The 115,343-nt window shown below is 66.1% G+C and carries 92 protein-coding genes, 1 tRNA gene and 4 pseudogenes (2 of these 97 running past the window's edge); 38 read left to right on the top strand and 59 right to left on the bottom strand.

The annotated features are described in order from the left end of the window. Nucleotides 1-3,719 carry the 3' portion of an ATP-dependent RNA helicase HrpA gene (hrpA, locus tag ACQP2D_RS13640; protein WP_433684066.1) on the top strand. 643 nt of this gene lie to the left of the window's left edge, so the window shows 3,719 of its 4,362 coding nt (coding positions 644-4,362); its start codon lies beyond the left edge, outside the window; it ends in the stop codon at nt 3,717-3,719. Between the two features lie 197 nt (nt 3,720-3,916). Here hrpA and nrdR read toward each other — a convergent pair whose 3' ends face one another. From nrdR to ACQP2D_RS13625, 3 genes are all read right to left on the bottom strand, one after another. Beyond that, on the bottom strand, nt 3,917-4,393 hold the full coding sequence (gene nrdR / locus ACQP2D_RS13635) for a transcriptional regulator NrdR (protein WP_063038396.1): 477 nt from the start codon (nt 4,391-4,393) through the stop codon (nt 3,917-3,919). Nucleotides 4,394-4,568: 175 nt separating this feature from the next. Further along, complete coding sequence (locus ACQP2D_RS13630) at nt 4,569-5,822, bottom strand: hypothetical protein (protein WP_433684065.1); 1,254 nt, start codon at nt 5,820-5,822, stop codon at nt 4,569-4,571. 154 nt (nt 5,823-5,976) lie between these two features. After that, nucleotides 5,977-6,411, bottom strand: coding sequence for a hypothetical protein (locus tag ACQP2D_RS13625; RefSeq protein ID WP_433684064.1), 435 nt, complete (start codon nt 6,409-6,411; stop codon nt 5,977-5,979). A gap of 225 nt (nt 6,412-6,636) precedes the next feature. Here ACQP2D_RS13625 and lexA point away from each other — a divergent pair, with 225 nt between their 5' ends. After that, a complete protein-coding gene (gene lexA, locus ACQP2D_RS13620) occupies nt 6,637-7,347 on the top strand; it encodes a transcriptional repressor LexA (RefSeq protein ID WP_433684063.1) in 711 nt (236 codons plus the stop codon). 49 nt (nt 7,348-7,396) lie between these two features. Here lexA and ACQP2D_RS13615 read toward each other — a convergent pair whose 3' ends face one another. Together ACQP2D_RS13615 and ACQP2D_RS13610 are read right to left on the bottom strand one after the other, a co-directional pair. Then, entirely contained in the window at nt 7,397-8,686 is a 1,290-nt protein-coding gene (locus ACQP2D_RS13615) for a DUF445 domain-containing protein (RefSeq protein WP_433684062.1), read from the bottom strand. A gap of 201 nt (nt 8,687-8,887) precedes the next feature. After that, nucleotides 8,888-10,525, bottom strand: coding sequence for a carboxylesterase/lipase family protein (locus ACQP2D_RS13610; protein ID WP_433684061.1), 1,638 nt, complete (start codon nt 10,523-10,525; stop codon nt 8,888-8,890). 151 nt (nt 10,526-10,676) lie between these two features. Between ACQP2D_RS13610 and ACQP2D_RS13605 the strand changes: the two genes are divergently transcribed. Genes ACQP2D_RS13605 through ACQP2D_RS13585 form a run of 5 tightly spaced genes read left to right on the top strand, consistent with a single transcriptional unit; the run spans nt 10,677 to nt 15,999 of the window. Next, nucleotides 10,677-12,023 carry a cytochrome P450 gene (locus ACQP2D_RS13605; RefSeq protein ID WP_433684060.1) on the top strand — a complete coding sequence of 449 codons (1,347 nt, stop codon included), beginning with the start codon at nt 10,677-10,679 and terminating at the stop codon, nt 12,021-12,023. Beyond that, nucleotides 12,020-12,973 carry an alpha/beta fold hydrolase gene (locus ACQP2D_RS13600; protein WP_433684059.1) on the top strand — a complete coding sequence of 318 codons (954 nt, stop codon included), beginning with the start codon at nt 12,020-12,022 and terminating at the stop codon, nt 12,971-12,973. The genes ACQP2D_RS13605 and ACQP2D_RS13600 overlap by 4 nt, the downstream gene beginning before the upstream one ends. Next, the gene (locus ACQP2D_RS13595; protein ID WP_433684058.1) at nt 12,957-13,814 is read left to right on the top strand and encodes an SDR family NAD(P)-dependent oxidoreductase; all 858 of its coding nucleotides are present in this window, start codon (nt 12,957-12,959) and stop codon (nt 13,812-13,814) included. The genes ACQP2D_RS13600 and ACQP2D_RS13595 overlap by 17 nt, the downstream gene beginning before the upstream one ends. Next, nucleotides 13,811-15,334 (top strand): flavin-containing monooxygenase, encoded by a 1,524-nt coding sequence (locus tag ACQP2D_RS13590; protein ID WP_433684057.1) that lies wholly within the window; start codon nt 13,811-13,813, stop codon nt 15,332-15,334. Before ACQP2D_RS13595 ends, ACQP2D_RS13590 begins: the two co-directional genes overlap by 4 nt. A gap of 35 nt (nt 15,335-15,369) precedes the next feature. Then, complete coding sequence (locus ACQP2D_RS13585) at nt 15,370-15,999, top strand: TetR/AcrR family transcriptional regulator (protein ID WP_433684056.1); 630 nt, start codon at nt 15,370-15,372, stop codon at nt 15,997-15,999. On the opposite strand, the gene ACQP2D_RS13580 is transcribed toward ACQP2D_RS13585, so the two are convergent. Then, nucleotides 15,996-16,661 carry a class I SAM-dependent methyltransferase gene (locus ACQP2D_RS13580; protein ID WP_433684055.1) on the bottom strand — a complete coding sequence of 222 codons (666 nt, stop codon included), beginning with the start codon at nt 16,659-16,661 and terminating at the stop codon, nt 15,996-15,998. The two genes, ACQP2D_RS13585 and ACQP2D_RS13580, sit on opposite strands and share 4 nt — an antisense overlap. 481 nt (nt 16,662-17,142) lie before the next feature. On the opposite strand from ACQP2D_RS13580, the gene ACQP2D_RS13575 reads away from it, so the two are divergent. Together ACQP2D_RS13575 and ACQP2D_RS13570 are read left to right on the top strand one after the other, a co-directional pair. Next, entirely contained in the window at nt 17,143-34,629 is a 17,487-nt protein-coding gene (locus ACQP2D_RS13575; protein ID WP_433684054.1) for an amino acid adenylation domain-containing protein, read from the top strand. After that, a complete protein-coding gene (locus tag ACQP2D_RS13570; protein WP_433684053.1) occupies nt 34,626-35,300 on the top strand; it encodes a DUF6875 domain-containing protein in 675 nt (224 codons plus the stop codon). The genes ACQP2D_RS13575 and ACQP2D_RS13570 overlap by 4 nt, the downstream gene beginning before the upstream one ends. A 30-nt stretch (nt 35,301-35,330) precedes the next feature. On the opposite strand, the gene ACQP2D_RS13565 is transcribed toward ACQP2D_RS13570, so the two are convergent. Together ACQP2D_RS13565 and ACQP2D_RS13560 are read right to left on the bottom strand one after the other, a co-directional pair. Continuing rightward, a complete protein-coding gene (locus tag ACQP2D_RS13565; protein WP_433684052.1) occupies nt 35,331-36,413 on the bottom strand; it encodes an AraC family transcriptional regulator in 1,083 nt (360 codons plus the stop codon). A 108-nt stretch (nt 36,414-36,521) separates the two neighbouring features. Further along, complete coding sequence (locus ACQP2D_RS13560; RefSeq protein WP_433685639.1) at nt 36,522-37,163, bottom strand: formylglycine-generating enzyme family protein; 642 nt, start codon at nt 37,161-37,163, stop codon at nt 36,522-36,524. A 154-nt stretch (nt 37,164-37,317) separates the two neighbouring features. Between ACQP2D_RS13560 and ACQP2D_RS13555 the strand changes: the two are divergent. Then, nucleotides 37,318-38,318, top strand: a pseudogene (locus ACQP2D_RS13555) (TIGR03617 family F420-dependent LLM class oxidoreductase). A gap of 6 nt (nt 38,319-38,324) precedes the next feature. Here the strand turns inward: ACQP2D_RS13555 and ACQP2D_RS13550 are convergent. The 3 genes from ACQP2D_RS13550 to ACQP2D_RS13540 form a co-directional block, all read right to left on the bottom strand. Next, complete coding sequence (locus ACQP2D_RS13550) at nt 38,325-39,209, bottom strand: alpha/beta fold hydrolase (RefSeq protein ID WP_433684051.1); 885 nt, start codon at nt 39,207-39,209, stop codon at nt 38,325-38,327. A gap of 153 nt (nt 39,210-39,362) precedes the next feature. Continuing rightward, entirely contained in the window at nt 39,363-40,229 is an 867-nt protein-coding gene (locus ACQP2D_RS13545; RefSeq protein WP_433684050.1) for a class II glutamine amidotransferase, read from the bottom strand. A gap of 209 nt (nt 40,230-40,438) precedes the next feature. After that, nucleotides 40,439-40,873 (bottom strand): MarR family winged helix-turn-helix transcriptional regulator, encoded by a 435-nt coding sequence (locus ACQP2D_RS13540; RefSeq protein ID WP_433684049.1) that lies wholly within the window; start codon nt 40,871-40,873, stop codon nt 40,439-40,441. A gap of 183 nt (nt 40,874-41,056) precedes the next feature. Between ACQP2D_RS13540 and ACQP2D_RS13535 the strand changes: the two genes are divergently transcribed. Continuing rightward, on the top strand, nt 41,057-41,623 hold the full coding sequence (locus tag ACQP2D_RS13535) for a YbhB/YbcL family Raf kinase inhibitor-like protein (protein ID WP_433684048.1): 567 nt from the start codon (nt 41,057-41,059) through the stop codon (nt 41,621-41,623). A 176-nt stretch (nt 41,624-41,799) separates the two neighbouring features. Here ACQP2D_RS13535 and ACQP2D_RS13530 read toward each other — a convergent pair whose 3' ends face one another. Together ACQP2D_RS13530 and ACQP2D_RS13525 are read right to left on the bottom strand one after the other, a co-directional pair. Beyond that, nucleotides 41,800-42,486 (bottom strand): TetR/AcrR family transcriptional regulator, encoded by a 687-nt coding sequence (locus ACQP2D_RS13530; RefSeq protein ID WP_433684047.1) that lies wholly within the window; start codon nt 42,484-42,486, stop codon nt 41,800-41,802. 2 nt (nt 42,487-42,488) lie between these two features. Continuing rightward, nucleotides 42,489-43,094, bottom strand: coding sequence for a TetR/AcrR family transcriptional regulator (locus tag ACQP2D_RS13525; RefSeq protein WP_433684046.1), 606 nt, complete (start codon nt 43,092-43,094; stop codon nt 42,489-42,491). A gap of 410 nt (nt 43,095-43,504) precedes the next feature. On the opposite strand from ACQP2D_RS13525, the gene ACQP2D_RS13520 reads away from it, so the two are divergent. The 11 genes from ACQP2D_RS13520 (at nt 43,505) to ACQP2D_RS13470 (ending at nt 53,549) form a co-directional block, all read left to right on the top strand. Next, nucleotides 43,505-44,347, top strand: coding sequence for an MlaE family ABC transporter permease (locus tag ACQP2D_RS13520; protein WP_354959125.1), 843 nt, complete (start codon nt 43,505-43,507; stop codon nt 44,345-44,347). Continuing rightward, nucleotides 44,347-45,210: an MlaE family ABC transporter permease gene (locus ACQP2D_RS13515; RefSeq protein ID WP_433684045.1), complete on the top strand. Its 864-nt coding sequence runs from the start codon at nt 44,347-44,349 to the stop codon at nt 45,208-45,210. The genes ACQP2D_RS13520 and ACQP2D_RS13515 overlap by 1 nt, the downstream gene beginning before the upstream one ends. A 5-nt stretch (nt 45,211-45,215) precedes the next feature. Continuing rightward, a complete protein-coding gene (locus ACQP2D_RS13510) occupies nt 45,216-46,265 on the top strand; it encodes an MlaD family protein (protein WP_433684044.1) in 1,050 nt (349 codons plus the stop codon). Continuing rightward, on the top strand, nt 46,265-47,284 hold the full coding sequence (locus ACQP2D_RS13505; protein ID WP_433684043.1) for an MlaD family protein: 1,020 nt from the start codon (nt 46,265-46,267) through the stop codon (nt 47,282-47,284). Before ACQP2D_RS13510 ends, ACQP2D_RS13505 begins: the two co-directional genes overlap by 1 nt. Continuing rightward, nucleotides 47,272-48,273 (top strand): MlaD family protein, encoded by a 1,002-nt coding sequence (locus ACQP2D_RS13500; RefSeq protein WP_433684042.1) that lies wholly within the window; start codon nt 47,272-47,274, stop codon nt 48,271-48,273. Before ACQP2D_RS13505 ends, ACQP2D_RS13500 begins: the two co-directional genes overlap by 13 nt. A gap of 4 nt (nt 48,274-48,277) precedes the next feature. After that, nucleotides 48,278-49,375 (top strand): MlaD family protein, encoded by a 1,098-nt coding sequence (locus ACQP2D_RS13495; protein WP_433684041.1) that lies wholly within the window; start codon nt 48,278-48,280, stop codon nt 49,373-49,375. Then, nucleotides 49,372-50,436, top strand: coding sequence for an MlaD family protein (locus tag ACQP2D_RS13490; RefSeq protein WP_433684040.1), 1,065 nt, complete (start codon nt 49,372-49,374; stop codon nt 50,434-50,436). The genes ACQP2D_RS13495 and ACQP2D_RS13490 overlap by 4 nt, the downstream gene beginning before the upstream one ends. Continuing rightward, on the top strand, nt 50,433-51,422 hold the full coding sequence (locus tag ACQP2D_RS13485; protein ID WP_433684039.1) for an MlaD family protein: 990 nt from the start codon (nt 50,433-50,435) through the stop codon (nt 51,420-51,422). The genes ACQP2D_RS13490 and ACQP2D_RS13485 overlap by 4 nt, the downstream gene beginning before the upstream one ends. An 18-nt stretch (nt 51,423-51,440) precedes the next feature. Then, the gene (locus ACQP2D_RS13480; protein WP_433684038.1) at nt 51,441-52,010 is read left to right on the top strand and encodes a hypothetical protein; all 570 of its coding nucleotides are present in this window, start codon (nt 51,441-51,443) and stop codon (nt 52,008-52,010) included. Between the two features lie 133 nt (nt 52,011-52,143). Further along, a complete protein-coding gene (locus ACQP2D_RS13475; RefSeq protein ID WP_433684037.1) occupies nt 52,144-52,779 on the top strand; it encodes a class I SAM-dependent methyltransferase in 636 nt (211 codons plus the stop codon). 104 nt (nt 52,780-52,883) lie between these two features. After that, on the top strand, nt 52,884-53,549 hold the full coding sequence (locus ACQP2D_RS13470) for a histone deacetylase (RefSeq protein ID WP_433684036.1): 666 nt from the start codon (nt 52,884-52,886) through the stop codon (nt 53,547-53,549). Here ACQP2D_RS13470 and ACQP2D_RS13465 read toward each other — a convergent pair. From ACQP2D_RS13465 to ACQP2D_RS13455, 3 genes are all read right to left on the bottom strand, one after another. Next, the gene (locus ACQP2D_RS13465; RefSeq protein ID WP_433684035.1) at nt 53,498-54,028 is read right to left on the bottom strand and encodes a hypothetical protein; all 531 of its coding nucleotides are present in this window, start codon (nt 54,026-54,028) and stop codon (nt 53,498-53,500) included. The genes ACQP2D_RS13470 and ACQP2D_RS13465 overlap by 52 nt on opposite strands. Before the next feature lie 189 nt (nt 54,029-54,217). Further along, a complete protein-coding gene (locus tag ACQP2D_RS13460) occupies nt 54,218-54,592 on the bottom strand; it encodes a hypothetical protein (protein ID WP_433684034.1) in 375 nt (124 codons plus the stop codon). 32 nt (nt 54,593-54,624) lie between these two features. Continuing rightward, on the bottom strand, nt 54,625-56,118 hold the full coding sequence (locus ACQP2D_RS13455; protein ID WP_433684033.1) for a hypothetical protein: 1,494 nt from the start codon (nt 56,116-56,118) through the stop codon (nt 54,625-54,627). Nucleotides 56,119-56,305: 187 nt separating this feature from the next. Between ACQP2D_RS13455 and ACQP2D_RS13450 the strand changes: the two genes are divergently transcribed. Then, nucleotides 56,306-57,100: a response regulator gene (locus tag ACQP2D_RS13450; protein WP_433684032.1), complete on the top strand. Its 795-nt coding sequence runs from the start codon at nt 56,306-56,308 to the stop codon at nt 57,098-57,100. A gap of 2 nt (nt 57,101-57,102) precedes the next feature. Here ACQP2D_RS13450 and ACQP2D_RS13445 read toward each other — a convergent pair whose 3' ends face one another. From ACQP2D_RS13445 to ACQP2D_RS13435, 3 genes are all read right to left on the bottom strand, one after another. After that, nucleotides 57,103-58,227 carry a ThiF family adenylyltransferase gene (locus ACQP2D_RS13445; RefSeq protein ID WP_433684031.1) on the bottom strand — a complete coding sequence of 375 codons (1,125 nt, stop codon included), beginning with the start codon at nt 58,225-58,227 and terminating at the stop codon, nt 57,103-57,105. Continuing rightward, nucleotides 58,224-59,657, bottom strand: a complete 1,434-nt coding sequence (locus ACQP2D_RS13440) for a phenylacetate--CoA ligase family protein (RefSeq protein ID WP_433684030.1) — start codon at nt 59,655-59,657, stop codon at nt 58,224-58,226. The genes ACQP2D_RS13445 and ACQP2D_RS13440 overlap by 4 nt, the downstream gene beginning before the upstream one ends. Before the next feature lie 104 nt (nt 59,658-59,761). Continuing rightward, the gene (locus ACQP2D_RS13435; protein ID WP_433684029.1) at nt 59,762-63,559 is read right to left on the bottom strand and encodes a WD40 repeat domain-containing protein; all 3,798 of its coding nucleotides are present in this window, start codon (nt 63,557-63,559) and stop codon (nt 59,762-59,764) included. A gap of 136 nt (nt 63,560-63,695) precedes the next feature. Here ACQP2D_RS13435 and ACQP2D_RS13430 point away from each other — a divergent pair, with 136 nt between their 5' ends. Beyond that, nucleotides 63,696-63,986, top strand: a complete 291-nt coding sequence (locus tag ACQP2D_RS13430) for a hypothetical protein (protein ID WP_433684028.1) — start codon at nt 63,696-63,698, stop codon at nt 63,984-63,986. A 22-nt stretch (nt 63,987-64,008) separates the two neighbouring features. Continuing rightward, nucleotides 64,009-64,407 carry a VOC family protein gene (locus ACQP2D_RS13425; protein ID WP_433684027.1) on the top strand — a complete coding sequence of 133 codons (399 nt, stop codon included), beginning with the start codon at nt 64,009-64,011 and terminating at the stop codon, nt 64,405-64,407. On the opposite strand, the gene ACQP2D_RS13420 is transcribed toward ACQP2D_RS13425, so the two are convergent. The 9 genes from ACQP2D_RS13420 to ACQP2D_RS13380 all read right to left on the bottom strand — a co-directional run bounded on the left by ACQP2D_RS13420 (nt 64,404) and on the right by ACQP2D_RS13380 (nt 74,315). Next, a complete protein-coding gene (locus ACQP2D_RS13420) occupies nt 64,404-64,871 on the bottom strand; it encodes a hypothetical protein (protein WP_433684026.1) in 468 nt (155 codons plus the stop codon). The two genes, ACQP2D_RS13425 and ACQP2D_RS13420, sit on opposite strands and share 4 nt — an antisense overlap. A gap of 105 nt (nt 64,872-64,976) precedes the next feature. Then, complete coding sequence (locus ACQP2D_RS13415) at nt 64,977-66,122, bottom strand: acyl-CoA dehydrogenase family protein (RefSeq protein WP_433684025.1); 1,146 nt, start codon at nt 66,120-66,122, stop codon at nt 64,977-64,979. A gap of 267 nt (nt 66,123-66,389) precedes the next feature. Next, on the bottom strand, nt 66,390-67,457 hold the full coding sequence (locus ACQP2D_RS13410; RefSeq protein ID WP_433684024.1) for an alpha/beta hydrolase: 1,068 nt from the start codon (nt 67,455-67,457) through the stop codon (nt 66,390-66,392). A gap of 45 nt (nt 67,458-67,502) precedes the next feature. Next, nucleotides 67,503-68,402, bottom strand: coding sequence for a lysophospholipid acyltransferase family protein (locus ACQP2D_RS13405; RefSeq protein ID WP_433684023.1), 900 nt, complete (start codon nt 68,400-68,402; stop codon nt 67,503-67,505). A gap of 194 nt (nt 68,403-68,596) precedes the next feature. Beyond that, complete coding sequence (hflX, locus tag ACQP2D_RS13400) at nt 68,597-70,063, bottom strand: GTPase HflX (protein ID WP_433685638.1); 1,467 nt, start codon at nt 70,061-70,063, stop codon at nt 68,597-68,599. A 741-nt stretch (nt 70,064-70,804) separates the two neighbouring features. Beyond that, the gene (gene dapF, locus ACQP2D_RS13395; protein ID WP_433685637.1) at nt 70,805-71,683 is read right to left on the bottom strand and encodes a diaminopimelate epimerase; all 879 of its coding nucleotides are present in this window, start codon (nt 71,681-71,683) and stop codon (nt 70,805-70,807) included. A gap of 27 nt (nt 71,684-71,710) precedes the next feature. Beyond that, the gene (locus tag ACQP2D_RS13390; protein WP_433684022.1) at nt 71,711-72,556 is read right to left on the bottom strand and encodes a TrmH family RNA methyltransferase; all 846 of its coding nucleotides are present in this window, start codon (nt 72,554-72,556) and stop codon (nt 71,711-71,713) included. After that, nucleotides 72,553-73,506 carry a tRNA (adenosine(37)-N6)-dimethylallyltransferase MiaA gene (gene miaA, locus ACQP2D_RS13385; protein WP_433685636.1) on the bottom strand — a complete coding sequence of 318 codons (954 nt, stop codon included), beginning with the start codon at nt 73,504-73,506 and terminating at the stop codon, nt 72,553-72,555. Before miaA ends, ACQP2D_RS13390 begins: the two co-directional genes overlap by 4 nt. A 20-nt stretch (nt 73,507-73,526) precedes the next feature. Continuing rightward, complete coding sequence (locus ACQP2D_RS13380; protein ID WP_433684021.1) at nt 73,527-74,315, bottom strand: hypothetical protein; 789 nt, start codon at nt 74,313-74,315, stop codon at nt 73,527-73,529. A 266-nt stretch (nt 74,316-74,581) separates the two neighbouring features. On the opposite strand from ACQP2D_RS13380, the gene ACQP2D_RS13375 reads away from it, so the two are divergent. Then, the gene (locus ACQP2D_RS13375) at nt 74,582-76,063 is read left to right on the top strand and encodes a DUF349 domain-containing protein (protein WP_433684020.1); all 1,482 of its coding nucleotides are present in this window, start codon (nt 74,582-74,584) and stop codon (nt 76,061-76,063) included. A gap of 229 nt (nt 76,064-76,292) precedes the next feature. On the opposite strand, the gene ACQP2D_RS13370 is transcribed toward ACQP2D_RS13375, so the two are convergent. Then, complete coding sequence (locus tag ACQP2D_RS13370) at nt 76,293-76,874, bottom strand: Rv2732c family membrane protein (protein ID WP_433685635.1); 582 nt, start codon at nt 76,872-76,874, stop codon at nt 76,293-76,295. A 466-nt stretch (nt 76,875-77,340) separates the two neighbouring features. Continuing rightward, nucleotides 77,341-78,897: a tRNA (N6-isopentenyl adenosine(37)-C2)-methylthiotransferase MiaB gene (gene miaB, locus ACQP2D_RS13365; RefSeq protein ID WP_433684019.1), complete on the bottom strand. Its 1,557-nt coding sequence runs from the start codon at nt 78,895-78,897 to the stop codon at nt 77,341-77,343. A gap of 264 nt (nt 78,898-79,161) precedes the next feature. On the opposite strand from miaB, the gene ACQP2D_RS13360 reads away from it, so the two are divergent. The 4 genes from ACQP2D_RS13360 (at nt 79,162) to ACQP2D_RS13345 (ending at nt 82,487) form a co-directional block, all read left to right on the top strand. Continuing rightward, nucleotides 79,162-79,890, top strand: coding sequence for an amino acid ABC transporter ATP-binding protein (locus ACQP2D_RS13360; RefSeq protein WP_433685634.1), 729 nt, complete (start codon nt 79,162-79,164; stop codon nt 79,888-79,890). A 65-nt stretch (nt 79,891-79,955) separates the two neighbouring features. Beyond that, the gene (locus ACQP2D_RS13355; protein ID WP_433684018.1) at nt 79,956-80,789 is read left to right on the top strand and encodes a glutamate ABC transporter substrate-binding protein; all 834 of its coding nucleotides are present in this window, start codon (nt 79,956-79,958) and stop codon (nt 80,787-80,789) included. A gap of 127 nt (nt 80,790-80,916) precedes the next feature. Next, complete coding sequence (locus ACQP2D_RS13350; protein ID WP_433684017.1) at nt 80,917-81,591, top strand: amino acid ABC transporter permease; 675 nt, start codon at nt 80,917-80,919, stop codon at nt 81,589-81,591. Next, nucleotides 81,588-82,487, top strand: a complete 900-nt coding sequence (locus ACQP2D_RS13345; protein ID WP_433684016.1) for an amino acid ABC transporter permease — start codon at nt 81,588-81,590, stop codon at nt 82,485-82,487. Before ACQP2D_RS13350 ends, ACQP2D_RS13345 begins: the two co-directional genes overlap by 4 nt. A gap of 690 nt (nt 82,488-83,177) precedes the next feature. Here ACQP2D_RS13345 and ACQP2D_RS13340 read toward each other — a convergent pair. Then, nucleotides 83,178-84,152, bottom strand: coding sequence for a LysR family transcriptional regulator (locus tag ACQP2D_RS13340; RefSeq protein ID WP_433684015.1), 975 nt, complete (start codon nt 84,150-84,152; stop codon nt 83,178-83,180). 96 nt (nt 84,153-84,248) lie between these two features. Here ACQP2D_RS13340 and ACQP2D_RS13335 point away from each other — a divergent pair, with 96 nt between their 5' ends. After that, the gene (locus ACQP2D_RS13335; RefSeq protein WP_433684014.1) at nt 84,249-85,133 is read left to right on the top strand and encodes an NAD(P)H-binding protein; all 885 of its coding nucleotides are present in this window, start codon (nt 84,249-84,251) and stop codon (nt 85,131-85,133) included. A gap of 745 nt (nt 85,134-85,878) precedes the next feature. On the opposite strand, the gene recX is transcribed toward ACQP2D_RS13335, so the two are convergent. From recX to ACQP2D_RS13320, 3 genes are all read right to left on the bottom strand, one after another. After that, the gene (gene recX / locus ACQP2D_RS13330; RefSeq protein WP_433685633.1) at nt 85,879-86,430 is read right to left on the bottom strand and encodes a recombination regulator RecX; all 552 of its coding nucleotides are present in this window, start codon (nt 86,428-86,430) and stop codon (nt 85,879-85,881) included. Between the two features lie 655 nt (nt 86,431-87,085). Continuing rightward, nucleotides 87,086-88,129 carry a recombinase RecA gene (gene recA / locus ACQP2D_RS13325; protein WP_433684013.1) on the bottom strand — a complete coding sequence of 348 codons (1,044 nt, stop codon included), beginning with the start codon at nt 88,127-88,129 and terminating at the stop codon, nt 87,086-87,088. Nucleotides 88,130-88,322: 193 nt separating this feature from the next. Then, the gene (locus tag ACQP2D_RS13320; RefSeq protein ID WP_433684012.1) at nt 88,323-89,342 is read right to left on the bottom strand and encodes an Lrp/AsnC family transcriptional regulator; all 1,020 of its coding nucleotides are present in this window, start codon (nt 89,340-89,342) and stop codon (nt 88,323-88,325) included. Nucleotides 89,343-89,440: 98 nt separating this feature from the next. Between ACQP2D_RS13320 and ACQP2D_RS13315 the strand changes: the two genes are divergently transcribed. Continuing rightward, complete coding sequence (locus ACQP2D_RS13315) at nt 89,441-90,850, top strand: MFS transporter (RefSeq protein ID WP_433684011.1); 1,410 nt, start codon at nt 89,441-89,443, stop codon at nt 90,848-90,850. Between the two features lie 94 nt (nt 90,851-90,944). On the opposite strand, the gene ACQP2D_RS13310 is transcribed toward ACQP2D_RS13315, so the two are convergent. The 3 genes from ACQP2D_RS13310 to ACQP2D_RS13300 all read right to left on the bottom strand — a co-directional run bounded on the left by ACQP2D_RS13310 (nt 90,945) and on the right by ACQP2D_RS13300 (nt 92,825). After that, nucleotides 90,945-91,397 carry a nuclear transport factor 2 family protein gene (locus ACQP2D_RS13310; RefSeq protein ID WP_433684010.1) on the bottom strand — a complete coding sequence of 151 codons (453 nt, stop codon included), beginning with the start codon at nt 91,395-91,397 and terminating at the stop codon, nt 90,945-90,947. Nucleotides 91,398-91,465: 68 nt separating this feature from the next. Continuing rightward, nucleotides 91,466-92,359 carry a pyridoxamine 5'-phosphate oxidase family protein gene (locus ACQP2D_RS13305; RefSeq protein ID WP_433684009.1) on the bottom strand — a complete coding sequence of 298 codons (894 nt, stop codon included), beginning with the start codon at nt 92,357-92,359 and terminating at the stop codon, nt 91,466-91,468. A gap of 4 nt (nt 92,360-92,363) precedes the next feature. Next, the gene (locus tag ACQP2D_RS13300) at nt 92,364-92,825 is read right to left on the bottom strand and encodes a VOC family protein (RefSeq protein WP_433684008.1); all 462 of its coding nucleotides are present in this window, start codon (nt 92,823-92,825) and stop codon (nt 92,364-92,366) included. A 155-nt stretch (nt 92,826-92,980) separates the two neighbouring features. Here ACQP2D_RS13300 and ACQP2D_RS13295 point away from each other — a divergent pair, with 155 nt between their 5' ends. Next, nucleotides 92,981-93,496, top strand: a complete 516-nt coding sequence (locus tag ACQP2D_RS13295; protein ID WP_433684007.1) for a CGNR zinc finger domain-containing protein — start codon at nt 92,981-92,983, stop codon at nt 93,494-93,496. A 2-nt stretch (nt 93,497-93,498) separates the two neighbouring features. On the opposite strand, the gene ACQP2D_RS13290 is transcribed toward ACQP2D_RS13295, so the two are convergent. The 3 genes from ACQP2D_RS13290 to ACQP2D_RS13280 form a co-directional block, all read right to left on the bottom strand. Beyond that, entirely contained in the window at nt 93,499-94,707 is a 1,209-nt protein-coding gene (locus ACQP2D_RS13290; RefSeq protein WP_433684006.1) for a phosphotransferase, read from the bottom strand. Next, complete coding sequence (locus tag ACQP2D_RS13285; RefSeq protein ID WP_433684005.1) at nt 94,704-94,898, bottom strand: DUF3046 domain-containing protein; 195 nt, start codon at nt 94,896-94,898, stop codon at nt 94,704-94,706. Before ACQP2D_RS13285 ends, ACQP2D_RS13290 begins: the two co-directional genes overlap by 4 nt. Nucleotides 94,899-94,997: 99 nt before the next feature. Further along, nucleotides 94,998-96,155 (bottom strand): glycosyltransferase, encoded by a 1,158-nt coding sequence (locus ACQP2D_RS13280; RefSeq protein WP_433684004.1) that lies wholly within the window; start codon nt 96,153-96,155, stop codon nt 94,998-95,000. 224 nt (nt 96,156-96,379) lie between these two features. On the opposite strand from ACQP2D_RS13280, the gene ACQP2D_RS13275 reads away from it, so the two are divergent. After that, nucleotides 96,380-96,904 carry an HD domain-containing protein gene (locus ACQP2D_RS13275; protein ID WP_433684003.1) on the top strand — a complete coding sequence of 175 codons (525 nt, stop codon included), beginning with the start codon at nt 96,380-96,382 and terminating at the stop codon, nt 96,902-96,904. Nucleotides 96,905-96,972: 68 nt separating this feature from the next. Beyond that, nucleotides 96,973-97,060: transfer RNA gene (locus tag ACQP2D_RS13270), tRNA-Leu, on the top strand. Here ACQP2D_RS13270 and ACQP2D_RS13265 read toward each other — a convergent pair. Beyond that, nucleotides 97,039-97,563 (bottom strand): hypothetical protein, encoded by a 525-nt coding sequence (locus tag ACQP2D_RS13265; RefSeq protein ID WP_433684002.1) that lies wholly within the window; start codon nt 97,561-97,563, stop codon nt 97,039-97,041. The genes ACQP2D_RS13270 and ACQP2D_RS13265 overlap by 22 nt on opposite strands. 445 nt (nt 97,564-98,008) lie before the next feature. On the opposite strand from ACQP2D_RS13265, the pseudogene ACQP2D_RS13260 reads away from it, so the two are divergent. Beyond that, nucleotides 98,009-98,224 (top strand): annotated as a pseudogene (locus tag ACQP2D_RS13260) (integrase core domain-containing protein); the annotation flags it as partial. A gap of 259 nt (nt 98,225-98,483) precedes the next feature. Here ACQP2D_RS13260 and ACQP2D_RS13255 read toward each other — a convergent pair. Together ACQP2D_RS13255 and ACQP2D_RS13250 are read right to left on the bottom strand one after the other, a co-directional pair. Further along, entirely contained in the window at nt 98,484-98,765 is a 282-nt protein-coding gene (locus ACQP2D_RS13255; RefSeq protein ID WP_433685992.1) for a hypothetical protein, read from the bottom strand. 250 nt (nt 98,766-99,015) lie between these two features. Then, nucleotides 99,016-99,465: a hypothetical protein gene (locus ACQP2D_RS13250; protein WP_433684001.1), complete on the bottom strand. Its 450-nt coding sequence runs from the start codon at nt 99,463-99,465 to the stop codon at nt 99,016-99,018. 182 nt (nt 99,466-99,647) lie between these two features. Between ACQP2D_RS13250 and ACQP2D_RS13245 the strand changes: the two are divergent. Further along, a pseudogene (locus ACQP2D_RS13245) lies at nt 99,648-99,816 on the top strand (IS1380 family transposase); the annotation flags it as partial. Between the two features lie 563 nt (nt 99,817-100,379). Here the strand turns inward: ACQP2D_RS13245 and ACQP2D_RS13240 are convergent. From ACQP2D_RS13240 to ACQP2D_RS13165, 16 genes and pseudogenes are all read right to left on the bottom strand, one after another. Further along, a complete protein-coding gene (locus ACQP2D_RS13240; protein WP_433684000.1) occupies nt 100,380-100,556 on the bottom strand; it encodes a hypothetical protein in 177 nt (58 codons plus the stop codon). A gap of 66 nt (nt 100,557-100,622) precedes the next feature. Then, nucleotides 100,623-100,790 (bottom strand): hypothetical protein, encoded by a 168-nt coding sequence (locus ACQP2D_RS13235; RefSeq protein ID WP_433683999.1) that lies wholly within the window; start codon nt 100,788-100,790, stop codon nt 100,623-100,625. A 114-nt stretch (nt 100,791-100,904) separates the two neighbouring features. Next, nucleotides 100,905-101,735 (bottom strand): RNA polymerase sigma factor, encoded by an 831-nt coding sequence (locus ACQP2D_RS13230; protein WP_433683998.1) that lies wholly within the window; start codon nt 101,733-101,735, stop codon nt 100,905-100,907. 14 nt (nt 101,736-101,749) lie between these two features. Then, on the bottom strand, nt 101,750-102,658 hold the full coding sequence (locus tag ACQP2D_RS13225) for a haloalkane dehalogenase (RefSeq protein ID WP_433683997.1): 909 nt from the start codon (nt 102,656-102,658) through the stop codon (nt 101,750-101,752). A gap of 134 nt (nt 102,659-102,792) precedes the next feature. Further along, nucleotides 102,793-103,061: pseudogene (locus ACQP2D_RS13220) on the bottom strand (integrase core domain-containing protein); the annotation flags it as partial. A 316-nt stretch (nt 103,062-103,377) separates the two neighbouring features. Next, nucleotides 103,378-104,514 carry an Mrp/NBP35 family ATP-binding protein gene (locus ACQP2D_RS13215; protein ID WP_433683996.1) on the bottom strand — a complete coding sequence of 379 codons (1,137 nt, stop codon included), beginning with the start codon at nt 104,512-104,514 and terminating at the stop codon, nt 103,378-103,380. A 78-nt stretch (nt 104,515-104,592) separates the two neighbouring features. Next, on the bottom strand, nt 104,593-105,975 hold the full coding sequence (locus ACQP2D_RS13210; RefSeq protein WP_433683995.1) for an FAD-dependent oxidoreductase: 1,383 nt from the start codon (nt 105,973-105,975) through the stop codon (nt 104,593-104,595). Then, entirely contained in the window at nt 105,972-106,307 is a 336-nt protein-coding gene (fdxA, locus tag ACQP2D_RS13205) for a ferredoxin (RefSeq protein ID WP_433683994.1), read from the bottom strand. The genes ACQP2D_RS13210 and fdxA overlap by 4 nt, the downstream gene beginning before the upstream one ends. Further along, nucleotides 106,304-107,071, bottom strand: coding sequence for an ABC transporter ATP-binding protein (locus ACQP2D_RS13200; protein ID WP_433683993.1), 768 nt, complete (start codon nt 107,069-107,071; stop codon nt 106,304-106,306). The genes fdxA and ACQP2D_RS13200 overlap by 4 nt, the downstream gene beginning before the upstream one ends. Beyond that, nucleotides 107,068-107,940, bottom strand: a complete 873-nt coding sequence (locus ACQP2D_RS13195; RefSeq protein ID WP_433683992.1) for an ABC transporter permease — start codon at nt 107,938-107,940, stop codon at nt 107,068-107,070. Before ACQP2D_RS13195 ends, ACQP2D_RS13200 begins: the two co-directional genes overlap by 4 nt. A 34-nt stretch (nt 107,941-107,974) precedes the next feature. Next, nucleotides 107,975-109,405, bottom strand: coding sequence for an ABC transporter substrate-binding protein (locus ACQP2D_RS13190; RefSeq protein WP_433683991.1), 1,431 nt, complete (start codon nt 109,403-109,405; stop codon nt 107,975-107,977). Between the two features lie 21 nt (nt 109,406-109,426). Further along, nucleotides 109,427-109,654 (bottom strand): 4Fe-4S dicluster domain-containing protein, encoded by a 228-nt coding sequence (locus ACQP2D_RS13185; protein ID WP_040687474.1) that lies wholly within the window; start codon nt 109,652-109,654, stop codon nt 109,427-109,429. After that, nucleotides 109,654-110,559 carry a HEAT repeat domain-containing protein gene (locus ACQP2D_RS13180; RefSeq protein ID WP_433683990.1) on the bottom strand — a complete coding sequence of 302 codons (906 nt, stop codon included), beginning with the start codon at nt 110,557-110,559 and terminating at the stop codon, nt 109,654-109,656. Before ACQP2D_RS13180 ends, ACQP2D_RS13185 begins: the two co-directional genes overlap by 1 nt. Continuing rightward, a complete protein-coding gene (locus ACQP2D_RS13175; RefSeq protein ID WP_433685632.1) occupies nt 110,556-112,319 on the bottom strand; it encodes a fumarate reductase/succinate dehydrogenase flavoprotein subunit in 1,764 nt (587 codons plus the stop codon). Before ACQP2D_RS13175 ends, ACQP2D_RS13180 begins: the two co-directional genes overlap by 4 nt. A 12-nt stretch (nt 112,320-112,331) precedes the next feature. Beyond that, nucleotides 112,332-113,186, bottom strand: coding sequence for a GntR family transcriptional regulator (locus ACQP2D_RS13170; protein WP_433683989.1), 855 nt, complete (start codon nt 113,184-113,186; stop codon nt 112,332-112,334). Between the two features lie 122 nt (nt 113,187-113,308). Beyond that, nucleotides 113,309-114,238, bottom strand: coding sequence for a LysR family transcriptional regulator (locus ACQP2D_RS13165; RefSeq protein WP_433683988.1), 930 nt, complete (start codon nt 114,236-114,238; stop codon nt 113,309-113,311). 118 nt (nt 114,239-114,356) lie between these two features. Between ACQP2D_RS13165 and ACQP2D_RS13160 the strand changes: the two genes are divergently transcribed. Further along, nucleotides 114,357-115,343, top strand: the 5' portion of a protein-coding gene (locus tag ACQP2D_RS13160; RefSeq protein WP_433683987.1) for a YeiH family protein. It continues 9 nt past the right edge of the window; 987 of the gene's 996 nt are visible here — the first part of the coding sequence; the start codon lies at nt 114,357-114,359; its stop codon lies off the right edge, out of view.

The following is a 115,343-nucleotide window of genomic DNA, read 5'->3' as shown; positions in this document are numbered from 1 at the left end:
TCAAGGTGATCATCACCTCGGCGACCATCGATCCGGAGTTGTTCGCGCGGCACTTTGCGAAGCAAACGGACGATGCCGGCGCGCAGCGAACAGACGACACCAGCGCGCAGCAAACAGATGACGAATCGGGCACTCCCGCACCGATTGTCGAGGTTTCCGGCCGGTCCTATCCCGTACAGATCCGGTACCGTCCGCTAGCGCTGGAGCTACCCGGCAGCGCCGATGAGGACGACGAGGACACCCGGATCGTGGATCGCGACCCGGTCGATGCCATCGGCGACGCGGTGCGCGAACTGTTCGCCGAGGGCGATGGCGATGTGCTGGTGTTCCTATCCGGTGAACGCGAGATCCGTGACGCCGCGGATGCGTTGCGCGACTTGAAGATTCCGCGCACCGAGATCCTACCGCTCTACGCGCGCCTATCGACGGCCGAGCAGCATCGGGTATTCGCCCCGCATGCCGGTCGACGAGTCGTCTTGGCCACCAACGTCGCCGAGACCTCGCTGACCGTCCCCGGCATCCGGTACGTCGTCGACCCCGGTACCGCGCGCATCTCCCGCTATTCGATGCGCACCAAGGTGCAGCGCCTACCCATCGAAGAGGTTTCCCAGGCCTCGGCCCGCCAGCGTGCCGGACGCTGCGGCCGTGTCGCCGACGGCATCTGCATCCGGCTGTATTCCGAGGACGATTTCGAATCCCGGCCCGCCTTCACCGAACCGGAGATCCTGCGGACCAATCTGGCCGCAGTCATCCTGCAGATGACCGCACTCGGCCTCGGCGATATCGAGAAGTTCCCGTTCGTGGAGGCGCCGGATCGCAGGGCGATCCGAGACGGTATCGCGCTGCTGGAGGAATTGGGCGCACTCGCGCCGCGCGCCACCGCGACACCCGCGCGCCGCGCCGCCGGACCGGACGCCATCGAGGAGACGCGCACCAGCACTACTCAGGGACGGCGCAGCGCCGATAGCGTTGCGGGCAAACAGATCCATGCTGACGAAGCCACGGACACACGGTCCGATGCGACGCTGACGCTCACCCCCACCGGTCGCGAAATGGCGCAGCTGCCGGTCGATCCCCGCATGGCCCGGATGCTGGTCGAGGCGCACCGCAATGGCTGTCTGGCCGATGTGCTGATCATTGTGGCCGCGCTGTCCATTCAGGATGTGCGCGAGCGACCCGCGGACCAGCAGCAGGCCGCCGATACCCAACACGCGCGGTTCGTGGTCGAAGGCTCGGATTTCCTGGCCTACCTGCGGTTGTGGGAATACCTGAACGAGCAACGAAAGTCGCTGTCGTCCAATCAGTTCCGACGCATGTGCCGTGATGAGTTCCTACACTACCTGCGGATCCGGGAGTGGCAGGATCTACACGGACAGTTGCGGACTATCACGCGTGGGCTCGGATGGTCGACGCACGATGGCTCGGATGGTGACGAAACCACGTCGCGCCGTGGACGATCCGGCGGACGAAACAGTTCCGCCCCGGTTCGAGACAATGACGGCGGACAGCGCGGAAAACGCGACACCGACTCGTCCGGCGCTGGTGGGAACCGTCGCCGGGGCGGCCGCGCACCCGAGAACGTCACGTCGCGACCGCAAGCGGCGCGCGGCGGACGTGGTGCCGAGGCGCCACCTCAGGCCGCGGCACTCGAAAACGATGGCACCCCATGGGATTCGACCGCGATTCACCAGGCACTGCTGGCGGGCATGCTCTCCCACATTGGCGTCCGCGAGGCCGAATCGCGTGAATTCCTCGGCGCGCGAAATGCCAAGTTCATGATCTTCCCCGGCTCCTCCCTGGCGAAGAAGCCGCCCCGCTGGGTGATGGCCGCCGAACTCGTCGAAACCTCGCGGCTCTGGGGCCGGATGGCGGCGCGGGTGGAGCCCGAATGGGCCGAGCGCCTCGCCGGGGACCTGGTGAAGCGCACCTACTCCGAACCGCATTGGTCGTCCAAGCGCGGGGCGGCGCGGGCCTATGAGCGGGTCACGCTGTACGGCGTGCCGCTGGTCGTGAGCCGGGCCGTCGACTACGGCCGTATCGATCCGGAGCTGTCGCGCGAACTGTTCATCCGGCATGCGCTGGTACAGGGTGAATGGCAGACCCGGCACGAGTTCTTCCACCGCAATCGCGAACTCCTCGACGACGTTGCCGATTTGGAGCACCGCGCCCGCCGCCGCGACATCCTGGTCGATGACGAGGTCCTCTTCGAGTTCTACGACAAGCGCATCCCCACCGATATCGTCTCGGTGCGCCATTTCGACAGCTGGTGGCGCACCGCCGAGCGCAAGGATCCAGCGCTGCTGGACTTCTCGACCGAGACCGTGGTCAATGAGGCGGCCGCGGTCCTGGACCTGACCGACTTCCCCGATGCCTGGCGCCAGGGTGAGCTGAGCTTCCCGCTCACCTACCAGTTCGAGCCCGGCAATGACGATGACGGTGTCACGGTGCGGATCCCGGTCGAACAATTGGCGCATGTGCGCGCCGTCGGCTTCGACTGGCTGGTCCCCGGCATGCGCGAAGAGCTGGCCACCGCACTGATCAAGACTCTGCCGAAGGCATTGCGACGCACCGTCGTTCCCGCACCGGACTTCGCCGCGGCCGCACTCGCCGCGCTCACCCCGCGCGCCGAACCCCTGCGCACCGGCCTGGCGCGGGAGCTGTCGCGCCTCGGTTCGGTCACCATCGCGGCGCGTGATCTCGACCCCGCCGCCCTTCCCGACCACCTGCGCATGACCTTCGCCGCGATCGATGCCTCCGGCACCACATTGGCACGCGGCAAGAACCTGTCCCAGTTGAAAACCCAACTGTCCGAACAGGTTTCCGCCTCGGTCGCCCGCGCGACCGCGGGTGCCGAGCGTGCTCCCGCCACGGTGTGGACCTCGGAATCACTCGGGACGGTCGCGCCGACGGTGCGCAGCGAGGTCGCCGGCCAGACCGTCACCGGCTATCCGGCGCTGGTCCCCGAGGGCGAGGGGGTCGCGGTCCGGGTGCTCAGCTCGCCCGCCGAACAGGCCGCCGCCATGCGAGCGGGCACGCGCACCCTGGTGCTGGCCGCCATGCCGACCTCGGTCCGCACCGTCACCGCGAGTTTGCGGCCGCGGGATCGGCTGGCGCTGAGCCAGAATCCGTACGGCTCACTCGACCTACTCGTCGAGGACTGCCGCGCCGCCGCCGCTGACGAACTGATCGCCGCCGCCGGCGGCCCGGTGCGCAGTCCGGACCAATTCGATGCCCTGGTCGCGCGGATCCGCCCCGAGTTCGTCTCCGCCGTTGCCCGCATCGTGCGTCTCGTGGTCCCGATTCTGGCTGGGGCACACCAGGTTTCTTCCATCCTCGCCGACACTTCCGAACGCGATATCGCCGACGACGTCCGCCATCAACTCGACGACCTCGTCTTCCCTGGATTCATTTCGGAATGGGGCAGCACGCGTCTGCGCGAACTCCCCCGCTACCTCCAGGCCGCGCGCGTCCGCCTCGAATCACTGCCCGGATCCGCCGTCCGTGACCGCCAGGGCATGGTCGAGATCGACCGCGCGCTCACCGCCTACGACCGCCTCGTCAACACCCTTCCCGACACCCGCAAGAACGCCCCCGACGTCGCCGAGATCTGGTGGATGATCGAGGAATTCCGGGTCAGCCTCTTCGCCCAGAAATTGGGCACCCCCTACCCGGTCTCCACCAAACGCATCGAAAAGACCATCGCCGCCATCCGCCGCTGACGGCCCACCAGGACTGCTCGGGTACCGCGGTAGTTCTGGGGGCGCGAGCCATCGACACCACAGCCAGCGCCGATAGCGACCTGCAGCGACAGCTGGTCCGGCTGCTCGACACCGGATCGGTCACCATCTGCCCCGGGCAGGCGATGGGCAGCTTCGGCTGCTCACGTCCGCCGGGCATCTGCCTGTGACCGCGGTGATCAGTCCGCGCTGGCCGCGACCGTCGCTTCCTCGCGATGTTTGCGCAGGTCGGCGATTTCGCGTTCGAAGTCGTCGGCCGAGGTGAAGGAGCGGTACACCGAAGCGAAGCGCAGGTAGGCCACTTCGTCCAGATCGCGCAGCGGGCCGAGGATCGCCAGGCCGACCTCATGGCTGGGGACCTCGGGGGAACCCTTGGCACGCACCGCGTCCTCCACCTGCTGGGCGAGCAGGTTGAGTGCGTCCTCGGCGACCTCGCGGCCCTGGCAGGCGCGGCGCACACCGCGGATGACCTTTTCCCGGCTGAACGGTTCGGTGACACCGCTGCGCTTGACCACCGATAGGATCGCGGTCTCGACCGTGGTGAATCGTCTCCCACACTGCGGGCAGGAACGCCGACGGCGGATGGCCGCGCCTTCCTCGGCCTCACGCGAGTCGACGACCCGCGAGTCGGGGTGTCGGCAGTAGGGGCAATGCATCCGAGAGATCCTTCGTCGATGCGCGCGCCCGCGTCCGAATCGGCTCCGGTTCGGCGTTCCGATCCGGCGAGCACGTGTACAGGGGTCTAGACCTATACATCCATATCGGTTCCAGGATACCTGGGAGGGGTCACCAGGCGTCTCACCCGTCCCACCTACCCCGCGCGGCGGGCGGTTATCCGAGCTGCCACTGGGTGGTGAGATCGGCGATCAGTTCCGGGATGCGCGCGAGCATCCGGCCGTGTGCGAGCTTGTTCCAGAAGGATTCGCCGAGTACGACCTCGGCGAAGGGCCGGTTGCTCTCCATATCGATATGGCGCGGCGCCAGGTCGCCCATGATGTAGGTCCAGCGGGTATCGCGGTCGGCCCAGTTGAAGTCCGGCAGCGGGGTGCGCAGCGATACCGTGCGACCGGTGATATCGGCGCTGACGGTCGCGGGCGCGAAGACACCGGGTGCGCGGACGCCGGGTACGGCGGGCTTACCCGCGACGGTGCTCACATAGGTCAGCACCCGGCCCATCGTGCCGCGGCCCGCCGAGGTCACGTCCCACTGATCGGCAATGACGCGGTTCTGCTCGCGATCGGTCATGCGGATCAGCGCATCGATATTGCCGCTCTGGGTGTGGGAATCGATCGACTGCCATGCGGTGCGAATATCGGCATCGATCACCCCGGCGGCGTACATTTCGTCGATTCCGGCCATTCCCAGCGCGGCATAGGCCTCGTGCATCGGGACCAGGTCGGTGAAGATGTGCTTCTGCATGATCATCAGCCGGGTCTGGTACCAGGTGACATCGTCGGCGCCGAGCCGCGCACCCTCGGTGGCCAGCAGGCGGATATCGGCGGGCACCTTGGCCACCAGTTCCGGTGGGGTGGAACGCAACAGGTCGGCGACCGCATTGCCGAGCTGGTGGATGCCGGGCACGTCGAGCACCATGCCGATATCGCTGAGGTCGAAGAAACCCGAGGCGAACGAGCCGCCCGCGATCCCGGCGAGCCCGGCCCACCAGTAGTCCCGATGCTGATTCGCCAGCCGGAAGTAGTTGACGTAGACCTGGCTGAAGGTGCGCTGGTTGGCGCGCACGCCGAGCGCCGGATCCCAGGCCGCGAGGTCGATATCGGCATTGCGGGTCGAGACCACCAGCCAATACTGGTGCAGCAGTGTGCCGTAGCGGCTCGGCGCCACCCCGTCGGCCCTGGCCTCGTCGAGTGCTTCGCGCAGTGTCGATTCGTCCAGTGGCAGTGCCGGATTCAGGCCACCGCCGCTCGCGCCGTCGCCATTGACCGCGGGTAGATCCAGATATGCCCGGTATGCGGGCGCCGCGTGCGCGGCCGGAATCATGGTGAGGCCGAAGACAAGACAGGTGAGCAGCCCGGCGATTCGGGCGAGAATGCGGACAGCGTGTTCAGCGGTGCGGCGATGCGTCATTGCGTGGTGTCCCGAAATCGTTCGTCGGCATAGTTGCCCAGATCACGTTTTCAGGCACAGTAACAACATGTTCTAGTTTGCAATCGACAATTTCGGCCACTCTTCGTGGCCCGATCTGCCGGTCACCATCCGCCACACCGACTTTCGCCGAGTGCTATCGCGGCACGCCGATTCCGGCACCGTCCGGAACCGATTGCTGTTCGACCACAGCGGGCGCCGTCGCCGGGGTCTCACCACCGAAAGTCCCGGCACGCCAATGCGCCACCCCGATCAGTGCCGTCACCACCAGTGCGCTCAATAGCGCGGCCACCGCCAGCACCGCGTAGCCGACCTGCGCCTGTTCCACCCGTTCCATCGGATGCGGACCCCGCGCCTGCCGCAGCGCGGACGTTCGAACCGGACCGCGATCGTAGAGCGCCACCGCACCGCCGGGCCTGCTGCCGCGCGGCCCCCGATCCACCCCGGCCCGCGTGGCATCGAGGGCGCGGACACCACCGCGATGCGGGCGCTGGACCCGGGGAACGGAATCGAAACCGAGGTCGGACTCGGTTTCCAGGTCGGTGCTCGGGGCGCTGATCGCAGTGCTCATCGGACAAACCTCCATGAAGGGGTGTTAGTGGGTGCTCAGGTATGTCACGAGACGATGGGGGTAGCTGTTCGATCAAATGTTCGAAGAACTCGTGTTCGATTTCTACCATGCGCCACCGACAAAGTCAGCAGAAAACGCCGACATGCCTCGAACAGATGTTTGATACATCGGCGTAACCGGACTAGATTCGGTAGACGAAATCCATCACACGGAAGGGCGGTTGCGGTGAGCCACACAGACGACACGGGCGACGAGAGCGGAGTTGGCACCGACCCGTCCGGAACCGGGGCGGATCTCACCGTGCGTCAGCGCAAGGTCCTCGAGGTCATCCGCACCTCGGTGAGCGAGCGCGGCTATCCGCCGAGCATCCGCGAGATCGGCGACGCGGTCGGACTCACCTCCACCTCCTCGGTCGCCCATCAGTTGCGCTCCCTCGAGCGCAAGGGCTATTTACGGCGCGACCCGAATCGGCCACGGGCCGTGGATGTTCGCGGCCTCGACGAGGCGGTCCGCGCGGTGACCAGCCTGCCGACCGCCGAGGATGTCGACACCGGCAGGCCGGTGCCGACCTTCGTGCCCGTCCTGGGCCGGATCGCCGCCGGTGGCCCGATCCTGGCCGAGCAGGCGGTGGAGGACGTGTTTCCGCTGCCGCGCGAACTGGTCGGCGACGGCTCGCTGTTCCTGCTCAAGGTCGTCGGTGAATCCATGGTGGACGCCGCGATCTGCGATGGCGACTGGGTGGTCGTGCGCCAGCAGAATGTCGCCGACAACGGCGATATCGTGGCCGCGATGATCGAGGGTGAGGCGACGGTCAAGACGTTCAAGCGCACCGGCAAAGATGTCTGGCTGATGCCGCACAATCCGCTGTTCGAGCCGATCCCGGGTAATGACGCGCAGATCCTCGGCAAGGTCGTCACGGTCATCCGCAAGATCTGAAAGTCGGTGGGATGCGCGGGCCATCGGTCCGCGCATCCGTGGTTCGGCGTCAGTGCAGCAATAGACCGAGGGGCCACGCCCAGTGCTCGAGTGTGATCCGCTCGATGAACAGAATCTGCAGTTCCCCGACGATCCCGCCGAGTACCGCGCCGACCGCGATCGCCGTCGGCTCGTCCTCCTTCACGGCGGGTCGCAGCAGATTCTCGAACTGCGCGGGTGAGAGCTCCCCCATCCGTTCGATGACGGTGTTCTCGATATCCATGGCCTGCATCGTGTAGGCGTGTGCCTGCTGGGTGGTGACCTCGGCGTGGGCGAAAACCCGTTCGGCCGCCGTCGCTTTCAGCTCCCGCCATCGGTCGGTGCCGACGGTCAGCGTGACCAGCGGTTTGGCCAGGCTCGGCGCGGCGTCCGCGGCGCGATCGACATATTTGGCGGCCAGTTCGAATACCCGGTCCGCCGCGGGCCCCTTCAGGATGGCGTCGACGATCTTATCCGGCGTGAGCAGCTCCGCGGCGATCAGATGCGCGTACTGCGGGATCAATTCGTGCCGATTCTTCGCGAAAAGCCCATGCCAGGTGAAGATTCCGAAGTACCGCTCGGGCTCGTGCGGGCGGAACAGCATCTGCAGCCCGATGTAGTCGGTGACCCATCCGTTCACGAAGCCGAATACCGGCATCAGCCATGGCTCGCGGAACAGCGCCCACATGATCGCCTGTCCGACGCCGATGAGCAGCCCGAACCAGAAGCCGATCTTCGGGATCATGGTCATCTGGGCCCCGGCGATATCGCGCATCATCCGATTCAGCAGCGCTTTATCCGCGGTCAGATTCGATACGACCATGGCGCGCAGGTCGAACAGCCGCACGATATCGCGCTTGGCGTCCTCGATCGCCGCGACCGCGTATTTCGGTGTCTCGGACTGGATCAGCCCGATCACCGCGCGCCGGGTCACCTCCGGCATCGCCTCCCACAGTCCCGGGTAGTAGTCGACCGCCATGGAACGCACGACATCGTCGACGGCCCGGCGCATCGGCGCCTCGACCTCCTTGATCAGCTGATCCGCGTCCAGTCGGTCGAAAAGTTCCTGCGGCTGCAGCAGATTTGTGCTGATCATGTCGTAGGCGATGCCCGCCATCTTCTCGGCCTGGCGCGGCAGCATCCCCTGCCAGCCCAATGGAATCCGGCCCAGCCGCACCCCGACGAACTCCAGCGGACGAAACATCATCTCGATGGCGATCAGCTTGGTGAACCACCCGATCCCGCCCGCGATGAACGGCATCGACAGATAGATCCACCACCACTGCCGCACATCCGCCACGATCGACGACCACGACTGCACGCCACACCCCACTTCTCCATCGGAGATTCGAAGTTTACAGTGTTGTATCATGACGGCGGCGACGCGATGACCTCGTATGTCCGCTGAGGCCAACGGGATACGACCATTTCGACCGCTCGGGTTCGCGGCAGCGAAGCAGAACGACAGCGCGTCAATGACATTCAGTCCCGAGATCGCTCGGACTCGCGGACCGACAGGCGATCAGCGCGGCAGCAGCGTCACCCAGAAGTCGGCTCGATGATCGGCGGCATAGGTGTCGATGAGGCGGCTTCCGCTGGGGCGGAAGGACATGACGAGCGGTGCGGCCGGGTCGTAGGCCGGAATCGGTTCGAGGCCGGCCGGATCCGGACGGGTGTCGATGGCGAATCGAGTCCAGTACCTTCGCATTTCGCTGGCGAGGCGCTGTTGGTCGGGGGTGAGCACGGCACCGTAGACCCAGCTGAGGTTGCGCAGGCTCCACAGCGATATCAGCTCGCTGGCGTGGAAGGCGCCGAGCGGGAAGATATTCGGCGGGGCGAGCGGCGCCGGATCATCGAAAGAGTAGATGTAGGTGGGGTTGTGCGGGCTCAGCGCGGCGTACTCGACAGTCAGCGCGGTCAGGGTGCGGTCGGTCCAGGCACGCGAGAGTGCGAGCGCGGGCTGGGGATAGGCGGCAGCCGGGTAGACCTGCTCGACGCGGTCGATTTGCTCCGATGTCAGGTCGGGCATTGCGGCGGCCAGTGCGTCGCGGTATCCGGCTGCGGTCAGCGGCTTACCAAGGGGCACACCGTATTTCAAGTACACCCAGAGCGCCATCTCGTCATTGTTCGCACCGACGAGGGTAGGCACCGCGGCCAGGGATCCGTTGCGCGATGCCGCCTGCGGGCCGATCGGCAGGAACGGTCCGCCGTAGACGGTCGCGGTAATGGGATTGTTCGCCAATGTGTCGACCGGCAAGGCGCGCAGGCAGGCGGCGGGCTCGGGTCCGGTGCAGCCGAGACGTGCGGCATAGGCGTCGCCATTGGCCGTCGCCGTCGCGACCGGCACGCCGACCGAGCACGGGCCGCTCTCTCGGATCGCGGCACGGAACAGCCCATGCGAACTCGGCGCGGCCAGCTGCGTGCACACCGACCCTGCGCCCGCGGACTCACCCGCGAGGGTCACCTGCTCCGGGTCACCACCGAAGGCCGCGATATTGCGTCGCACCCACCGCAACGCGGCCTGCTGATCCAGATAGCCGTAGTTCCCGGCCCCGGAGCCGTCGTCGAGCGCGGAGGCGGCGAGGAAGCCGAGCGCGCCGAGGCGGTAGTTGATTGTGACCACGATGAGGTCACCGTCACCGTGCGCGATCAGCGGATCGGCACCGTAGATATCGCCGGAACCGCTGGTGAAACTGCCGCCGTGGATCCAGACCAGCACCGGCAGCGGACGGCCGTCGGCCGGCAGGCTGCGCGGTGTCGAAACATTGAGGTACAGACAGTCTTCCGACTTCGTCGGATTCGCCCCCAGCAGACCGAAGACACCGCTCTCCTGCGGACAACTCGGCCCGGCCGCCGCGGCATCGCGCACACCCGGCCACCCCGCGGCCGGAGCCGGTGCCCGCCACCGCAAGTCCCCGATCGGCGGGGCGGCATAGGGGATGCCCGCGAACAACCGATGGTCCGCGACCAGCACGCCGCGCAGCTGACCGGTTTCGATGGTGACGAGGTCGGCGGCGATCGGTTCGGCGGGAGCCGGTGCCACACCGCCGAGCACGACCACCGACGCCAGGACCGCGAGCCAGGCCCGAGCCACCGGTCGATCGGCCAGGGCTAGCCGCCCGAACCACTCGCCCGCTGTCAGCCACCGACGCCTGCGCACGGGCCAACGCTAGTCACCGCACCTTCCGGGCGGGCGGCAATCAGCGAAAACAAGGCCTTCGACCGCCTGCACGAAAGTGACCCTTGCCACAGTCGGTACGTGAGCGTACCGTGCTGATGGTACGCAGATGTACCACGCTGGGAGGTGCCGCATGACCACGGTGAAATTGCCCGACGGGCCTACTACTCCGGCTCTGTTTCAGGCCGTGGAGGTGATGGCGGGCCGGACCCGCGCTTGGCGCAGGCTGCACGACCGCTATGGCTCGGCATTCACCGTCTACCTACCCAGGTTCGGCCGGATGGTGGTGCTATCCGATCCGGCCGAGGTGAAGGCGCTGTTCACCGCGAGCTCCGATATCGCCGACAATGTCGATGTCAATCTCGGCCAGTTCCTCGGTCCCGGCTCGCTGTTCTCACTGCAGGGCGCCGAACATCGCAAGCAGCGCAAACTGCTCACCCCGCCGTTCCACGGCCGCCGTCTCGCCGTATACGAGGCGCTGATCGAGGAGGAGACCGTCCGCGAACTGGCGACTTGGCCGCAGGGCCAGGAGTTCGCGACCATGGATTCGATGATGCGGATCACCCTGAATGTGATCCTGCGCGCGGTATTCGGCGCCGAGGGTAGGGAATTCGACGAGTTGCGCGAATTGCTGCCCAAACTGGTGCTGGTCGGCTCGGCGCTGGCCGCGCTGCCGGTGCCGCGAAAGTTCCTGGGGCGCTTCGGACCCTGGGCCCGCTTCACCGCACACCGCCGCCACTACGACGAAATCGTCGGCCGACTCATCGACCGCGCCGCCGCCGACGACCGACTCGCCGACCGCGACGATGTGCTCGCGATGATGCTGCAGGCCCGCTACGACGACGGCACCGCGATGACCCACAGCGAAATCGCCGACGAACTGCTGACCCTGCTCACCGCGGGGCACGAGACCACGGCGACCACACTGTCCTGGACCGTCGAGCGGTTGCGCCGCCATCCGGAAGTGCTGGCCCGCTTGGTCGCCGAGGTGGACGAGGGTGGTTCGGCGCTGCGCGAGGCCACCCTGCTCGAGGTGCAGCGCGTCCGGCCGGTGATCGACGCGACGGCCCGCAAGATCCGTGCGGAGTCCATGCAGCTGGGTCGGTGGACGCTGCCCAAGGGGCAGAATGTGCTGGTCTCCATCCGGCTCGTACACGATAACGAGGAGCTGTTCCCCAACGCCCGCGCTTTCGACCCGGACCGGTTCGTCGGGGTTCGGCCCGGCACCTTCAGCTGGATCCCGTTCGGCGGCGGCGCACGACGCTGCATCGGTGCGGCATTCGCCACCATGGAGATGAATGTCGTATTGCGCACGCTGCTGAGGGATTTCACGCTCGCACCGACCGATGCGCCGGACGAGCGGACACACTTCCGCGGTGTCGCGCTGGTGCCCGCCAAGAAGGGGCGCGCCGTGGTGTATCGCCGCGCGTCCGTGCCCACCACGGCCGCGGCAGCGCAGACCGCGCAGGTGACGGCATGACGGAAGCATCGCTGAACGATCCGACGAGCGATGCCGGCCGGGCGACGGGTCGGCCCGAACTATTCGCCGATGTGGGCCGCGGGGTCACCCTCGCCTACGAGCGCCTCGGCAGCGGCGGCACGCCACTGCTGCTCGTCGCGGGTCTCGGTCAGCAACTGCACGACTGGCCCGACGGTTTGTGCGATCTCCTCGTCGCACGCGGCTATGACGTCATCCGCTTCGACAATCGCGATGTCGGGAAGTCGACGCACTTCGGTTTTCCGCCGCCGGGTCCGCTCGATTTCCTGCGAAAGCGCTGGCACACAGCGCAATACGACCTCAACGACATGGCCGCCGACACAGTGGGTCTGATCGATGCGCTCGAGCTGGGCTCGGTCCATCTGGTCGGCATGTCACTCGGCGGGATGATCGCGCAGACCGTCGCCGCCCGCTATCCGGACCGCGTCGCGTCGCTGACCTCGATCATGTCGACCACGGGCGCGGCGCGGGTGGGGCGACCGGCCCTGTCCACCTGGCGGTTGATGTTCGGCCGACCGGCGCGCAACCGCACCGAGCACATCGATCGCTCGGTGCGCATGTATCGGCACATCCGCTCGCTCGGCTATCCGTTCGACGAATCCGCGGTGCGTACCGCCGCGGCGACGACCTGGGATCGCGATCCGCACCCCGCGCCCGGGGTGGGCCGTCAGCTGGCGGGCATCCTCAAATCCGGTGACCGGACAACGCAACTCGGCGCTGTCGTCGCCCCGACCCTGATCCTGCACGGTGACCGCGACCTGATGGTGAACCCGACCGGCGGCACGGTCACCGCTCGCGCCATTGCCGGCGCGCGCCTGCACACCCTGCCCGGCATGGGCCACGATCTGCCCGTCGGTGTCCGGCCGACGCTCACCGACCTCATCGACACCCATATCCGAACTGCCAGGAGCACCGATGCCCCGCAACGCTAGGCCGCTGTCCGGCCGTCCCGCCATGATCACCGGCGCCGCCTCCGGCATCGGCCGCAGTCTCGCCCAATTGCTTTCCCGCCGTGGGTCACCGGTGGCGATCGCCGATATCGATGAGACCGGATTGAAGCAGACGGCCTCGTCGCTGAGCGGTCCGGTGCTCACGCGGGTCCTCGATGTGCGCGATGCCGCCGATCAGCTGGCCTTCGCCGCCGAGGTGCGCGAATGGCTGACCGCGCCGTTGGCGGCGGTATTCAATAATGCCGGTGTCGCGGTGTCGTCGTCGGTGCTCCACGCGGTGCCCGAAGACGATGAATGGCTGCGCCAGATCAACTTCGACGGCGTCGTCAATGGCACGCGCGCATTTCTGCCCATTCTGGTCGAACAGGATCAGGGCGTCATCGTGAATACCTCCAGCGTATTCGGATTGGTCGGCATGCCATACCAAAGTGCCTATTGTGCCGCGAAATTCGCGGTGCGGGGCTTCACCGACGCACTTCGCCAGGAGCTTCGGGGTACCGGAGTGTCCGCGGTAAATGTGCATCCGGGCGGAATCACCACCAATATCGCGCGCAATGCCAGGTTCCGAAAGGATCCCGAGGGACGCGGCCGCTCGCACGAACAGATGGCGGCCGAATTCGAGGCGCTCACCATGACCTCGCCGGACAAGGCGGCCGAAATCATCTGTCGCGGAGTGGAACGCGGAAAGTCCCGGATCCTCGTCGGACCGGATGCCTACATATTCGACGCACTCGCACGCGTGACGCCGACCCGCTACTACGACATATACACAGTGTTGGAGCGGCGGCTGCGCGCCCGCGCCGAGGTGGGAGCGACGGCATGAGGGATTCGATGAGGAGTCCGGGCCCGGCGGCGGGTCGGCCCGAGCATTTCGATGTGTTGATCGTCGGCGCCGGCCTGTCGGGCATCGGTGCGGCACACCATCTGCAGACCGCGTTTCCGGGGCGCAGCTACGCAATTCTGGAGGCGCGCACGACAATCGGCGGCACCTGGGATCTGTTCCGCTACCCCGGGGTGCGTTCGGATTCCGATATGCACACCCTCGGCTACCGTTTCCGCCCGTGGACGCAGGCCGCGGCCATCGCCGACGGACCGTCGATCCTGGACTACATTCGCGATACCGCGGCCGATGCCGGAATCGATCGGCGAATCCGATTCGGGCACAAAGTCATCGGCGCCTCCTGGTCGACTGCCGAGGCACGCTGGACGGTGACCGTCGAATACGACGGCACCAACTCGACGCTCACCTGCGGCTTCCTCTACGTCTGCAGCGGCTACTACCGCTACGACCAGGGCTACACCCCCGAATTTCCCGGAATCGAGGAATTCCGAGGGCAACTGGTACATCCGCAGCAATGGCCCACCGACCTGGACTACGAGGGCAAGCGCGTCGTCGTGATAGGCAGCGGGGCCACGGCGGTGACACTCGTGCCCGCCATGGCCGAGAAGGCGGCGCAGGTAACCATGCTGCAACGCTCGCCCACCTACATCATGTCCGTGCCCACCGAGGACGCGGTGGCCATCCGGCTGCGCGAACGGCTCGGACCACGGCGGGCCTACACCATCACCCGCTGGAAGAACGTGCTCGTCAGCACCCTCATCTACCAGCTGAGCCAGCGACGTCCCCGGATGATCCGCAATCTCATCCGCAAGCAGAATGCCGCGCAACTGCCCACCGGCTACGAGGTGGACGTCCACTTCAAGCCGACCTACAACCCGTGGGATCAACGGCTGTGCCTGGTACCGGACGGGGATCTGTTCGGCGCGATCCGAGCGGGTCGCGCCGCGGTGGTGACCGATCGCATCGACCGGTTCACCGCCGAGGGCCTGCGCCTGAGCTCCGGCGCCGACCTGCCGGCCGATATCGTCGTAACGGCGACCGGTCTGCAATTGCTGGCCTTCGGCGGAATCGAGTTCACCGTCGACGGTCGGGCGGTCGCGCTGCACGAGACCATGGCCTATAAGGGCATGATGCTCAGCGGTGTCCCCAACTTCGCGTTCACCATCGGCTATACCAATGCGTCCTGGACATTGAAGGCGGATCTGGTCGGCGAATTCGTCTGCCGACTGCTACGGCATATGGATGCCAACGGCTACGACCAGTGCGTGCCGTGGCCCGATCCGGATATCGAGACGGCACCGCTGTTGGACTTCCAGTCCGGATATGTCCAGCGCTCCATCGACCGGTTCCCGCGTGCGGGTTCGCGGCGGCCCTGGCGGTTGGGCATGAACTACGCCCACGATGTGCTCGCGCTGCGCCACGGGCGAATCGAGGACGGCACCATCAGGTTCGCGAGCCGAACCGCACTCGGCGAGCCGGTTCCGGTGCGGGTGAGGTCATGATCGCCCTGGCGGCGGGGCGCACTAACCTGGTTCTCGTGACCCGTGCCGAGCCCGCCGCCAGCATCGCCGCCGAGGCCACGCCGGGATCCGATTTCCGGCGTCGGCTGCTCGACGCGATGGCCGAGGCGGTGCGCGAGCGCAGTTATCGCGAGACGACCGTCGCCGATGTGGTCCGCAACGCGCGCACCTCCCGCCGCACCTTCTACGAGCATTTCGACAGCAAGCAGGACTGTTTCATCGCGCTGCTCGCCGAGCGCAATAGCGAGACGATCCAGCAGATCTACGATGCGGTCGACGCCGGCGCGCCCTGGCGCACCCAGGTCCGGCAGGCCATCGAGGCCTGGATCGGTGCGTCGCAACAGGATCCGACGATCACCCTGGCCTGGATCCGCGACATCCCCGCCCTCGGCGAGGCCGCCCGCCAGGTTCAACACGACGCGGGCGAGGCCTTTATCAATCTCATCCAAAGCCTCACCGCCACACCGGGATTCGAGGCCCCCGGACTGCACCCGCTGACCCGTCAGATGGCCACCATCCTCTATGGCGGCTATCGCGAACTCATCGCATTCACCGTCGAGCAGGGACGGGATATCAGCGAGATCATCGACGTCGCCGTCGATACCGCCATCGCCCTCGTCGGTCCCCGCTACGAGCCGCCCCGCTAGTCCTTCACCGCCGTGAACTGGGCCAGCGCACCATTGCACACCAGTTCCACTTCCCGCAGCCCCGCCGCGGCGATCCAGCTCGACAGATCGGCGGCAGTGCCGGACGGACCGAATACCCCGATCGCCCGCATCACCCGCATATGCAGGTCGAAGCGCCGCCGGACACCGCGCACCACACAACTGCCGACCAGCCGTCCGCCCGGCGCGAGCACCCGCGCGAGCGAGGCGACCGCGGCGGCCGGATCCGGCATGCAGTGCAGGCCGGCGAAGGTCACCACCAGGTCGAATTCACCGGTGGCGAAGGGCAGGTCGACCACATCCGCACGCACGTAGTCGATACCGGACACTTCGGCGCGCTCGGCCGCGCGGCGCGCCGCCGCCAGCTGGTCATCGGAAATGTCGGCCGCCACGTAGCGGATCTTGTGCCCCGGTCGCAGGCGGCGCAGCGTCACCCCGCCGCCGACCGGCAGATCCAGTAGCGCGGAGTCGGTCGGCAGCTCATTGACAATGTCCATCGCCGCGTACATCCGGCGGGTGTCGCAGCCCCAGAGCACCTCTCCGGCGGGCCGGGCCAGCCCCGGATGATCCAGGACGAAGTCGTACACCGGAGCACCGAGGCTCCCCCAGGTTCGGCTCTGCCACACTTCACGGACATCGGGCACAGTCGTCTCCTCTACGCGCGGTGGGAGTCCAGGCTAGGCCGGCGCTCATCGACGCGCCAAGAGCTACCGGACGCGATCGCCGCCGCTCACACGGTCGTACTACGCCAGGTGTAGTGGGTCCAGCGGCGCACATCGCCATGGAGATCCGGCACTGACCGGCGGCTGGCCTACCGCCGCCACCTCGGTGGCACATCAGTGCGGCGAATACACAGCGGACCGATTCACCAATTTCGGACAAACGGCATATCGCATTGCAACTATCATTTGTTAACAACTTGGCAGAATTTATATCGAATTGCGCATCTCGACATTGCGATTCCATCGACTTATATATGCGATGTCAATCCTCGAGGTCAGGGCTTTTGGTCATTGGATTCGAGGCCGAAGGACCCTGCGCTGCACCGCGTTACAATCGGCGGCCTCTTGCATCGCGACGCTCTCGAGGGGTTGATCAAGATCACCGCTTGGCCCCCTTCCGTATTTGACGATAATTTCACGGCGCGGACTTCGAAACCGGGGTATACATCCACGAACTATCCGGCTTAGACTGGCCGTGGTCGGGATAGAGGAAAGTTCAATGACCGTTCCGCCGACACAGCTCCATCCCGGGTGGGGACCGAGCGAAGATACCGAGCCGGACGTGTCAGCAATATCGTATGTGCCGCTGTCGGCCGGGCAGCGGGGGTTATGGCTGGCACAGAAATTGAGTCCGGATGTGCCGATATCCGAGGCACAGTACATCGAGTTGCGTGGAGATCTCGACGTCGATCTGCTGCGCGAGGTGTCGATTCGAGCAGGCCGCGAACTCCAGTCCGGATACCTGCGGCTGGTAGAGGTCGACGGCGAGCCGTACCAGGTGTTCGACCCATCGCTCGAGTCGTCGAGTCCGGTGATCGATGTGCGCGGTGCACCGGATCCCGTCGCGGCGGGCTTGGAGTGGATGCGTCGGGACTACACCAAGCCGCTCGACATGACGCGGGACCGGTTGTTCGGATCGGCGGTTGTGCGGGTTGGGGACCAGCATTACCTGCTGTACAGCAGAATCCACCATGTCGCGATGGACGGCTATGCCGGAATGATGAACATGAACCGCATCGCGGCGCTCTACACGGCAGCGGTGCAGGGCCGGACGGCAGAGCCGTACCAGGCGGCGGACGTACGCGCGCTCTACGACGCCGACCGAAACTATCGGGAGTCGAAGCGGTTCACCGACGACCAGGAATATTGGCTGCACAAGCTCGCCGATGTCGGGGACGAGTCCAGTCTGGTCGACGGGCACGCACCCGCGCGCGCGGACAGTACGATCGCAACCGCCGAACTGTCGCCGATGATGGTGCAGCGGATCGAGCGTGCCGCGGAAGCGTTGAACGCGAGCCCGTCCGCGGTGGTGATCGCCGCATTCGGCTGCTATCTGGCCCGGATGACCGGCCGAGACGACGTCATGGTCAACATTCCGGTATCGGGTCGCACGAACGCGGTACTGCGGCGGTCCGGTGGAGTGTTCGTCAATGTCGCACCGCTTCCGCTCACCCTCGATGCGGGCGACACCGTCGCGACACTGACGCGACGGGTGCAGTCCGATCTGATCGGGGCGTTGCGGCACCAGCGGTGCGGCCTGACCGACATCCGAACCGCCGCCGGATACAACGGCGGACAGCGGCGCTTCGCAGGCCCGGTGGTGAATGCCATGTTCTTCCACCAGGAGTTCCGGCTCGGATCGGTGCCCGGGGAGTTCCATATCCTCAGTTCGGGGCCGGTCGATGATCTACTGATCGACCTGTATCAGACCGGAGACCCGCCGCGGACGATCCTGCACTTCCTCGCCAACCCCAACCTCTACACCGACTCCGAACTCTCGGCGCACTGCACCAGATTCATGGAGTTCCTCGACGCGTTCGCCGTCGCGCCGGACACTGCGCTCGAGCAGGTTCACCCCGAAAGCGCCCGCGAAGGTGCCCGGATCAAGCGCCGCCGTGCGAACCTGGCGTTCTGGCGGGCCACGCTGGCGAACCTGCCCGAGGAGCTGCGTCTGCCTTTCGACCGGCCGCGGTCTGCGGTACCGTCCAATGTAGGTGCCACCGCAAGTTATCCATTGCGTGCCGATCTGGTTGCGGCATTCGAACAATTTGCGCAGCAACATAATTCGTCGCTGTTCACGGCGATCCATGGCGCGTTGGCGGTACTGCTCGCCCGATTGAGCGGTACCACCGACATTCCGATCGGCACACCGACCACCGGCCGCGCTGTGGCCGATTTCGACGGTGTCGCCGACGAGTTCGCCGACACCGTGGTGCTGCGGACCGAGATCGATCTCGATGAATCCTTTACCGACCTGCTCGATCGCGTCGAACAGGCCGATCTGGACGCCTTCCAGCATGCCGACGTGCCATTCGAGCAGGTGGTGGACGAACTCGTTCCGCAGCGGCGTCAGTCCCGGTATCCGCTGTTTCAGGTGATGTTGGCGCTGCGGAATTCTGCGCCCGATCTCGAGCCGTCGGTGGTCGATCTGTCCGAAGCGGCGTCTCGCTTCGATCTGCGGTTCCTGATGCCGGCCGACCATGACAGCGGCGATGTAACCGTCGCGGTCACCTACGCCACCGACCTGTTCGACGCCGCGACGATCGACTCTCTTGCGCGTCGGTGGATACGGATCCTGGAATCGATAACCACCGATCCAACCGTTCCGATCGGATCCATCGACGTCCTCGAACCTGCCGAGCGAGCCGACCTGCTGACCCGCACCGGCGCCCCTCCCGCACCGCCCACCACACTGCCCGACCTGCTGACGGCCGCAGCCGCATTCGATCCCGACGCCATCGCGGTCGTATGCAACGGACAACAACTGAGCTACCGACAGCTCGACCAACGCTCCAACCAACTGGCGCGACGGCTCATCCAACACGGCATCGGACCGGAAGACATTGTCGCCATCAGCATCCCACGATCGGCCGACTCGGTACTCGCGCTGTGGGCCGTCGCCAAAACGGGGGCCGCTTTCCTCCCGATCGACCCGACCTATCCGGCCGAGCGCATCACCCACATGATGACCGATTCGAACGCGGCCATCGGCCTGACCGTGACAGCGGTACGCCCACAATTACCCGACAACATGGACTGGCTGATACCGGACGGACTCGACGCGTCCGGCGACCAGCCCAACACCGACGACAGTCGTCCGATCACCGACAGCGACCGGGTTCGTCCGTTGCGGATCGACGATATCGCCTACGTCATCTACACCTCCGGATCGACCGGACTACCCAAAGGTGTCGCGGTCACCCACCGCGGACTCGGCAACTGCGCCGCAGAACACCGGGTTGCCATGGGCGTCGAGCCCAGCTCTCGCGCGCTACATCTGGCATCGCCCAGCTTCGATGTATCAGTACTCGAATTGCTGATTCCGCTTGCGGCCGGCGCGGCCATGGTCATCGCACCCAACGACATCTATGGCGGGGATGAACTCGCCGAACTGCTCGACAGCGAACACATCAGCCACCTCCTCATCTCACCATCGGTACTGTCCACCATCGATCACACCCGCTGGCCACTACCGGATCTGAAGTATCTGATGGTCGGCGGCGAGGACTACGGCAGCGAGCTGGTCGAACGCTGGGGCGGCGACCGCGTCGTGCTCAACGAATACGGACCAACCGAAACCACCATCGCCGCGACACTGAACGCCTCGCTGGCAGTGGGTGAGTTGGTCACGATCGGTAGGCCGATGCCCGGTGCCTCGGCATGGGTGTTGGATCAACGGCTGCAACCGGTTCCGGTTGGGGTGGCCGGTGAGTTGTACATCGCGGGTGACCTCCTCGCCCGCGGATACCACCACCGAGCAGACGTGACAGCCGAACGATTCCTGGCCTGCCCCTGGCTACCCGGCCAACGCATGTACCGCACCGGCGACATCGTCCGCTGGACCAGCGACCGAACGATCCAGCACCTGGGTCGATCCGACTTCCAGGTCAAGATTCGTGGTCTCCGCATCGAACTCGGTGAGATCGACACCGCTCTGGCTGCCCATGACACCGTCGCCTACGCCGTTACTATCGGTCACCGCAACGACACCGGAACCCAAACACTGGTCTCCTACGTCGTCCCTACCCCAGACCACACCATCGACACCGCGACTCTGGTCGACTACCTCACCGACCGCCTACCGTCCTACATGGTGCCGTCCTCGATCATGGCCCTGGACCGCATTCCACTCACACCGGTGGGCAAACTCGACCGAAAAGCACTACCCAAGCCGGTATTCACCGACACCAAACCCTTCCGGGCACCGCAGACACCGACCGAACACACGATCGCTCGAGCGTTCATCGACGTATTGGGTATCGACACCATCGGTCTCGATGACTCGTTTTTCGCCCTGGGCGGCGACAGCTTGGTCGCGACCCGCGTCGCGGCGCGGCTCGGGACCGCCTTGGATGCCGAGATTCCGGTGCGGCTGTTGTTCGAGGCGTCCACGGTCGCAGAACTGGCCAGCCGCATCGACCAGCATGCCGGCACGGGACGCCGCCGCCCGCCACTGGTCGCCGGGCCGCGCCCCGATCTTGTGCCGTTGGCGCCGGCCCAACAACGGATGTGGTTCTTCAACCAGTACGACACCGCATCGGGTGCGTACAACATGCCGATCGCTATCCGGCTGCGCGGCGAATTGAACATCGACGCCCTGCACTCGGCGGTCCTCGACGTGCTGGGTAGGCACGAGTCGTTGCGAACGCGGTACCTGGATCACGACGGCATGCTGATCCAACAGATCGAGCCGGTCGAGAATGTGGACCGCGAGTTGATGGTGGTGCCGGTCGCGCCGAGCCAGTTGGTCGCGACGGTAACCGAATTCGTCGCCGAAGGCTTCGATGTGAGCACACAGCCACCCGCGCGTGCCCAGCTGTTCCGCATTGTCGGCGGCGAGCAACCGGAATACGTCTTGGCCGTCGTGGTGCACCACATCGCCGCGGATGGATTCTCCCTGACGCCGCTGGCCCGTGATGTGGCGACTGCTTATGCCGCGCGGATCCGCGGTGCGGCCCCGGCGTGGACGCCGTTGCCGGTCCAGTACGCGGACTACGCACTGTGGCAACAGGCCACCCTCGGCGCGCCCGATGATCCGGAATCGCTGTCTGCCCAGCAGATCCGATACTGGACCGAGGCTCTTGACGGCGTTGCCGAGGAACTGCGCCTGCCATTCGATCGGCCGCGACCGGTGGTGATGTCGAATCGCGGCGCTACTGTCAACTACTCGGTGCCTGCCGATTTGATACGGGCATTGGAACAGTTTGCGCGCCAACATAATTCGTCGCTGTTCATGGCGATCCATGGCGCGTTGGCGGTCCTGCTCGCCCGGTTGAGTGGCACCACCGACATTCCGATCGGCACACCGATCGCCGGGCGCGGTGTGGCCGCACTCGACGACATGATCGGCATGTTCGTCAACACTCTGGTGTTGCGCACCGAGATCGATCTCGATGAATCGTTCACCGACCTGCTCGGCCGGGTCAAACAAGCCGATCTGGACGCCTTCGAACACGCCGACGTTCCATTCGAGCAGGTAGTGGACAAACTCGTAGTGCAGCGATCCCAGGCACGGCACCCGCTGTTCCAGGTGATGCTGGCGTTCCAGAACCTGGAACCGGTAACACTGCGACTCCCCGAGCTCGAGCTGTCGGTGGTCGATCTGCCCAATGAGGTCTCCCGGTTCGATCTGCAATTCATCCTGTCGGAGGATCGCGACAGCGGTGACATGACCGTCGCGGTCACCTACGCCACCGACCTGTTCGACGCCGCGACGATCGACTCTCTTGCGCGTCGGTGGATACGGATCCTGGAATCGATAACCACCGATCCAACCGTTCCGATCGGATCCATCGACGTCCTCGAACCTGCCGAGCGAGCCGACCTGCTGACCCGCACCGGCGCCCCTCCCGCACCGCCCACCACACTGCCCGACCTGCTGACGGCCGCAGCCGCATTCGATCCCGACGCCATCGCGGTCGTATGCAACGGACAACAACTGAGCTACCGACAGCTCGACCAACGCTCCAACCAACTGGCGCGACGGCTCATCCAACACGGCATCGGACCGGAAGACATTGTCGCCATCAGCATCCCACGATCGGCCGACTCGGTACTCGCCGTCTGGGCAGTCACCAAAACCGGCGCCGCCTTCCTGCCGATCGACCCGACCCACCCCGCCGAACGCATCACCCACATGATGACCGATTCCGAAGCGGCCATCGGCATTACGACCGCGTCGGTACACGAGCGACTACCCGACGACACCGATTGGTTGACATTCGACAACCTCGACGAGACCGACGGCAGTCCGATCACCGACAGCGACCGGGTTCGTCCGCTGCGGATCGACGATATCGCCTACGTCATCTACACCTCCGGATCGACCGGACTACCCAAAGGTGTCGCGGTCACCCACCGCGGACTCGGCAACTGCGCCACCGCGAACCAAGATGTCATCGGCGTCGAGCCCAACTCCCGCACACTGCATCTGGCTTCACCCAGCTTCGACGTATCAATACTGGAAATGCTGTTACCCCTGCCCGCTGGCGCGGCCATGGTCATCGCACCCAACGACATCTACGGCGGGGATGAACTCGCCGAACTGCTCGACAGCGAACACATCAGCCACCTCCTCATCACTCCCTCGGCACTGTCCACCATCGATCACACCCGCTGGTCACTACCGGATTTGGAAAACCTGGTCGTCGGCGGCGAGGACTACGGCAGTGACTTGGTCGAACGCTGGGGCGGCGAGCGAAAGCTGTTGAACGACTATGGTCCAACCGAAACCACCGTCGCCGCGACGCGGACCCTCTTGACGGCCGGAGAACTGGTCACGATCGGCCGCCCGATCCGCGGGGTCTCGGCATGGATCCTCGACCAGCGACTGCAACCGGTTCCCGATGGTGTTGCCGGTGAGTTGTACATCGCGGGTGACCTCCTCGCCCGCGGATACCACCACCGAACCGCCACCACGGCCGAACGTTTCGTCGCCTGCCCCTGGCTACCCGGCCAACGCATGTACCGCACCGGCGACATCGTCCGCTGGACCAACAACGCAACCATCCAACACCTCGGGCGATCCGACTTCCAGGTCAAGATCCGCGGCCTCCGCATCGAACTCGGCGAAATCGACACCACACTCACCAGCCACGAAACCGTCGCCTACGCCGCCACCATCGGCCACCACAACGACACCGGAACCCAAACACTGGTCTCCTACGTCGTCCCCACCCCAGACCACACCATCGACACCACAACTCTGGTCGACTACCTCACCGACCACCTACCGTCCTACATGGTCCCCGCCTCGATCATGGCCCTGGACCGCGTCCCACTCACACCGGTCGGCAAACTCGACCGAAAAGCATTACCGAGACCGGTTTTCACCGACAGCAAACCCTTCCGGGCACCGCAGACACCAACCGAACACATCATCGCTAGAGCCTTCGCCGACGTACTCGGCGTCGACACTGTCGGTCTCGATGACTCGTTCTTCGCCCTGGGCGGCGACAGCATCATGTCGATCCAGTTGGTCACTCGGGCCAGGGCAGCCGGTGTGGCGTTCTCCGCACGCGATGTGTTCGAGCGGAAGACGGTCGCCGGACTGGCCGAGGTCGCGGTCGATGGCAGCGCAGGCCCTGTGCTGTCGGAACTGCCCGGCGCGGGCGTGGGACCGGTACCGCTGACACCGATCATGCGACGGTTGCTCGCACGGTCCGAGTCGGAGATCGGCCGCTTCTCACAGGCGATGATGCTGAATCTGCCGATGGGAATCGACCGGCAGCGGCTGGCCGACACCGTGCAGGCGGTCCTCGATCGGCACGACATGCTGCGCGCACGGCTGTGCCCGGACGACGGCGGACGCTGGATGTGGGAGGTGCTGCCCGTCGGCACGGTTCGCGCCGACGAGGTCATCCATCGGGTGCCGATGCAAGCCATACCAGCGGGCACCGAATTCCGGACGTTGGCGGCGGAAGAATTGACTTCGGCTGCCGACCGGCTCGACCCGAATGCCGGGATCGTGCTGCAGGTGGTCTGGTTCGATCCGGTGCACACGGCGGAACCGGGCAAAGTCCTTGTGCTGGTGCATCAATCGGTGATCGATCGGGATTCCTGGCGTGTGCTGGTGCCAGACCTCGCGGTCGCGTGGGCGCGGATCGAATCCGGCGAGCCACCCGAGCTCGCCCCGGTCGGGACATCCATGCGCAGATGGGCGCATAGGCTGGTCGAGGCGGCCCAACGCACGGAGCGGGTAGCAGAACTCGGGCTGTGGCGAGCAATGGCCGACCAGCGCGATCCGATGATCGGGTCGCGGCCACTGGACCCCGCGATCGATGTAGCCGCCGCTGCTCGGACCGTCGAGATCGAACTCTCCCCCGAGGTGACCCACGCGGTATTGACCATGGTGCCAGCGTCATTCCACGGCGGGGTGAGCGACGGCCTACTGGCCGCGCTGGCGGTCGCCGTGACGAAGTGGCGGCGCGACCGACAGCCGGAGGCCGCCAAGCGGACGGATGTGCTGATCGGTCTCGAAGGACACGGTCGGGAGGAAGGCGTCGTCCCGGGCGCTGATCTGACCCGGACGGTCGGCTGGTTCGCTACGAGTTTTCCGGTGCGTTTGGATCTGTCGGGCATCGATCTCGACGACGCGTACGCGGGTGGGCCCGCGATGGGCGCAGCGGTCAAGTCCGTCAAGGAGCAGCTTCTCGCAGTCCCGGATCACGGGATCGGCTATGGCTTGCTGCGGTACCTCAACGAGGACACCGGCCCGACACTCGCCGCGCTGCCAACGCCACAGATCGCATTCAGCTACGTCGGCCGCGTCGCGACGAGGGTTCCCCAAGGGATATCGGCGGTCGGCTGGCTGCCGGTGGACGGCGGCGACCTCGTGGGTGCGCAGAATCCGGATATGCCGGTCGCGGCGGTGCTCGACATCAATGCCTATACCCGCGATGACGGCGAAGGACCGCAATTGCGGGCCGTCTGGACCTATCCCGCGGGGGTGCTCACCGCTGATGAGGTCCGTTCGGCGGCGCAGTCGTGGCGCCGGGCATTGACTGCCTTGGCGGCTCATGCTCGCCGCGGCGGAAGCGGGGGACGGACGCCGTCGGATCTGGATCTGGTCCGGCTCGGGCAGTCCGAAATCGAGCGCCTCGAGGCCAGATACCCGACGTTGAGCGATGTCTGGCCGTTGACTCCGCTGCAGGAGGGCCTGCTGTTCCACGCGCTGGTGTCCGAGGAGTCGGTGGACGCGTACCTGACCCAGCTGGTCCTCGAACTGCGTGGACAGGTCGATCCGGAGCGGCTGCGCCGAGCCGGGCAGGTTGTGCTCGACCGATATCCGAATCTGCGCACCGCCTTCGATACCGATGTCGGGCCGGTGCAGGTGGTCCAGGAAGACGTCGAGGCGTCCTGGTCGGAGATCGACCTGTCCAGCCTCGATGACAGTGCACGCGAGCACGAATGGGAGCTCCTCCTGACCGCGGACCGGGCGACCAGGTTCGATCCGGCTCGTGCACCGTTGCTGCGTTGGATGCTGGTCAGCACGGGGCCACAGCACTACCGGCTGGTGCTGACCAATCATCATCTGCTGCTCGATGGCTGGTCGACGCCGCTGCTGCTGAAGGAGCTGCTGGTGCTCTACGCCACCGACGGCGATGCCACGATCCTGCCCGAGGTCCGCCCCTATCGGGACTTCCTGGCCTGGATCGCCGGGCAGGACCTGCCTGCGGCGCTCGACGCCTGGGCCCGCGCGTTCGACGGCACCGAAGGGCCGACCCTGGTGGCACAAGCCGATCCCGGCCGCCGCTACACCGAATCACGCGATGTGCTAGCGGATTTGACCGAGGAGCAGACCGCGGCGCTGACGAGCTTCGCCCGCGCCCGTGGCGTCACGCTCAACACCGTGATCCAGCTGGCATGGGCAATTGTGTTGGGCACGTTGACATCCCAAGACGATGTGACCTTCGGCACCGCGGTGTCCGGGCGGTCCCCGCAGCTGGCGGGCATCGAATCGATGATCGGACTGTTCATCAACACGCTGCCGGTGCGCGTCCGTCTGGGCACCACCGAAAGCCTGGGGCAGTTGCTCGACCGGGTTCAGGCGGAGCAGACCGCTCTGCTCGATCACCAGTTCGTCGGTCTCACCGAGATCGAGCGGGTGGCCGGGCCAGCAGCGGTGTTCGACACGATGACGGTGTTCGAGTCCTTCCCGGTCGATCGTTTCGGGCTGACCGCGGATACCGATATCGCGGGCATGCGGGTCGTCGACGTCATGGGTGTGGACGGCGCGCACTATCCACTGGGCGTGGTCGCCCGGGTCGATACCCGACTGCATCTGAAGATCAAGTACCTGCCCGAACTGTTCGACCACGACACGGTCGACGCGACACTGCAGCGGGTGCTGCGCGTGCTCGGCATCATCGCCGCCGACCCGGATCTGCCGCTGGCCCGGCTCAACCTCCTCTCTCCCGCGGAATACCGTGAGTTGACACCGGTTTCGGGCTCCCCGGAGGTACCGGGGCAAGTGCTGCCGGAGCTGTTGGCGGCGACTGTGGAACGGGATCCGGGAGCGGTCGCGGTGGTGTACGAGGATCGGCAGTGGAGCTACGGTGAGCTCGATGCGGAGTCGAATCGGTTGGCGCGGTTGTTGATCGATCAAGGGGTGGGGCCGGAGACGAATGTCGCGGTGGGGTTGGCACGGTCGGTCGAGTCGGTGCTTGCGGTGTGGGCGGTGGCGAAGTCGGGGGCGGCATTCGTTCCGGTGGACCCGCAGTATCCGACCGGCCGCATCGAGCACATGCTCACCGATTCCGGTGTGACAGTGGGGATCACCCTGTCACAGTGGCGGGATCGATTCCCCGGATCGGTGCGCTGGTTGGTCCTCGACGAGGCGGCCGACGCGGGGGAGTTGTCGGCGGCGCCGGTGACCGACGCGGAGCGAACGCTGCCGGTCCGACTCGACCAAGCGGCGTACCTGATCTATACCTCCGGTTCGACGGGTGTGCCCAAAGGCGTGGTGGTGCCGCACCGAGGGTTGGCGGATCTGGTGGCCGAGCAGTGTTCGCGGTTCGACATCGAGCCCGGCGCGCGGGTGCTGCATGTCGCGTCGCCCAGTTTCGATGCGGCGGTGCTGGAACTGCTGTGGGCGTTCGCATCGGGTGGGCGACTGGTCATCGCACCGCCGACCGTCTACGGCGGCAACGAGCTGGCGCGGATCCTATCGAACGAGCGGGTGACCCACGTCGCGATGACGCCGACAGCCTTGGCGACGGTCGACCCGGCTGGGCTGGAGAGCCTGGAAACCGTCGTGGTCGGCGGCGAAGCGCCCCCACCCGAACTGGTGTCGCGGTGGGCACCGGGCCGCAGATTGTTCAACACCTATGGTCCGGCGGAGGCCACGATCCAGACCGATGCCAGTGCGCCACTGGTGGCAGGTCAGCCGGTGACGGTCGGCGAACCGATCCGCGGGGTCGGGGAAGTTGTGCTCGATGCCCGGTTGCGGCCGGTGCCCGTCGGCGTTGTCGGCGAGTTGTATCTCACGGGACCCGGTCTGGCCCGTGGTTACCGCAACCGGATGGGGCTGACGGCGGCACGGTTCGTCGCCGATCCGTTCGCGGAGTCGGGACAGCGCATGTATCGGACCGGTGACCTGGTGCGGTGGTTGCGGCAACCGGAGGGGAGTCTGGAACTGGACTATGTGGGCAGGGCCGACTTCCAGGTCAAACTGCGTGGTTTCCGCATCGAACTCGGCGAGGTCGAATCGGGCCTGCTGGCCTGTACCGGTGTCGCCCGTGCCGTGGCGACCGTGCACCATGGCACCGCTGTCGGTGACCGGTTGGTCGGGTACGTGGTGCCCGAGCCCGGGGTCGACCTCGATCCGGCCGGGGTCCTCACGTTCGTGGAACAGCGGTTGGTCCCGCATATGGTGCCCGCGATGGTTTTGGTGCTGGACACGCTGCCGGTGACCGAGAGCGGCAAGCTCGACCGCGCCGCGTTGCCCGTGCCGGATTTCAGTTCGGCTCGTGCCGAGTTCCGGGCGCCGGTGACCGATGTGGAGCGGATGCTGGCCGGGCTGTTCGGTGAGGTGTTGGGTATCGACACGGTCGGTCTCGATGATTCGTTCTTCGCCTTGGGTGGCGACAGCATCATGTCGATCCAGTTGGTCACCCGGGCCAGGGCGGCCGGTGTGGTGTTCTCCACGCGGGAGGTGTTCGAACGCAAGACGGTCGCCGGGCTGGCTCAGGTCGCGGTCCAGGACAGTGCCGCGGTGGTCGCGTTGCCGGCGGAGCTTCCCGGGGCGGGCGTGGGGTCGGTGCCGCTGACGCCGATCATGTGTTGGATGTTCGAACGCGGCGGGTTCGACCGGTTCTGCCAGTGGGTCACACTCACACTGCCCAGCGGCATCGACAGGACCGGAATCGAAGCCACCGTGCAAGCGGTGATCGACCACCACGACATGCTGCGCGCCCAACTCCTTCCCGACCCCACACACCCGACCGGATGGGCGCTACAGGTCCGGCCGACCGGGGTGACCGCCGCCGAAGTGAGCGCCACCGAGGCGAGCACCACCGGAACGAGCACCACCGAAGTGAACGCCACCGGAACGAGCACCACCGAAGTGAACGCCACCGGAACGAGCACCACCGAAGTGAACGCCACCGGAACGAGCGCCACCGGAACGAGCGCCGCCGAGGCGAGCACCACCGGAATGAGTGCCACCGGGGTGAGTGCTGCCGGGGTGAGTGCTGCCGGTGCTGCCGGGCTGGTCCGGCGGGTATCGGTGGAGGTGGAGCCGGATAGTGCCGACTTCGCGGCGATCGTCGACGCGGAGGCGAACGCTGCGGCCGAGCGCCTCGACCCCGCAGCCGGGGTCATGATGCAGCTGGTGTGGCTCGATTGGGTCGACCGGCCGGGTCGGTTGCTCGTCGTCCTACATCACCTGGTTGTGGATGGGGTGTCGTGGCGGATCCTGGTTCCCGACTTCGCCACTGCGTGGGCTCAGATCAGTGCCGGGCAACCACCACAGCTCGCGCCCGTGGGGACCTCGATGCGCCGCTGGGCCCACGGGCTGAGCACCGCCGCCGAACACCTCGACGAGCTCGACTGGTGGCGCGCCACCCTCGAGACCACCGACCCACCGATCGGTCCCCGCCCGCTCGACCCGAATGTGGATGTGCAAGCCGAGGTCGCGACCGTGGAGGTGACGCTGCCGACCGCGGTGACCCGCGCGGTGCTCACCACCGTGCCCCACGCGTTCCACGGCAACGTCGACGACGCCCTGATCGCCGCACTGGCATTGGCATTGACCCGGTGGCGTCACCGCCACGGCGAGAACAGCACCGAAACACTGCTCACCCTCGAAAGCCACGGCCGCCACGACCCACCGCTGCCCGGCGCGGACCTCACCCGCACCGTCGGCTGGTTCACCACCACCTACCCGGTGCGCCTGGACCTGTCCGGCATCGACATCGACGACGCGTACACCGCCGGTGGGGCCGCCGCGGCGGTGGTCAAGTCGGTCAAGGAACAACTGCGCCAGATCCCCAACCGCGGAATCGGCTACGGGCTGCTGCGCTACCTCAACACCGACACCGCCCCCCTCCTGGGCGAACTACCCGACCCGCAGGTCAGCTTCAACTACCTCGGTCGTTTCGACACCATCCCCACCGCATTGCGCGAGATCGGATGGATGCCCGCCGGCGGCGACGCCGACGGCGGCGGCATCCAAAACCCCGACGCCGCCGCGGCAGCCGTGCTCGCCATCAACGCAGCCACCACCGACACACCCGACGGGCCCGCCCTGACCGCCTCCTGGGACTACCCCACCGGTCTGCTCACCACCGGCGAGGTCACCGAGATCGCCGACCTGTGGTGCGAGGCGGTGAGGGCGCTGGCCACCCACGCCTGCCGCCCCGGCGTCGGCGGACTCACCCCCTCCGACCTCGACCTGCTCGACCTCGACCAACCCGCCATCGACCGACTCGAAACCCGGTACCCGGTGCTGGACGACATCTGGCCGCTGACACCCCTACAAGCCGGACTGCTGTTCCACGCCCAACTCGCCACCGACGCCATCGACGCCTACATCGTGCAACTCAGTGTCGAACTCGGCGGAGTCGTCGACGCGAACCGGCTACACCGCGCCGCACACACCCTCCTGCAACGACACCCCAACCTACGAACCGCCTTCCTACGCGACGGCGCCCACGAACCCGTCCAAGTGGTGCCCCACACCGTCGAGGTCCCATTCACCGAGATCGACCTGACCGCACACCACGACACCGCGGCCGCACTCGAACAGATCATGACCACCGACCGCCGATTCGACATGACCGCGGCCCCACTGCTGCGACTGACCCTGATCAACATCGCCCCCCACCAGCACCGACTGCTGTTGAGCATGCACCACATCCTCATCGACGGCTGGTCCACACCACTGCTGGTCCGGGAACTACTCATCCTCTACGCCACCGACAGCGACACCGCAGCACTGCCCTCGGTCCGTCCCTACCGCGACTACCTGACGTGGCTGAAGGCCCAGGACCGGGCCGGTGCGGAAACCGCGTGGACCCAGGCGCTCGATGGCATCACGCAGCCGACTCTGCTGGCACCCGCGGACCGCGGTCGCCGACCCACTGCCGCAGCGGGCGAAGTGCGGGTCCAGCTCGACGAGGACCGCACCGCGGCGCTGGTCACGGCGGCCCAGCAGCAGGAGACCACCCTCAACACCGTCGTCCAGGCGGCTTGGGCGCTCGTGCTCGCCAACGCGACCGCCCGCGAAGACGTGGTCTTCGGCACGACCGTCTCCGGACGTCCGCCACAGCTTCCCGGCATCGAATCGATGATCGGGCTGTTCGTCAACACCGTTCCCGTCCGGGTCCGGCTCGACCACCGCGAAAGCCTCGCCCAACTGCTGCGGCGAATCCAAACCGAACAGGCCGCGCTGCTCGACCATCAGCACCTGGGACTCGCTCGTATCCAACAGCTGGCCGGTCCCGGCGCGATGTTCGACACCGTGACCGTCTTCGAGTCCTACCCGGTCGACTCGGCCGGATTGTCCGAAGACACCGATATCGCCGGAATGCACGTCCTCGACGTCCAGGGACGAGACGCCGCGCACTATCCGCTCGGCCTGGTCGCCCACCACGACACCCGGCTGCACCTGACCTTCGAATACCTGCCCGAACTGTTCACTCGACAGCAGATCGACGCCCTCGCCGACCGGGTGCTGCGGGTGCTCGACACCATCGCCGCGCATATCGACCTGCCGCTCACCGAACTGCAGCTGCTCTCGCCCGTCGAGCAGGCCACGCTGGTGCCCGTCCGCGGTCGGCCCGGCACGGTCACGTCGCCGTTGCCGCAGGTGTTGTCGGACGCGGCCGCGACGACGCCCGGCACGGAAGCGCTGGTCTGCGACGGCGTAAGGCTGTCGTATCGCGAACTCGATGAAGCCTCCAACCGGTGGGCACGGATATTCATCGAGAGGGGAATAGGACCGGAAGTGATCGTTGCCGTGGCGCTGCCGCGCTGCATCGACGCGATGGTCGCCGTATGGGCGGTCGCCAAGACCGGCGGCGCGTTCGTCCAGGTCGACCCCACCCATCCGCGCGACCGGGTGACCCGCATTCTCACCGATTCCGGTGCCGCCGTCGGGCTGACCCTCGATACCTACCGGGACCGGTTACCGGACGCGCTCGAATGGCTCGCCCTCGACGATCCCACCTTCGCCGCGACGACGGCGGCGGCCGCCCCCACAGCGATCGATGACGCCGAACGCACCACCCCGCTGCGGCCGGAGCATCCGGCCTACCTGATCTACACATCCGGCTCCACCGGGACCCCCAAAGGTGTCGTGGTCACTCATACCGGGATAGCGAACCTGGCCGCCGAAACACGGGAGCGGTACGGCCTCACTCCCGCTTCTCGGATGCTGGCCGTCGCCTCGCCGACCTTCGACGTCTCCATCCTCGAATGGCTCAGCGCGACCGCCGCTGGCGCCACCCTGGTCCTCGCACCCGCAACGGTAGCCGTCGGCACCGAACTGTCCGAATTGATCAATGCCGAACACGTGACCCATGCCGCCATCACTCCCACCATGCTCGCCGCACTGCACCCCGACACCGTCGACACCCTCGAAACCCTGATCCTCGGCGGCGAGAAGTGTCCACCCGATCTGGCAGCGCAATGGACGCCGGGCCGCACGGTGCTGAACAGCTATGGGGCTACCGAAACCACCGTTGTCAGCTGCGGCCATGCTCCTTTGACCACAACCACGGGCGGCCCGATGACAATCGGCGGCCCGACGCTCGGATTCACCGCCGTCGTACTCGACCGCAGATTGCGCCCCGTCCCGGTCGGAGTAGTCGGCGAACTGTACGTCGCCGGACCGGGCCTCGCCCGTGGCTACCACCGGCAACCCGCGACCACCGCGGCCCGATTCGTCCCCGACCCCTACGGGCCGCCCGGTACGCGCATGTATCGGACCGGTGACCTCGTCAGCTGGACGACCGAACGAACACTGCGATTCTCCGGTCGCAGTGACCTGCAGCTCAAGATCAACGGCCACCGCATCGAACCCGGCGACATCGAAGCCGCGCTGCGCGACCACCCCGACATCGACCAGGCCACCGTCACGATCCACGCCCGACCCAATGGCAGCGATCAACTCGTCGGCTACGTCGTGCCCGCTCCCGGCAACACGCCCGACACCGCGATACTGACCGCCCACCTCGCAACGCGACTACCCACGCACATGATCCCCACCGCAATCCTCACCGTCGACCGGATACCCCTAACCCCCACCGGCAAGGTCGATTACAAAGCCCTGCCCACACCCGAATGGCGACCTGCCCGGTTCCGGCCGCCGTCCACCGCACTCGAGGCCACCGTCTGCGACGCCTTCGCCGAGACCCTCGACATCGAACGAGCCGGCCTCGACGACGGCTTCTTCACCCTCGGCGGCAACTCGCTCGCCGCGGCCACGCTGGTCGCACGGCTGGCGGAGTCGACCGGTGTCAACGTGCCTGTTCAGTGGATCTTCATCGATCCGACACCCGAGTCGCTGGCCCACCGCATCGATACCGGTCGCTACGGGAGCGACGAGCAGGACCTCGGCGACGCACTGTCCGTCGTTCTCCCTCTGCGCGCCGCCGGAACCGAACCTCCGCTGTTCTGCGTCCACCCGGCCATCGGATTGGCTTGGGGTTTCAGCGGACTCGTGCAACACCTCGATCCCGACCGCCCCGTGTACGGTGTGCAATCCCCGGCATTCAGCGACGCCGCCGCGGAATTCGACACCCTCGACGAACTCGCCGCCCGCTACGTCCGAGAGATCCGCACCGTCCAGCCACACGGCCCGTACCACCTGCTCGGCTACTCGCTCGGCGGCACCATCGCCCACGCGATGGCGGTCCAACTCCGTCGCGATGGCGAGTCCGTCGCCACCCTGGCCATGATGGACACCCGCGTCGTCACTACCAGCACCGTCCGCGTACCAACTCCTACGATCGGGAAGGTGCTCGCCGAGTTCGCCGGCCTCGACGTGCCACCGGGCCCGGCCGATCTCACCGCCGCGGCCGCGGCCGAGCTGCTGCACCGGCAAGGCGGACTGTTCACCGCCGTGACCCCCGAGCATCTGGTGACTCTGCGCGACGACTACACCCGGCTCGTCGACCTCACGTACAACCACCGCCCCACGCCATTCGACGGTGACCTGATCTACTTCGGCGCCGCCGCCCACACGGACGAAGGCCCCTCCCCGGCCCTCGCCTGGAACAACCTCATCACCGGCCGGATCATCGAACACCCCATTTCGGTCCGACACGAGCGGATGATCGAACCCGAGTCGCTGCGCGCGATCGGATTCGTTCTCACCGAGCACTTCCGCTCAGCCCACACAACCCCAACGGAGTCCCCACCCCCTTCAAGGACAAGCCGATCATGAACACCTGCCGAATCGTCGGGTCCCGCTCCGGCGTCGAGCCAGTCAACCTGTTCGCTCCCGATCCAGCGACTCCTATCGCCACGCACCCCCGTGCTGCCGAATTACGTAGGTGGACTCGCGATTACCTGTGTCAGCCGCACCCTGATCTCGGCCGGACCGGCCCGGTCTGTCCTTACACCAGCCGCGCCATCACAAACCACTTCCTGTGGGCCGCATTCATCGAGGGTCGTTCCATCGACGCCGAGGTGCTGACCGCGGTCGTCGACGACCTGTACGACCTGTTCCCCGTTCTGCCGCCCCGGGACGAACCCGATTCCAAGTTCAAGGCTGTCCTGGTGGTCTTTCCGGACCTCACCGAATACGAAGACATCGACGCGGTTCAAATCGAACACAAGTCTCGGTTCGTCGAAAAGGGTCTGATGCTCGGTCAGTTCTATCCCGGATGCACCGCCCCGGGGCTGCACAACCCGGACTTCCCCGCACTCGACGCGCCACTGCCCATGCTCGCCGTCCGCTATATGGCCCCCACCGACTTTCTATTCCTCAACACCCGCCACGAATGGATGGACTCCTACCTCAAACTCTTCGCCCCCGCGATCCCCAAGTTCATTACCAGCGCCATGTCCGACAGACTCGTACAGACAACCGAGGACTCGAACGAAACTCATTGAGAGCGATTCCCGGACAAGCCAACCGAGCCGTCAACCAGCGCCGACCAGATGTGTCCGGCCCAGCGCGAACTCGGGCACCACCTTGATCGGTGCGACCGCGCGCGCACCACGTGCCCGAAACACCTGCGGCGGACAGCCTTTCCAGCGCCGGAACGCGCGAATGAACGATGCCGCCTCCGCGTAACCGAGCCGCGCCGCCACCTGTTCGGTGGTCATATCGGTGTGCTGCAACAGCTCCTCCGACATCATTTCCCGAACCTCGTCGAGCAGATGGCGAAACGATGTTCCCTCGTCCCGCAGCCGTCGCGACAGTGTCCGCGGACTCATGAAAAGCTCGGCGGCAACAGCGATTTGATCCGGAATCTCGCCCGGATTGCGGACCAGCCGATCGCGTACCGAACCCGCGACACCGGTGCGGGCGCGGCGCGCGGTGAGCAGATCGCGGCAGAGCTGTTCGCCTATGCCGCGCGCCCATTCGTTGGCCTGTGGCAGCGCGACATCGAGATGGGCACTGTCGAAGGCCAATTCATTGGCCGACGCGCCGAAGACCGGCTCGACGCCGAATATATTGCGGTAGCGCGTCGTATCCGCCGGAGCGGGGTGCCGGAAGCCGACCCGGGAGGCGGGCACCCCCGCGGAGAACAGTTCCCGGCCGATGGTGTGTATGCCGGTGATGACGCGTTCGGTCAGGAACGGGCGCACATCCTCCGGAATCTCGGAGTCGTCGAAGATCAGCCGCGATTCGGTCGCCCCCTCCTCGAAGGTCAGGTGGCCGAAGACGAGGGCCAAGTCGATGTAGCGCAGCGATACCTCGATCACCTCGCGCACCGTGCGGCTGCTCAGCAGTGCCAGACCCCATGGCCCGTACAGCGAGAGGTGATAGCGACCGCCCGCCTCGACTCCCAAACCGGACTCATCGCCGAATCCCGCCAGCAGATTCCGCACGACGCGCACCTCTTGGCGCGCGGTCACCTCGGCATCGGGATCGGTCACCGCGTCGGGCACCAGAGCCGTGCCCTTCAGGCAGACCTCCGGCGACATTCCGCGCTCCCGCGCCAACTGCATCAGCACATGCACGCTGGACGTACTGCGCAGCAGATCCCAATCGAACACCGAACTGCATCCTCGTCGAAACCGGTCTTGCTATGGCGGAACATATCAATCATTCCTTCTATATCGCAGGAAAATCGTGAATTCTGCCCGGCCGGACCGAGCGTCCGGTCAAGGTATCGACCGGGCGACGCGGAATCCGACATCATCGATCCGATAGGTCGGATGGCTGCGTCGCCGCACCGAGGCCCGGCAGCTCCACTTCTCGTCGGACCATCCGCCCCCGCGCAACACCCGATACGAGTCGTACACCTCGGCATCGTAGATATCCCAGCACCAGTCCCAGACATTGCCGAGCATGTCGTACAGCCCCCACGCATTGGGCAGCTTGCCGCCCACCTCGTGACTGCGTTCCTCGGAATTGCCTCGGTACCAAGCGATCTCGTCGATCTCGCCATATCGAGGTCCGGAAGTACCGGCACGGCAGGCATACTCCCATTCGGCCTCGGTCGGCAGCCGATACCCGTTCGCGGCGGCATCCCATTCGACCTCGTCATCGTGCACGCGGTACGCGGGCGTCAAACCCGCACGCGTGGACAGACCATTGCAGAACCCGATCGCATCGAACCACGAGACGCCCTCGACCGGCCGCCGATCACCCCGAACGCTGCTCGGCCGCGCACCGGTGACCTGCGCATACTGCGACTGCGTCACTGAAAACGCCGCGATCTCGTACCCGGCGATCTCGACCGGCCAACTTTGTTGTGTCCGCCGATCCGACAGCGTCACCCGCCCCGCCGCGAGCGCGACCATCTCGATTTCCGAATGCACAGGTAGGCGATCCTAGTCGCTCCCGCAAACCGCTGGCGTCCATCGAGGTCGTCGTCCATCCTCGCTACAGTTGGCGAGTGGGAAGCTCTGGGCTTACGTCCAGGAGCACGTCGACGATGACGAATTGGGCGGGCCAGTGAGAGTTCATACCGCGTTATACGGACCCGGGAATGCGGTGCAGCGGACCCGCGCACTGCGGGATATGGGGTCGGTGGCGTCTTCGCCTTCGAGGGACCGCACGACCCGTTCACTCCATTGACGCTCGCCTCGACCGTCGGCGGTATGGATCTGATGACGAATGTCGCCATCGCCTTCCCCCGCAACCCGATCCACCTCGCCCACCAGGCCAACGACCTCCAACTGCTGACCGAGGGCCGATTCATCCTGGGCCTCGGCACACAGATCCGCCCGCAGATCGAGAAGCGTTTCGGCGCGGACTTCCATCACCCCGTCGACCGCATGGCCGAGATGGTGCGGGCGCTGCGCGCGATCTTCGGATGCTGGAATGTGGGTACTCGATTGGACTTTCGCGGCGAGTACTACCGCCACACCCTCATGACTCCGATGTTCGATCCGGGCCCCAATCCCTTCGGGCCGCCGCCGATCTATCTCGGCGCGCTCGGCCCCCGCATGACCACCATGGCCGCTCGGCTCGCCGACGGTCTGCTGGTCATGCCGTTCAACTCCAAGCGATACCTGCACGAGCAGATCATGCCGAGAGTCCGTGACGGTCTCGCCGCGGCGAACCGCGATCCGGCGGAGTTCGCGGTGCTTCCGGAAATCATTGTCGCCGTTGGCAATTCCGATGCAGAACAGGAAGCGGCCGATGCCGCGACCCGCCGCCTGCTCGGCTTCTACGGCTCCACTCCGTCCTACCGACCGGTCCTCGACCAGCACGGCTGGGGCGAGCTACAGCCAGAACTGAACCGGCTGTCGAAGCAGGGCCGTTGGCAGGAGATGGGCGAACTGATCGACGACGATATCCTCGCGACCCTGGCGGCACGCGGCAAACCCGCCGAGGTCGCCGCCGATATCCGCGACCGCGTCGGCACGATCTCCGACCGCGTCTGCTTCTACCAGCCCTACCCGCCCGGCGATGAAACCCTCACCGAACTCGTGCACCACCTGAACGGCTGAGCGCGATCAGCCTTTCGTACGCCACTCCCGGATCGCGGCGACGATCTCGTCAGCGGCGTCTTCCTGGATGAAGTGGCCCGCGCCGTCGAGGAGAACCGTCCGATGGTCGGCGAACAACTCCTCCCAATGACGGCGTTCGGGGTCGCGGAAGGCGACATCCTTGGTGCCCCACACGATCAGCGCAGGCCGGTCTCGCACCAAATCGAGGCCGCGCTCGACATCGGCGAGAAACTGTCGGCTGGCCAGAATTTCGCGTGGGAACACATGGATGGGTTCGCGCGATTCCGGTGTCGGGAAGGGGCCACGATAGGCGTCGAGCACCGCCTTGTCCAACTTCTTGCGGCGCACGCCGACGGGGATGATCCGCTCGACGAAGAAGTTGCGCTGCCGGATCAGCCAACCGCCGACCGGGCCGCCCAGAATCCGCGAGAAGGCCTGCGTCGTCATATCGGATTTCGGCCAGGCCCAGGTGTTTCCGATGACGAAGGACGTGAAGCGATCCGGGTGCCGACCGGCCACGGCGAATCCGATCGGGCCGCCCCAGTCCTGCACCATGAGCATCGCATCGCGTAGGTCGAGCCGGGTGACCAGTTCGGCGACGACCTGTGCATGCTCTGCGGGTGTGAAGCGGTAGCCGGGCGCCGCCCGGGACAGCCCGAAGCCGGGATAGTCCACCGCGACGCAGCGGAACCGGTCACGCAGACCGGCGATGATGTCGCGGTAGAGGAACGACCATGTCGGGTTGCCGTGCAGTAGGAGCAGCGGCGGTCCGCTGCCTTCGTCGAGGTAGTGCACGCGCGCACCGTCGATCTCGGCGAAATGACTCGGATACGGATACAGACTTTCCGGTATCCAGTTCGGCCGGGCCGGTGTGCCGCCATCCCCGGTCACGTTGCCTCCGATCGCACCTTCGTCATCAACCAAGTCTGGACGACAGCGCACACGATGAGGGGCACATCAGCAGTAACTATTTGATAGCCGACGCATCGACCACGGATCCGTCGCCGCCACCACGGGCGCACCGCTCCCGCGCCTGTTGTGCGATCATCGCCCCGATTGGGCCGCTGCCGCGCGGGTGTCGAGCTGGGCCAACGACAGCAGATGGCGGGGCGGGGTGTCGAGGACCGTGCTCGAGTGGATGCGCAGGCCGTTGTCGACGTGCAGCAGCTCGCCCGGTTGCAGCGCCCGCCAGCCGGGGTCCTCATCCGTGCGCTCGCTGGCCACCACGACCGCCGGGAATTCGCTCAGGTGTCCGCTGCGCGCTCGGATTCCCATTCGTCCGGCATGGTCCAGATGCCGACCGCCGTGTGGGCCGCCCGCCGCGCGTTCGAGGACGAAAAGGTCATGTGTGTCGGGATAGCGGAGTGCCCACAGGCTCGTCCCCGTGGTCAGCACCAAATTGAGCGCGTAGACCGGCAGTCGGTCCGCGATCCACTGGACCGCGTCGGTAATACCCGCCGTGATGTTGCCGCCATGTCGATCGGTGCGCTGGGTGATGAGGGCGAAGAACCGTTCGGAGTCCGTATCGCCGTGCACCAGACCGAGGTACGCACCGAGTTCGGCGTCCAGTTCATCGAGGCCGTGCAGCACACCGTTGTGCGCGAACAGTCGGCCGTGCTGTTCGAACGGGTGCGTGTTGCGCGGTTGCATACCGCCGGTGGTCGCATAGCGAATGTGCGCGACGAACGTCGTCGATTCTTGTTCCCGCGCCTCCCGGGCGAATTGGACATCCTCGTATGCGGCGATCGGCTGCTTCTCCACCACCGCGGCCCCATCGGTGGCGAAGGTGCCCAGACCCACGCCATCGGGCTCACGTCTGCTCTGTATCGACAGACTGTCCGGGGCATCGAGCAACCAGAACGTAGCCCGCACACGCCGCGGTGCGGCCGACAAACCGAACAAGCGACACATGACACTCCCGCCCGGGCGTTGTCCGTAGCTGATGAGTTGCCTGTGATCGTAGTCCGCAATCCCTCGGACCGGACCGGCCGCCACCGAACCGGCCGGCGTTCGGCCAGCACGGATACCAGCGGGTCGGAGATCGTTCCCGCATCTTGCCCGCCCGGATCGACGCCGCGAGGGTCGGTGTGCGGGACGTAAGCGAAACAGCCTTCGCGGAGTCAGTCCAGTAGCCGCCGCAGCAGGGGCAGCGACGTCGCCAACTGCTTGCGCTCGGCGGCGGTGAGTCGATCGTCGATGAGTTCGGCGAGGTGCTCATGGCCAGCCAGGCGGCGTTCAGTGAGAAGTGCGCGGCCGTCCTCGGTGAGGATCAAGAGTTTGCGGCGCAGATCTTCGCTGTCGACGGTGCGGTGCACCAGGCCGCGTTCGACCAGTGCGGCGACCGTAGCAGCGACCGATTGGTGGCGGAGCTTATCGGCGCGGGCCAAGTCGCTGACCGTCGCGGGCCCCTCCCGATCGAGGCGTTTGAGGACCGACACCTGCGACAGCGACAGCTCCCGCCCCGGAGAGGCCGAGCGCATGCTCCGTACCAGGGCGCCGACTATTGACTGAAGTTCTTCAGCGATCGTCTCGTAGTCGCTTGTCTCACCGCTCACAGTTCACTAAAGTACAGTAAAACTGCGCAGGCTGACTGCATATCTGCTCGTTCGCATATCGAGCACCACGATGACGTCGCATGACCGATGACCCGGTAGCGAGCGAGCCGGTTCGCACCGCCGCCGTGCGGTTCGGTGCACGATCGCAAGCCCTGGAATCGACTGTCTACCAAGGAGATCGCAATGTCCATTGTCGGCAAGCTGCTCGCGAACCGGCGCGCCGGTGACCAGGGTCTGGCCTGGCATCGTCCGAATCTGGCCGGGGCCAACACCTTTGAGATGACCAGTCCGGACTTCGACCACGAGTCGTCCCTGAATACGATTCATGCCGGAAAACGGGTCGGCGGCCAGGATCGCTCTCCGGCGCTGACGTGGTCACCGCCGCCCGCGGGGACAGCTCAGCTGCTGCTGGTCATCGAGGATCCCGACGCACCGACGAAGGCACCGTTCGTGCACGCTGTCGCCCTGCTGGACCCCACGGTCAACGGCATACCGCAGGACGCACTCGCCGGCGTCGATCCCGCGCCGGGTGTGTGGGTACTGCGTTCGGGGTGGGGCCGCGGCTACCTCGGTCCGGCACCGATCAAGGGACACGGCCCGCACCGCTATGTCTTCCAACTCTTCGCCCTGACCGAGCCGATCATCGCAGCGGGCGGAAAACCCGTGGAGTCGGCGAAGCCGCACGCCATCCTCGAGGCCGGACAGTCCCTCGCACGAGCCCGCATCGACGCCTTCTACGAACGTCTCTGACAGAGCGCGGCACCGTCGAGCGACATCCACGGATTTCGCACAGCACTGGATATCAATCGTGTGCGACTTCACCCGAGGGGTGGCAATACCCGGCGACCGCCGTCCATTGCGCGGCGCGAGTTACCCACGGCCGCAACGGGTCCGCGCCGCACCGGAGGCGACGCCAAGGGCGCCGGTTATGCCCCGCGCGGGAACAGATAGTCGAACAGCGCCAGAATTCGGTCGATGTCGAACTGTTCGGGATCGTCGAGCACCAGCCGCGCCGCGGTCTGGATGGTGCCCTGCACAACTTGGGTCAGCACCTCGGCATCGACCTCATCGGCATCGGGCTGTTGCGCCAGCCACAGGGCGATCGCGCGCCCGAGCGGTGTGCGCAATTCGTCGCGCGATTTGGCGACCCGCTCCCGCAGCACCGGCGGGACCCCATCGATCGGAAAATACACCAGCCGCCAGGTGTCGGGTATCGAGCGGACCTCGGCCAGAAAGCGTCCGAGCATCGCGGGCAGCTCTTCGGTTGCGGCAGAACCCGAATCGGGTGTCGTGGCATCGCCGGCGACGGAACGTTCGACGGCGGCGGCCATGCGGGCGGTCTCGCGTTCGATGAGTTCCTCGAGCAGTTCGTCGCGGCTGCCGAAGGAGTCGTAGACGACCGGTCTGGTGACGCCGCCGCGCTCGGCGACGGCGGCGATACTGACGCTGGTGAATCCCGCCTCGGCGACAATGCCCAGTGCCGCGTCGAGCAGTTGCTCGCGTCGGTCGGCGGGCTGGAGTCTTTTGGCGTATCTGCGCTTGACGGGCCGCGGTCCACCGGGCTTATCGGCTGCCGTGTTCTTATGGGGCGCTGCTTGTTTCGCATTCGCCATCGCTATGCCTCCCGGGCTTCGACGGCGGCGACGGCCCGGTGCGCAACCCAGCGCAGTGTTTTCGCCACGGCCTCGTGACGTTCGGAACCGCCATCGGCGAGCACGATCCTGGCTCCGGTTTCGCTCGCGCTGATCACCGCGTGGCTCAATAACTCACTGTCGATATCTTTTTCGCTCAGCGCGCCCATCACCGCGATCATGACCTGACTGCGCTCCCGAATCGCGTTGCGGGTGCGATCGACCCGCTCGCGCACCTCCTGGGGCAGACCGTCGCCGGGCATCAGCACGAACCGCCAGGTTTCCGGCGCGGCGACCACGAGGCCGAGATAGATATCAACGGCGTCGACCGCGATACTCGCCGCCATCGCGGCCAGGTCGACACCTTCCGGAAGCACCGGGGTCGCGGCGGCCGCCATCTCTTGTACCCGTTGGTCCTCACGATCGAGCAGTGCCTCGAACAGTTCGTCCCGATCACCGAATTCGGCATACAGCGCGGGCCGGGTAATGCCCGCCGCCCGCGCTATGGCGTGCATACTCACGCTCGCATAGCCCTCGCGAACGATGAGATCGCGTGCCGCGTCGAGAATGTCGTCACGTCGTGTTGACATATTCTCCTCCCCACGTCGGCTGACGGATACCTGTTTCAGATTTGCTTCCGGCTGGGCCAGTGTACGCATTGCGATCGCGCCCGCCGTAGACATCATTACCCCGCCGCGCACCATCGCGGATTCTCCGGCTGCACCCTCAGACTAGGATTCGGCCGAATCTTACACGGCCACATCGGATGTCAATCGAAATTGACCCTGTTGTTTTCCCTGCTGGGCAATGTTAGCGTTTGCCCGGCAGCCGATGGTGTCGATCACACCGGGGGCAGTTGGTGACCGCGTTCACAGCCACTCGCGAGCACCACGGCGGCGACGGCTGTCGAACCTGTCAAGACTCTGACGCGTCACGTCAACGGGCAATGTGGCCTGGCACTCGAGCGTGGCCTCGTGGGGGAATAATGGAGGAACGATCGATGGACTCCGACGCGCCGAATGCGGCACCGACGGCAACGCAGATCGCGCGGAAGAATCTCACCGATACCACGCAATCGAGCCTGCGCACCTTCGGCCGGGTGGTCGATCTCGGTCTCGAATCCGCGCGCGGCACTGTCTCCGATATCGTCGCGGGTAAGTTCCAATGGCACGAAATGCTGCGCCAGGCTTGGTATCTGGTGACCGTCACCGCAATTCCCGCGGTGCTGATGGCGGTGCCGTTCGGGGTGGTCGTCTCGGTGCAGGTGGGCAATCTCATCCATCAGCTCGGCGCGGATTCGCTGATCGGCGCGGCGGGCGGGCTCGGCGTCATCCAGCAGGGCGCACCGATCGCGACCGGCCTGCTGCTCGGCGGCGCTGGCGCGTCGGCGATCGCCGCCGACCTCGGCGCGCGCACGGTCCGCGAGGAGATCGACGCGCTGCGCACCATGGGCATCAGCCCGGTTCATCGGCTGGTGATTCCGCGAGTGACCGCGATGATGCTGGTCGCGCCGCTGCTCAATGTGCTGATCATCTTCGTCGGCATCGTCGCGGGTTACGCGGTGGCGATCGGCGCGCAGAATGTCACGCCCGGTAGCTACTGGGCCACCTTCGGTTCCTTCACCGTGCTCACCGACGTATGGATTTCGATGATCAAGGCGGTGCTGTTCGGATTCATTGTGGTGATCGTGGCCTGCCAGCGGGGGCTGGAGGCCAGGGGCGGGCCGCGCGGTGTGGCCGACGGCGTGAATGCCGCGGTGGTGTTGTCGGTGGCATCGATCATCGTGGTGAATCTGGTGATCACCCAAGTTGTCGCGATGTTCCTACCGTTGCGGGTGGCGTGATGACAGCAACTCCCTATGTGCCCAAGGGACTTCGCTGGGCCAACCGCCTCATCGACCGTGCCCGTGTGTTTTCACCGCTGGAGAACGCGGGTTTCGCCATCGGATTCGTATTCCAGGCACTGGCCGCAATCCCATTGACCCTCAGGCGCTATCGCGGCGAGACCATGCGCACCATTACCGATATGACCTGGGGCCGTGGCTCGGTCATTGTCGGCGGCGGCACGGTGCCGATGTTGATCGTGCTCGGCATCGCGATGGGCGCTGGCGTCGGCATCCAGGGCTTCACCACCCTCGACCTGATCGGGCTCGGCCCGGTCACCGGCGTGGTGTCCGCCTTTGCCAATACCCGCGAACTCGCACCCATCGCCGCCGCGGTCGGGTTCGCCGCACAGGCGGGCTGCCGGATGACCGCCGAAATCGGCTCCATGCGCATCTCCGAGGAGATCGACGCCATCGAATCCCTTGGCCTGCGTTCGGTTCCGTTCGTGGTCAGCACCCGGGTCATCGCCGGTGCGATCGCGATCGTGCCGACCTTCCTCATCGCGCTGATCCTGAGCTACCTCGCCTGCGACACGGTGGTGGTGCTGCTGCACGGACAGGCGGGCGGTGTATACGAGCACTACTTCTTCCAGTTCACCAGCGGCTACGATGTGCTCGCCGCGGTGATCAAGATCCTGGTGTTCGGCGTCGCGGTCATCCTGATCCATTGCTATTACGGGTTTTTCGCCTCCGGCGGACCCGAGGGCGTCGGCATCGCATCGGGTCGTGCGGTGCGCGCCAGCTTCGTCGCGATCATCGCGCTGGATATGGTGTTGACCCTGCTGCTGTGGGGCGTCAACTCCTCGATCGAATTCCCGGGGTAAGCGAGATGCCCAATTACGGATTGCCCGGCGTCAGCATGGGCAGGCGCGGTTCGCGCGCCCGCGGTGCGGCAGCATTGGTCGTCGCCGTCGCGGTCACCTTGGCGTGGACCGGATATCAGCACCGCCCCGATGGCGAGCGCATGCGGGTGCAGTTGCGCACCGAACAGATCGGCGAGGGCATTATCGAGGGCACCTCGGTGCGTCTGGACGGCGTCGATATCGGCACGATCACCGATATCGCCAGCATCGGCGGCGGCCGCCAGCTCATCACCCTCGACCTCGACAAGGCCCAGACCTCCGGGCTCACCGAGGATCTCGCCGTCGACTACGCACCGGAGAACCTCTTCGGCATCAGCGCCATCACCCTCAAACGCGTCGACGGCGGGTCACCGCTGCGCGCCGGATCGGTGGTCGATCTCGCGGGCGCGAACGCCAACCGGGTCAACGATGCCACGATGGGACGGCTGCTGCGTGCCCTCACCGAGACATCGACCGAGGTGTTCACACCCCAATTCGCCGATGTGCTCCGAACTTTCAGCGGCGATCTGCAGGCCTTCACCCCGATACTGGAGGCCGTCATCATGCTGAGCCGGACGGTCGCCGAAACCCAGCGCTACCCGTCGTCGTTCCTGATCGACCAATACGCCTCGTTCTACGACGGATTGGGCACGTTCACCTCCGCGACCTTCAAACTGCTCAAGTCGGTGCTCGATATCGAGGTCCTGCAGCACGACCGAGCCAAATACGACGCGTCCGTCACCATGGTCACCGACCAGGCCTTTCCGGCCATCGGCAGCATCGGCGACATCGCCCGCCAACACTTCTCCGGCTACATCGAGATGTTCGCGCCCCTGGTCGCCGCCGTCGCCGCGACCGTCCCGAACCCGGGACAGTCCCATGCCGAGCTGACCGAACTGATCCAACGGCTCGATCGGATATTCGCCGACACCCCGAACGGGCCGACGATCAACGCCGCCATCACCCTGCGCGGCGTTCCGGGCATCGCGGTGCCGCTGCTCGGGCAGCAGGGATTCGCCATGTTGGGAGGCGCGTGATGAAGCCGACCTCGACCCTCGCCGTGGCATGGAAGCTCGGACTGTTCGCGGCGGCGATGATCGCACTGCTCGCGGTGATCGCAACGGCCATCGTCCGGCCGGTCGGTGGCGATACCAGCACCTACCGTGCCGAATTCACCGATGCCAATGGTTTGAAGACCGGTGACGACGTGCGCATGTTCGGTGTCGCGGTCGGCAAGGTCGCCGATATCTCCCTCGAAAACGGCCGTGCCGCGGTCGAATTGACGGTGCAGCGGGACCGGCCGATCTACGACTCCAGCGTGCTCGCCATCCGCTACCAGTCGCTCACCGGTCAACGCTATATCGATGTCCGCCAACCCGAGCATCCGACATCGAAACAGGCGCAGGGCGTCACCATCGGCCCGGACCGCACCATCCCGTCGTTCGATATCACCCAGCTCTTCAACGGCCTGCAGCCGGTACTGCAGGAGTTCTCCCCTGGCGCGCTCAATCAGTTCACCGAGAGTATGCTCGCGGTCATCGAGGGCAATGGTTCCGGGGTCGGGCCCGCACTAGATGCGATCGGACGGCTCAGCGCGTATGTGTCGGATCGGCAGGCCGTGCTCGCCACGATCGTCGGCAATCTGGAGTCGATTTCCAACCAGATCGGCGGTCGCTCACCGCATTTGGTGACGCTGCTGCGCGGTCTGTCGGATGTGTTCACCGCATTCCAGCAGAAACTCGACGGGCTCATCGACTTCGCGAATGTCGCGCCGTCCGCGCTGGGCCCGCTCAACAGTCTGCTGGCCACCCTGGGTTTCACCGAAGCCGCGAACCCGAATCTGGAAAACGATCTGCACCTGCTGTTTCCGGATCCGGCCACGGCCCTGGACCTGCTCGGCAAACTCCCCGGCCTGCTGCAATCGCTGTCCACACTGGTGCCATCGGGCCGCACGGGAGTCCAGATCGACCTCACCTGCTCGAAGGGCAAGGCCCAGGTCCCGTCCACGGTGGCGGTACTGATCGCCGGGCAAAGGATTTCGATATGCAACAGCTGAAGCACGGACACGACCGGCACGAGGCCGGCAAACAGCGCCGCGAACTGCGCCTCGGCCTGCTCGGGGCGCTGCTGCTCGCCCTCGCGCTCGGCGCGACCGCGGTGATCTACGTGCTGCCGATCGGCAAGGCCACCTACACCGCCTATCTGCCCGAGGCGCAGTCGATTCGCGTCGGCAATCAGGTGCGGGTCGCCGGGATCACCGTCGGCGCGGTGACTTCGCTGGAGCTGCAGCCGGATCGGGTGAAGATGAGGTTCACCGTGGACCGCGATGTCTTCGTCGGCGATGCCACCACCCTGGAAATCCGAATGCTCACCATTGTCGGGGGCCACTATGTGGCCATGACCCCGGCCGGGCAGAAACCATTGGGTAAGAACGCGATTGCGCCCGATCGGGTGAAACTGCCCTACAGTCTGGTGCGCACCCTGCAGGATGCCGCCAAACCCGTCGCCGAGGTCGACGCCGCGACGCTGCGCGAGAATCTGGCCGCCCTGCAGACCTCGCTGGACCAGAGCCCGGATGGCCTGCGCCGCATGGGAAATGCCATGCAAACCTTGGTGACCATCCTCAATCGGCAGAACGCCGAGGTCTCGCGATCGCTGACCGTCACCGACGAATTCCTCGCCGCCATCAACGGAAACCGTGCGCTGGTGGGCCAATTCGTCCGCAAGATCGGTCTGCTGGAGGTGCAGGGCCTGGACAAGAAGGCCGAGATCACCGAGGCGCTGACGATAGCCGCCGAACTCCTGTCCAGGATCGCGGCGCTCGAACCGTCCTGGCGCGAGCAACTGCAGCCGATGGTCGACAAACTGATGGAGGCGCTGCCCGCACTGCGCGAATTGGCCGGGAAGCTCGGCGAATCGCTCGACACGCTGCGTGGTGTGAAGGAGAGGTTGCAGGCGGCGGTGAATCCGCAGGACGGCGTAGTCATCGATCAGTCGGCGGATACGATCTCCACCTGCATCCCGGTCCCGGGAAAGGGGTGCTGAGGCCGTGAAACGACTACTCGGTTCACAGGGTTTCGTCACCATTGTCGGCGGGATCGTCATCGCGGTCGTCGCGGTGGCGGGCTATCTGGTGGCATTCCGGCCCCTGGAAAAGACGCTCGGCTACTGCGCGATCATGCCCGATGCCGTCGGTCTGTATGTCGGCAACCACGTCACCATGCTCGGCATGCCGGTCGGTGGTGTCACATCGGTCGAACCTCAAGGTGACGGTGTGCGGGTCGATTTCGAGGTGAGCGCTGACCATCCGCTGCAGGGGCAGGTCAGCGCGACCACCGTCTCCGATACCCTCGTCGCCGATCGCGACCTCGCGGTGCTCGGCGAGCCCGGCGGCCCCAAGTGGAACCGCGACACGTGCATCACCCAGACCTTCACCCCCAAGAGCATCACCGAATCGCTATCGGCCTTCTCGCACCTGGCCAGCGAACTCAACGCCCACGGCGCACCGGGCGAACAGACGCGCATCCGCGATAGCGTCGCTGCCTTCCACAAGGCCACCGCAGGAACCGGACCCGCGATCAATGCCCTGATCAAGGACCTCGGCACCGCGCTGCGCGCCCCGGATGCCGCCATCGGACATATCGGCGCGCTGATCGACGCGATCGGTCAGATCTCGACCAGCATCTCGACCAACTGGGACGACATCAAGACCGCGCTGGTCAATGCCGGGGCGGGTATCGCCTTCGTCAACGAGATCTGGCAGAAGGTGGTGCAATTGGTCGATGCGCTGCTCGTCGATCTGCCGATGCTCAATGACATCTCGCGCAAGTACGGCCGCGAAATACTACGCGGACTCGACGATCTCGCACCGTACCTGCACCTGCTGAGCGCCAATATCGGCACGCTGCAACAGATCGTCGATATGATTCCGGCACTCGTCGGCGCCTTCCAGCAGGCTATCGACCCGCAGAGCGGACAGCTGAAACTCACCTACGCACCGCCGAAGGTCACACTGCCCCAACAGAACGCCGATCAGATCTGTGCCACGGTAAATGCGGTGACGCCCGGTCGGTGCCGCACTGCGGCGGACGGACTCGCCGCTGTCGACTTGGCCGCACTCGTCTTCGGAGCGGTAGGTGCCCGATGAGAAATTCCACCCGTGCGCGGCGGACCGGAACCGGGCTCGCGGCCGCGCTCGCCGCCGTAATACTGCTCGGCGGTTGTGCTTTCGATCCTTCCTCGGTGCCGGTGCCTGGGGCGTCGGTGGCCGGTCCGACCTATCAGGTGCGGATCGAATTCGCGAACGCGCTGAACCTGCCCGAACAGGCCAAGGTAGTGGCAAACGGCGCACAGATCGGCAGGCTGCGCCGCGTCACAGTTGTCGACCCGTCGGCACAGCATCCAGGCCGCATCGACGCCGTCGTCGACATCTCCACGTCGGTGAAATTGCCGACCACCACCACCGCGCAACTGCGCCAGAACACCGTCCTCGGCGATATCTACATCGGACTCACCACTCCCCCGGCCGATTTCGCCAGCACTATCGCACCGGGCGGGACGATTCCGTTGCAGCAGACCCGTCCCGCATTGCAGATCGAGGATCTGATGGCGGGCATGTCCACCTTCATCGGCGGCGGTGCGCTGCACAGCATGCAGGAGATCATCAACCGGACCAATGCGGTGCTGCCCGCCCAGTCGACCGAAACGGCGCGGATCTTCCAGACGCTCGGCCAGGATGCCCAGGATGTCGCCGACAATCTGGACTCGGTCGGTCGCCTGCTCGACGCGATCCAACAGGACCTCGGCGCGGTGCTGGACAATAGGGAAGAGCTCGATGCCCTGCTCTCCGAACGTGGTGCGCGCGATATTCCGGCATTCGCGAATTCGCTGGTTTTCACCCTCGGTATCGTCGGCGCGCTCGGCGTCATCGGGCACGCGACCGCCTGGCTCGGTCCACTGCTGCTGGCAGGTGACGCCGCTGCCAAGGCCTTCGTGCCCATGTTGTTGGCGGGCAACCCACTCGATCTGTCCGCGCCGTCCAATCTGAATCGTCTGGTGGCGCTGTTGCGCGACAAGGTCATCCCGTTCGTGGAGCGAGGACCGAAAGTGAATCTGACCCGCATCGGCATCGAGGGCGCGCCCGTCGCCACCGACGACCAGGTCGATCGCATTATCGCGAGCCTGCGGATGATCGGCGCGGTGCGATGAAACCCCGTCGTATCAAACCCGGTTCGGTCGTCTCCCTGGCCGCCATCGCCGCGATCCTGATCATCGGCAGCAGCTATCTGAGTTTCGGCGTGGTCAAGGTCGGCTGGCTGAAGAGCTATACCGACGCGACCATGGTGCTCACCGACTCCGGTGGCCTGCTGCCCCGGTCCAAGGTGTTGCTGTCCGGCATCGAGGTCGGGCAGGTGACCTCGGTATCGCACACCGGCACCAGGGTCGCCGTGCGGTTCCGTATCGACGACAAATACCGCATTCCGACCTCGAGCATCGCACGGATCGAGAGTCTGTCCGGACTCGGCGAGCCATATCTGGACTTCCGCCCACACGCCGGTGCGGCGGGCCCGTATCTACACAACGGGCAGACGGTCGACACCGACAAGATCGTCATGCCGATCTCCATCCCCGAGGTGGCCCAGACCGCGACGCGCATCTTGAACCAGCTCGATCCGCAGGCGATGGGCGCCATTATCGAGACCTTCGGCCAGGGACTGGCCGGTACCGAGGCGGTCATTCCGCAGTTGTCCCGGTCCACGGACCTGCTCGCGGCCACACTGCTGGCCCGATCGGACGTTATCCGCGACATGCTGATCGCATTCCAGGCCAAGGCCTCCGATATGTCGTGGTCGGGGCCGGCCCTGCACGATGCGGCCGATCCGTGGGCCGCGTTCGGGCCTCGGGTCAGCGAGGTGGCCGCCTCGATCGCCAGGGTTGTCCGCAAGGGCGATGTGCCCGCCGACTATCTCACCGATACCGCCGAAACCGTCGGCCTCGTCCCGTTCCTGCGCCAACTGGCCACCAAGATCGACCAGATCGGACCGGATCTGGCAGCCATGATCCCGCTCCTGCAGCCCTTGGCGGCGCTCACCACAAATGCCGTGCGCCCCTTGGATATCGGCGGTCTCATTACCCAGGCGCTCAGCGCGACCAGCCCCGACGGCACGCTGAATTTCCAGATCACCGTCAAATAGCCATCTTCCGGAGCAGCAATGACAGCAGATACGACCGAGACCGACGCGCCCAGCGATGTGGTCGCGGCACAACACCGTTCGATCTCGATACCGATCGCCACCGTCGCCTGGGGCGCGGCATTGGCGGTGATGACCATCCTCGCCGTCACACTCGCCGGATTCCTCATCGCCGCCCGCGGTGACCTCGCCGACCGCGACGCCCTCGCCGCCGACCACGCGCACGCCGAGCAGGTCGCCACGAACTACGCCGTCGGCGCCTCGACCGTCAACTACGCCGAATTCGCCTCGTGGGTGGGCAGACTCAAGCAGAACACCGCACCGGCCCTGGCGAACAAATTCGACGCCACCGCGCCGAAACTCGAGGAACTGCTCACCCCACTGAAGTGGACCTCCACCGCCAACCCGATCACCGCCAAGGTCGTCTCCGATAACAATGGCGTCTACCAGGTCGACACTTTCATCAATGTCAGCTCCACCAACGCCCAGAATCCCGACGGCGCGCAGACCACCGTCACCTATACCGTCACCGTCGACCGCAACTCCGACTGGAAGATCACCGATGTCGGCGGCGGCCTGCCGATGAAATAGCCCGATCAGGGCTGCGGGGCCACGGCCGCCCGTGGTGTCGGCGGCGGGTCTCAACCGGTGAACCAAGGATGTCAAATCTGTCTCAGACAATATAGGCTAAGGCTGGATCTTCGAAGGGACAGCGATGTCTGCAATGACCGAAAGCTCGGCGCGCGCACTCAACGGATTGGTCACCCACGGATGGAACCGGGCCGCGCAGCTCTACAACTTCCCGGTGCTGCAACGCCTGGCCTACCGTCCGCCGCAGGATGAGATCATCGCGCAGTTGCGGCTGAGCGGGGCGCGCCGGATCGCCGATGTCGGTTGCGGCACCGGCATTCTCGCCGCGCGCATCGCACGGGAACTGCGGCCGCAGGTGGTATACGGCTGCGATGCTTCGGTGGGGATGTTGAAGCAGGCGCGGTCGCGGTCGGACCAGGTGCAGTGGCGCAATCGGCGGGCCGAGGATCTCGGGTTGCCCGACGGCGCCGTGCAGGCGGTGGTGTCCACGCACGCGTTCCATTTCTTCGACCATGCGGCGGCGCTCGCGGAGTTCCATCGGATCCTGATTCCCGGCGGGCTGCTCGCGATCGTGCTCAATAGTCCGCGCAGTCGGTGGGCCATGGCATTGCAGCCGCCCGCGATACAGGGACTGGCGTACTTTCCGCCGCCGGAAGAGATGCGCGCACTGGTCGAAGCGGCCGGATTCACCGTCACCGAGCAGCGTCCGGTGCATCGGCCATTGCCGAATTCCATGGTGCCGGATGTGCTCACCGTGGCTCGGCGCTGAGACTGCGAGAACGGCTGGAGTCGGACGCGGGTAACCCATCAGTGGCATGCTCGATTCATAGGCGATCTCGACTCGAAGGTGGGTGCGATGCCCGGACCAGCGCCATGACCGCCACCGTGTGGTACGCGTCCTACGGCTCGAATATGCATATGAGCCGCTTCCGCTGCTACCTCGCCGGAGGCACACCCGATGGCGGCGCGGTGACACTGCCCGGCTGCCGGGACCGGACCGAGCCGCTACGGTCGGTGCCGGTCACGCTGCCCGGCCTGCAATACTTCGCCACCGAATCCCTTACCTGGACCGGCGGCCGAGCCTTCTACGATCCGAATGCCCCCGGCGAAACCGCCGCCCGCGCCCACCTCGTCACCATCGGCCAGTTCTCCGATATCGTCGCCCAGGAGATGTACCGAGCACCCGGCATCGACCTGGACCTCACCGAGGCGATCACCAACGGCCGCCTCACCTTTGGCCCCGGCCGCTACGAGACTCTCATCTGCACAGGCACTTTCGAAGGCCACCCCATACTCACGATCACCGCGCCCTGGCGCTACACCGACCTCCCCGGCAACCCACCCTCGGCCGCCTATATCCGCCATCTCGCGGCGGGCCTCACCGAATCCCACGGCTGGGCCGCTGAGAAGGTCGCCACCTACCTCGCCACCCGTCCCGGTGCGAAGCTCGGCTGGACACCCGGGAGCATCGTCACCCTGCTCAGCGGTCAGGCGACTCGAATGGATGCCGAGACGATCGCGCCCTCGCGCACGACGTAGAAGCCCGCGAAGGTCCGGTAGGTGCCGTCGGATTGCCGGGCGGACAGGTGTATGTGGACGGTATCGCCGTCTTCGGCGGTGACGATGACCGCCTCATGATCGGTGGTGGCCAGGCCATCGACGAAATCGTCGTAGCTGGAGTCGAGATTGCGGCCACCGAGCGCCCATGCCTGCGCATAGTCGCGGCGGTTGATCGCGTCGAAATAGGCGTAAACGACTGCGGCGGAGGCGGATACGGCTGCCACGACGGTACTCCGCGGCATGCTGGTCGTCGGCGAACTGGTCGTCGGCGCTGCCGAGGTGCGCGCGCCGAGCGCTTCCACCACGGTCACCGTGGCAGCGCTCGGCGTCGTGGACGGCCCCGACCGGCCGCCGGACAGGGTGAGCACGAGGACAACCGAGACCGCGGTGACGACCGCCGCCAGCAGCCGTACCGGCGCACTCGCGAAAATCCTTTTGGGAGGGTGCTTCTCGGGCACCGATGCCGGAGCAGTGAGGTTCGCGCCGCAGCCGGTGCAGAACCGGCGCGCGGTATCGGCCGGTTCGCGTCCACAGTTCCAGCACAGTTGCGCCCCGCAGGAGGTGCAGTGTCGCTGCCAGGTCCCGGGGAGCGGGCCTCGGCATTTCCAGCATGTCGACATCAGAACCGCCGAGTGCTCCCGCGTCGCTCAGCCACCGAGGATCGAGCTGGCGGCGGCCTCCAGCGCCGTCACCACCCCGGCCAGCGAGCCGATGCCGACGACCGCCCGGCTCACGGCGTGCAGCAGCCCGACGAGTAGATGCCGGTTCGGGCGGTCCTTTCCGGCCTCCGCGCGAGCCTGTTCGACGGCGGCGACGATATCGTCGCGGTCCTCCGATCCCTCGGTGGCGGCGCAGATGACGCTCAGCAGATCGGTCAGGGCAGCACGGAGTTCGGGCAGCGTCGTCGGCGTCGCCGCATGGCGGGGGCCATTGGTATTGGTGACCGTCGCATCGCGGCCGCCGATCGCCGATCCCGACAGCCGCGCATTACCGCCGATGGTGACTCCGGTGTTCTTGTCCATGGGTGCCTTCCTGTACCGATACGGGGTTGGTCTCACTGCTCGGCCGCGCCGCTGGCCGCCGCGTTCACCGTCGTCGCCGTGGCGGCGCCGATGGAGGAATTCAGTAGCGTCGCATCGCCGCTGATGGTCACGCTGTTATTGGTGATCTGTTCGCCGCGCCGCAACAACTCATCGGGATCGATGTTCTTCTCCACCAGGAAGGCGGCCAGCGTCTCGAAGATCCGCTTCTCCAGGATCTTGGTGTACATCTCCTGGTCGAGCAGTTGGAAGTAGCGGTGGTAGCCGATCGACCTGCCGCGCTTATCGGTGCGCAGATCGCTGGCCGCCTCCCGGATGCTCAGCAGCGCACCGTGATCGAAGGTGAACACCTGGCTGATCTCGTTGTGCTGGCGCGCCAGTTTCCGGCGTCGCCGCACGTCGGCCAGGGTTTGGTAGAGCACATTCGGCACCGCGCGCAGCCACATCCGGGGCAGCCGGAGCAGGCTGCGCCACAGCAGTTTCAGCAGTTGACGCGGGCGCGGGCGCAAGAGCAGTTCATCGATTTCGTGGTAGGCCACGCGCAGCGGCGGCACCATGCAATAGGTGGATTCCACGAACAGCGAGGTAGAGCTCGCGGCCAGCCGCAGAAAGCCCGACCACGCCAGTTCGCCGTCCCAGCCGATGATTTCGGTGGTCAGATAGGGGCGGGCGCGATCCTCCGGCGCGACCATCAGAGCTTCGATCGTGGACTCCGCAACCCGGTCGAGGGGTCGACCGAGCGGGTCCGGCAGGAAGCGCCGGTCGTGATGAATATCGTTGCCATTGACGAACAACCTGTTGTAGACGTCGAGATTCGGCACATCGAGCTGGGCGATCTGCTTGCGCAGCCGTTCATTGAGTTCGGTGACGGTGAAGTCCTGGATCGGCGCGTCGCCATCCTTCGGCTTGGTGATATCCAATGCCATCGACCACGCGCCGAGCGGAAACCCGTGCCCGAGAAACGGCTGATAGCCGTGGTACACCGTGACATTGCCGCCCGCGTACGCCGCCACATGCTCGATCTCGTCGCGGACCGCCGCCAGATGCGGCTCCGGTGCGCGCGCCGCCCTGAAAACGCCGCGCCGCAGTGCATGTGCGGTCTTTCCCCAGCGGGCGGCGTACGCCTCGATGAATACCGCCGCCCAGGCGAGCACCATGGCGAACAGCGCCAACTTCGACAACAGCCCGAACGGATTGACGATATTCAGATAGGTCAGCGCGGCACCGGGCTCGACGCCGACGAATTGGTTGCCGATCACCAACAGCAGCACCGCGACCAGCCCGAGATCGCGGACCAGATGCCGGGTCCGCGCGGCCACCGCGTGTTTGGCCACCGCGACCAGATCGACACCGGGTGAGCGTGCGACCGATCGCAGCGGTTCTTCCAACACCTTCTCGACCACCTCGGTGGCGAGAGCACTGTCCAGATGGACAGCGGCGCAAAGGTACCGGGTAGCCTCGTCACGACGCAGCGGACCGGGACCGGTCGGCTGCGTCCTCCCCTCCACAGGATCCACTCGGCGCGAGAGCGCCCCACAGTTCCCACAGAACGCGTAGTCATCGGGGTTTGTATGGTCACACTCTGGACATTGCACACCGATAGCCAAACATTTGACAGGGGCGGTTTCCTGGAAATTCACTGTGCTGTACCGCAATTCGCCTGCACGCCGCGACGGCGAGTGTAAGAATCACCCGATGAGCCTGGGTGCGGGCAAGATCTTGCCCGAGCAGGAACTGATGCGCCTGCGAATACTGGTGGCCTCGCCACTGGGCCGGGTGATCGAACCGGTCCTGAAACAGGCATTCGCCGGTTCGACCGTCGCGGTGGCCCTCGACCGGCACGCCGTGCGGCGCGAGGTCGTACACCAGGTCCGCTTCGACGTGGTGATCACCGATCTGATCTGGAACGATCCCGCGCTGGAGTACAGCTTCGACGGCTTGGACGTCCTGGATATGCTCGGCTCCGCACAACGCCATGCCGCGGTGCTGATGGCGGCACAGGGGCACAGCATGGAGCGCGACCACTTGGACGAGGCGTTGCTCCGAGCTTCGGAGCTGGCCGGTTTCTACTCGAAATCGACTGGCGTCCCGGCATTGCTGGAGGCGATTCCCCCGGCGGCCACCGGAAGACGGCCGCAGCTGGAGCCGCCGCCCGCCACCCCGCCCCCGCTGTACCAGCTGTTCCAGGGACAGCGCGGCGAGACCGCAGCGCGCCTGGCCGGTGCCATCGCCGCGGGGCGCGCCACCGACGCCGGATCATTGGCCAGAGCGGCCCGGGTCGGTCTCAATACCGCCAATAAGGTGGCCAGCGTGTATATCGGGCCGATCGTGCTCGAACGCGGCGAACACGATGCCGAACTGCCGCTCACCGCGAACGCGATCTATCGCTGGTGCGGCGTGCACGCCCACTATCTGCTCAGCTGGTGCCGCCGCAACGGCCACGGCGACGTGCTGACCTCCGATCCGCCAGCACCGTCGCCGCGGAGCTGACCTCATCCGGTGCGCATAGCGGCCCGGAATTCGGTCTCATCGAGGGTGTTCCAGCGTTGTGTCTCGGTTGCCGCCGCACCCAGCAGCAATTCGTCGAGGTCCACCCGATAACGGCCGGAGCGCAGGCCGGCGCCACCGGCGATCAGGCGCGCGGCCAGTGCGCCGACCGCACCGGCCATGGCGGCCGCGGTCCCGAGCTGCGGCCAGGTCGGCAGTGTGCGCCCCACCTGGGTGAGCGAATAGCGCAGTCGCGGCGTGAGCCGACTGCCGACGATAGCGTCGACCAGACGTAGTCGGTTGACCGGATCGCCGAGTTCGGCGAGTGACCAGTGTGCCGCGAATTCGGCGCGGCCGTGCAGGATCGGATACGCCGGGTCGAGGTCATAGCGTTCGATATCGAGCAGCACATTGTCGCCGTTATCGGTGACCATGACGACCGGGATCCGGGCGGCCTTCGCCCGGCGTCGGATATCGAATTTCATGGGCAGGTCGTCCATTTCCTCCAGCAGCACGGTCAAGCGGTCGATGCCGTGTCCGCCGAGAAAGTCGTCGGCGAGCTCGGGTGTGTAGCCGTGTGGGAAGGCATCGATCCGGGTGTACGGGTCGATCTCGAGGGTGCGGCGTTGCGCCAGCGTCAGTTTCGGCGCGTCCAGATCGCAGACCGAGGCGGCCAGCCGGTTCAGATTCGTGACGCCGAGGGTGTCGCGGTCGGCGAGGCGGAAACGCCGCGCGCCGGTCAGCGAGCAGACCGACAGGGCCGCGGCGCCGACGCTGAGTCCGGCGATGCCGATCAAGGCCGCCGACCAGGTCCGCTGCTCCTCGGTATCGACCAGGAATCGGTTGCGAGCCGTGCGCAGCCGCCAGAAGAGTTCGGCGTCGGGCAGTTTCACCAGCGTCCGACGCCAGGGAAAAGCAACATAGCGGACTGCCGGTTCGCCACGGCGCAGCGCGGTAATGCGATTCGCCAGTTCGGCGCGGGCCTCGGGAGTGGGGGCGGCTAGGTGGGGATGGTCGATGGCGACCAGGTCGGGCAGGCAGCCGTCCCACGCGTCGACATGGCGGAAGCCCGCGTCGAGCAATTCCGCGATCCGTGCCGAATCCGTTGTCGGGTGCAGTATCTCGATCATGCCGCGCGCTCCGTCCAGCGGTGTTTGATATCGGCCTCGAATCCGGCCGATGCGAAGGGATGCAGGCTGACCTCGGGTTCGGCGTCCGCGCCGAGAGTCCGATGCAGCCGTCGGTATTCGGAATTGGTGCGTTCGAGCGCATCGACCACCGCGCGCCGCAGCCGCACCTGGAAATCCTCGATCGGCTGCGCGCCCGCCCGCAGTTCGACCCGCAGGGTGAGGGTCTGCTCGAACTGCCGACCGATCCTGGTGGCGAGCACGAACTTTCCGGTCACGGTCGGGGCGATATCGGGATGTTCCAATGCCGTTCGGATGCTGTCGGGGTAGATCTTCAGCGCGTAGAACGAAGCGGAGACGTCGGTGCGCCGGTGCAGCGCCAGGAACCGGCAGGAATCGGTCGACGTAGCGATCGGTATGTCGTTGTCGCCGACCAGATCCGCGAGTTCGGTGGCCGAATACAGCCTGCCCTGATCGTTGATGCGATAGCGCACCAGCGGAACCGCGGTATCGGCGGTGAACAGAAAACGCTGCTCGGCATCGACTTCGGCGAAGCGGTAGTCGGTATCGTATTCGACCAGGGTGGGCTGGATTTCGTCCGGGCCGAACAATGCCGCGCCCACCGCCCGCTGTCGCTGGGCCAACCGGCGCACCGCGATGGTGGTCGCGGTCTCGTGCCCCATGATGCCCGCGTCCGCGGTGCCGTAGATCAGGCAGGTCGCGGTGGGGTCGCCCGATTTGCCGATTCGCCGCAGCACCCAGTCGCGCCAGTGCTCGCTGATCGCCTCCCCCGCCAACAGGATTCGCAGATCCTGGCGCAGTACCTCATCAGGGGCGCGGTCCAGCACATCCTTGACGAACGGCGGATATCCAGCGAGCACCACTTGGTCGTAGCGCGGGCCGAGGGCGGCGATATTGTCGAGGATCGCCTCGGCGTCGATGCCGGGTGCGATGACCGAGAGCCGATGGCCGCGGCGGCGCAGCATCAGCGCGCCGGTGTAGGTGTAGGTGCCGCCGATCCAGTTGCCCATGGCGAAGCCGATCACCAGCAGCGTAGAGCGGCGGTCGGATCGGAAGCACTGCTGGAAGATTCGCGCGTACAGTTCCGCGCTCTCGTCGAGGGCGGCGATATCGCGCGGCCAGTAGGTCGGGCGGCCGGTGGAGCCGGAACTCGTCGACCACGTTCCGGCCCTGGTGATATCGCCGCGCCAGACGAGCGCGTCCAGTGGGTATCGGTGCAGATAGTTGTCCTTGGTCATCGCGGGCACAGTGGCGAAGTCGGCGAGGGTGTGGATATCGGCGGGGCGCACGCCGTGCGCGGCAAGGAAATCCGCGTAGGCGGGCACCTGACGGGCGGCGCGATGGAAGACGCCGAGGGCGCGGTGGAAGCCGGGCGTCGGGTCCGGCCGCACCGTGGGCAGAGGTATCGACATGATGGTTGTCCTTGATCGGAGATGGTGCTCCGCAATCGTCCGACCTGCGATAACGCGGGACGGAACAGTCCATACAAGGTCCATACAGCCGCTGCGCGGCGGGTTCAGCGTGTCGAACAGAGCGGTCGGGATGCGACGCCGGGCAGGTAGCGCTGCCACTCCGCCGTGCTGAGACCGGTGCTGCCGCTATCGCACAGCTGCGCGGCGACGCGGTCGGGATCTGTCATCCACAGGCGCACGACCTTATCGGGACCCGCGCCGATGAGCAGCTGACCGTCCAGTCCGTAGCCGGCGTCATTGACCCGGCCGACGTAGGCGGTCAGCACCGCGACCCGGCGTGGCTCATCAGGGTCGATGACATCCCAGACCCAGATATCGCTGCCCTCACCGCCGCCGACGACGTAGCGGCCGTCGGGGCTGAAGTTCACCGTGATCACCGGATCGGGCGGTCCCTCGAGAGTGCCCAGATGCCTGGGCTCTTCTGGATCGGACACATCGAACAGCCGGGCCGTATGGTCGGCGCTGCCCGCGACGATCCGCTTGTCCTGCGGGCTGAAGGCCACCGAGGAGACGTCGTTGTCGAAGCCGGTGAGCGACGGCAATTCCCGTGGTGGTGCGCCGCGCTGGCCGATATCCCACATCCGCACGACGTCGTCGGTGGTGGGGATGGCGAGCAGGGTGCCGCCCGGGTCGATCGCGACCAGATTCGGCAGCGCCGGTTTCACGTCGATGGGTGCGATGAGCCGTGGGGCGTTGAGGTCGCCGACATCCCACAGTGTCGCAATGGAATTGTCCTGCCCGACGACCGCGAGCACCGATCCGTCCGGGCTGAAGGCGATCGCGGCCACGATGCCCTCGACCGCTCGGATCGGTTGCGCCAGCATCCTCGGCCGCTGTGGGTCGCGGACGTCCCAGAGATAGATGTGGCCGGTGCGGGTGCCGATGGCGGCGCGGGTGCCGTCGGCGGAGAACGCCACGGCGCCGCAGGTCTTTTCGCCGTCGCCCACCCCGAGCGGCGGGTAGCCGACCGGTGCGGCCGGATCGGTGATATCCCAGATGCGCGGATGGCTGTCCCCGGCACCGGTTCCGGTGAGGAAGCGGGTGCCGCTGCGGTCGAACGGTGTCTGGTAGATCGTGCTCTGCGCGCCGCGCAGTACCGGACCTGGGAGTGGCCACAGGTGCGTCACCCCGGTCTCGTCACCGGTGATGACCATCCGTCCGCCCAGTGCGTAGCGCACCGAGACCACGATCGCCAGATTCGGCAGGATCATCTCCGGGTCGCTCGATTCGGTGGTGTCGAGTCTCCAGATGCGGGTGCTGTGATCGGAACTGCTCACCGCGAGTCGCGATCCGTCGGGACTGAAGGTCAGATCGTTGATGTAGCTGTCGAATCCGCGCAATCTGGGCAACTCCCGCGGCGCGGTCGGATCGTCGAGTCGCCAGCGCAGCACTTCGCGGGATCTGCCGCCCGCGACAAGGGTTCTGCTGTCGGGACCGAACCGCACCGCGAGCGCCTGCGCCGTCGAACCATCTGCCGGCCGGTCATAGACCTGTTCGGCCGCCGTGCCGGTGAGTCGCCAGATCCGCAGCGACGCTTCTGGTCCCGCCGCCGCGAGCAGTGTGCCGTCGGGGCTGTACGCCGCCACCGGGAATCCGGCGGGCAATGCGAGCGCGGGCAATGCGACCGGGTGAGTCGGATCGGCGATATCCCATCTGGCGACTGCGGTATCGGTCGTGCCCGCGGCGAGTTGGTGCCGGTCCGGGCTGAATACCACCCCCGTATAGGTGACATCCGAAGTTTGCACCATCGAAAGCTGGTGCGGTGCACGGGGATCGGCGATACTCCACAGCTCGATCCGACCTGCGGTGATCCTGGCGAGTACATCGTCGCCCGGACCGATTTCCAGCATCATCGGCTGCGGCCCCGGCGAGCCCGCTGGCGCCGGAATCCGGCCGACCTCAGTTGCCGGGGTGACGCCGCCGCGCACCCGGTACAGGGTGACCGTCGCGTCGACCGCGCCGATAGCCAGGAGCGTGCCGCCGGAATCGGTGGCGACGACCGTGCGGCCTTCACGCGGCCCGACCAACCGAACCGGAGTGTGCACGGCGGTCGAATCCAGCAGCGCCGAGCGCGCTTCCAGCGTCGGCTCGACCCGATACGCCGCCAAGGCCAGTTGCGCGGACAACGCGGGATCCTTGTCCCGCAATCGAACCGCCTGCAGAGCGATCTGCCGGGACATCGCGTTATCGCGCGCCCGCGCTGCGCTCTGCTGCTGGGTGTAGGCCGCGAGGGCCAGTACCAGCGCCACCACGGAGGCCATCGCCAGCGCCGCCACCAGCCGCTGCAGTATGCGGGTGCGGCGACGTTGGGCGCGGATCGCCGCCTCCTGTTCGGCGGAGCTGGCGGCGAGGTAGTCGCGTTCGCGCTGATTCAGGTCGCGGTGATGGCCGCCGGTGCTCGCCCACTCCTGTACCAGGGGCAGTCGCGCCGGGCCGAGCAGTTCACCCGGGTCGCAACCGCTGTCGTACCAGACCTGGGCGGCATGGGTGAGCCTGCGATGCACGATCAGGCCGCCGCGATCGCTGTCGACCCAGTCCGACAACCGATCCCATGCGCCGATGATCGCCTCGTGCGTGATCTCGACCGTCTCCTCCTCACAGGTGAGCAGGCGCTGGGCACAGAATCGGTCGATCACGGTATTGACGTCGGCGGCGGTGTCGGCGGCGAAGAACAATTCCGAACGATGCACCCGCCGCCGGGTCACGCTCTCCTCGTCGATGGTCACCAATCGCAGGAAAGTGCGCCGCGCGATCTGCCGCTGCGAGCCGGTGAGCCCGGCATAGACGGCATCGGCACTGTGCTGGATCGCACCCGCTATCCGACCCGCCGCGGTGTAGTCGAGCACGGTCATCCGCCGTCGCGTGCCGCGCTGCCAGGTCTGCAGCAGTGCGTGCGACAACAGCGGTAGGGCGCCCGCGTCGTGCGCCGCGCGGGACCCGTGCGGCGCGAGTTCGAGCATCAGCAGTTGGACCAGGTCCTCGTCGACGGTCCACCCCGCCTTGCGCGCGGGTTCGACGATTACCTCGCGCACGCCCTCGCTGCTCAGCGGCCGGACCAGCACCGCATTCCCGCTCAGCGCATCGTGCAGTACCGATTCCTCGGCGGCGTGCCGATAGAAGTCGGCGCGCAGGCCGAGCACGAAAACCGTTCGAACACTTTCGTGGTCGGCAATCGCCTCCAGGAACTCTGCCCGCCGCAGCTGATCCTGGCACTGGGTCCAGGTCTCCTCGAACTGATCGAGCACCAGGACCTCGACGTCGGCGCGGTCGCGCAGTGCGGCCATCGGATCCGCGCCGGGCAGCGCGACACCAGCAGTGAGTCCCTCCTCCCGCAGTGCGGGCAGCAGACCCGCCGATAGCAGGGAGGATTTGCCGGATCCGGACGCACCGATGACGAACAGGATGCGCGGTCGCCCCCGTGCGCGCAGCAGCGCCTCGACCTTGCCCACCAACATCGTGGTCAGCTCGGTGCGCCCGAAAAACCAACCGGCATCATCGAATCGGAACGGTTCCAGTCCGCGGTACGGGCTCTCGTCATCGCGGCGCCGCCGCCCCGTTGTGCCGCGAACCCGGCGCACCGCGGTCAGCCATGGCTCCTGCTCCGCCCGCGTATCGAGGCCGCAAACGGTGAGAACCGCGCGGAACATCTTCTCATTGGCGTCGGTCGGAACATGTTGTCCCGCAAACCATCCGCTGAGTGTGCCCTGTGGGCATCCGGAAAGTTCCACGGTCTGACGGACGGTCAGCTCCGCCGCGATCCGCAATGCCGACAGTGCGCTGGCGAATTCTTCGCGAGTTCGAATTGCCGTGGGATCGAGCCCCCCGGCCCACCCTCCTACCACGCACTGACCATAGGGATTCCGCACGCGCGGCCGAAAGAGTCGTACGGACCTTGTATTGACTACTACCGGCCCTGCTTTCGCTGGTCACACCATGTACATCGGGCCCGATCCACCCCCGAGTCGATAGGAGAGTCCATTGACCATCGACCGCACCGAACATTCGATGACCAGCGACCGCACAGTGGAGTTCGCGCATCGGCAGAACCGCGAATATCCGACGCAATGGCGCGTCAGTTGGCTGCCCGATCGCCCGCTGACCGACGATCAGGCCTGGGCCGCAATGGAACTCGCCGAACTCCTGGCCGATCCCGATATCCGTTACGATGCTGTCGCCATGGCGTGCGCGATCCGCTGCGCGGGCCGACTCGGCCTCATCGTCGAACAGGCCATGTTAGCGCTGAACGGCCGAAGAGCCATGCACGGCTGATCAGGCCGGTAGCCTGGCGCACATGCCGGTCGCTCAACTGGGATTGATCTCGCTCGACTGTGCCGAACCGACTGTGCTGGCCGCATTTTGGGCCGCCCTGCTCGGCGGCGAGGTCGTCTACCGTACCGACGATGTGCATATCGTGCATACGGAGCGGGGCGTACTCGCCGCCCTCCGCGTCCCGGACTACACCCCACCGACGTGGCCGAATGGACCGACTCCCAAACACATTCATCTCGATCTGCGCGTCGAGGATCTGGATATCGGCGAGGCGGCGGCCCTGGCACTGGGCGCCCGCCTGTCCGATGCACAGCCGGGGCCGGATCGGTGGCGCGTGCTACTCGATCCGGCCGGTCACCCCTTCTGTCTGACCGCCCATATTCCGTTGCTGCCCTTGGGGCCCCGAGCCGAGGAGCGCTAGTCTGCGACGCCGCCCGCGATGCGCAGGATCTCGTCGACGATCAGCCCGGGCTCGGTGAACATGACGAGATGACCGGAGCGCCGCGCCTCGACCAGCCGACCGTTGGGCAAGGCGGCGGCGGTGCGGCGATGGGCGGCGGTCAGCGCCATCCGAGTCTTCTTGTCCAGCCCTGACAGTTTCGTGCCGGTGATGACGCTGACGTCGAGGGCACCGAGTCCATGTGGCTGCTCGCGCAGCTTTCCCAAACCCTCGGTGAATTGGTCCTGTTCGGCGATCATGATGCGCGCGGCGCGCATCGTGAAGTCCTCGGCGCGATGGTCGGCGGCGATATCGGCGGGTTGCTTACCGCCCATCCGGCTGCCGAGCAGCCGATAGAGTCCGGACCTGGCGACTTCCGTCGATGTCCGCGGAGCTCGCCGTGCCTGCCGCTCGAGCCGCGATGGCCCGCCTACAGGACTGGACAACTTCGGCCGATCATGCAAACCGATTCGCCATCGGGCGGGTCTCGACGGGGAACTCCAGCCGGTGCCGGGGCGAACGCCGCCGACTGGAGTCGAAACCGGCTGCGGTCAGGTCAGTTTCAGCGAACGACCGATGATTTCCTTCATGATCTCGGTAGTGCCGCCGTAGATGGTCTGGACGCGAGCGTCCATGTAGGCCTTCGCGATCGGGTATTCCTTCATATAGCCGTAGCCACCGTGCAGCTGCAGGCAGCGGTCGATGAGGTCGAGCTGTTCCTCGGTGCTCCACCACTTGGCCATCGCGGCATCCTCGACCGAGAGCTTGCCCGCATTGAGATCTTCGATGAAGCGGTCGACCAGGACGCGGACCGCGGTGGTCTTGGTTGCCAGTTCGGCGAGCACGAACCGAGTGTTCTGCAGTGCGCCGATGGGCTTGCCGAACGCCTTGCGGTCGCGGACGTACTGGATGGTCATCTCCAGGCAGGACTCCATGGCCGCGGCCGCCATGACGGCAATGGACAGGCGCTCCTGCGGCAGGTTGTGCATCAGGTGGATGAAGCCCATGCCCTCGGTGCCGAGCAGGTTCTTGCCGGGGACGCGAACGTCGGTGAAGCTCAACTCGGCGGTGTCCTGCGCCTTGAGGCCGAGCTTGTCGAGGTTGCGACCGCGTTCGAAGCCGGGCATACCGCGCTCAACGACGAGCAGGCTGAAGCCCATCGCGCCCTTGGATGGATCGGTCTGCGCGACGACGATGACGATATCGGAGTTGATGCCGTTGGTGATGAAGGTCTTGGCGCCGTTGAGGATCCAGTCGTCGCCGTCCTTCACCGCGCGGGTCTTGATGCCCTGGAGGTCGGAGCCGGTGCCGGGTTCGGTCATGGCGATGGCGGTAATGATTTCGCCGGAACAGAAGCCCGGCAGCCAGCGCTGTTTCTGCTCGTCATTGGCGAGCTCGAGCAGATAAGGCGCGATCACATCGTTGTGCAGGGCGAAGCCGAGACCGGAGTACTGGCCGCGGACGGATTCCTCGGCCACGATCGCGTTGTAGCGGAAGTCCTTCACCCCACCGCCGCCGTACTCCTCCGGCATGGCCATCCCGAGGAATCCCTGTTTACCGGCCTCGAGCCAGACCTCGCGGTCGACAATCCCCTGCTCTTCCCACTTCGCGTGATTCGGCGCGACGTGCTGATCGAGAAACTTGCGGAACGACTCCCGGAACAGCTCATGCTCGGGTTCGAACAGTGTGCGCTCCACACCAACCTCCTAATGACCACCCGGCCGGCCCACACCGACCCATCCTTCCCCCATACGGTACCCGCAACAAGAACCCTCGTTCACTTCCGACCCAAAAATAATGGCCTCACCTGGCCAAGTACCCCCATTCCCCCGAACCAACCGAGATTCCCCACAAACCCCCACCCCCACCGAGCGCCCCACCAATCACCCACCCACCGACAATGATGCAGGAGTGCTCTCTCAGCGTTTGCCCGCATCAGCGCATGGTGATCGTTTGTCCAGGGCTCAGGATGAGAGGCCGAGGCCCTGGGCCAGGACCGGCCAGGAGAATTTGAGGGCGTCTTCCCAGTAGCCCCAGGAGTGGGTTCCCGAGGGTTGGAAATCGTAGGTGGCGGGGATGCCGAGTTGATTGAGGCGGTTCTGCAGGTTGTGGGAGCAGTAGTTGGTCGCGGCTTCGAGTGCGCCGCCGAGGGCGACCTGGTTGGTGAGGCCACCGACGCCGGGGAGGGTATGCGGGCCGTTGAGGGTATCCCACTGGCCGGGCATACCGCTGCCGTCGGAGATGAACAGGTTCAGGCCGCGCAGCTGGTCGGCGTGCACGTACGGGTCATTCGCCGCCCACATCGGATCATCTTGCGGCCCATACATATTCACGGAATCACCGCCACCCACCGCGACCACGGAGTTGACCATGTTGTAGCCAACGGGGTCGGAGATCTGCGCGCAACCGCTGTAGGCGGCAACGGATTTGTACAGACCGGGCGCGGCGATCGGCAGCTGCAGCACCGAAGTGCCCGACATCGACAGGCCCGCGATCGCATTGGTGCCATTCGTGCCGAGGCCGCTGTCGATGAGCGGCGGCAACTCCTGGGTGAGGAAGGTCTTCCACTTGTTGACGCCGAGCTCCGGATCCGGCGCACGCCAGTCGGTGTAGTAGCTCCAGTGCCCGCCGACCGGTGTGATCACATTCACATTCTTGTCGTCGAAGAACTGCGCGGCATCGGTGCGTGCCTGCCAGGTCGCCGAATCCTCCCCGCCGCCGGCGCCATTGAGCAGATACAGGGTCGGTCGCGGAACCGAGGTGTCGGCGGGACGCTGCACCTGGAGCTCGATGTTCTTGTCCATGGCGGCCGAATACACCTGCAGCGTCAGATTGCGGTCGTCCTCGACCGCGACCTCGGCGATATGGGAACCATCGGACGAGCGCGACGAGGCGAGCAGTTTGCCCGAGGAGATGATCGGATCGGCCGAACTGGCAGCGGATGCGAGAAATCCACCAGAGGCGGCCGGAAAGCCCACCAAAACCGCTGCTACACCCGCCACTGCCGCCATTCGCGCTCTCGTACCAACCATTCGGCCAAGGTAGGGAGAGTTACTGAAAAATAACTGAGAGTAGGCTCAGAACAGACTGCGCAGTCGGCCGAACAGGGTGCGACCTGGATCACGCTCGCGCTCGCTGAACAGGAACCGCAGCTCCTCCTCCAGCTCCTTGCGCACCACATCACGCAATTCCACCGCGGCGGCATGCTTATCGACCGCATCCCGCCACGGCGTCGGGTCGATCGGCGCACCGGCGGAGAAATAGAACCGCTCGGGCCGTGGAATTCCGGTCGGGCCGACACCGCGGATGAGCGGTGGGGTCAGTTCGCGATTGAGGCCGAGTGCTTCGACGGCCCAGCGCAGTGGGCGCATGACCGGATGGTCGCCGTCGAAGACGATGTCGTAGGCGTCGTCCACGCCGATCATCGCCACCGGCACGATCGGCGCACCCGCTTCGATCGCCATATGCGCGAAGCCGGAGCGGCCCTCCCATTTGAGGACGTACTTTTCGTTCTTGCGGCGCACCGCTTCTCGGCCACCGCCGGGAAAGACGATGACGGCCTCGCCGCGGGCCAGCAGCGCGAGGCAGTTGCTGCGATTGCCGCGCACCGTCCCGAAGTGGTGCAGCAACTGCCGGATGCCGGGCACATTGATGAGCACATTCTCGGCAAGCCCACGGATCAGCCGCCCGCGACGGCGCAGCACCTCCGGCAGCAACAGCGGCGCATCGATACCGCCCATCAGATTGTGGTTGCCGACCAGCAGGACCGGGCCCTCGGCCGGAATATTCTCCAGGCCGTAGAACCGCGGACTCGTCCACGCGCGCAGCGGCGCGATCAGGGTGTCGAGCACCCGCTTATCGGTGTCGGTGAGCGAAACCGATAGTGGCGCACCGTCACTCAGCACTGGTGTGGCGAGCGACGAATCACCGGAGTGCCGATCACCGGAATCGGCCGCACCGGAGTGGTCATGCGACATGGAACCCTCCTGATGTCGATTCGATGACGATAGCGCAACGAATTCGCCTGTGTCGCACCGGATGTGCCGGGGATGCGCTACCGACCGGCCGGTCCGTGAGCGAACTGGGCAAACACCGGTGTGTCGGCCGCCGCCCAGCCGCCGTCCTCAGCGCGGTGGCCGACTGCTCGCCGGTCGCTGGATGCCACCAGGGCTCAGTGCGAATACCCATTGGTCTCGGTCGAACCCGATCCATCGGTTTGCGACGAACCACCGGCGTGCGCGTACTGCGACAGTGCCGCGGCCAATGCGTGCGGCACGCGCGCGCGGACCCGGGTGCCGCCCTCCTCGTGCTCGGAGGTGGTGATGCGCCCGTCCGCGTGGATGCGGGCGAGCAGATCACCGCGGGTGTACGGCAGCAGCACGCTGATCTCCACATCGAGGCCACCGAGCACCTCGGCAAGGCGCTCGCGCAGTTCGGCGATACCGGCGCCCTTGTGCGCCGATACATAGGAGGCGTCGGGCAGCATGGCGCGCAACCGGGTGAGCTCGACCGGATCAATCGCATCGATCTTGTTGACCACCAACAGTTCCGGCGGCGCTGGCGTGCCCGACTGCTTGATCACATCGGTGATCACCTCGCGGACCGCCTTGATCTGTTCGGCGGGCAGCGAATCGGACCCATCGACCACGTGCAGCAGTAGATCCGCGCCGGTGACTTCCTCCAGGGTGGACCGGAACGCCTCGACCAGCTGGGTCGGCAGATGCCGCACGAAACCGACGGTATCGGTGAAGACGACCTCGCGGCCGTCGTCCAACTCGGCGCGACGCGTGGTCGGATCCAGGGTCGCGAACAGAGCGTCCTGGACCAGCAGGCCCGCGCCGGTGAGCGCGTTCATCAGACTGGATTTGCCCGCATTGGTGTAGCCGACGATCGCCACCGACGGGATACCGCTGGAAGTGCGGCGGGCCCGCTTGGTATCACGTGCGGTCTTCATCTCGCGAATCTCGCGGCGCAGCTTGGCCATTCGCTCGCGGATGCGACGGCGGTCGGTCTCGATCTTGGTCTCACCGGGACCACGCAGACCCACACCGCCACCGTTGCCACCCGCACGACCACCGGCCTGCCGGGACATGGACTCACCCCAACCGCGCAGTCGCGGCAGCATGTATTCCATCTGGGCGAGTGAGACCTGCGCCTTGCCCTCGCTGGAGGTGGCGTGCTGGGCGAAGATGTCCAGGATCAGCGCGGTCCGGTCGATCACCTTGACCTTGACGACCTTCTCCAGCGCGGTCAGCTGTGCCGGTGTCAGTTCACCGTCGCAGATCACCGTATCGGCGCCGCTTTCGAGCACCACGGCGCGCAGTTCGTCGGCCTTGCCGGAGCCGATGTAGGTGGCCGGGTCCGGCTTGTCGCGACGCTGGATCAGACCCTCCAGGACCTCCGAACCCGCCGTCTCGGCCAGCGCGGCCAGTTCGGCCATGCTCGCCTCGGCCTGGGTGGCGCTCCCGGTGGTCCAGACCCCGACCAGCACGACCCGCTCCAGGCGCAGCTGCCGGTACTCGACCTCGGTGATATCGGTGAGCTCGGTGGACAGCCCCGCGACCCGGCGCAGCGAGGAGCGCTCGTCGAGCTGCATCTCGCCGACCGTGGGATCGGCGGTCCACCCGGACCGCTTCATCCGCGCGGCGTGCTCGGCTACTACGTCGCCGGTGTCTTCCGTCGTGTCCTCGACGGCCTCGACGAGGTCGTTGTCGTCGTCAGCCGGAGTGAATTCATAAGTCTTTGATTTCGTCATACAGCATCCATGCTGCCACGCGAGCTCCGGTACGCGCATTCGGTTATTCCTGGACCCGGCCGACGCAGGTGGTTCGCACCCGGTCCGGGCGAGTCGTCGACGTCCACACGTTGTCCGCAGTTCGGCTACCAGAGCACTGTGACCCGAATCCGCAGGTCGCAATTCCCACCGACCTCGGCGCACATCAGAGCGACCGCACAGCACCACCGGATCATCCCCGGGTACCCACTCGGGTCGATTCTCGGCGCGCCTCGCCCGGTGTTCGATCGACGCGTCATCCGGGTGCGGTATGTCGTCGCGCAGCTCAGCGAGTTGGGCGACCACCCTGATCTCGGTCGTAACCTGCTCAGGTCGCCCGCGAAGGTTCGGAAGATGCGGTGTGCACTGATCGGGGGTCGACGCGCCAATGGCCGTACCAGATCGGGATGCTGGTGGCCCCACCACAGCTAACAGGAGACGCACCAGTCGGCATATTGTCGACCCGGTGCGCGGTCTCATCCGGACCGACGCAGGCGACCTCGCCCTCCAGGTGCATCGATCGTCTCCGTTCTCAGCACTGGTTGTGATACCCGGGCACCGCGGAGCACATAGGCCGGTGCGGAACGAGGCGGTGTGACCAGCGAGCTACGCGGTCTCCCACCAGCTTTCGGCAATCCGACCGGTCGCCACCAGTACCGACGGGCCGCGCAACCATGCCGCACCGTCGGCAAGACGGACCGTGACCTCACCGCCGGGTACCCGAACCCGGACCTCCCCGCTATCGGTGGCGATGCGGAAACCGTTGGCGGCCAAGGCGGCCGCCGCGGTAGCGACGGTTCCCGTTCCGCAGGACCGGGTTTCGCCGACACCGCGTTCATAGACGCGCATATCGACCGCGCCGTCGACCAGTCCGGTCACGATCTCGACATTCACGCCGTGCGGGAACAGATCCGGGTCGAATCCCGGGGCGACGCTGAGATCGAGTTTGGCGAGCATGTCGGCGGACAGGCTCGCATCGACACAGGCCAGGTGCGGATTGCCGACATCGATGCCGATACCGGTAAATGCCCAGCCGCCGATGGTGGCGGTCGACGGACCCAATTCGCGCACCATCCCCATGCCCACGGTGACCTCGCCGTTGACCGGCCCGCCACTGTGCACGGTGACCGGACGGGCTCCGGCCCGGCTGCCGACCACGTACTCCGCGCGCGATTCGAGTCCCTGGGCCGCCAGGTAGTGCGCGAACACCCGCACCCCGTTACCGCACATCTCGGCGATCGAGCCGTCGGCATTGCGGTAATCCATGAACCAGTCGGAGTCGGCGACACCCGCCGGGATCTCGGTGAGCACACCGGCATCGCGCAGCGCACCCGCGCGCGCCACCCGCAGCACACCGTCCGCGCCCAGGCCGCGCTGGCGGTCGCACAGCGCGGCCACCCGCGCCGCGGTCAGGTCCAGGCGGACCTGCGGATCGGGCAGCACCACGAAATCGTTCTGGGTGCCGTGGCCCTTGGTGAACTCGATATCCGACACGTCACGCATTCTCCCTGCTTATCGTCCTCGAACCAACGTACGGCGCTGCCGCGAAATTTCGTACAGCGCGACCGCGGCGGCCGATGGCGCGCCGAGCGAGCTGGCGGTGCCACCCATCGGGATGTAGACCATATCGTCACAGGCCTGCTGCCAGGCCGCGCTCATGCCGCTGGTCTCATTGCCGATGACCAGGACGGTCGCCTCGGCGAAGTCGTAGTCGAAGACCGCGGCCGCGCCGTTCTCATCGGTGCCGACAATGCGGGTCGGGATCCCGCGCTGCACCTGCCGGTCGCGGAATTCGAGTACCTGCGCGGTCCCGGCCGCACGGAATACCGGCATGGCGAACAGCGAACCGGTGGACGCGCGGACCGCCTGCGGATCGTATTGGTCGGCACCGTGGCCGGTGACGATGATCCCGCTGGCGCCGAACGCATCCGCCGAGCGGATGAGCGTACCGAGATTGCCCGGCGAGTTGGGGCGGTCGAAGACGACCACCACCGGTGGCGCGGCGTCACCGGGTTCGCCGGGTTCGAAGGTATCGAGCTCGGGTTCCTTCGATATCGCGACGGCCACCAATTCCGGTATGCCGGTGGACTTTTCGCCGAGTTCGGCCATCAGCTCCGGAACCAGGCCGACCTGCGGCACACCGCTGGTCTCCAGGAGTTCACGCGCCCAGTTCGACAGATCGGGCGCGCCGAGCCGGTAGAGCAGCGTTTCCAGCGGCCAGTCGTTGGCGATCGCCTGGGTGATCGGACGCACGCCCTGCACCAGGAAGCGGCTGTCGCGGTGGCGTTTGGTGCGGTTGTTCAGGTACGCCTGCCACACCTGCACCGAGGCATTGCGGGTACTCACACGACGGGTCACTGCGGCGTCCGTTCCTTCTCGAGCATGGACAGTGTGGTCGCGACCAGATCGGGATCGGCGCCGTCCACCCAGCGCACCCGGGGATCGCGGCGGAACCATGAGCGCTGCCGTCGGACGTAGCGCCGGGTGCCGATCAGGGTGCGTTCCTGTGCGTGGTTCAGGTCGTATTCGTTGTCCAGATACGACAGGACTTGTGCGTAGCCGATCGCCCGGCGCGCCGTGACGCCCTCGCGCAGACCCTGACCGATCAGGCCGCGGACCTCCTCGACCAGACCGGCCTCGAACATCCGCGCGGTGCGCAATTCGATGCGCGCATCGAGTTCGGCCGTCTCCCGGTCGACGCCGATGACCATGGTGTTCCAGCGCGGTCGTCCGATGGCGGGCGCCGAGGCCGCGAACGGGCGGCCGGTGAGTTCGACGACCTCGAGCGCGCGCACCATGCGACGGCCATCGGTGGGCAGAATGGTCGCCGCGGCGGCCGGATCGGCCTGTCGCAGTGCCTCGTGCACCGCGTCGAGGCCGCGCTCGGCCAGCAGCTGCTCCCAGCGCGCGCGGACCGTGGGATCGGTGGCCGGAAACTCCCAATCATCGAGCAGCGCTTGGACATACATCATCGAACCGCCCACGATGATCGGGATGCGCCCGCGGGCCATGATCTCGCGCACGTCCACGCTGGCCGCGGTCTGGTAGGCGGCGACGGTCGCGGTTTCGGTCACGTCGAGGACATCGAGCTGGTGGTGCGGGATATCGCGGCGTTCGGCCGGCAGGAGTTTCGCGGTGCCGACATCCATGCCGCGGTAGAGCTGCATCGCATCGATATTCACGATTTCGCCACCGAGCCGCTCGGCCAGATCGAGACCGAGATCGGATTTGCCGGTAGCGGTGGGGCCGACGACGGCGATCGGAGTCAGCACAGTGCCGGACAACGGGTCCAGCGGCGCCGAGCCCATCGGATGCGCGTCCGAATCGCTCACGAATCACCTCCCGACGCGCTCGGCCGCCAGACGCTCACCTGATACCCGACGCCGAACGGCGCATCGCTGTACAGGGTTTCGACGCGGGGGGCCTTCGGATCCGCGGTGAACAACCCGGCGAGCACCTGATAGGCCGCGCGCCCGGACAGTGCCAGTTCGGCGCACAGTGCCGGATCCAAGGCGAGCAGTCCCGCGGTATCACCTTCTGCCAGGGCTCGGTCCAGCTCACGCTGCACGTCGGCGGCGCGCTCGTCGAGATAGCCAGGCGCCTTGAGCGTCAGGGTCGCGGCGCCGTCGGCGAGCACCAGGACACCCGCCGGTTCGGGCGAGCCATCCAGGGCGCTACGCAGGTCCGCGCCGATCCGGGCACACCGATCGGCGGGGGTATCCGCGGCGACCAGCGTCGTCGAGGCGACCGCCTCGGGCGCGACCTGTCCACGCAACCACCCGGCGATCAGGGCGGGGAGCGGCAGCTGCGGATCCGCCGTGTCGGGAGTATGCCGTGCCCGCTCGAGGGCATCGTCGGACAGTGCGACCTGGACGTCGGCACCGAAACCGCGGAAGGTGCCCACCGCGTCCTGGCCGACGACCTGCGCGGCTTCGCCAACACCGATGACCGTCCAGTGCCGAGTCACGGCCGCCAATGCGCCGACCGCGGCGAGCGCGGCCGCGCGCAGCACCGCTGGCGCGTCATCGGAATCGGGCCCGGCCGCCTGCGCGAGACCGCCGCAGAGCTCGGGCACCAGGATCGGCGGCGACGGGACCAGGGCCGCAATGGAGAACACGCCGTAAACCGTAGTCGTTGGCCGAATGAGCGAACCACACCGCCGCTGCCGACCTCCGTAACGTCCGGCTTCGAGTGTCTCTGCCGCAAACTTGGCCGAGATTGATAGTGTTCGAGGTGCTACAACCCAGGTCATCACGGGTTGATTTCCCTGGGAATCATCAGTCGGAGGGTATTGATCGATGGTTTACAGGGCTCGGACCGGGTTCAATGGAGTGAGCTAGGACGTAACCAGGCAGCCGTGACGCGCGGCAGGGACGAGGAGCAATGAGCGAAGCATCGCGTAGCGATTCCGTGAGGGGTGGTGGTCGGGAAACAGGCGGGCGCGACAGCAACGGAACGGCGAAAGCGACCCCAGGCAGCACCCCGCCCCCCTCGGATGCCCCGAAGGCCGCCGCCCCTAAACCTTCCGCCACCCCGAAACCGTCCGCGGCCCCCAAACCAGGCGGGTCGACGGCACATCCGAAGCCGCACGCGATCAAACCGGCGCCGGGTCCGGCGGCACAACATCCGCATCCGGTCGTTGTCCCGACCGTCAGCGATCCCAGTGCCTGGGGCCGCGTCGACGATGACGGCACCGCCTGGGTGAAGACCGCCGACGGCGAGCGCGTCGTAGGTTCCTGGCAGGCCGGTGACGCCGCCGAGGGGCTCGCGCATTTCGGCCGCCGGTTCGACGATCTGGCCACCGAAGTAGCGCTGCTGGAGGCGCGGCTGGCCGCCGGCGCGGATGCCCGCAAGACCAAGGCCGCCGCGGTCACCATCGCCGAATCGCTGCCCACCGCGGCCGTTATCGGCGATATCGACGGGCTGGCGCGACGGCTGCAGGCCATTGCCGAACACTCCGAAGAGGCGGCGGCGCACGCCAAGGAGGAGAAGGAAAAGGCCAGGCACGAGCACACCGAGCGCAAGGAAGCGCTGTGCGCCGAGGCCGAGAAGATCGCCACCGAATCCACCCAGTGGAAGGCCGCGGGCGATCGGCTGCGCGAAATCCTCGACGAGTGGAAGTCGATCCGCGGGGTGGACCGCAAGGTCGATGACGCGCTATGGAAGCGCTACTCCAAGGCGCGCGAGGCCTTCAACCGGCGCCGTGGCGCGCACTTCGCCGAACTCGATCGCGAACGCGCGGCCGCGAAAACGCGCAAGGAAGAACTCTGCGTACGCGCCGAGGAGCTGTCCGGCTCCACCGACTGGGGCGGCACGGCCGGTGTGTTCCGCGATCTGCTCGCCGAGTGGAAGGCCGCGGGGCGGGCGCCGCGCGAGGCCGACGAGGCGCTGTGGCGGCGGTTCAAGAGCGCACAGGATGTGTTCTTCGCGGCGCGCAATGCCGCGGTCTCCGAACGCGACGCCGAATTCGAGCACAATGCGGCCGCCAAGGAAGAGCTGCTGCGCGCCTATGAGCACATCGATCCGGCCGCTGGTCTGGACTCGGCCCGCGCCGCACTGCGCGAGCTGCAGGACAAGTGGGATGCGATCGGCAAGGTGCCGCGCGAGCGCATCCAGGAGTTGGAAGGCAAGCTGCGCGTCATCGAAAAGCGGGTCCGCGACGCGGTGGACGCCCAGTGGCGGCGCACCGATCCGGAGGCAATGGCGCGGGCGGCGCAGTTCCGCGAGCGAGTGGCACAGTTCGAGGAGCAGGCCGCCAAGGCAACCGCCGCCGGGAACAAGCGGGATGCCGAGAAGGCGCTGGAGCAGGCCAAACAGTGGCGCGAATGGGCCGAGGCCGCGGAGGGTGCCGTCAGCAATCGCTGATGGTCGGCGGCGGTGCAATGCGCTGAGCGCGCACTTCCCGCCGAATCCGGCGATTCATGCCGGATTCTGGGGCAAGTGCACGCTCAGTGCGGTTTCGCGGTAGGAGATTCTGTTCGTCACGATGGCCGTCGCGTTTCGGTACCGACGGTCGAAGCCGGCCTGCTTCGCGGGCGCCTTCGGCGTCGTGCGAGTGCTGTTCGCCATCAGCGAGCAGGCGGCAGGCGGAGGTTCAGGAATCGCCGGTGAGGCGGCGGCGATCGCGTTCCTCGGCGGCGGCCGCCGCACTGCGGCGCTGTTCTTCCGCGGCGAGTTGCAGTGCCGTGCGGCTCCAGACGACGCGGATCCAGTGGAATGTCAGAACGATGATCGCGATGGCGCCGAGAATCAGGCCGATGCCAGGGCCGGCGCCGTGATAGTTGCCGAGGCCGGGGGTCTGGCGGTGCCAGATGGAGAAGACACCGAAGACGCTGCCGATGGCCGATCCGGCGACGGCGATCCACGCGAGCGCCCAGCGGCGGGTCATCAATGCGAGCAGCGAGAAGCCGATGCCGAACAGGACGGCGAACCAGACGAAGATCCGCGACGGCAGGCCGATGTGCTCCGCGCGGGCGGCATCGGTGCTGAGCAGCACATCGAATCCACGAGCACCGCCGGCATGCGGCAGCACCAGCGACAGCAGCAGCAGGAAAACCGCCCCGGCGACCACCAGCGCGCGCACGCCCGGATCGATCTCGCCGGCAATGCGCCGCTCGACGGCGTCGAGCTCGTCCTTGAACTGCTCGAAGTCGTTGCTGCTGTCGACCGAGTTCACTGAGCCCTCGTTTCCTTCGGCTGATTCGTGGTCCGCTGCCTTATCCGCACCCACTGTGCCACCAGCGCTCTCAGCGGCCTCAGCCGACCCACTACGTCCGGTAGTACTTTCCTCACCGTCGCCCGAGCCCGATACCGGATTGCCCGCGACGTCGCCCTTATCCGGGGCCGAGGAGCTCCCGTCGAGCCCGCGCCCGGACGTCGGATCCGCGCCCTCGACCGCGTGATCCGCTGGGGCTCCAGCCGAATTCGATGCGGGCGAACCCGCCCCCGGTGCACCGTGTTCGCGGTCGGCTGCGGCGTCCGCTCCCCCGGCACCGCGCGTCGTGTCGTCGTCACCTGGCCGGATACTCACGAATCCACCTCGCTCGATTCCGCGCAGCGGTTCAGCGACGGTTTCGTCGGCGCGATCGACACCGCCGCACTGGCGATGGGCGCGGTGGCAACCGAACCAATGGCTCGCACGATCATGCGCCGCAGCCGGTTGAGCAGCCAGCGGCGGCCGGTTCCGGTGCGGGGGCGCCGATGCGGGGTAGGCCGAGGCCGACACCGATGGGTTCGGTCTTCGGGGTGATGCCGCGTTCGTGGGCGTCGCCCGCGCGGGTGCGGCGGTGCGACTTGATGGCCGAGTCGGCGATCAGGTGGTGCGGGGCCGCGCCGGTGATATCGACGGTGATGATGTCGCCCGGACGGATCCGCTCGGCAGTACCTTCGGGGCGGAAGTGCACGAGCCTGCCGTCGCGGGCCCGGCCGCTCATCCTGGCGGTCGCGGCGTTCTTCTTGCCGGCGCCCTCGGCCACGAGCAGTTCCACCTCGGTACCGATCAGCGCACGGTTCGCATCGAGGGAGATCTCCTCCTGCAGCGCGATCAGCCGGTCGTAGCGTTCCTGGACCACGGCCTTGGGCAGCTGGTCGGGCATATCCGCGGCCGGTGTACCGGGACGCTTGGAGTACTGGAAGGTGTAGGCGCTGGTGAACCGCGCCTGCCGGACCACATCCAGGGTCTCCCGGAAGTCCTCCTCGGTTTCGCCGGGGAAGCCGACAATGATGTCGGTGGTGATCGCGGCATGCGGCATCGCTGCCCGCACCTTCTCGATAATGCCCAGGTAGCGCGCCTTGCGGTAGGAGCGGCGCATCGCCTTGAGCACCCGATCCGAACCGGACTGCAGCGGCATGTGCAGCTGCGGGCAGACATTGGGGGTCTCGGCCATCGCCTCGATCACGTCATCGGTGAATTCGGCCGGATGCGGCGAGGTGAAGCGCACCCGCTCCAGTCCGTCGATCCGTCCGGCGGCGCGCAGCAGTTTGGCGAATGCGCCGCGATCGCGGGCCTCTTCGGGATCGGCGAAGGAGGCGCCGTAGGAGTTCACGTTCTGACCGAGCAGCGTGACTTCCAGAACGCCCTGGTCGACCAGCGCCTGCACCTCGGCGAGCACATCACCGGGACGGCGGTCGACCTCCTTGCCGCGCAGCGACGGCACGATGCAGAACGTGCAGGTGTTGTTGCAGCCCACCGAGATCGAAACCCAGCCAGCATAGGCGGATTCGCGCTTGGCGGGCAGGCTCGACGGGAACGCCTCCAGCGATTCCAGGATCTCCACCTGCGCCTCGGCATTGTGCCGGGCCCGCTCCAGCAGCACCGGCAGCGAACCGATGTTGTGCGTACCGAACACCACATCCACCCACGGCGCCTTGCGCACGACCGCGTCGCGGTCCTTCTGTGCCAGGCAGCCGCCGACGGCGATCTGCATGCCGGGCCGGTCGGCCTTGACCGGCGCGAGGTGGCCCAGGGTGCCGTAGAGCTTGTTGTCGGCGTTCTCGCGCACCGCGCAGGTATTGAAGACGACGAGGTCGGCCGTCGCGCCGGGCGCGGCCTTCACATAACCCGCATCCTCGAGCAGGCCGGATAAGCGTTCGGAATCGTGCACGTTCATCTGGCAACCGAAGGTGCGGACCTCGTAGCTGCGGGTGCCGTCCTGGGCCGAAGGTGCGGGAGACAACACTGCCTGTCCGATCGAATCCACCCATCCAGGGTACGGGGGTGGGCAATGCGAGTTTTCAGCGCATCGGCGCAGGCTCCGGGCCCCGACCGGGTCGCATCGGATGGGTTACGGCGCTGTGTCGGCCCGGCGTGGCGTAACGGTGTGTCGCGGAAACCGGGGCAAATCGCCGTTTTCCGCTTAAGGTCTTGGACCATGACCGACGAAGCCGCCGCACCCGACACAATCGGGTTGGCCAAAACCGGGGCAGCTAGTTCTGATGAGGGCAGTACCGCCACGAGCGCGCCGATGATTTCGATGCGCAATGTGGACAAGCATTTCGGTGAACTGCATGTTCTGCGTGATATCAATCTCGAAGTCCCCAAGGGGCAGGTAGTCATTGTTCTGGGTCCCTCGGGATCCGGGAAGTCGACGCTGTGCCGCACCATCAACCGCCTCGAGCCCATCGACTCCGGTGATATCGCCATCGACGGCGTGCCGTTGCCCGCCGAGGGCCGAGCGCTCGCCGCACTGCGCGCCGACGTCGGGATGGTATTCCAATCGTTCAACCTCTTCGCGCACAAAACGATCGTCGAGAACGTGATGCTCGCGCCGCTGAAGGTGCGCAAGGTCAAGAAGGACGACGCCCGCAAGCGCGCGATGGAACTGCTCGAGCGCGTCGGCATCGCCAACCAGGCCGAAAAGTATCCGGCGCAGCTGTCCGGCGGCCAGCAACAGCGGGTGGCGATCGCCCGCGCGCTGGCGATGAGCCCGAAGGTGATGCTGTTCGACGAGCCCACCTCGGCATTGGACCCGGAGATGGTCAACGAGGTGCTCGACGTCATGGTGTCGCTGGCCAAGGAGGGGATGACGATGCTCGTCGTCACCCACGAGATGGGATTCGCGCGCAAGGCGGGCAACCGCGTGCTGTTCATGGCGGACGGGTTGATCGTCGAAGACGACACGCCCGAGGTGTTCTTCACCGCGCCGAAGTCCGACCGCGCCAAGGATTTTCTCGGCAAGATCCTGAGCCACTGAACCGAGTAATCACCGCAACCGTAAAAGACTTCGGCCATGGAAACACCAGAGGGAGAAGGAACTCGATGAGGATCAACCGTGCGCTTCGACTCGGCATCGGGGCGGTAGCCCTGACACTGGCCGCCAGCACCGCCGCCTGTGGGGGCGGCAGCGATAAAACCGCACTGGACCACGCCAAGGACGGCAAGCTCACCGTCGGTATCAAATTCGATCAGCCGGGCCTCGGCCTGCGCAACAAGGACGGCTCCTACAGCGGCTTCGACGTCGAGGTCGCCAAGTACGTCGCGGGCAAGCTCGGCGTGAAGCCGGAGAACATCACGTTCAAGGAGTCGCCCTCCGGTCAGCGCGAGACGCTGATCGAGAACGGTCAGGTCGACTACATCGTCGCCACCTACTCGATCAACGACAAGCGCAAGGAGAAGGTCGACTTCGCCGGGCCGTACTACGTCGCGGGCCAGTCGCTGCTGGTGAAGGCCGACAACAACAGCATCAACGGACCCGATGATCTGAAGGGTAAGAAGGTCTGCTCGGTGAAGGGTTCCACTCCGGCCCAGAACATCGAGAAGAACTACCCGGACACCCAGCTGCAGACCAACGACACCTACTCGCTGTGCCTCGAGGGTCTGCAGGCGGGTTCGTACGACGCGGTCACCACCGACGACATCATCCTGGCCGGTTACGCCGCGCAGAGCGCGGGCACCTTCAAGGTCGTCGGCAAGCCGTTCACCACGGAGAACTACGGCATCGGCCTGAAGAAGGGCGATAAGGAACTGCGCGACAAGGTCAACGACGCGATCGAGGCGATGATCGCCGACGGTTCCTGGAAGAAGGCGTTCGACTCCACGGTCGGTGCCTCCGGCTACCAGGCGCCGACGCCGCCGACGGTGAACCGGTACTGAAATTCCTGATCGGGTGGCCCGGACCGGGCCACCCGATCTCTTCGCTACGAGCACCCCATGTACATCGCGCGCGGAAGGACGATCTCCGGCCGCCGCACATCGATCCGATCGGAGGGACGCGCCCACCGTGTTCGACCTGATCTCGAGGTATGACGTCCTCGGCGCCTTCTGGGTGACCATCAAACTGACCGCAGCATCGGCGGTCCTCGCCTTGATCCTGGGCACACTCGTCGCCGCCATGCGCGTCTCTCCGGTGCCGGTCGCCCGTTTTCTCGGCACCGCCTACGTCACCATCTTCCGCAATACCCCGCTGACGCTGATCATCGTGTTCTGCTCGCTCGGCCTCTACTCCACGATGGGCTGGAAGCTCGCCCCCGAGGGCCCGAACTCGCTGGCGCAGAACAACTTCCGCTACGCCGTACTCGGACTCAGCATCTACACCGCGGCATTCGTCTGCGAATCGCTGCGCGCGGGCATCAATACCGTGCCGATGGGCCAGTCCGAGGCGGGCCGTTCACTGGGCTTCACCTTCGTGCAGAATTTGCGAATCGTGGTGCTGCCCCAGGCATTCCGCTCGGTCATCGCCCCGCTGGGCAGCGTGTTGATCGCACTGACCAAGAATTCGACGATCGCCTCGGCCATCGGCGTCGCCGAGGCCGCGACCCTGATGGCCAAGATGAACGAGAACGAGGCCGCGCTGATCACCATCGGCTTCATCTTCGCCCTCGGTTTCGTGATCCTGACCCTGCCGACCGGCCTGCTGTTCGGCTGGCTGGCCAAGCGATACGAGGTGGTCCGATGAGTTCCGGAGCTTCGGTCCTTTTCGACGCGCCGGGACCACGCGCGCGCCTGCGAAACCAGATCTATTCCGTCATCGCGATTGCCGCGGTGCTAGCACTCGGCTGGGTGTTCTACCGCGGCTTCGCCGATAAGGGACAGTTCACCGCGGAGAAGTGGAAGCCGTTCGTCGAGCCGGACGTCTGGAAGACCTACCTGCTGCCCGGTCTGCGCGGCACCCTCGTGGCCGCGCTGCTGTCGATTGTGTTCGCACTCGTGATCGGCATGATCTTCGGCATCCTGCGGCTGTCGGACCATCGGCTGGTGCGTTGGGTGGCGGGCGCGATCGTCGAGGTGGCCCGGTCCATCCCGGTGCTGATCCTGATGATCTTCCTGTTCTACGTCTTTTCCGATTACAAGTTATTCAAGGTCGATCAGCTCGCACTGTGGGCCGTGGTGATCGCGCTGACGGTCTACAACGGCTCGGTCATCGCCGAAATCGTGCGCGCCGGCATCAAATCGCTGCCCAAGGGGCAGACCGAGGCCGCAGTGGCCCTCGGTCTGCGCAAGGGCCAGCTGATGCGACTGATCCTGCTGCCGCAGGCGATCACCGCGATGCTGCCCGCACTGATCTCGCAAATGGTGGTCGCGCTGAAGGATTCGGCCCTCGGCTACCAGATCACCTACCTCGAGATCGTCCGTCAGGGCTCCCAACTCGGCGCCGCCGAACGCAATACAGTCCCCGCGCTGATGGTCGTCGCAGTAGTAATGATTCTGCTGAACAGCACCCTGACCGTGGTGGCCAATAAGCTCGAGCAGCGCCTGCGCTCCCGCAAACGCAAGAGGGGAGCCACGGTCGTCGCCGCCGACTCGGTGCTGACCGACGCCACCCCCGGAATGGATATCACTCAGAAGTCCTGAGCCCCGGCTGACTGTTCGACTCGAAGACGCCTCGCCCTGGTCGCCGATCGCGGACTCCCGCCTCGGCGATGGGTGCGGTGAGGTTCGCGGCGGGGGTGCGGCCAGGCCGACGGCGGCATGCCGACCCAGCCGCGGAACCGGCGGATTGCAGGTTACGCCGGAGAACACGTGTCTCAGCGACGCGTCAGCTTGACTGCCCGTGCGCGGTGCACGGGTGTGTCTCCCACTAGCACCCGTTCCGTTGGCCCAGCACGCAAACCGTCATCGGGTGGCGACGGTCTCAACGTCCTGGGCGTCGTCCTCCACTATGTGGCCCGGGTTCTTCGGCCCACGGAGCACGATGTAGAGGAGCGCCCATGACGGCGACGCCGACCCACATGGCCTGCTGCCAACCTTCGACGAAGGACTGCTGGGCCGCGTGGACTAGGTCTCGAGCGTGCGAGCCAGTGCTCCCGGCCACCTCAATGGCGTTGGCAATACCTTCTCGCGCGGTGTCCGCGGTGCTCTGCGGGATCTCGTCGAGCTTGTCGTCGATGGCGTTGCGATAGCCGGTCGCCACGAGCGCGCCGAGGAGGGCGACACCGAGTGCGGTGCCGAACTCGCGGGTGACGTCGTTGAGTGCGGAAGCGACGAGGCCGCGATGATGGCGGTAGGGCGGGCGGTCAGGCTGTCCCCGAACCGATGCGGCGGTCAGGACGAGATCACGATGCCTTGGAGCCCTTCCGCGTCGAGAAGGCTGGGGGTCGACGGTCTTTCTGTCGTGGCGGATTCGGGTGGGTAGGTGGCTGCTGCGACGGCGGTGGCGGCGCGGACGAAGGCGGCTACGGCGGATGAGCGGCAGGTTTGCGGCCAGGCCAGGGCGAGGGTGGTCGGCTGGAGGTCGGTGACGGGGCGGTAGGCGATATCGGGGCGGGGATGGCGGCGGGCCACCGAGGAAGGTGGGAACCAGATGATGCTGCCCAGTTCGATCAGGTTGAAGATCTGTGCCAGGTCCAGGTTTGTCCGGCGGGCGGGCGACTTCGGGCCGTGGGATCCGCTGTGGGCGTTGGGGATCAGGCCGTCCTGGTCGGCGGGTGAGCCGTCGGGAAGTGTTCTGCCGGTGAGGTCGGCCAAGCACAGGGTTGCGCGGGCGGCCAAGGGATCGGACGCCGCCAATGCGACCACGCGGGGCTCGGTCAGCAGGGGTTCGACATCCAGGTCGCGGTCGTCGAATGGGGTGGGCAGCAGTGCGATATCCGCTCGACCCTGGCGCAGGGCCGGGACCTGCTCGCCCCGAGCGCCCAACATCACCTCGACCGGAATCGCCGCTTCCGCACGGTGGTATGTCTCGAGGATCTGCAGCAGGAGCCCGCCGTCGTAATCGGTTTTGAGCGCGAGCCGCAACCCGGGCGTGGGCTGCCCGATGTGCCGGGCTCGCTGCGCGGCGGCGGTGACCGCGTCGAGCGCGGTCGGGGCATCGCGGAGCAAAACCTCACCGGCCGGGGTGAGCACGACCTGCCGGGTGGTGCGCTCGAACAACTGAACACCCAACTGGCGTTCCAGTTCTCGAATCGCCCGGGACAACGGCGGCTGTGCCATCCCCAGTCGCTCGGCAGCGCGCCCGAAATGCAGTTCCTCCGCGACGGCCACGAAGTATCGGAGTTGGCGAACCTCCAGATCACTCATATCCCCACGGTATCAACGGGTATCGAATCGGTCCTTCAGGTTCGATGCCGTGCCGAGTTGACTGGCCGATGCCAAATCACTCGAACAGAGGTCATCATGATCGTTGTCACCACCCCAACCGGCACCATCGGCCACCAGGTCCTCCAGCATCTGCTCGCCAGCGACGCACCGGTCCGCGTCATCGCACGTGATCCCGCACGCCTGCCCGCAGACATCCGCGAGCGCGTAGACATCGTGCCAGGCTCACATGGGGATATCGATGTGGTCACCAAGGCGTTCGCCGACGCCGACGCCGTGTTCTGGCTGCTTCCCCCGAACCTTCGCGCCACGAGCCTCGATACGGCGTTTCTCGACTTCACCCGGCCCGCGTGCGAGGCATTCACGAGCCAGAACGTGAAGCGAGTGGTCGGCGTCTCGGCCGTCGGGCGCGGATCGGCGGTGGCCGGACACGCCGGACTGGTCACGGCCTCGCTGGCCATGGACGATCTGATCGCCGGCACCGGCGTGAGCTACCGAGCGCTGACCCTGCCCTCGTTCATGGACAATATGCTCGGCCAAGTCGAGACCATCAAAAGCCAGGGCGCATTCTTCTGGCCACTCTCCCCCGATCACAAACGCCCAACCTGCGCAACCCGCGATATCGCCACTGTCGCCGCCGAACTACTACTCGATGACTCCTGGACCGGACAGGACAGCGTCCCCATCCTCGGCCCCGAGGACCTCTCCGGAAACGACATGGCACAGATCATGTCCGAAGTACTCGGCCGCCCGATCCGCTTCCAACAGATCCCCGGCACCACCTTCAAAGCCAGACTCCTCGAATCCGGCATGTCCGAAGCAATGGCTCAGGGCATGCTCGACATGCTCGAAGCCAAAAACAACGGCCTCGACAACACCGAACCCCGCACCTCCCAATCCACCACCCCCACCACCTTCCGCCAATGGTGCGAAGAATTCCTCACCCCCGCCTTCCAAGACTGACCCCCGAGGTTCCACCGATCCCCCGTCGTGCCAAGCCATCTACACCCAGACCCACCGCTCAGCACTGCGCCAGTCCATCTTTCACTACCGCTGCGCAACCGCCCGCCCCATAGCCGCACCAGCCATCGCGACCAGACACCTTCTCACCCATCGCAGTCCAAGGACTACGGACCCCACCTGCGATCGGCACCGGACCGGATGCGCGATCGGCCGTCGACCACCCCGGGTCCGGGCCCCCGCCACGAACACCCCTGCGGCGCAGTCCTGGACCGGTGATCACCATGCGCTGGTGCAGGTAAACATCGAGAACACACCTGTACCAGCGCATTCTCGTGGCTATGCGGGGCACGTCGCGCGCTTCGGCGGGGTCGAGCGGGCGAGCGCCAATGACAGCGGATTATCTTGTCGTAGTTAGGTTTACGGGGACCGGTACGACCCACTCTGGACCACACACCAGTCCACGACTTCGCCACGAAGACCCTCGTGGCGCAGTCCTGGACCGGTGATCACCATGCGCTGGTGCAGGTAAACATCGGAACCCACTGCATCAGCGCATTCTCGTCGGCTATGCGGCGACTTCGTCATGGGCACTGCGGGTCAGTAGAGCGGGCGTCGGGCTCGCCTGCCGACTGCGGGAGCACGGGCTCAGTCGAGGCCGGGATATTGAGCCTGTGCCTGGGTGGCTTCGGCGTGCACCACAGTGGCGATCGGTCCGTCTGCCGACCAGGCCAGGCGCGGCGGGCGCTCAGTTGAGGTCGGGGACGTCGGATTGCGCGTGGGCGAGTTCGGCTTTTACTACAGTGAAGGCGGTGGACTGGGGGTAGCCGCGGCGGGCGAGCATGCCTACGAGGCGGCGGATCGTTTTGTCGCGGTCCAGGTTCGAGGGCATGGTGCGTAGTTTGCGGCGGACCAGTTCGGCGGCGCGTTCTTCCTCGTCGTCGGCGGTGATGGCGGCGAGGGCGGGGGCGGCGTCGGATTGGGATATGCCCTTGCGGCGGAGTTCTTGGGCCAGAGCCTGTTTGCCTTTGCCGGAGAAGGTGTGGCGGGAGTGGACCCATTGTTCGGCAAAGGCGGCGTCGTCGATCAGGCCGACCTCGGTGAAGCGGTCGAGGGCACGTTCGGTGATATCGGGAGTGAAACCCTTGGCCGCTAGGCGCTGGGCTAGTTCGGCACGGCTGCGGGCGCGGACGGCGAGCAGGCGAAGACACGCCTCCTTCGCCTGCTCGACCGTCCCGCCTTGGGGGGTGCGCTCGGACTGGGATCGCGGATCAGCCCCACCTGCGTGGGGAGCGTCGATGCCTGCCGGTTCACCCTCCTCGAATCCGGCCGCCACCGGATCCACCCATCGGCCTTCGGAACTTTGAAAGTCAGCCGACTGGGAGTCGTTGCGCCGGAACTCGTTCCGGCGCCTGCGACCGCGCCGGGACCCAGTCGAACGCGCCCGCTGCGGATCGGGCGCGCTCGACCGAGTTCCCATGATGTCCGAATCGGCCGAACCACCTTCGGCCAACCGGACCCGTCCATCCCCCTCTTCCCACCGAAAACCCGAGGCCTCCGAATCAACCTCAGACCACCGACCCCAACCCGACTCAGGCTCATCCGACCGGAAACCATCGGCCTCCGAATCGCCCCGGGACCACCGCCTCCGACCCGACTCGGACTCACGCGCCCCGAAACCTGAAGCCTCCGAATCAACCCCAGACCACCGACCCCGCTCCAACCCAGACGCACTCGCCTCGAAACCCGAGGCCTCCAAGTCAATCTCGGACTTCCGAGCCCGTATCGATCCAGGCGCACCCGAGCGAGATCCGGTATTCGCCAGGAGAGCAGGCCGTCCCGAGGCGGAGAGCAGCTCGTTCAGCTGACGCCGGACCTCATCCACCGGATCGGGCCGTGCCGCATCGGGCACGGGCCGACCGGGACGTGATGTTGGGCGCCGAGGGTTCATCGGATCAGAAATCGGCGGGAACCTCTGCGGCCGCTTCCGCGGTTACATCGGCGCCGATGCCGAGCTTTTCCTTGATCTTCTTCTCGATCTCGTCGCGGACGTCGGTGTTCTCCAGCAGGAACTTGCGGGCGTTCTCCTTGCCCTGGCCGAGCTGGTCGCCCTCGTAGGTGTACCAGGAGCCGGACTTGCGAATGAAGCCCTGCTCGACACCCATATCGATGAGCGAACCCTCCTTGGAAATGCCCTGGCCGTAGAGGATGTCGAATTCGGCCTGCTTGAACGGCGGCGAAACCTTGTTCTTCACAACCTTCACGCGGGTGCGGTTGCCGACCGCGTCACTGCCGTCCTTGAGGGTCTCGATGCGGCGCACATCCAGGCGCACCGAGGCGTAGAACTTCAGCGCCTTACCACCGGTCGTGGTTTCGGGCGAGCCGAACATCACGCCGATCTTCTCGCGGAGCTGGTTGATGAAGATGGCGGTGGTGCCGGAGCTGTTCAGCGCACCGGTCATCTTGCGCAGCGCCTGGCTCATCAGGCGAGCCTGCAGACCGACGTGGCTATCGCCCATCTCACCCTCGATCTCGGCACGCGGCACCAGCGCGGCCACCGAGTCGATGACGATGATGTCGATCGCACCGGAACGCACCAGCATGTCGGCGATCTCGAGGGCCTGCTCACCGGTATCGGGCTGGGAGACGAGCAGCGCGTCGGTATCGACGCCGAGCTTGCGGGCGTAATCCGGATCGAGCGCGTGCTCCGCGTCGATGAAGGCGGCGACACCGCCCGCGGCCTGGGCATTGGCCACCGCGTGCAGGGCGACGGTCGTCTTACCCGAGGACTCCGGACCGTAGATCTCGATGATGCGGCCGCGCGGCAAACCGCCGATGCCGAGCGCCACGTCCAGCGCGATGGATCCGGTCGGGATCACCGAGATGGGCTGGCGGGCCTCCTCGCCGAGACGCATGACCGCGCCCTTGCCGAAGCTCTTCTCGACCTGCGCCAGCGCCAGCTCGAGCGCCTTATCGCGGTCGTACGCCTGTGGTGCCATGTCCTGATCCCCTTTTCGACAGGTAAGTCTCGTTCTTGGTTGGCGCCCACATTAGAGGGCGGCACCGACAAGTTCTGGCGACCAGCCTAGACGAACAGATGTTCGAGTCAAGCGACGCGCCCGACAACACGCGAGCCGACTTCGGCGCACCGGGCAACCGCCGCGCTACGGCCGATTCCGCACCACCGCCCGTTCACCGCACCAGCGATATCCGGTCGCTGTCCAGCAGCGTCTGCGCCTGCTTGAAGACCCGCAGGGCCGGTGTCACCTCGACATCGGTGATCCCATCGAGGGCGCCGAGCCGCTGGGTGACATAGCGGTAGAGGTGGGCGGTATCGCGGCACATGATCGACGCCATCAGATTGACCGGCCCCGTGGTCGCGGCGACGAATACGGTCTCCGGATGCGTCGCGATGGCGGTGCCCACCGCCGCGAGATCGGCCGGGCGGGTGCGCAGCCACAACGCAGCGCGCACGGCATACCCCATTCGCTCGATCGCGAAATCGAGATCGAAGTAGAGCACCCGGGATTCGACCAGTTCGGCCATGCGGCGCGCCACTCTCGTTGGGGTCCAACCGATTTCGGCGGCGATCTGAGCATAGGGCGCGCGGCCGTCGCGGCCGAGGATGGCCAGCATCGATTCGTCTTCGGCCGAAAGCCGCACCGGCGCTTCCGGTCCCGTATCGGCCCGCGTCGAGCGCGAGCCGAGTTCGCGCAACTGCGCCGCGGTGAAAAGGTGACTGAAATGCGGCCACTCCTCGTCGAGCGGAAACCGGTGGATCACCTCGTGCGCCGTCAAGCCGATCACCTGGCTGGCCTGCGGCAATGTCTGTAGCAGCAGTTTGTCGCGGCGTTCCACCGAGCGCGGGCGGCTCACACAGGTCACCTCGGAGCCGGTGGAGAGCAGGGTGACCCAGCTCAGATCCGGAAACCGGGCCAGCGATTCGGCCAGCCGCACCGCCTTGTCCGGCGTCGTCCGGAGCCGAATCGCCCAGCGCGCGTGCCCGAGCGGCACCGCGTTCACCTGCCCCGACACATGTAGGATGCCGCGCTGACGCAGCGACCGGTAGCGGCGCGCCACCGTCTGCTCCGAAACCCCGAGGATGGCGCCCAGCTTGGCGAACGCGATGCGGGCATCGCTGACGAGCGCGTGCACGATCTGCTTGTCGAGCACATCCAGAACGGAGGATTCCGACTCATCCACAGACTGCATAGGAGGAATATATCGCCAATAGACCGGTGGCTATGTGGATATCGCGGCACCGCGCACGCTGGGTGTCGAAATCGTTCATTTTGGCCCCGGAGGCTCCAGTGAAGAAATGGCTCCCCCTATTCGCCGCGTGCCTCGGCACGCTCATGTTGCTCATCGACGTCACCATCGTCAATGTCGCGCTTCCCGATATCGCCGCCGATCTCGGCACCGGACTCTCCGGACTGCAGTGGGTGGTGGACGGATACGCACTGGCGCTGGCCGCGCTGCTGCTCGTACTCGGTTCGCTGGCCGACCGGGTCGGCGCCAAGCGCGCCTATCTCGCCGGGCTCATCGTCTTCGCGATCGCATCGCTGATCTGCGGGATCGCCGATACGTCGCCGAGTCTCATCGCGGCGCGGGCACTGCAGGGTGTCGGCGGCGCCGCGATGTTCGCGACCACACTGTCGCTGTTGAACTCCACCTACACCGGTCGGGACCGTGGTGTCGCCTTCGGCGTCTGGGGTGCGGTCGCGGGTGCGGCGGCCGGAATCGGCGTGGTGCTGGGCGGTGTGCTCACCGAGGCGCTGTCGTGGCGGTGGATCTTCTTCGTCAACCTGCCGATCGCGGTATTGGCGATCGTGTTGACCGCCATTGTGTTCCAGCCGTCGCCGCGGCAGGCGGATCGGGCCGTGGACATCCCCGGGATGCTCGCGTTCGCGACCGCCGCGACGGCGGTCACCTATGGTGTCATCCGGGGCGGTGAACACGGCTGGTCCGATGGCGCGACATTGCTCGCGCTGACGCTCGGTGCGGTCGCATTGCTGGCCTTCGCATTCATCGAATACCGCAGTGCGGCACCGATGTTCCCGCTGTCACTGCTCGGCAACCGCAATTTCGGCGCCACGCTGGTCTCGGCTTCCGGACAGACGTTCGCGGCCTTCGCCGCCACTCCCCTGGTATCGCTGTGGCTGCAGCAGCAATTGCATATGACGCCGCTGCACGCGGGCCTGGCCATGCTGCCGATGGCGGCGACCGCATTCGTGGTCGCAGGTGCGTTCGGCAAGCTGCTGCACGATGTTTCGCCGAAGTGGACGATCGGGGCGGGTCTGGTGCTGCTCGGCATCGGAACCGGATTGCTCACCATCATCGACGCCGGATCATCCTGGACCGCATTGGTTCCCGGGTTCGTCGTGATCGGTGCTGGCATCGGCATCAATTCACCCGCGCTGGTGGCGGTGGGAATGGCGGCGGTGCCGCCGCTACAGGGCGGAATCGCCGCTGGCGCGGTGAATACCGCACGCCAGCTCGGACTCGCGCTCGGAGTAGCGGTACTGGGCACGGTATTCCGCGAGATCGCCGATGCCGATCAGCCGATGACACTGTCGCGGTTCGTGGATGGACTGGACGCGGCGTTCGCGGTGGCGGCCGGGGTCGGGATCGTATTCGGGGTGATCGCATTCGGGTTGTTCCATCGGCAGCACGAGGTGGTCGCGGATGGTCCCGCGGAGCGGGAAGTTGTTGCCGTGTAGGTAAATCCGCAGAGCGGACGCGTGCCGGAGCCCTCACATCGCAGGGGTTCCGGCACTAGCCGCGAGCGGATCGTCGAACCGGCAACGCCCCGCACTACTGCTGCGGCAGCACGGATTCGTCCCCTTCCGGGCGCGGGCCGAAAATGCGGCGGTCGGATTCCTCGATGCGGACATCGTTGATGCTGGCCTCGCGCCGCGACATCAAACCGTCCGGGGTGAACTCCCACTGCTCGTTGCCATAGCTGCGCCACCACTGGCCGGATTCGTCGTGCCATTCGTATTGGAAGCGAACCGCGATGCGATTGCCTTCGAAGGCCCAGAGGTCCTTGCGCAGCGCGTAGCCGTTCTCGATGGACCACTTTCGGGTGAGGAATTCGACTATGGCGTCGCGGCCGGTGAAGAACTCGTCGCGATTGCGCCACACCGAATCCTCGGTGTACGCGGCGGCGACACGTTCGGGATCCCTGGTATTCCAGGCATTTTCGGCGGCAAGCACCTTCGCCTTGGCGGATTCCAGGTCGAACGGCGGCAATGGGGGTCGCATCACAAGCTCCTTCTTCGGTATCGGATTCGGGCCGCACCCTTGGTGGATGTCCGCAAAGGGTGTGGATCCGGTCATGGGTTGGTCGGGGAGAGTTCGGCAGGACCCCAGCGCAGCGGGCCCGAACCGCGGACTTCCACCACATCGGTAATGGTGAAGTCGATCGAGCATTGGGCTCCGACGGTGAATGTCTCAGCATTCCAGACCAATTCGGCGGCTCCGGTGAGCTGCAGTGTTCCGCCGGTGCTCCAGTCCGGGATCAGAATGCCGCAGCGGGGATTCACCGCGATATTCCCGAGCGTCATGAACATCGAATTGCCCTGGTAGTCCGGCCATCGCAGTCGCGTGGACGAAAGCACCTGCAGGAATCCGGGATTGCCGCCGCGATGGGAGGCATCGGCATTGCCGTCGGCATCCGCGGTGGCGACGAAGAACGTATCGGCCGCGGCGATCAGCTCTCGCTGGTGTGCGTCGAGTTCCGTACCGTACTGCGGCGCCGGAATATCGACACCGGGTCGGTAGGACTCGATCGACCTGCGTGAAATGTACTTCGGGCAGTTCGAATACACCTGGTCGACGGCGATCCGCAGCCCGTCACACCACTGCGTCGGCACCGCGAAACCATTGACTCGCATCCGCCTGCGCCGCTGCGGCTGCAGCGCGATCATGCCGATCCGGGCGGGGCGGGTCAGCGCCCGATGCAGCGGATCCCCGGCTGCCGGAAATGCCTCGACCGCGATCGTCTCGGCATCGAGGGCGTGCACGAACCCCAGCGGCCCAACCAGCTCACCGGCCCACACGCGTTCCGCATCGTCCGCGGCCGCGATCACGACCATCGGCTGTTCGGCCAGGAAAGCCGCGGCGACATCCGGGATATCGCCGCGAATCATCCGGCCGACACGGTCCGCGATGTGCTGCTGGCCCGTTCGCTGCTGTACGGCGACCTCACCGGAGTGGAAGTAGTTCATCGGCTCAGAAGAATCCGCAGGTCGGAGCGGCGCCGCTCGGCGCGGGAGCGGATTCGGCGCCGGTGGGCGCATAGACCTCGAGCCGGATGCCGTCGGGGTCGGTGAAGAAGATGCCACCGGAAGCCACACCCTCACCGTGCGCGACGACACCGTCGTGCACGAAATCCACCGCGAGTTCGCGCAGCAGCGCCTCGGTCGCGCGCACCTGTTCGATGGTATCGACCTGGAACGAAAGGTGATGCAGACCGGGAGTCTCGGTGGAGAACGTGCCGTTGGACTGCTGCCAGAGGGTCACCATGAGCTTGCCGTCGACGCCGAGGAAGGCCCAGCGTTTGCCGTCATCAGTGTTGGCCGCGAGCTGTTCGAAACCGAATGCGCGCCGATAGAAGTCCACCGAGCGGTCCAGATCGGAGACGTTCAGGCCGATATGTCCGGTGACCAACTGTGGCGCGATGGCTGTCGTCATCGTGAATCCTCCTCGAAATGAATAACCGTCATAGACTGTTTGACTAGTTAGAACATAGCGAGCCGCAAACTAAGCGTCAACCTTTAAAATCGATTTGACTAGCTAGAACGGCGGTGGTCGACCTGACGACAAAAGCCGGATCGCTACCCTCAGGTATGCCCGATCCACGCCCCCACCTCGGTGAACCGTTGGCACTCGACCTACTGAACACCCGGTGGATCGAGAACGGGCCGCAGGATCTGCTCACCGATGTGGCGGGTCTCGGCATCTGGCTGACCTCGGCCGGGCTGGCCGAGCGCGCCAAGGCCGACGAACCGACCCTGCAGGCGGTACTCACCGCGCGCACCGCCGTCTACGACGTGCTGAAGCACACTTCACCCGCCGCGCTCAATGAGGTGCTCGACCACGGCCGGATCCGACGCACCCTGACCGATACCGGCCCGGCCGATATCGTCGACGTGCCCGAAGCGACCTGGCTCCCCGGCTGGCTGGCCGCCGACAACCTGTTGCGGCTACTCGCGGAGGCACCGGACCGGATCCGCCAGTGCGCGCATCCCGATTGCGTGCTGTTCTTCTACGACACCTCGAAAAACGGCACCCGCCGATGGCATTCGATGGCGACCTGCGGCAACCGCACCAAGGCCGCGCGCCACTACGCGAAAAGGGCTTGAGCTCAGAAGAGTTCGTCCAGCAGCCGGTAGTAGCCCAGCCGCCGCCGGTCCGGCTCGGTGAGACCGTAGGCGGTATAGAACGCGCGCAGTTCGTCGTCATCGAAGTCGGCGGGCAGATCACGTGCGACCAGGGCCAGATCGCGGTACCGGTCCGCCACGCCCAGACCACCGACGTCGATCAGCAGACCGCCGTCCAGGACATTGGACGGGGTGAAATCACCATGCGCGACAACGAGATCCTCGTCCGTCGGGCGTTCGGCGAGCAGCCGCTGAAGGACCTGTTCGGGCGTCAGCCCTCGATGGTCGTCATCGAAGTCCTCGGTATCGACCAGACCCTCGAGCACATTGCGCCGCGCCTGAGCGAGCACGACATCCAGCCCGCCGTCGAACGGGCACTCCGCGACCGGGATGTCGTGCAGGCGACGCAGCACCGCTCCCATGACCGCGCCCACCGATATCGCCGGGTCGTCGAGTGCGGCCAGGCTCGGCACGCCCGCATCCGCCAGCACCAGGACGTCATCTTCGAACACAGCGATATCCGGTAGCCGAATCCCCCTGCCCCGCAACCAGTGCAACCGCTCGTACTCGGCAGCCGCCTTCGGCCCCCGCTTCACCCAGTACGTGCCGTTGACGTGCGCGACACTGCCGCCCATCCCTTCGTGATCATCCGACCACATGGGTTCCTCGCCGAGCAGCGCGACCACCTTCGGCGGCAAGGTCGCGGGCAGTTCGTCGAGGGCGTCCAAGGTGGTGCGCGTGGATTCGATCAATTCGGCGTCGCCCTCGGCGACGCGCAACTTCAGCGCCTCATTCAGTAGCGCCTTGGCTTCCGGCAGCCGACCTTGTTCGGCGAGCGCCTTGCCCAGGTGCTGCAGTGCGAAGGACACCACCTCCGGCGCGCAGTCACGAGCCTGGTCGATGGTCCGGCGATACAGCGTTTCGGCGGTGACAACATCGCCGCGATACCGGTAGGCATCGCCGAGGTTGATCCAGACCGAAATCCGGCGGCGATCGCTGTCCGCGAGTTCGAGGGCACGATCGAGGTGATCCAGGGCCTCGTCGTAGCGGCCGAGTAGTAGCAGGTCGATGCCGGTCCTGCGGAATTCGGCGAAATCGACCGGGCGGGCGACCGCTACCCGGGCAGCCAGCTGTTCATGATCGGTAGCGATCATGCGCAGCCGCCCGTCGAAGCGGTATCCACCATCGGTCACCAGCGTGATCTCGGTACATCGAAGTCCGCGCAGAGCGCGCGCCACACATCCCGTGGATCGATACCCGCCTCGATGGCGGCGGCACCCGTCCGCCCGCCCAATGCCGGGATGGTGTGATCTTTGAGCAGGGTATCGCCACGGGCCACACCGAACTCGGTGTGCAACAGCTCCTGGAACTCGGTCAACCGCACCGTGTTCAAGATACTCGCGTCGCCGCGCTCACTTCCAGATACCGGTATGCGATGGCGTTGCCCATTCTCGAATCAGCACTGAAGCGGGCGCTTCTGGAATCAAGCTCGAACGCTGAGGACGTCGTGGCAGATACCGATGGCATCGGCGACATCCGCGAAGCCGGAGGCCGCCTCCTGTGCCGCAGTTGCGTAGGAGGGGATGTCGAGGAGCTCTCGGACCGCAGTGCGAACGGCGTCCACGGTCAGCGGCCGGACCAGGATCGAGCTGCCTTGGCGGACGGCACGATTGGCCAGTTCCCATTGGTCGCCGCCGCCGGGGACGGTGACGATCGGGACACCCGCGAGCAGGGATTTCGCCAGCAGGCCGTGCCCACCGCCGCCCACGACGACCGAGGCGTGGGTGAGCAGTTCGTCCTGACGGCCGAGTCCGGCGGTCGCCCAGGGCGGCAGGTCGGTCGGCGGAGTGTCGAGCATGGAAATGGCGACCCGTACTCCCGCCCCGTCCAGGGCGGCCAGCACGGTGTCGACCATGCCCGCGACGCCGGTATGCGCCGTCGATGGCGCGACCATGACCAGTGGCTCGTCGCCGGGCGGTAGGTCGAGCGTCTTCCGGGTCGGTTCCCACAGCAGTGGGCCGATGACATGGGTGTGCTTCGGCCAGTCGGGGCGCGGTACTTCGAGGGCGGGCAGGGTGGCGATCAGGCGGGCCGCCGGACCCGGATCGATGGCGGGCAGGCCGATACTTTCGCGCGCCTGCTCCCGCTGACGCAGACCGTTGCGGATGGCGCGCGCGGTCATGGTGCGCAGCATGCCGTCGCGGAGTCGCCCGCGCAGACCCTCCCCCGGCGCGAGACCACTGCCGATGGGCGGCAACGCCTTCGAGGGAAGATACAGCGGATGCGGCGATAGCTCGATCCACGGCACTCCCAGTCGTTCGGCAGCCAGCCCGCCGCCCGCGGTGAGCACATCCGACACCACGAGTTCCGGCAGCATCGCGCTCAGATCGGGCAGGATCTCGGTCGAAATATGCGCCGCACGTTCATGGATGCGCTGACCCGCATCGCGGTCGTCGTCGACGGCGCGCGGGGCCAGACCCTTGAGTCTGCGGACCGCGATGCCCGCTTCCTTGGCGGCATCGAACCAGCGCGGTCCGGTGAACAAGACCGGCTCGTCACCGGCGGCCAGAAACCGCTCGCACAGCGCCAGAGCCGGAAACGCATGGCCTGGATCCGGCCCGGCAACAACGGCAACACGCATGCGGTCAGCCTGCCATATCTGTTTCGGAATCCGGTGGGGTGGAGATCGGAGTGGAGCGCGCATCGACCCCTGCCACGTGTCCGGCCAGCATTCACCGAAAGGCCATGCACCCGCAACCCCACTGATCGGCAATCGACGGCAAACTGGTCCAGACCATTTCGCTCACCGCATCAGCAGTGAGCGGTCGCATCGCGAGATCGGGGCTGAGGTTGTCGGTATCCACCGTGGACGAATTGATCAACCTGCTGACCGACTGCGCCGACGTCTGGGATATGCCCGACCGCAGTGGCGACCCCGTCGACATCCTCGATCACGACCTGCAGTGCGCCCAACTGCTGCGCATATCCCATCCCGATGACGAGGAGCTACAACTGGCCGGACTACTGCACGACATCGGCCACAAACTCGTCCCCGGCGATGACGCACACCACGGTGAACACGGTGCGGACGCGATCCGCCCCCTACTCGGCGACCGCGTCGCCCGACTGATAGAGCTGCACGTCGTCGCCAAACGCTATCTCGCCGCCACCGACGCCGCCCATACGCTCTCCCCTGCCAGCCAGCGCACCCTGATCACCCAGGGCGGCCCGATGACGCCCGCCGAAATCGCCGAATTCCAAGCCGATCCCGACTTCACCGCCGCTATCGCCCTGCGCCGCGCCGACGATGCGGGCAAGATCATCGGCCGCGAAGTCGCCCCGCTGGAATCGTGGCGTTCGGTCATCGAACGAGTCGCGGCCACACACTGAACCCACCTGCCAGTACAACCGATTTCAATACTCCCCCACCCATCCGTTACCCTTGCTCAGCAACACCGGTCCGGGTGGCGGAATGGCAGACGCGCTAGCTTGAGGTGCTAGTGCCCTTTATCGGGCGTGGGGGTTCAAGTCCCCCTCCGGACACCAGTGTTAACCACACAAGGAATGGCGGCCACTTCGGCCGCCATTTCTGTATGTAAGTAGCGGATCTGCAGATCAAGCGCGTCGTAGATGCGGGCGCGGTCCGAAGGCCTGCCCGCGTCCAGAACCGCTGCGATGTCCCCCAACGAGTCGATCAGCTTGTGAAGCTCGACCGCGCGCAGCGGCACCACTCGGGGCAAGTTGTCCAGTTCGCTTTGGGCGATCGCCTTCTCTGCTTGAGCCGCGTTCATGGCGTCGACCAGAATCGTCGGATCTACCCCCGCTTCGATTGCGGCACGGTGGCGTTCAAGCTTCGCCTCTGCCTCCACAAACCGCCGGCGCAGGGTCTCGCGGACACCGTCATTGGAGTCGGCGTTGTGGGCTTCGACGAGTGTGGCGATCGTGTCGTCGCGGTGGTCCCTGTCGAAGAGCCGGGCCAACCACCGGTTGACCGGACCGATGATCGCGGACTCACGAAGATTCACGGTCTTCGGATGACCGTCCAGCACTGGACTTCCCGGAGGCAGCGTGCGAGCCAGACACCGGTAGTAGACAGCACCGTGCACGACGGTCGCTTGCATCTTCCGCGAACAGCTGTCGCAGCGGCCACGTCCCCGCAGGTGGTATTCGCGGGGCATGTTCGTCTGCCGGGTACGTTCGAGCCGCGCCCGTGACCGGTTGCTGGCACCTGCGCCGGCCCGCCGAATCAGATGCGTTTCAGTGAAGGTCTCCACCGAGATGATCGGTGGGTGTGCAGGCTTCCGCGACCGCACTATCCGACCGGCCTCCGAATGTAGCCGTACGGCGCTCGGTGGCCGTTTGGGTTCCGCCGGGATCGACTGCCAGATCATCCGGCGACGGCCAAGCAGATTGCGACAACCCATTCCGCTTCTGCGCTGCTACGCGTCAAGTCATCCGAATCGGCTTTGCATGAGCGGTGCGCCGGATAACTGTCGCCGCATCACCGAGGCCGGTCTGGTCGGCTCTATGGGCATCATCGGCGACTGCGACAACGCGATGATCGAATCCTTGTGGAGCAGAATGCAAATCGAACTCCTCGACCGCAAGAAATGGAAGCCCCGCACCGAACTGGCCAACGCGATCTTCGACTACATCGAGATCTTCCACAACCGGCAACGCCGCCACTCCAGCATCGGCTGGCTCACCCCGGGCAGAGTTCGAAAAGACCAACCGACACCTACAATCAGCGTCCTGACTCCCACAACCCGGCGGACACTTACCCGGGACAGCCCAAAGCGGTCCCAAACCCGTGAGGCTTCATTACCGTGGCCTGATTTTGTTGTGCCCAACGTATGCCCAATACTTGCTCAACCGGTCTCACGACATCCGGCTTTTACACACCAGCGGGCGGGGCCGAACCCCTCTGCGGCTAAACCGGCCGATCTCCATCCCGCGCAGATCTGTTCGGTCAGCTACTGCCGAACAAGCCGCCGCTGTCCCAATCCAAATCACCACTGCCCCAATCACCACTGCCCCAATCACCACTGCCCCAACCATCAATGCCCCAACCATCAATGCCCCAATCACCGATGCCCCAAGGGCTACCGACCTGCACCACACCGGGTACGTGCGTCGGCACAGCCATGGCGGGAACCGCCGCCGCCGTCATCGGAACCACTATGGCGGCTCCAACGAGTGCGACCTTCGCGAGCAGCTGACACACGGCAGTTCGGTATGTCTTGTTGGTCATCATCATCACCTTCTTCCGGCGAGCTCATCGCACGGACATGACCCACCGATTGTCGATCGGATGGACATTCACCAACATGTCTGATAATAAGCAGCCTGCACCGTCGCCACCACCACTCGAGAAGCCGGACCACACTCCTGGTGCGGTCGGATTTGAATCCCGGGATCAGTGCACGGGCGCACCACCATCGTGTTCGACGGTGGTGGTGGCGAGCACACCTTCGTGTGCCCGGCTGGCGCGGTCTACCGGATCAGTCCTTCCGTTGCCGAAAACCGAGCAAGACCCTGAGGAGACCGCTGAACGCATAGCCGGCCGCCCATACCGAAATCAAAATGAGAACAACGAACAGTGGTAGCCAGCTGCTCTTGTGATGATCGACGCTCCACCAGACTCCCGTAAACAGAATCGTGCTGATAAACAGCAAGATGTCGCGCCAGCCGCCGCGATAGGAGGCGGCCGCTCTGCGCAGCGGCCGGTATCGGTCGACGGCGGCGACCAGGTCGTCGATGCGGCTATTGATGGTCCGTTGGAGTTCGGCTCGCCGCTCCGCGTCCTCTGGAGGTATGTGGTCCAGCAGTTCCAGATCCTGCTTGATCGCCTTGCGGACATCGGGGCCCTTCAGATATCCGGCCGCCGCGCCGAGAGCCATTCCACCGGCGATGGGCGCCAGCCCCAGGGCAAGGTCAGCGACAGCGGCCATGCTGTGGTCTCCTTTCGACCTTGATGTGCCTGGCAATGCTGGACCATATGTTTGCTGAACCTCGATCTACCGATGTGATACGCGGCGCGGGGGTGTGTCGAAATGACGAAAAGCGCCTTCTGACCTGAGGATGATTGATGTTCTTCGCGCAAAAATCAAGACCAGGACAGCAGGCACAATCAGTGCGATTGTTCCACACGTCCGCCGCGGACTCGGCGAGGTTCGATGACGACAACCTCGTGCCGGTGGCCGGGCTGGTGCTGGTGCTGACGTTGGCCGAGCAGACCGGCCTGACCAGCATCTTCGCCAACAAGGTCTGCGTCGCCGCGACCACGGATCAAATCGGGGGCAAGGTGTGGTCGAAAACGGTTGGTGTTCAACAAGTCCTGTCTAACCTCTCTCGTACAGTCCACGGGCATGGCCAACCGCGCACTCGACATCGCCGAACCGCACGCCCTCAACGGTGACGCGCTCGACCCGATCGGCGGCGGCGGCGCGCTCGTTGGCTACGGGCGATCTTCTGGCATCCGGCCTCGGTGAGCGCGTCGACCTGGCGTCGAGCAGCTGGCACCGCACGCTCGCCGCTAGGATCCTGCGAGCTGGAGCCCATGCGTTGGTGATCAGCTGCAAGCTGGTGAAGGTCAGACGGTGCGAGTTCTCCAGTGCGGGAACAAGTCCGGGCCAGAGAGTGGGTACCCCACTGGTGATGGTCACATCGAAGGTCCGCATCTGTTCAAGCGCGTCGAAACACTTCGGGAATCGTGTCCGCCTCTAGCGTCGGGCCACGATAGTTAGGACCGGACGAAGAGTGGCTATACCAGCATGTGAGCTGGCACCATCGGTCGTGTCGAGCAGAATCCGGGTCGGGTTGGATGGATGTGTCAGGTCCACGCCAATGTCTCCTGTCGAGGGTTTTAGGGGTGGTTGAAGCCGGGGCGTCGCGCAAATTGTTCTGCTTCGGTCAAGGATTCGGGTGAGACGGCGGCGTCGAACCACTGGCCGGTCACCCGGTCGAAGCTCAGCTCACCGGCACGTAGAAAAGCACGCACCGCGTCTATCGCCTCGCGTTCACCACGGCGGTTCTGGCGCACACACCGCACCGACTCGAACAGCGCTATCGATTCGAACAACATGAGACCGGCCGCACACCAGGTTCGTCATCGTTCGGTCGGCTTGTCAACGATCACGGTCACCCGGGCTCGACAGGCCGGGTGTGCGGAGTCGCTCATCTCATACGTCGAGTCGGCCCACCGCTGCTTCAGCCGCTGGTGATCGATGCCGAGTCGCTCGGCCATCGGCTGCATCGGTTCGAATTCCGCGGTCATCCAAAACTGGTCGACCGCACCGCAACTGCCAAGGATGCCTACCTCGGCGCGCCCATGTGGACCGGATGCGTAGAGCTGACGGGCATACGATATCCGGGCCACCGCATGAGCCGCTCAGTCGAGTATCGGAAACCTGCCCGAGTGCAGTAGCTCGGTGATCGCGTCCATTTTCGCCTGCGGCGCAGCGTAATCCGGATGAGCGCGGAGGACTGCCGCAGCGTCACCGAGCTTGCGCATCTGCGCTTCGGCCGCGATGACACTCCGGCCGCCGGGGCCGATCGGATGGTCGACGAAGACAAGGCGGCCAAGTTCGACGCGTCCCACGGCCATCGCCTGCTCCACCCGACGGGGACAGCGGCAGAACGCCTTCGAGTCGACAAGGCCGCAGGTGGACCGGAGGAAGGTGGCCAGCCGCTGCTTCGCCCGCTCCAACCGTTTCTGGAAGGCGGCGGGCGATACTTCGATAATCCAAGCGGCATCAGCGGCTTTCAGTTCGAAGATATCGCCGAGGACGTAGGCGATGCGCTCGTCGCGGCTCAGGCACTGCAACATCGCCTGGGTGCAGCCGAGTCGCACCTCCTCGGCCAGCACCGTGGCCTCGGGACCCCGATAGTCCTCGGCGGCAAGCCCGTCGGCCAGGTCATCGCGGAAGTCGTCGAAGCCGACCTCCTGCCGCTCATGCGTCGATTGCCGACGCAGATTGAGCAGGTAGTTGACGCCGATTCGATATGCCCAGGTAAGCAGCTTCGCCTCACCGCGCCAGGTGGCGAGTCGGGTGACCACTCGAATCATGATCTCCTGCACCGCATCCTCGGCATCGGCAGGTCTGCTGACCATGCGCAGCGCGAGCCGGTAGAGCGGATCCTGGAGTTGGTGAATGACTTCCGCGAGCGCCGCCTTGTCCCCGTCGACGGCGCGCGCGACCAACTCTGCCTCGGGATTCACCGGTACCACCTGCCTCAGACCATCGTCGACGCTGGTGTCAGCGTATGCCGCCGCAGCCAGGCGGCAATCGCGCGGCCGATGGCATCGGGCTGATCCTCGGGGCTGTGGTGGGCGCCGGGGCCAATGGACTCCACCTCGGTATCAGCGAAAGTCGCTGCCGCCCAGTTGATTACCTCGGGCGATCCGAGGCCGACGCCCGGCTCGACGGTCATCAACAACTTGGGCACACCGCTGCTTTCGGTCATCCATTGCCCATAGTCGGTGACGCGCTGCGTGACATCGGCGGGTGCGCCGTCGAGCGGGAATTCGCGCGCCCAGGCCAGCATCGGCATGCGCGAGGCCGGAGTCGGATACGGGGCGCGGTAGGCATCGAGGTCGGCATCGGTCAGGCCAGCGATCAACTTCGGCAGATTGAACTCGATGAAAAGGTTCTCCTCCAGCACGGCCTGTTCGCCCGCGGGCGAACGGAACTTGCGGAACATATCCGCGGAACCCTGGGGCAATTCGTCCCAGCGCATCGGGCGCAGGAAGGTTTCGATCAGCGCGATACCGCGTACCCGGCCCGGATGCCTGGCACCGAAGTCCATGGCCAGGGCGCCGCCCCAGTCGTGACCGACCAGGATCACCTCGTCCAGGCCGATCGCGTCGAACCAGGCATCGAGGTAGCGGGCGTGATCGGCGAACCGGTAGGCGCTCTCGGGCTTACCTGAGGCGCCCATGCCGATCAGATCCGGTGCCAGACAACGCGCTTCGTCCTCCACATGCGGAATCACATTGCGCCACAAGTATGAGGAGGTGGGGTTGCCGTGCAGGAGCACCACGGGGACGCCGCCCGCGCCGGTGTCGCGGTAGCTGATAAACGAGTCGAGAACCTCGATGGTGGTCATAGCGGGTGCCCTTTCGGAGTGTTTTGGTGCCTTCACTCCGGTTCGACACTGGATTCCGGGCTACTCCGACATACCTTTGATGTGATCTACATCACATCAATCTAGCAAGGCCCGAGTGCAGCAGCGGCGTCACAGCAATCTCGGCCACATCAATCAGTGGTGAGAGTCGGTTATCGGTGGATGCAGGCAGCAGCGTAGTCCGCTGGGGCACGATAGCCCAGTGCGGAATGTGTTCGGCGGTGGTTGTATTCGTCCTTCCATTCGCTGATCACAACTCGAGCCTGGGTGAGCGACCAGAAGCTGTTGATGCTCAAGGATTCATCGCGCAACTGGCCATTGATTCGATGTAGCCGTTGCGCCAGGGCTCACCGGGCGGGATGAACGCCAGCCCGATGCGTTCTCCTGCCCACTCCCGCATCGCCGCGCACGCCAGTTCGGGCCGTCGTCGCGCTGTAGAAGTCGGCCGTCACGCCACTGCTATTTACCGATGACCAGCAGTTTTCGGTGTTGCAGGAGGTTGGCGTAGTGGTCGATACCCCTCCGGGCACAACCAGTACACCAAGTCACCCGCTCTAACTGCGGTTATGCAGGACGAGCGATTGACGGCGTCGAGCCGAATCAGTGCAGAACGGCAGGTGGGAGCCCTGTGGGGGTTCAATTCGGGTTTAGCTCGATACAACGCGACTGCCACCGCTGGCTCCGGCCCTACCTTCTCGTCCCGGACGGCACTACAAATGAGGCACCCCTCGGTGTTGTCAACCGGGCGCCAGGGCCAGCCCTAAGCCGACGATATCGCGGGGTCTGCGGGCCAACGACATCGCTATCGTACGAAAAGCATTCGCGGCGATCGCATTCGGATCGGCTTGCACGATCGGGGTGCCGAGGTCGCCGGTGGTGCACACTGCCGGATCGAAGGGGATCTGCCCGAGCAGTGGACAGCTTGCGCCGAGGATCTCGGTGAGCCGTTCGGCGACCATCGCCCCACCGCCCGTGCCGAAGAGCGCCAGGCGTGCGCCATCCGGCGCGTCGAACCAGGACATATTCTCCACGACGCCGACGACCCGTTGTCTGGTCTGCGCCGCTACCGCGCCCGCTCGTTCGGCGATCCGGGCCGCCGTCTGCTGAGGTGTCGTGACGACCACCAGTTCCGCGGTGGGCAGGAGTTGGGCGAGCGAGATCGCGATATCGCCGGTCCCCGGTGGCAGGTCGACCAGCAGGATGTCGAGATCACCCCAGTAGACGTCGGCCAGGAACTGCTGCAGTGCGCGGTGCAGCATCGGGCCACGCCAGACGACGGGCTCGTTGCCTTCGACGAACATACCGATCGATATCACCTTCACCCCATTCGCGGTGGGTGGCATCAGCATTCGATCTACCTGAGTGGGACGAGCCGCCAGGCCGAGCATGGCGGGGATGGAGTGGCCATGGATATCCGCGTCGAGGATTCCGACGCGGAGGCCGCGGTCGGCCATGGCGGCAGCGAGATTGACGGTGACACTGGATTTTCCGACGCCACCCTTGCCCGATATGACGCAATAGACGCGAGTGAGTGAACCGGGCTGAGCAAAGGGAATCGTCGGTTCGTCGCCGCGCACCTTCTTGCGCAGCGTGGTTCGCTGTTCGTCGGTCATGACACCGAATTCGACGGTGATCGCGGTGGCGCCCGGAATGTCGAGCACGGCATCTCGGACCTCGCGCGATATCCGATCACGCAGTGGGCAGGCCGCGACGGTTAGCCGGATCTCGACGGTCACCCGATTGTCGGTGTCGATGGTGAGATTGCCGACCATGTCGAGTTCGGTGATGGGACGGTGGATTTCGGGATCCTCGACCAGGCTCAACGCCTGCAGGATTCGCTCGGTGGTCAACGGCTGGATCGATGTGGACGGCATAGCTCGACCTGGCTTTCATAAGGAACACAATTCGGCGGCCGGCAATTCGGCAGCGGGACAATTCGGCGCTGGAGCGGTTCAGCGGCGTCCGAGACCGACGTGGAGCATGTCGGCGCGCTCCACAACTTTGACGCGCTCGCGTCCCTCGAGCTCGCCGAGGGCACGCTCGTGCGCGTCGAGCCGGTACCAGCCCTGCCATGTCGTGAAGCTGATCGACTTGGACCGGAGGAACTCGACGACCGATGAGGGATCGGGATCGGTTGCCCCCGAGAGGTTCTCGCGATCGTCGAGCAGGCACGCGACCGTCTCGTTGGCATCACCTTTCGTGTGGCCGATCAGACCGATCGGGCCGCGCTTGATCCAACCTGTGACATACACTCCGGGCAGATGACGCGCGGTTTCGGCGGCCTCATGCTCGAGCAGCACGCGCCCGCCCTCGTTCGGTACCACGCCCGCCCTGTCGTCGAACGGCAACTCGGGGATGCTCTGCGAGAGGTAGCCGACGGCACGGTAAACGGCCTGGACGTGCCATTCCTTGAATACGCCTGTGCGCTCGACATTTCCGGTGCCGTCGAGCCGGGTGCGCTCGGTGCGCAGGCCGACGACCTTGCCGTCCGTCCCGAGGATTTCGACGGGCGATTCGAAGAAATGCAGGAACAGCCTGTGCGGCCGGTCACCGATATCGCGGATTGCCCACTGCTCCAGCGTATTCGCCACCATATCCACCTGTTTCGACTGCCGCCGCGCAATCTCGGAACCCGCGTCGTAGTCGATGTCCTCGGGATCGACGATGACCTCGATGGTCGGCGAATGGTCGAGTTCACGCAGTTCCATGGGTGTGAACTTGGCCTGGGCCGGTCCACGGCGGCCGAACACATGCACCTCGACGGCCTTGTTGGCCTTCAACCCGTGGTAGACGTTCGGCGGGATTTCGGTCGGCAGCAGTTCGTCGGCGGTCTTGGCGAGTATTCGCGCCACGTCCAGCGCCACATTGCCGACGCCGAGGACGGCGATCTTCTCGGCCTCCAGCGACCAGTCCCGCGGCACATCCGGATGCCCGTCGTACCACGATACGAAGTCCGCCGCACCGTAGGAGCCGTTCAGATCGATACCGGGGAGAGCCGGCGCGCGGTCGGTATCGGCCCCGGTCGCGAAGATCACGGCGTCGTAGAAGGTCCGGAGGTCATCGAGAGTGACGTCGACGCCGTAGTCGACATTGCCGAACAGTCGAACCTGCGGCTTGTCGAGCACGCTGTGCAGAGCGGTGATGATGCCCTTGATCCGGGGGTGGTCCGGTGCGACGCCGTAGCGGATCAGCCCGAACGGTGCGGGCATGCGTTCGAACAGGTCGATCGAGACGTCCGTATCCGACACCGACTTCATCAACGCGTCGGCGGCATAGATGCCGGCCGGTCCCCCGCCCACAATCGCAACGCGCAGTGGTCGTTTCGAACCGCTCATGGCTGATACGCCTGCACGAATGCCGTGTCGATGCCCACCGCGCCGAGTTTCGCCGCGCTCCCCGGCGATCCCAGCGCGGCGGCGCGGCCCGGCAGCGGCTCATCGAAGAACCGGGCGTTCTCTGCGATGAACGGCCGCTGCTCGACGGGTATGTCGGCATCGAGATAGATCGCCTCGACGGGGCAAACTGGTTCGCACGCACCGCAATCCACACATTCGGTGGGTTGGATATAGGCCATGCGCCCACCGGTGTAGATGCAGTCGACCGGGCACTCCTCCACGCACGCCCGATCCATCACGTCGACGCAGGCCGCGCCGATGACGAAAGTCATGATGCCTCCACGATATTCGCGGTGGCCAGTTCGGCGTCTTCGCCGAGTGCCGCCAGGATTTCGTAGCGCCTGCGGGCGAATTCGGGTTCGAATCGCGCGCCGGGTGCGCGCGGGTTGTCGATCGTGACGATCCGTTGGATCCGCGCGGGGCGTGGGGTCAGCAGCACGATCCGGTCGGCGAGCAGCAATGCCTCGTCCACGTCGTGGGTGACGAACAGGACAGTGGTGCGGTGCCGCTGCCACACCGAAATCAGCAGCCGCTGCATATCGGCTCGGGTCTGCGCGTCCAATGCCCCGAAGGGTTCGTCCATGAGCAGTACCCGTGGCTGGGTGGCCAGGGTACGGGCCAACTGAACCCGCTGACGCATACCGCCGGACAACGCGCCGGGTAGGTGGTCGCCGAAACCATCGAGCCCCACCTGGTCCAGTAATTCGAGTGCTTCGGCGCGTCGTCGGCCGCGCTTCACCCCGCGCAGCTTCAAGGCGAATTCGACGTTCTTCCGAGCCGTACGCCACGGCAACAGTGCGTCCTCCTGAAAGACCATCGCGGATTGTTCGCCACTGCCGCCGTCCACCTCCGCGGTGCCGCCGACCGGCTCCAATAGTCCGGCCATGGCCCGCAGGATGGTGGATTTGCCGCATCCCGACGGTCCGAGCAGCACCACAATCTCGCCGCCGTCTATGTCGATATCCACTTCGGCGGTGAGTATTTCGTCGTAGGCGATGCGCAGTCCGCGCATGCGCACCGCCGCGCCCGCGTTCATCGCGCCGCCCTGGGCAGCCAACGGTTGACCCGGTGTCCGGTCATTTCGACCAGCCACGCCGTGGCCCAGCCGAGCAGTCCGATCGACAGCATGCCGACCACCACTCCCGGATAGTCGAGCAGGCCGTAGGACTGCCAGGTGAAGTATCCGATACCGAACTGTCCGGAAATCATTTCGGCGCTGATCACACAGATCCAGGCAACGCCCATCGCCACCGACAAACCGGAGAAGATGCCGGGTAGCGCACCGGGTAGGGCGATTCGGAACAGGATCTCCCAACGACCCGCGCCGAGCGTATGCGCAGCTTCCTCCCATACTCTCGGCAGCGCGTGCATTGCGTGGATCGTGCTGACCGCCACCGGGAAGAACGCCGCGAAGAAGGTGATGAACACGATCCCCTGCTCCCCTGTCGGGAACAGCAGAATCGCCAACGGCACCAGCGCGATCGCCGGAATCGGCCGGAATACCTCCAACACCGGCCGAACCAACGCACTGACCACCCGCGAACGACCGATCGCCATACCGATCAGCACGCCGGCCACGGTCGCGAGTCCGAATCCGATCAGGATCCGGCGCATGCTGGAAATGACGTTGCTGTAGTAGGAGCGGGTGCCGAGCTGGATCCGGAAGGAGTCGTAAACCTCCGCCGGGGTGGGGATTTTATCGAAGCGTAGCCAGAACACCACGTGATTCGCAGTGAGCAGATACCACAGCAGTATCAGCGCGGCCAGCGGCGCCATGGTCAGCGCTGCCGTTCGCAGCCGCTCCTGGAACCGACCGTGGCCGTACCAGCGGCGGGACCGCGATGCGATGGTGATGTCGGAAGGTGCCGTCGGGATTAGGGATATCGGTTCCGCGGATACCGTCATGTCGAGCCTCCTGATCTCGTGTTCGTGCTCGCTGCTATCGAGCGAGCAACGCCGCCTGGTAGTCGATGACGGCACTACCGGGATGGGCGTTGGCATAGGATTTGGCATCGGCCTCGATCGCGAATGGCCGCAGCTGTTCATCGGGCCCAGCCGCCGGATCGCGCACCCAGGCGGCGGTGGCCGCGAAGATGCGGACGCCCGATGCGGTGTCGGGCACGTAGGCGGCGCGGGTTTCGTTGCCACGCTGGGCGATCAGGCGGAGCAGGCAGGCCGGGGTCTTGGCGACCGCGGTGGTCTGCTCGCCCTTGAACCACACCTCCGAGGCGGTCGCCGGGTTGTCGACGGCACCGCCGCAAACGGTGTCGGTACCGATCAGCGGGCTCGGTGCGGTCGTCGAAGCGCGCTGAGCGTCATAGTCCGCCCCGTACAGCGCCCGCACATAGGTGTCGTTGACGAACTCGCCGAGATCCAGATCGGCGAGGGCGCCGAGCTCCTTCAGGAACGGCAGCAGCGTGGCGAGCGCGTCGACCTCTTGTGACTTGATGGTGGGGTCGAAACTCACCAGCCCGTTGGGACCGTTGTAGAGGTAGACCACCTCCGCCGGTATCCCGGTGATCTCGGCGACGCGCTGCGCGGCGGCCAGCGGATTGCGGTTGAGGTAGTCGGAGGTTTCGCGCTGGGCCGCCAGGAAGGCGTTGACGATATCCGGATTGTTCGTGTCGAAGCGTTTATTCGCGACCACCGCGTGGAAGGTCGGGATTTTCGCGCTGCCTCCGTCATAGAGCAATCGCGCCTTGCCGTCGAACACGAGCTTCTGCGGCCAGGGCACGAATTGCGCCAACGCGGATACCTGGTCACCCTGCAATGCCGACGCCCCGACCGCGGGGTCCTGGCCGAGCAGCTTCACATCGTCCAAGGTCAGGCCCGCGCCGGACAGACCGGTGGCGAGCATGCCGTGCGCGGCCGAACCGACGCTGGTCGAGACGACCTTGCCGCGCAGATCGGCCAGGGTGGTGGCGGGTGAATTCACTGGCACGACAATCTGATTCAGCGAACCGCGCAGGTTGTAGCCGGTCACCGCGATCAGCTCGGACCTGACGTCGTCGTGGCCGCGGGTCTTCGATCCGTTGACGAGGATGGGTGCATCACCCATCGAGCCGATATCCACTTGACCGGCGAGCATCTGCGCGGTCAGCGGCGGTCCGGCGGCGAAGTCCTTCCATTCGACCTTGTAGGTCACCCCTTTCGGCTTCCCGAGTTCGGCCAGCTTCGCTTCGAAGGTGCCCCGATCGCGCAGCAGCGTGCCCGCGGTAACGGTATTGATCGTCTTGGACTGGTAACCGATACTGACCGTGACGGTCTTGCCGTCATTCGCCGAGCCACAGCCCGCCACGACCGTCGCGGCGGTCGCGACGCCGAGCAACAGAGTGACCGAACGCCGGATCTTCCCGCGTGGTGTCCTCATCGTGATGTCCTTCGCCTGCGGTCAGCGCAGCAAATAGGGGATGTTGACGGTCACGGCCCCGACCGGGCAGCGCGCCGCGCACGGGCCGCAGTACCAGCATTCGTCAACGTGCATGTACGCCTTGCCGGTGTCGGGGTGGATCGCGAGTGAATCCAGCGGGCACATATCGACGCACAGCGTGCAGCCGTCGATACATTTGACTTCATCGACGGTGACGGGCACGTCGATTCGAGTGTTGACCTGGGCCATCAGATTTCCTTTCCAGAGTTGGCAATGCCGATGCGGGCGAAGGCGCGGACATCGGCGTCCGGGTCTTCCATGGCCGAGCGGAGGGCAGTGGCGACCTCGGGCCGTTGGGCGATCCGCTCGGCGAGCGCGCGCACCGCGGCCTTGCGGACATCGAGGTTGTCGTCGGTAACCACCGAGATCAGGTGCGGTGCGGCGATTTCCGGATCGGCGACGGCGAGTGCGATCGCCGCGCCCTGCCGGACCTGCCAGGCCGGATCGCCGATGCCCGCGGCGGCGATGGCCGCCGCCTCGTCACCGCAGCCGGTTTGCGCCAATCCGGTCAGCGCGGCGGCGCGGACCAATGGATCGGTATCGCGGGCCAACCCGATCAGGGTGGCGGCGCCTCGTGGATCTCCCACTGCCGCTATACCTTTGGCGACTGCGATGCGGACCAGCTGGGACGGGTCTGCCGCGGCCGCGTCGAGTTCACGCAATGCATCCACCGAGGTCAGTCCGCCGACGACGGTCCGGCGCACCTCGGCATTCGGATCGGCGAACCACCCGAACAGTTCGGCCGCGTCGCTGCGACGGTGCCGCCACAGCGCCTCGATCGCCGCCGACCGCACCGCGGGTTCGGCCGCGAATACGCAATCGCGTAGTACCGCATCGAACTCCGCGCCGGGAACGAGTACCTCGAGCAGTTCGGTCAACAAGCCGATGGCGGCGTGACGCACGGTCACGTCGGAATCGGACAACCCGGCCGCGATCAACGGCGAGGCATGCTCCCACTCCTCGGTGGTCTCACTGAGCACCGAGAGCGCGGTACGCCTGACCTCCGGATCCGGGTCGGTGAGAAAGGGTTGCAGCTCTTCGAGTTCGGGCCACTCCTCGGCCATATCCATCAGCCGCAACAGTCGCGTACTCATCTGCCACCCCACGCGCCGACCAGCACCGGAGCGGCGACATCGGCGATACCATCCGGGCGGACGAAACCCGGCACCGGCACGATGTACGGTGCGACGGGCCGGGTGGTGAACTCCATCGCGCCGGACTCACCACGGAACAAGTTGAGATGGCAGAACCATTCGGCGTCATCGCGCTGCGGCCAGTCGGCGCGCTGATGGTAGAGACCCCATCGGCTTTCGGTGCGCCGCAGCGAGGCACGCGCGGCCATCTCGGCGCAATCGCGGATGAAAGTCACCTCCGCACAGCGCATCAACTCGTGCGGTGTGTGCGCGCCCATCTGCGCGATATCGCCATGCATGCGCTCGAACGACTCCAGGCCGAGGCTCAGATACGACTGCGCCTTGGGCGGTTGCAGATAGTCGTTCACGAAGCGGCGGAGCTTGTATTCGACTTGCTGTTGCGGCGGCCCGTCCGGATTGCTCAGCGGCCGGTAGATGAGCGCGTGCGCCGCTTCGATCTGATCTTCGGGCAACTCCGGACGCACCGCGCCCCTGGCGTATTCGCTCGCACTCTGACCCGCGATATCGCCGTAGACGAAGGCCCCGATCATGTAGTTGTGCGGGACCAGCGCCATATCCCCCGCCGCGTACAGCCCGGGTACCGTGGTCGCGGCATGCTCGTCCACCCAGACCCCGGAAGCGGAATGTCCACTGCACAAACCGATCTCGGAAATGTGCATCTCGATATCGCTGGTTCGATAGTCGGTGCCGCGCCCGGCGTGGAAGGTGCCTCGAGTCGGGCGCTCGGTGGTGTGCAGGATCCCCTCGATCTGCTGGATCGTGGCATCCGGCAGATGGCTGAGCTTCAGATAGATGGGCCCGCGCGCACTGTCGAGTTCGCGCTTGACCTCGGACATCATCTGCCCGGACCAGTAGTCGCAATCCACGAAACGGTTGCCTTCGGCATTGACCTGATAGCCGCCGAAGGGATTCGCGACGTACGCGCAGGCCGGGCCGTTGTAATCCTTGATCAGCGGATTGATCTGGAAGCATTCGATACCGGACAGTTCCGCACCCGCGTGATAGGCCATCGCGTAGCCGTCGCCGGCATTGGTCGGATTCTCGTAGGTGCCGTACAAATAGCCGCTCGCGGGCAGGCCGAGCCTGCCGCAGGCACCGGTGGCGAGGATAACGGAACCCGCCGAGATCGTGACGAATTCGCCAGTGCGCGTATCGAATCCGACCGCACCGACCGCGCGCCCGCCGACCGTGAGCACCCGAACCGGCATCACCCGATTGCTGATCGTCACCTTGGCGCGCACGTCGCGGGCGCGCAGGGTGCGGTAGAGCACCTTCTTCACATCGCGCCCCTCTGGCATCGGCAGCACATAACTGCCAGAGCGGTGTACCTTGCGCACGGCGTATTCACCGTGCTCGTCCTTCTCGAACTTGACTCCATAGCTCTCCAGCCGCTGCACCATCTCGAATCCCCGCGTGGCGGTCTGATAGACGGTGCGCTGGTTGACAATTCCGTCGTTCGCGACGGTGATGTCGGCGACGTAGTCCTCGGGGCTGGCCTTGCCGGGGACCACCGCGTTGTTCACGCCGTCCATCCCCATGGCCAGCGCGCCGGAGTGCCGCACATGCGCCTTCTCCAGGAGCAGGACATTCGCGCCCTGTTCGGCCGCGGTGAGGGCGGCCATCGTGCCTGCGGTGCCGCCGCCGACAACGAGGACGTCGCAGCTCAACTGCCGGCGCTGCGCGACAGGTGGGATATCCATGGACATCGGAGATCAACCCCTTTCGTTCGGTTCGGTCACACCGCGATTCGGTGTGACCGGGATGCGGTGCAGTCGGCCCGACAGCGAGAAGCGGTCACCGCGATAGCGGACGTATTCGAGGTCGATGGGCCGACCGGAATCGGTGTAGGTGAGCCGTTCCAGGAACAGCAGCGGCGAGCCGGGCCGGACCTCGAGGAGCTCGGCGACGGTCGGATCGGCCGCAACAGCTTCGATGGAGACCGCCGCGGAGCCGAGCGGCAGACCGAGTTCGGCCTCCAGCAAACCGAATACGTCACATCCGGTCAGGTCCAGGTTCAGCAGCGGCGCACCGACATCGGCGGTCAGGTAAGAGGCGTCCAGGGATAGTGGGGCGCCGTCGAGGTAGCGGATCCGCTCCAGCGCCACCACCGGCGTCGCCGGTTCGAGCTCGAGCCGCTCGGCCACGATCGGCGTCGCGGGCACGACCTCGGCGAGCAGTACCCGGTTGACGACGCGATCGCTGCCGGTTTCGAACGTCTCGGCCAGGCCGCGCAACCGGTCCAGCCCTTGCACCGCCTTATCCGAGACGACGAAGGTGCCCGCGCCGGGAACTCGGTCGACCAAACCCTCATCGCGCAGCAACGCCAATGCGTCGCGCACGATATTGCGGCTGGTGGCGAAGTCGGCGGCCAATTGCGCCTCCGCGGGTAACGGACGATTGCCGTAGACGCCGCTGCGGATGCGCGCCCGCAGAATGTCGCTGATGCGGCGCGCCGGTGCCGAACGCCTACCAGCGCTGTAACGCGCGACCGGCGAACCACCGTCGGCGATGCGCCGATCCGGGATGCCCGCCTGGGTCTGATGTCCCGAGTACGTTCTGCCTGTCATGCCGCAAATGCTGGAAACGGATGATTACGCGCGATGCTCCCCGCGATTACCGGATGGTTACGCCAGTTAGCATCCGCGACGCAAGCCTTTCACCTGCGCCAATGCTGGCCGATCGCGTTGTATCACCAGCCGGTCGAGGTGACCGATCCCATCCGCACCGCATATTCGACCAGAATCTCGGCCGGACCCGCGGGCGGAGTCCGGCGGCGCCAGATGGCGCGGAACTTGCGGGTCAAGATCACCGGGGGCGCCAGCTTGATCTCCACGAGCGCACCGGTAGACAAAGCGGATGCGGCGATCAACCGGCTCAGCACCGCGGGCGCGACACCACTGCACGCGGCCGCGGTGATCGCCACCGCGGAGCCGAGTTCCGCCGCCGGCGTCGCCGGCTGAGCCGCCGTGCTGAGCATCTCCCAGACGGTCTCCCTGGTCCCCGATCCCTGTTCACGCCACAGCAGCGCCGTGCCGGCGAGTTCACGCAGGGTCACCGGTTCGCGGCGGAGCGCCCACGGATGTTCCGGCGCGACGACCACCACCAAGTCATCCACCCCGAGCACCCGATTGCCGAGACCGGGCGGCGGATGCGGCCCCTCCACGAAACCGAGGTCCGCCTCGCCGTCGCGGACCAGTGCCACGACCTGCCGAGTGTTCTCCACCTCCAGCGCCACCTGCACGTCCGGACAGGTGGCACGCAACGCATTGAGCCACTGCGGAATCCGATGATCGGCGATCGTCTTCGAAGCCGCGACGCGCAGCCGCGGAACATCGATGGCTTGCAACGCGGCCATACCCGCGACCAGAGACCGGGCGGCAGCGAGCACCGGCAGGGCGTGGCCGACGACCACCCGGCCCGCGTCGGTCAGTACCGAACCGGTCGGACCGCGGTCGAGTAATCGCACTCGCGCGCGGCGCTCCAGCGCGCTGATCCGCATACTCGCGGCAGGTTGGGTGATGCCGTGGCGTCGTGCGGCCGCCCCGAGACTGCCCAGCTCCGCAACGGAGACCAGCAGATCGAGCACGTCCAGATCGGGCGTTCCCGGCGGCAAGGTCATTGCCCGATTATGAGCGGATCATCGGGTCGCGGCATGTCCAGACCCATCAGCACCGCTGATGAGCTGCTTCCGGATCGTGGCCTACCGGCAGAGCAGCCAGGGCGTGATCGTGAGAAATATGACCTGGTTACGCCGAAATCTTCCCGGGATCCTGCTCGCCGCCGCGGTCGCCGGTGCCGCCATGGGGTCGGGCCGGGTGTTACCGATGGTGGGCGCGCCGATCATCGCCTTGTTCGGCGGAGCCGTGATCGGCGCCTTCGGACGTCGATCGGCGATGGAGACCGGGATGTTCGCGCCCGGTCTCGCCCTGGTACGTCAACGATTGCTCGGCATCGCGATCGTGCTGCTCGGTCTCGGGTTGCCCGTCGGGTCGGTGCTCACCGTGGGACGGCAGACCGCCACAGTGCTGATCGGCACACTGATCATCGGAGCGGTCGCCGCACTCATCGTCGGCAGAATGCTTGCGCTGGATCGTGATTCGGCGACACTGGTCGCAGTCGGGACGACTATCTGCGGCGCGTCCGCGATCGCCGCCGCCACCGCGGTCATCAAACCGGACAAAGAGCGGGTCGCATACGCGCTCGGCACGATCTTCGTCTTCAATATCGTTGCCGTACTCATGTATCCACCCCTCGGGCGGTTGCTCGGATTGTCCCAAGAGGCATTCGGTCTCTGGGCGGGTACCGCCATCAACGACACCTCGTCGGTATTGGCAGCAGGCGTGATATTCGGATCCGCGGCAGCGCATTTCGCGGTCATCGTCAAACTCGTCCGCAGCCTGATGATCGTCCCGATGTGCTTAGGCCTACATCTCACCCGACGCAACGCGCGCAACGCGAAAACCCCACTCCGGCAGAGCTTCCCGCTCTTCGTGGTGCTGTTCCTGGCCGCATCGATCATCTCCGGCCTCGGCATCGTGCCCCGCTCCTGGACCGCACCACTCGGGCAGCTCAGCGCCTGGCTCATCGCCGCCGTCCTCGCCGCAATCGGCACATCCCTCACCTGGCGACAGCTCCGCACCGCCGGTGCGCGACCACTACTGTTCGGCGGCACCCTCGCCGTAATACTGGCGGTCAGCAGTCTCGCACTCCTGACCGCCACCGGC

Origin of the sequence: Nocardia sp. CA-119907 (assembly GCF_050955995.1) — a bacterium.
Classification (GTDB): Bacteria; Actinomycetota; Actinomycetes; order Mycobacteriales; family Mycobacteriaceae; genus Nocardia.
The sequence above is the reverse complement of the archived record's forward strand: the minus strand, read 5'-3'. Positions and strand labels throughout refer to the sequence as shown.

What these genes read in the sequence shown, in the direction of transcription:
- nrdR (WP_063038396.1), bottom strand. Translation starts at nt 4,393, where the DNA reads ATGCATTGCCCCTACTGCCGACACCCCGACTCGCGGGTCGTCGACTCG.
- ACQP2D_RS13630 (WP_433684065.1), bottom strand. Translation starts at nt 5,822, where the DNA reads ATGACGCATCGCCGCACCGCTGAACACGCTGTCCGCATTCTCGCCCGA.
- ACQP2D_RS13625 (WP_433684064.1), bottom strand. Translation starts at nt 6,411, where the DNA reads ATGAGCACTGCGATCAGCGCCCCGAGCACCGACCTGGAAACCGAGTCC.
- ACQP2D_RS13605 (WP_433684060.1), top strand. Translation starts at nt 10,677, where the DNA reads ATGACCACGGTGAAATTGCCCGACGGGCCTACTACTCCGGCTCTGTTT.
- ACQP2D_RS13600 (WP_433684059.1), top strand. Translation starts at nt 12,020, where the DNA reads ATGACGGAAGCATCGCTGAACGATCCGACGAGCGATGCCGGCCGGGCG.
- ACQP2D_RS13595 (WP_433684058.1), top strand. Translation starts at nt 12,957, where the DNA reads ATGCCCCGCAACGCTAGGCCGCTGTCCGGCCGTCCCGCCATGATCACC.
- ACQP2D_RS13590 (WP_433684057.1), top strand. Translation starts at nt 13,811, where the DNA reads ATGAGGGATTCGATGAGGAGTCCGGGCCCGGCGGCGGGTCGGCCCGAG.
- ACQP2D_RS13570 (WP_433684053.1), top strand. Translation starts at nt 34,626, where the DNA reads ATGAACACCTGCCGAATCGTCGGGTCCCGCTCCGGCGTCGAGCCAGTC.
- ACQP2D_RS13560 (WP_433685639.1), bottom strand. Translation starts at nt 37,163, where the DNA reads ATGGTCGCGCTCGCGGCGGGGCGGGTGACGCTGTCGGATCGGCGGACA.
- ACQP2D_RS13545 (WP_433684050.1), bottom strand. Translation starts at nt 40,229, where the DNA reads ATGTGTCGCTTGTTCGGTTTGTCGGCCGCACCGCGGCGTGTGCGGGCT.
- ACQP2D_RS13535 (WP_433684048.1), top strand. Translation starts at nt 41,057, where the DNA reads ATGTCCATTGTCGGCAAGCTGCTCGCGAACCGGCGCGCCGGTGACCAG.
- ACQP2D_RS13530 (WP_433684047.1), bottom strand. Translation starts at nt 42,486, where the DNA reads ATGGCGAATGCGAAACAAGCAGCGCCCCATAAGAACACGGCAGCCGAT.
- ACQP2D_RS13525 (WP_433684046.1), bottom strand. Translation starts at nt 43,094, where the DNA reads ATGTCAACACGACGTGACGACATTCTCGACGCGGCACGCGATCTCATC.
- ACQP2D_RS13520 (WP_354959125.1), top strand. Translation starts at nt 43,505, where the DNA reads ATGGACTCCGACGCGCCGAATGCGGCACCGACGGCAACGCAGATCGCG.
- ACQP2D_RS13515 (WP_433684045.1), top strand. Translation starts at nt 44,347, where the DNA reads ATGACAGCAACTCCCTATGTGCCCAAGGGACTTCGCTGGGCCAACCGC.
- ACQP2D_RS13510 (WP_433684044.1), top strand. Translation starts at nt 45,216, where the DNA reads ATGCCCAATTACGGATTGCCCGGCGTCAGCATGGGCAGGCGCGGTTCG.
- ACQP2D_RS13505 (WP_433684043.1), top strand. Translation starts at nt 46,265, where the DNA reads ATGAAGCCGACCTCGACCCTCGCCGTGGCATGGAAGCTCGGACTGTTC.
- ACQP2D_RS13500 (WP_433684042.1), top strand. Translation starts at nt 47,272, where the DNA reads ATGCAACAGCTGAAGCACGGACACGACCGGCACGAGGCCGGCAAACAG.
- ACQP2D_RS13490 (WP_433684040.1), top strand. Translation starts at nt 49,372, where the DNA reads ATGAGAAATTCCACCCGTGCGCGGCGGACCGGAACCGGGCTCGCGGCC.
- ACQP2D_RS13485 (WP_433684039.1), top strand. Translation starts at nt 50,433, where the DNA reads ATGAAACCCCGTCGTATCAAACCCGGTTCGGTCGTCTCCCTGGCCGCC.
- ACQP2D_RS13480 (WP_433684038.1), top strand. Translation starts at nt 51,441, where the DNA reads ATGACAGCAGATACGACCGAGACCGACGCGCCCAGCGATGTGGTCGCG.
- ACQP2D_RS13475 (WP_433684037.1), top strand. Translation starts at nt 52,144, where the DNA reads ATGACCGAAAGCTCGGCGCGCGCACTCAACGGATTGGTCACCCACGGA.
- ACQP2D_RS13470 (WP_433684036.1), top strand. Translation starts at nt 52,884, where the DNA reads ATGACCGCCACCGTGTGGTACGCGTCCTACGGCTCGAATATGCATATG.
- ACQP2D_RS13460 (WP_433684034.1), bottom strand. Translation starts at nt 54,592, where the DNA reads ATGGACAAGAACACCGGAGTCACCATCGGCGGTAATGCGCGGCTGTCG.
- ACQP2D_RS13450 (WP_433684032.1), top strand. Translation starts at nt 56,306, where the DNA reads ATGAGCCTGGGTGCGGGCAAGATCTTGCCCGAGCAGGAACTGATGCGC.
- ACQP2D_RS13445 (WP_433684031.1), bottom strand. Translation starts at nt 58,227, where the DNA reads ATGATCGAGATACTGCACCCGACAACGGATTCGGCACGGATCGCGGAA.
- ACQP2D_RS13440 (WP_433684030.1), bottom strand. Translation starts at nt 59,657, where the DNA reads ATGTCGATACCTCTGCCCACGGTGCGGCCGGACCCGACGCCCGGCTTC.
- ACQP2D_RS13425 (WP_433684027.1), top strand. Translation starts at nt 64,009, where the DNA reads ATGCCGGTCGCTCAACTGGGATTGATCTCGCTCGACTGTGCCGAACCG.
- ACQP2D_RS13410 (WP_433684024.1), bottom strand. Translation starts at nt 67,457, where the DNA reads ATGGTTGGTACGAGAGCGCGAATGGCGGCAGTGGCGGGTGTAGCAGCG.
- ACQP2D_RS13405 (WP_433684023.1), bottom strand. Translation starts at nt 68,402, where the DNA reads ATGTCGCATGACCACTCCGGTGCGGCCGATTCCGGTGATCGGCACTCC.
- hflX (WP_433685638.1), bottom strand. Translation starts at nt 70,063, where the DNA reads ATGAAGCGGTCCGGGTGGACCGCCGATCCCACGGTCGGCGAGATGCAG.
- miaA (WP_433685636.1), bottom strand. Translation starts at nt 73,506, where the DNA reads ATGGGCTCGGCGCCGCTGGACCCGTTGTCCGGCACTGTGCTGACTCCG.
- ACQP2D_RS13375 (WP_433684020.1), top strand. Translation starts at nt 74,582, where the DNA reads ATGAGCGAAGCATCGCGTAGCGATTCCGTGAGGGGTGGTGGTCGGGAA.
- ACQP2D_RS13360 (WP_433685634.1), top strand. Translation starts at nt 79,162, where the DNA reads ATGATTTCGATGCGCAATGTGGACAAGCATTTCGGTGAACTGCATGTT.
- ACQP2D_RS13355 (WP_433684018.1), top strand. Translation starts at nt 79,956, where the DNA reads ATGAGGATCAACCGTGCGCTTCGACTCGGCATCGGGGCGGTAGCCCTG.
- ACQP2D_RS13345 (WP_433684016.1), top strand. Translation starts at nt 81,588, where the DNA reads ATGAGTTCCGGAGCTTCGGTCCTTTTCGACGCGCCGGGACCACGCGCG.
- ACQP2D_RS13340 (WP_433684015.1), bottom strand. Translation starts at nt 84,152, where the DNA reads ATGAGTGATCTGGAGGTTCGCCAACTCCGATACTTCGTGGCCGTCGCG.
- ACQP2D_RS13335 (WP_433684014.1), top strand. Translation starts at nt 84,249, where the DNA reads ATGATCGTTGTCACCACCCCAACCGGCACCATCGGCCACCAGGTCCTC.
- recA (WP_433684013.1), bottom strand. Translation starts at nt 88,129, where the DNA reads ATGGCACCACAGGCGTACGACCGCGATAAGGCGCTCGAGCTGGCGCTG.
- ACQP2D_RS13320 (WP_433684012.1), bottom strand. Translation starts at nt 89,342, where the DNA reads ATGCAGTCTGTGGATGAGTCGGAATCCTCCGTTCTGGATGTGCTCGAC.
- ACQP2D_RS13305 (WP_433684009.1), bottom strand. Translation starts at nt 92,359, where the DNA reads ATGAACTACTTCCACTCCGGTGAGGTCGCCGTACAGCAGCGAACGGGC.
- ACQP2D_RS13300 (WP_433684008.1), bottom strand. Translation starts at nt 92,825, where the DNA reads ATGACGACAGCCATCGCGCCACAGTTGGTCACCGGACATATCGGCCTG.
- ACQP2D_RS13295 (WP_433684007.1), top strand. Translation starts at nt 92,981, where the DNA reads ATGCCCGATCCACGCCCCCACCTCGGTGAACCGTTGGCACTCGACCTA.
- ACQP2D_RS13280 (WP_433684004.1), bottom strand. Translation starts at nt 96,155, where the DNA reads ATGCGTGTTGCCGTTGTTGCCGGGCCGGATCCAGGCCATGCGTTTCCG.
- ACQP2D_RS13255 (WP_433685992.1), bottom strand. Translation starts at nt 98,765, where the DNA reads ATGACCAACAAGACATACCGAACTGCCGTGTGTCAGCTGCTCGCGAAG.
- ACQP2D_RS13250 (WP_433684001.1), bottom strand. Translation starts at nt 99,465, where the DNA reads ATGGCCGCTGTCGCTGACCTTGCCCTGGGGCTGGCGCCCATCGCCGGT.
- ACQP2D_RS13235 (WP_433683999.1), bottom strand. Translation starts at nt 100,790, where the DNA reads ATGACCGCGGAATTCGAACCGATGCAGCCGATGGCCGAGCGACTCGGC.
- ACQP2D_RS13215 (WP_433683996.1), bottom strand. Translation starts at nt 104,514, where the DNA reads ATGCCGTCCACATCGATCCAGCCGTTGACCACCGAGCGAATCCTGCAG.
- ACQP2D_RS13210 (WP_433683995.1), bottom strand. Translation starts at nt 105,975, where the DNA reads ATGAGCGGTTCGAAACGACCACTGCGCGTTGCGATTGTGGGCGGGGGA.
- fdxA (WP_433683994.1), bottom strand. Translation starts at nt 106,307, where the DNA reads ATGACTTTCGTCATCGGCGCGGCCTGCGTCGACGTGATGGATCGGGCG.
- ACQP2D_RS13200 (WP_433683993.1), bottom strand. Translation starts at nt 107,071, where the DNA reads ATGAACGCGGGCGCGGCGGTGCGCATGCGCGGACTGCGCATCGCCTAC.
- ACQP2D_RS13195 (WP_433683992.1), bottom strand. Translation starts at nt 107,940, where the DNA reads ATGACGGTATCCGCGGAACCGATATCCCTAATCCCGACGGCACCTTCC.
- ACQP2D_RS13190 (WP_433683991.1), bottom strand. Translation starts at nt 109,405, where the DNA reads ATGAGGACACCACGCGGGAAGATCCGGCGTTCGGTCACTCTGTTGCTC.
- ACQP2D_RS13185 (WP_040687474.1), bottom strand. Translation starts at nt 109,654, where the DNA reads ATGGCCCAGGTCAACACTCGAATCGACGTGCCCGTCACCGTCGATGAA.
- ACQP2D_RS13180 (WP_433683990.1), bottom strand. Translation starts at nt 110,559, where the DNA reads ATGAGTACGCGACTGTTGCGGCTGATGGATATGGCCGAGGAGTGGCCC.
- ACQP2D_RS13175 (WP_433685632.1), bottom strand. Translation starts at nt 112,319, where the DNA reads ATGGATATCCCACCTGTCGCGCAGCGCCGGCAGTTGAGCTGCGACGTC.
- ACQP2D_RS13170 (WP_433683989.1), bottom strand. Translation starts at nt 113,186, where the DNA reads ATGACAGGCAGAACGTACTCGGGACATCAGACCCAGGCGGGCATCCCG.
- ACQP2D_RS13165 (WP_433683988.1), bottom strand. Translation starts at nt 114,238, where the DNA reads ATGACCTTGCCGCCGGGAACGCCCGATCTGGACGTGCTCGATCTGCTG.